This window comes from Nostoc sp., assembly GCF_036917355.1.
Classification (GTDB): Bacteria; Cyanobacteriota; Cyanobacteriia; order Cyanobacteriales; family Nostocaceae; genus Nostoc.
The window spans coordinates 1-115,343 of record NZ_JBALDP010000016.1 but is presented as its reverse complement, the minus strand read 5'-3'; the positions used below and the strand labels follow the sequence as shown (position 1 = coordinate 115,343).

The 115,343-nt window shown below is 41.4% G+C and carries 94 protein-coding genes, 1 other RNA gene and 1 pseudogene (1 of these 96 running past the window's edge); 56 read left to right on the top strand and 40 right to left on the bottom strand.

Annotation, left to right across the window (positions count from 1 at the left end; translation table 11 throughout):
- The 5 genes from V7K53_RS05015 to V7K53_RS04995 all read left to right on the top strand — a co-directional run.
- Positions 1 to 280, top strand: partial view of a DUF3727 domain-containing protein gene (locus V7K53_RS05015; RefSeq protein WP_335196526.1) — the 3' portion only. 293 nt of this gene lie to the left of the window's left edge; the window shows 280 of its 573 coding nt (coding positions 294–573); its start codon lies off the left edge, out of view; the stop codon is at positions 278 to 280.
- Between the two features lie 227 nt (positions 281 to 507).
- Positions 508 to 1,134 (top strand): hypothetical protein, encoded by a 627-nt coding sequence (locus V7K53_RS05010; RefSeq protein ID WP_335196525.1) that lies wholly within the window; start codon positions 508 to 510, stop codon positions 1,132 to 1,134.
- Positions 1,135 to 1,187: 53 nt separating this feature from the next.
- Positions 1,188 to 1,727 (top strand): YqeG family HAD IIIA-type phosphatase, encoded by a 540-nt coding sequence (locus tag V7K53_RS05005; protein ID WP_335196524.1) that lies wholly within the window; start codon positions 1,188 to 1,190, stop codon positions 1,725 to 1,727.
- Positions 1,728 to 1,984: 257 nt separating this feature from the next.
- Positions 1,985 to 3,088, top strand: coding sequence for a glutamate 5-kinase (gene proB / locus V7K53_RS05000; RefSeq protein ID WP_335196523.1), 1,104 nt, complete (start codon positions 1,985 to 1,987; stop codon positions 3,086 to 3,088).
- 51 nt (positions 3,089 to 3,139) lie between these two features.
- Positions 3,140 to 3,727 carry a Uma2 family endonuclease gene (locus tag V7K53_RS04995; protein ID WP_335196522.1) on the top strand — a complete coding sequence of 196 codons (588 nt, stop codon included), beginning with the start codon at positions 3,140 to 3,142 and terminating at the stop codon, positions 3,725 to 3,727.
- Between the two features lie 77 nt (positions 3,728 to 3,804).
- On the opposite strand, the gene V7K53_RS04990 is transcribed toward V7K53_RS04995, so the two are convergent.
- The 3 genes from V7K53_RS04990 to V7K53_RS04980 form a co-directional block, all read right to left on the bottom strand.
- Entirely contained in the window at positions 3,805 to 4,446 is a 642-nt protein-coding gene (locus V7K53_RS04990) for an HAD family hydrolase (RefSeq protein WP_335196521.1), read from the bottom strand.
- A gap of 60 nt (positions 4,447 to 4,506) precedes the next feature.
- On the bottom strand, positions 4,507 to 6,090 hold the full coding sequence (locus tag V7K53_RS04985; protein WP_335196520.1) for a hypothetical protein: 1,584 nt from the start codon (positions 6,088 to 6,090) through the stop codon (positions 4,507 to 4,509).
- A 379-nt stretch (positions 6,091 to 6,469) separates the two neighbouring features.
- On the bottom strand, positions 6,470 to 7,435 hold the full coding sequence (locus tag V7K53_RS04980) for an ROK family protein (protein ID WP_335196519.1): 966 nt from the start codon (positions 7,433 to 7,435) through the stop codon (positions 6,470 to 6,472).
- Positions 7,436 to 7,546: 111 nt separating this feature from the next.
- Here V7K53_RS04980 and V7K53_RS04975 point away from each other — a divergent pair, with 111 nt between their 5' ends.
- Positions 7,547 to 7,768 (top strand): hypothetical protein, encoded by a 222-nt coding sequence (locus tag V7K53_RS04975; RefSeq protein ID WP_335196518.1) that lies wholly within the window; start codon positions 7,547 to 7,549, stop codon positions 7,766 to 7,768.
- Between the two features lie 4 nt (positions 7,769 to 7,772).
- On the opposite strand, the gene V7K53_RS04970 is transcribed toward V7K53_RS04975, so the two are convergent.
- A complete protein-coding gene (locus V7K53_RS04970; RefSeq protein ID WP_335196538.1) occupies positions 7,773 to 8,525 on the bottom strand; it encodes a Mut7-C RNAse domain-containing protein in 753 nt (250 codons plus the stop codon).
- A gap of 1,102 nt (positions 8,526 to 9,627) precedes the next feature.
- On the opposite strand from V7K53_RS04970, the gene V7K53_RS04965 reads away from it, so the two are divergent.
- Entirely contained in the window at positions 9,628 to 10,605 is a 978-nt protein-coding gene (locus V7K53_RS04965; protein WP_335196517.1) for a sucrase ferredoxin, read from the top strand.
- A 191-nt stretch (positions 10,606 to 10,796) separates the two neighbouring features.
- Here the strand turns inward: V7K53_RS04965 and V7K53_RS04960 are convergent, their stop codons facing one another.
- The gene (locus V7K53_RS04960; RefSeq protein ID WP_335007563.1) at positions 10,797 to 12,392 is read right to left on the bottom strand and encodes a helix-turn-helix domain-containing protein; all 1,596 of its coding nucleotides are present in this window, start codon (positions 12,390 to 12,392) and stop codon (positions 10,797 to 10,799) included.
- 1,073 nt (positions 12,393 to 13,465) lie between these two features.
- On the opposite strand from V7K53_RS04960, the gene fdxB reads away from it, so the two are divergent.
- From fdxB to V7K53_RS04925, 7 genes are all read left to right on the top strand, one after another.
- A complete protein-coding gene (gene fdxB, locus V7K53_RS04955) occupies positions 13,466 to 13,759 on the top strand; it encodes a ferredoxin III, nif-specific (RefSeq protein WP_335196515.1) in 294 nt (97 codons plus the stop codon).
- 524 nt (positions 13,760 to 14,283) lie between these two features.
- Positions 14,284 to 15,273: a cytochrome c oxidase subunit II gene (locus V7K53_RS04950; RefSeq protein ID WP_335196514.1), complete on the top strand. Its 990-nt coding sequence runs from the start codon at positions 14,284 to 14,286 to the stop codon at positions 15,271 to 15,273.
- Between the two features lie 175 nt (positions 15,274 to 15,448).
- Positions 15,449 to 17,137: a cytochrome c oxidase subunit I gene (gene ctaD / locus V7K53_RS04945; protein WP_335196537.1), complete on the top strand. Its 1,689-nt coding sequence runs from the start codon at positions 15,449 to 15,451 to the stop codon at positions 17,135 to 17,137.
- A 469-nt stretch (positions 17,138 to 17,606) separates the two neighbouring features.
- On the top strand, positions 17,607 to 18,206 hold the full coding sequence (locus V7K53_RS04940) for a cytochrome c oxidase subunit 3 (protein ID WP_335196513.1): 600 nt from the start codon (positions 17,607 to 17,609) through the stop codon (positions 18,204 to 18,206).
- An 87-nt stretch (positions 18,207 to 18,293) separates the two neighbouring features.
- Positions 18,294 to 18,779: a hypothetical protein gene (locus V7K53_RS04935; RefSeq protein WP_335196512.1), complete on the top strand. Its 486-nt coding sequence runs from the start codon at positions 18,294 to 18,296 to the stop codon at positions 18,777 to 18,779.
- A 291-nt stretch (positions 18,780 to 19,070) separates the two neighbouring features.
- Entirely contained in the window at positions 19,071 to 19,682 is a 612-nt protein-coding gene (locus V7K53_RS04930; protein WP_335196511.1) for a cupin, read from the top strand.
- Positions 19,683 to 19,968: 286 nt separating this feature from the next.
- Positions 19,969 to 20,418 (top strand): ArsC/Spx/MgsR family protein, encoded by a 450-nt coding sequence (locus V7K53_RS04925; RefSeq protein ID WP_335196510.1) that lies wholly within the window; start codon positions 19,969 to 19,971, stop codon positions 20,416 to 20,418.
- 117 nt (positions 20,419 to 20,535) lie between these two features.
- Here V7K53_RS04925 and V7K53_RS04920 read toward each other — a convergent pair whose 3' ends face one another.
- The 3 genes from V7K53_RS04920 to V7K53_RS04910 all read right to left on the bottom strand — a co-directional run bounded on the left by V7K53_RS04920 (position 20,536) and on the right by V7K53_RS04910 (position 23,908).
- Positions 20,536 to 21,615 (bottom strand): fatty acid desaturase, encoded by a 1,080-nt coding sequence (locus V7K53_RS04920; protein WP_335196509.1) that lies wholly within the window; start codon positions 21,613 to 21,615, stop codon positions 20,536 to 20,538.
- Positions 21,616 to 21,835: 220 nt separating this feature from the next.
- Positions 21,836 to 22,888 carry a fatty acid desaturase gene (locus tag V7K53_RS04915; RefSeq protein WP_335196508.1) on the bottom strand — a complete coding sequence of 351 codons (1,053 nt, stop codon included), beginning with the start codon at positions 22,886 to 22,888 and terminating at the stop codon, positions 21,836 to 21,838.
- Between the two features lie 198 nt (positions 22,889 to 23,086).
- Entirely contained in the window at positions 23,087 to 23,908 is an 822-nt protein-coding gene (locus V7K53_RS04910; RefSeq protein WP_335196507.1) for an acyl-CoA desaturase, read from the bottom strand.
- Positions 23,909 to 23,992: 84 nt separating this feature from the next.
- On the opposite strand from V7K53_RS04910, the gene V7K53_RS04905 reads away from it, so the two are divergent.
- Positions 23,993 to 25,228, top strand: coding sequence for a methionine gamma-lyase family protein (locus V7K53_RS04905; protein WP_335196506.1), 1,236 nt, complete (start codon positions 23,993 to 23,995; stop codon positions 25,226 to 25,228).
- A gap of 221 nt (positions 25,229 to 25,449) precedes the next feature.
- Here the strand turns inward: V7K53_RS04905 and V7K53_RS04900 are convergent, their stop codons facing one another.
- A complete protein-coding gene (locus V7K53_RS04900) occupies positions 25,450 to 25,950 on the bottom strand; it encodes a pentapeptide repeat-containing protein (RefSeq protein ID WP_335196505.1) in 501 nt (166 codons plus the stop codon).
- Positions 25,951 to 26,229: 279 nt separating this feature from the next.
- On the opposite strand from V7K53_RS04900, the gene V7K53_RS04895 reads away from it, so the two are divergent.
- Positions 26,230 to 27,078: an alpha/beta fold hydrolase gene (locus V7K53_RS04895; protein ID WP_335196504.1), complete on the top strand. Its 849-nt coding sequence runs from the start codon at positions 26,230 to 26,232 to the stop codon at positions 27,076 to 27,078.
- Positions 27,079 to 27,244: 166 nt separating this feature from the next.
- On the opposite strand, the gene V7K53_RS04890 is transcribed toward V7K53_RS04895, so the two are convergent.
- The 5 genes from V7K53_RS04890 to carA all read right to left on the bottom strand — a co-directional run bounded on the left by V7K53_RS04890 (position 27,245) and on the right by carA (position 31,693).
- Positions 27,245 to 27,547, bottom strand: coding sequence for a DUF1816 domain-containing protein (locus tag V7K53_RS04890; protein WP_335196503.1), 303 nt, complete (start codon positions 27,545 to 27,547; stop codon positions 27,245 to 27,247).
- An 80-nt stretch (positions 27,548 to 27,627) separates the two neighbouring features.
- Positions 27,628 to 28,824, bottom strand: coding sequence for a 23S rRNA (guanosine(2251)-2'-O)-methyltransferase RlmB (gene rlmB, locus V7K53_RS04885; protein ID WP_335196502.1), 1,197 nt, complete (start codon positions 28,822 to 28,824; stop codon positions 27,628 to 27,630).
- Between the two features lie 92 nt (positions 28,825 to 28,916).
- Positions 28,917 to 29,396 (bottom strand): Mini-ribonuclease 3, encoded by a 480-nt coding sequence (locus V7K53_RS04880; protein ID WP_289798430.1) that lies wholly within the window; start codon positions 29,394 to 29,396, stop codon positions 28,917 to 28,919.
- A gap of 579 nt (positions 29,397 to 29,975) precedes the next feature.
- Positions 29,976 to 30,341, bottom strand: coding sequence for an STAS domain-containing protein (locus V7K53_RS04875; protein WP_084227153.1), 366 nt, complete (start codon positions 30,339 to 30,341; stop codon positions 29,976 to 29,978).
- Between the two features lie 188 nt (positions 30,342 to 30,529).
- Positions 30,530 to 31,693 carry a glutamine-hydrolyzing carbamoyl-phosphate synthase small subunit gene (gene carA, locus V7K53_RS04870; protein WP_335196501.1) on the bottom strand — a complete coding sequence of 388 codons (1,164 nt, stop codon included), beginning with the start codon at positions 31,691 to 31,693 and terminating at the stop codon, positions 30,530 to 30,532.
- A 267-nt stretch (positions 31,694 to 31,960) separates the two neighbouring features.
- Between carA and V7K53_RS04865 the strand changes: the two genes are divergently transcribed.
- Positions 31,961 to 33,001, top strand: a complete 1,041-nt coding sequence (locus V7K53_RS04865; RefSeq protein WP_335196500.1) for a retropepsin-like aspartic protease family protein — start codon at positions 31,961 to 31,963, stop codon at positions 32,999 to 33,001.
- Here the strand turns inward: V7K53_RS04865 and trpD are convergent.
- Entirely contained in the window at positions 32,931 to 33,998 is a 1,068-nt protein-coding gene (trpD, locus tag V7K53_RS04860; protein WP_335196499.1) for an anthranilate phosphoribosyltransferase, read from the bottom strand. The genes V7K53_RS04865 and trpD overlap by 71 nt on opposite strands.
- A gap of 80 nt (positions 33,999 to 34,078) precedes the next feature.
- A complete protein-coding gene (locus V7K53_RS04855; protein ID WP_335196498.1) occupies positions 34,079 to 34,960 on the bottom strand; it encodes a DNA adenine methylase in 882 nt (293 codons plus the stop codon).
- A 482-nt stretch (positions 34,961 to 35,442) separates the two neighbouring features.
- Between V7K53_RS04855 and V7K53_RS04850 the strand changes: the two genes are divergently transcribed.
- Both V7K53_RS04850 and V7K53_RS04845 read left to right on the top strand, forming a co-directional pair.
- Positions 35,443 to 35,916, top strand: a complete 474-nt coding sequence (locus V7K53_RS04850; protein ID WP_335196497.1) for a hypothetical protein — start codon at positions 35,443 to 35,445, stop codon at positions 35,914 to 35,916.
- 468 nt (positions 35,917 to 36,384) lie between these two features.
- On the top strand, positions 36,385 to 36,564 hold the full coding sequence (locus V7K53_RS04845) for a high light inducible protein (protein WP_109008463.1): 180 nt from the start codon (positions 36,385 to 36,387) through the stop codon (positions 36,562 to 36,564).
- A 102-nt stretch (positions 36,565 to 36,666) separates the two neighbouring features.
- Here V7K53_RS04845 and V7K53_RS04840 read toward each other — a convergent pair whose 3' ends face one another.
- The 4 genes from V7K53_RS04840 to V7K53_RS04825 all read right to left on the bottom strand — a co-directional run bounded on the left by V7K53_RS04840 (position 36,667) and on the right by V7K53_RS04825 (position 44,478).
- Positions 36,667 to 37,758 carry a hypothetical protein gene (locus V7K53_RS04840; RefSeq protein WP_335196496.1) on the bottom strand — a complete coding sequence of 364 codons (1,092 nt, stop codon included), beginning with the start codon at positions 37,756 to 37,758 and terminating at the stop codon, positions 36,667 to 36,669.
- A gap of 120 nt (positions 37,759 to 37,878) precedes the next feature.
- The gene (locus tag V7K53_RS04835) at positions 37,879 to 40,854 is read right to left on the bottom strand and encodes a molecular chaperone (RefSeq protein ID WP_335196495.1); all 2,976 of its coding nucleotides are present in this window, start codon (positions 40,852 to 40,854) and stop codon (positions 37,879 to 37,881) included.
- 236 nt (positions 40,855 to 41,090) lie between these two features.
- Positions 41,091 to 41,900, bottom strand: a complete 810-nt coding sequence (locus tag V7K53_RS04830; RefSeq protein ID WP_335196494.1) for an Rpn family recombination-promoting nuclease/putative transposase — start codon at positions 41,898 to 41,900, stop codon at positions 41,091 to 41,093.
- Between the two features lie 31 nt (positions 41,901 to 41,931).
- A complete protein-coding gene (locus tag V7K53_RS04825) occupies positions 41,932 to 44,478 on the bottom strand; it encodes a proteasome protein (RefSeq protein ID WP_335196493.1) in 2,547 nt (848 codons plus the stop codon).
- A gap of 935 nt (positions 44,479 to 45,413) precedes the next feature.
- Here V7K53_RS04825 and V7K53_RS04820 point away from each other — a divergent pair.
- From V7K53_RS04820 to V7K53_RS04810, 3 genes are all read left to right on the top strand, one after another.
- Complete coding sequence (locus tag V7K53_RS04820) at positions 45,414 to 48,299, top strand: PAS domain S-box protein (protein WP_335196492.1); 2,886 nt, start codon at positions 45,414 to 45,416, stop codon at positions 48,297 to 48,299.
- A gap of 374 nt (positions 48,300 to 48,673) precedes the next feature.
- Complete coding sequence (locus V7K53_RS04815; protein WP_335196491.1) at positions 48,674 to 49,396, top strand: cyclase family protein; 723 nt, start codon at positions 48,674 to 48,676, stop codon at positions 49,394 to 49,396.
- 109 nt (positions 49,397 to 49,505) lie between these two features.
- Entirely contained in the window at positions 49,506 to 51,002 is a 1,497-nt protein-coding gene (locus tag V7K53_RS04810) for an aldehyde dehydrogenase family protein (protein ID WP_335196490.1), read from the top strand.
- A 47-nt stretch (positions 51,003 to 51,049) separates the two neighbouring features.
- Here V7K53_RS04810 and V7K53_RS04805 read toward each other — a convergent pair whose 3' ends face one another.
- Positions 51,050 to 51,754: a Uma2 family endonuclease gene (locus tag V7K53_RS04805; protein ID WP_335190216.1), complete on the bottom strand. Its 705-nt coding sequence runs from the start codon at positions 51,752 to 51,754 to the stop codon at positions 51,050 to 51,052.
- 8 nt (positions 51,755 to 51,762) lie between these two features.
- Here V7K53_RS04805 and V7K53_RS04800 point away from each other — a divergent pair, with 8 nt between their 5' ends.
- A complete protein-coding gene (locus V7K53_RS04800) occupies positions 51,763 to 52,032 on the top strand; it encodes a hypothetical protein (RefSeq protein ID WP_335196489.1) in 270 nt (89 codons plus the stop codon).
- 237 nt (positions 52,033 to 52,269) lie between these two features.
- On the opposite strand, the gene V7K53_RS04795 is transcribed toward V7K53_RS04800, so the two are convergent.
- Positions 52,270 to 55,704, bottom strand: a complete 3,435-nt coding sequence (locus V7K53_RS04795) for an nSTAND1 domain-containing NTPase (protein WP_335196488.1) — start codon at positions 55,702 to 55,704, stop codon at positions 52,270 to 52,272.
- 135 nt (positions 55,705 to 55,839) lie between these two features.
- On the opposite strand from V7K53_RS04795, the gene V7K53_RS04790 reads away from it, so the two are divergent.
- Positions 55,840 to 56,241, top strand: a complete 402-nt coding sequence (locus V7K53_RS04790; RefSeq protein ID WP_292732579.1) for a CU044_2847 family protein — start codon at positions 55,840 to 55,842, stop codon at positions 56,239 to 56,241.
- Positions 56,238 to 56,948 carry a TIGR04283 family arsenosugar biosynthesis glycosyltransferase gene (locus V7K53_RS04785; protein WP_335196487.1) on the top strand — a complete coding sequence of 237 codons (711 nt, stop codon included), beginning with the start codon at positions 56,238 to 56,240 and terminating at the stop codon, positions 56,946 to 56,948. The genes V7K53_RS04790 and V7K53_RS04785 overlap by 4 nt, the downstream gene beginning before the upstream one ends.
- On the opposite strand, the gene V7K53_RS04780 is transcribed toward V7K53_RS04785, so the two are convergent.
- Positions 56,895 to 57,209 (bottom strand): hypothetical protein, encoded by a 315-nt coding sequence (locus V7K53_RS04780; RefSeq protein ID WP_335196486.1) that lies wholly within the window; start codon positions 57,207 to 57,209, stop codon positions 56,895 to 56,897. The two genes, V7K53_RS04785 and V7K53_RS04780, sit on opposite strands and share 54 nt — an antisense overlap.
- A gap of 60 nt (positions 57,210 to 57,269) precedes the next feature.
- On the opposite strand from V7K53_RS04780, the gene V7K53_RS04775 reads away from it, so the two are divergent.
- From V7K53_RS04775 to V7K53_RS04760, 4 genes are all read left to right on the top strand, one after another.
- Entirely contained in the window at positions 57,270 to 58,028 is a 759-nt protein-coding gene (locus V7K53_RS04775) for a TVP38/TMEM64 family protein (protein ID WP_335196485.1), read from the top strand.
- Positions 57,997 to 58,842, top strand: a complete 846-nt coding sequence (locus V7K53_RS04770) for a TVP38/TMEM64 family protein (RefSeq protein ID WP_335196484.1) — start codon at positions 57,997 to 57,999, stop codon at positions 58,840 to 58,842. The genes V7K53_RS04775 and V7K53_RS04770 overlap by 32 nt, the downstream gene beginning before the upstream one ends.
- Positions 58,843 to 58,941: 99 nt before the next feature.
- Entirely contained in the window at positions 58,942 to 60,237 is a 1,296-nt protein-coding gene (locus V7K53_RS04765) for a phthiocerol/phthiodiolone dimycocerosyl transferase family protein (protein WP_335196483.1), read from the top strand.
- A gap of 382 nt (positions 60,238 to 60,619) precedes the next feature.
- A complete protein-coding gene (locus V7K53_RS04760) occupies positions 60,620 to 62,170 on the top strand; it encodes a mercuric reductase (RefSeq protein WP_335196482.1) in 1,551 nt (516 codons plus the stop codon).
- A gap of 171 nt (positions 62,171 to 62,341) precedes the next feature.
- Here the strand turns inward: V7K53_RS04760 and V7K53_RS04755 are convergent, their stop codons facing one another.
- Positions 62,342 to 65,836 carry a PA14 domain-containing protein gene (locus tag V7K53_RS04755; protein ID WP_335196481.1) on the bottom strand — a complete coding sequence of 1,165 codons (3,495 nt, stop codon included), beginning with the start codon at positions 65,834 to 65,836 and terminating at the stop codon, positions 62,342 to 62,344.
- A 1,150-nt stretch (positions 65,837 to 66,986) separates the two neighbouring features.
- Between V7K53_RS04755 and mgtE the strand changes: the two genes are divergently transcribed.
- A complete protein-coding gene (mgtE, locus tag V7K53_RS04750) occupies positions 66,987 to 68,387 on the top strand; it encodes a magnesium transporter (protein ID WP_335196480.1) in 1,401 nt (466 codons plus the stop codon).
- A 74-nt stretch (positions 68,388 to 68,461) separates the two neighbouring features.
- Here the strand turns inward: mgtE and V7K53_RS04745 are convergent, their stop codons facing one another.
- Positions 68,462 to 68,719: a hypothetical protein gene (locus V7K53_RS04745; RefSeq protein WP_292731336.1), complete on the bottom strand. Its 258-nt coding sequence runs from the start codon at positions 68,717 to 68,719 to the stop codon at positions 68,462 to 68,464.
- Positions 68,720 to 68,957: 238 nt separating this feature from the next.
- Positions 68,958 to 69,839: an SDR family oxidoreductase gene (locus tag V7K53_RS04740; RefSeq protein WP_335196479.1), complete on the bottom strand. Its 882-nt coding sequence runs from the start codon at positions 69,837 to 69,839 to the stop codon at positions 68,958 to 68,960.
- 547 nt (positions 69,840 to 70,386) lie between these two features.
- Here V7K53_RS04740 and V7K53_RS04735 point away from each other — a divergent pair.
- Positions 70,387 to 71,985 carry a peptide ligase PGM1-related protein gene (locus V7K53_RS04735; RefSeq protein WP_335196478.1) on the top strand — a complete coding sequence of 533 codons (1,599 nt, stop codon included), beginning with the start codon at positions 70,387 to 70,389 and terminating at the stop codon, positions 71,983 to 71,985.
- A gap of 280 nt (positions 71,986 to 72,265) precedes the next feature.
- Here the strand turns inward: V7K53_RS04735 and V7K53_RS04730 are convergent, their stop codons facing one another.
- Positions 72,266 to 74,101, bottom strand: a complete 1,836-nt coding sequence (locus tag V7K53_RS04730; RefSeq protein ID WP_335196477.1) for a protein kinase domain-containing protein — start codon at positions 74,099 to 74,101, stop codon at positions 72,266 to 72,268.
- A gap of 404 nt (positions 74,102 to 74,505) precedes the next feature.
- On the opposite strand from V7K53_RS04730, the gene V7K53_RS04725 reads away from it, so the two are divergent.
- The 3 genes from V7K53_RS04725 (at position 74,506) to V7K53_RS04715 (ending at position 78,483) form a co-directional block, all read left to right on the top strand.
- On the top strand, positions 74,506 to 74,937 hold the full coding sequence (locus V7K53_RS04725) for an EamA family transporter (protein ID WP_334876874.1): 432 nt from the start codon (positions 74,506 to 74,508) through the stop codon (positions 74,935 to 74,937).
- A 286-nt stretch (positions 74,938 to 75,223) separates the two neighbouring features.
- Positions 75,224 to 76,495, top strand: a complete 1,272-nt coding sequence (locus V7K53_RS04720) for a DUF4255 domain-containing protein (RefSeq protein ID WP_335196476.1) — start codon at positions 75,224 to 75,226, stop codon at positions 76,493 to 76,495.
- Positions 76,492 to 78,483 (top strand): ATP-binding protein, encoded by a 1,992-nt coding sequence (locus V7K53_RS04715; RefSeq protein WP_335196475.1) that lies wholly within the window; start codon positions 76,492 to 76,494, stop codon positions 78,481 to 78,483. The genes V7K53_RS04720 and V7K53_RS04715 overlap by 4 nt, the downstream gene beginning before the upstream one ends.
- A 110-nt stretch (positions 78,484 to 78,593) precedes the next feature.
- Here the strand turns inward: V7K53_RS04715 and V7K53_RS04710 are convergent, their stop codons facing one another.
- Positions 78,594 to 79,304, bottom strand: a complete 711-nt coding sequence (locus tag V7K53_RS04710; RefSeq protein ID WP_335190080.1) for a Uma2 family endonuclease — start codon at positions 79,302 to 79,304, stop codon at positions 78,594 to 78,596.
- 338 nt (positions 79,305 to 79,642) lie between these two features.
- Between V7K53_RS04710 and V7K53_RS04705 the strand changes: the two genes are divergently transcribed.
- On the top strand, positions 79,643 to 81,190 hold the full coding sequence (locus V7K53_RS04705) for a hypothetical protein (protein WP_335196474.1): 1,548 nt from the start codon (positions 79,643 to 79,645) through the stop codon (positions 81,188 to 81,190).
- A gap of 59 nt (positions 81,191 to 81,249) precedes the next feature.
- Here the strand turns inward: V7K53_RS04705 and V7K53_RS04700 are convergent, their stop codons facing one another.
- Together V7K53_RS04700 and V7K53_RS04695 are read right to left on the bottom strand one after the other, a co-directional pair.
- Positions 81,250 to 83,658: a tetratricopeptide repeat protein gene (locus V7K53_RS04700; RefSeq protein WP_335196473.1), complete on the bottom strand. Its 2,409-nt coding sequence runs from the start codon at positions 83,656 to 83,658 to the stop codon at positions 81,250 to 81,252.
- Positions 83,659 to 83,898: 240 nt separating this feature from the next.
- Positions 83,899 to 84,297, bottom strand: coding sequence for a hypothetical protein (locus tag V7K53_RS04695; protein WP_335196472.1), 399 nt, complete (start codon positions 84,295 to 84,297; stop codon positions 83,899 to 83,901).
- A 258-nt stretch (positions 84,298 to 84,555) separates the two neighbouring features.
- Here V7K53_RS04695 and V7K53_RS04690 point away from each other — a divergent pair, with 258 nt between their 5' ends.
- Positions 84,556 to 85,236, top strand: a complete 681-nt coding sequence (locus V7K53_RS04690) for a Uma2 family endonuclease (protein ID WP_335196471.1) — start codon at positions 84,556 to 84,558, stop codon at positions 85,234 to 85,236.
- 14 nt (positions 85,237 to 85,250) lie between these two features.
- Here the strand turns inward: V7K53_RS04690 and V7K53_RS04685 are convergent, their stop codons facing one another.
- From V7K53_RS04685 to V7K53_RS04675, 3 genes are all read right to left on the bottom strand, one after another.
- Complete coding sequence (locus V7K53_RS04685; RefSeq protein ID WP_335196470.1) at positions 85,251 to 86,165, bottom strand: STM4504/CBY_0614 family protein; 915 nt, start codon at positions 86,163 to 86,165, stop codon at positions 85,251 to 85,253.
- 173 nt (positions 86,166 to 86,338) lie between these two features.
- Positions 86,339 to 86,752, bottom strand: a complete 414-nt coding sequence (locus V7K53_RS04680) for a putative toxin-antitoxin system toxin component, PIN family (RefSeq protein ID WP_335196469.1) — start codon at positions 86,750 to 86,752, stop codon at positions 86,339 to 86,341.
- On the bottom strand, positions 86,749 to 86,988 hold the full coding sequence (locus V7K53_RS04675; RefSeq protein ID WP_335196468.1) for a hypothetical protein: 240 nt from the start codon (positions 86,986 to 86,988) through the stop codon (positions 86,749 to 86,751). Before V7K53_RS04675 ends, V7K53_RS04680 begins: the two co-directional genes overlap by 4 nt.
- 251 nt (positions 86,989 to 87,239) lie before the next feature.
- On the opposite strand from V7K53_RS04675, the gene V7K53_RS04670 reads away from it, so the two are divergent.
- The 3 genes from V7K53_RS04670 (at position 87,240) to V7K53_RS04660 (ending at position 91,727) form a co-directional block, all read left to right on the top strand.
- Positions 87,240 to 88,175 (top strand): ferritin-like domain-containing protein, encoded by a 936-nt coding sequence (locus V7K53_RS04670; protein WP_335196467.1) that lies wholly within the window; start codon positions 87,240 to 87,242, stop codon positions 88,173 to 88,175.
- A gap of 16 nt (positions 88,176 to 88,191) precedes the next feature.
- Positions 88,192 to 88,974, top strand: coding sequence for an isoprenyl transferase (locus tag V7K53_RS04665; protein WP_335196466.1), 783 nt, complete (start codon positions 88,192 to 88,194; stop codon positions 88,972 to 88,974).
- 833 nt (positions 88,975 to 89,807) lie between these two features.
- On the top strand, positions 89,808 to 91,727 hold the full coding sequence (locus tag V7K53_RS04660) for an iron uptake porin (protein WP_335196536.1): 1,920 nt from the start codon (positions 89,808 to 89,810) through the stop codon (positions 91,725 to 91,727).
- A 1,027-nt stretch (positions 91,728 to 92,754) separates the two neighbouring features.
- Here the strand turns inward: V7K53_RS04660 and trxA are convergent.
- A complete protein-coding gene (gene trxA / locus V7K53_RS04655) occupies positions 92,755 to 93,072 on the bottom strand; it encodes a thioredoxin (RefSeq protein WP_094352713.1) in 318 nt (105 codons plus the stop codon).
- A 652-nt stretch (positions 93,073 to 93,724) separates the two neighbouring features.
- On the opposite strand from trxA, the gene fabG reads away from it, so the two are divergent.
- The 3 genes and pseudogenes from fabG to V7K53_RS04640 form a co-directional block, all read left to right on the top strand.
- Positions 93,725 to 94,471 (top strand): 3-oxoacyl-[acyl-carrier-protein] reductase, encoded by a 747-nt coding sequence (gene fabG, locus V7K53_RS04650; RefSeq protein ID WP_335196465.1) that lies wholly within the window; start codon positions 93,725 to 93,727, stop codon positions 94,469 to 94,471.
- Positions 94,472 to 94,570: 99 nt separating this feature from the next.
- Complete coding sequence (locus V7K53_RS04645; RefSeq protein ID WP_335196464.1) at positions 94,571 to 95,095, top strand: Rpn family recombination-promoting nuclease/putative transposase; 525 nt, start codon at positions 94,571 to 94,573, stop codon at positions 95,093 to 95,095.
- A 135-nt stretch (positions 95,096 to 95,230) separates the two neighbouring features.
- Positions 95,231 to 95,419, top strand: a pseudogene (locus tag V7K53_RS04640) (DUF4351 domain-containing protein); the annotation flags it as partial.
- 61 nt (positions 95,420 to 95,480) lie between these two features.
- On the opposite strand, the gene V7K53_RS04635 reads toward V7K53_RS04640, so the two are convergent.
- Entirely contained in the window at positions 95,481 to 96,563 is a 1,083-nt protein-coding gene (locus V7K53_RS04635) for an MraY family glycosyltransferase (protein WP_335196463.1), read from the bottom strand.
- A 157-nt stretch (positions 96,564 to 96,720) separates the two neighbouring features.
- Here V7K53_RS04635 and groL point away from each other — a divergent pair, with 157 nt between their 5' ends.
- The 4 genes from groL to rnpB all read left to right on the top strand — a co-directional run bounded on the left by groL (position 96,721) and on the right by rnpB (position 101,070).
- Positions 96,721 to 98,403: a chaperonin GroEL gene (gene groL, locus V7K53_RS04630; RefSeq protein WP_335196462.1), complete on the top strand. Its 1,683-nt coding sequence runs from the start codon at positions 96,721 to 96,723 to the stop codon at positions 98,401 to 98,403.
- A 296-nt stretch (positions 98,404 to 98,699) separates the two neighbouring features.
- Positions 98,700 to 99,842, top strand: coding sequence for a magnesium/cobalt transporter CorA (gene corA / locus V7K53_RS04625; protein ID WP_335196461.1), 1,143 nt, complete (start codon positions 98,700 to 98,702; stop codon positions 99,840 to 99,842).
- A gap of 65 nt (positions 99,843 to 99,907) precedes the next feature.
- Positions 99,908 to 100,603 (top strand): hypothetical protein, encoded by a 696-nt coding sequence (locus tag V7K53_RS04620; protein WP_335196460.1) that lies wholly within the window; start codon positions 99,908 to 99,910, stop codon positions 100,601 to 100,603.
- A gap of 50 nt (positions 100,604 to 100,653) precedes the next feature.
- Positions 100,654 to 101,070: RNase P RNA component class A (gene rnpB / locus V7K53_RS04615), an RNA gene on the top strand.
- 132 nt (positions 101,071 to 101,202) lie between these two features.
- Here rnpB and V7K53_RS04610 read toward each other — a convergent pair.
- Entirely contained in the window at positions 101,203 to 101,586 is a 384-nt protein-coding gene (locus V7K53_RS04610) for a hypothetical protein (RefSeq protein ID WP_335196459.1), read from the bottom strand.
- Positions 101,587 to 101,714: 128 nt separating this feature from the next.
- Between V7K53_RS04610 and V7K53_RS04605 the strand changes: the two genes are divergently transcribed.
- From V7K53_RS04605 to V7K53_RS04595, 3 genes are all read left to right on the top strand, one after another.
- The gene (locus V7K53_RS04605) at positions 101,715 to 101,888 is read left to right on the top strand and encodes a hypothetical protein (RefSeq protein WP_289798473.1); all 174 of its coding nucleotides are present in this window, start codon (positions 101,715 to 101,717) and stop codon (positions 101,886 to 101,888) included.
- 117 nt (positions 101,889 to 102,005) lie between these two features.
- Positions 102,006 to 102,725, top strand: a complete 720-nt coding sequence (gene rnc, locus V7K53_RS04600; RefSeq protein ID WP_335196458.1) for a ribonuclease III — start codon at positions 102,006 to 102,008, stop codon at positions 102,723 to 102,725.
- A 109-nt stretch (positions 102,726 to 102,834) separates the two neighbouring features.
- Positions 102,835 to 103,965 (top strand): Gfo/Idh/MocA family protein, encoded by a 1,131-nt coding sequence (locus V7K53_RS04595; protein ID WP_335196457.1) that lies wholly within the window; start codon positions 102,835 to 102,837, stop codon positions 103,963 to 103,965.
- A gap of 22 nt (positions 103,966 to 103,987) precedes the next feature.
- On the opposite strand, the gene V7K53_RS04590 is transcribed toward V7K53_RS04595, so the two are convergent.
- On the bottom strand, positions 103,988 to 106,117 hold the full coding sequence (locus tag V7K53_RS04590) for an ATP-binding protein (RefSeq protein WP_335196456.1): 2,130 nt from the start codon (positions 106,115 to 106,117) through the stop codon (positions 103,988 to 103,990).
- A gap of 293 nt (positions 106,118 to 106,410) precedes the next feature.
- Here V7K53_RS04590 and V7K53_RS04585 point away from each other — a divergent pair, with 293 nt between their 5' ends.
- From V7K53_RS04585 to V7K53_RS04575, 3 genes are all read left to right on the top strand, one after another.
- Positions 106,411 to 107,151 (top strand): RibD family protein, encoded by a 741-nt coding sequence (locus V7K53_RS04585; RefSeq protein ID WP_335196455.1) that lies wholly within the window; start codon positions 106,411 to 106,413, stop codon positions 107,149 to 107,151.
- A 124-nt stretch (positions 107,152 to 107,275) separates the two neighbouring features.
- Positions 107,276 to 108,457: a GNAT family N-acetyltransferase gene (locus V7K53_RS04580; RefSeq protein WP_335196454.1), complete on the top strand. Its 1,182-nt coding sequence runs from the start codon at positions 107,276 to 107,278 to the stop codon at positions 108,455 to 108,457.
- A gap of 90 nt (positions 108,458 to 108,547) precedes the next feature.
- Positions 108,548 to 108,931: a DUF4346 domain-containing protein gene (locus tag V7K53_RS04575; protein ID WP_335196453.1), complete on the top strand. Its 384-nt coding sequence runs from the start codon at positions 108,548 to 108,550 to the stop codon at positions 108,929 to 108,931.
- Positions 108,932 to 109,004: 73 nt separating this feature from the next.
- On the opposite strand, the gene psb32 is transcribed toward V7K53_RS04575, so the two are convergent.
- Positions 109,005 to 109,742 carry a photosystem II repair protein Psb32 gene (gene psb32, locus V7K53_RS04570; protein WP_335196452.1) on the bottom strand — a complete coding sequence of 246 codons (738 nt, stop codon included), beginning with the start codon at positions 109,740 to 109,742 and terminating at the stop codon, positions 109,005 to 109,007.
- A gap of 495 nt (positions 109,743 to 110,237) precedes the next feature.
- Between psb32 and surE the strand changes: the two genes are divergently transcribed.
- The 4 genes from surE (at position 110,238) to V7K53_RS04550 (ending at position 113,269) form a co-directional block, all read left to right on the top strand.
- Complete coding sequence (surE, locus tag V7K53_RS04565; protein ID WP_335196451.1) at positions 110,238 to 110,918, top strand: 5'/3'-nucleotidase SurE; 681 nt, start codon at positions 110,238 to 110,240, stop codon at positions 110,916 to 110,918.
- A gap of 186 nt (positions 110,919 to 111,104) precedes the next feature.
- Entirely contained in the window at positions 111,105 to 111,728 is a 624-nt protein-coding gene (locus V7K53_RS04560) for a hypothetical protein (protein WP_335196450.1), read from the top strand.
- A gap of 86 nt (positions 111,729 to 111,814) precedes the next feature.
- Positions 111,815 to 112,462 (top strand): PAP/fibrillin family protein, encoded by a 648-nt coding sequence (locus tag V7K53_RS04555; protein ID WP_335196449.1) that lies wholly within the window; start codon positions 111,815 to 111,817, stop codon positions 112,460 to 112,462.
- Positions 112,463 to 112,492: 30 nt separating this feature from the next.
- Positions 112,493 to 113,269, top strand: a complete 777-nt coding sequence (locus tag V7K53_RS04550) for an MGMT family protein (RefSeq protein ID WP_335196448.1) — start codon at positions 112,493 to 112,495, stop codon at positions 113,267 to 113,269.
- Positions 113,270 to 113,323: 54 nt separating this feature from the next.
- On the opposite strand, the gene V7K53_RS04545 is transcribed toward V7K53_RS04550, so the two are convergent.
- Both V7K53_RS04545 and V7K53_RS04540 read right to left on the bottom strand, forming a co-directional pair.
- On the bottom strand, positions 113,324 to 114,046 hold the full coding sequence (locus V7K53_RS04545; protein WP_335196447.1) for a hypothetical protein: 723 nt from the start codon (positions 114,044 to 114,046) through the stop codon (positions 113,324 to 113,326).
- Between the two features lie 394 nt (positions 114,047 to 114,440).
- Positions 114,441 to 114,827 carry a hypothetical protein gene (locus V7K53_RS04540; protein ID WP_335196446.1) on the bottom strand — a complete coding sequence of 129 codons (387 nt, stop codon included), beginning with the start codon at positions 114,825 to 114,827 and terminating at the stop codon, positions 114,441 to 114,443.
- Positions 114,828 to 115,343: the final 516 nt, after the last annotated feature.

The window sequence follows — 115,343 nt, the reverse complement described above, 5'->3', positions numbered from 1 at the left end:
TTATGCTCTGACAGTTGCAGGTGATTTACCACCAGTTGAAGAATCAGAACTCTTCACCTTAGAAATCGAAGACGAAGGGGAAGATTTAGAGCCAGAACAATTACAGCTACTCGCTAGCTTCTATGATGAAGATCAGGAGTATGCAATTTATACACCTCTAGATCCCCTGTTATTTTTTGCACGGATAACGAAAACAGGTGAGCCTGAACTACTTTCTCCAGAGGAGTTTCGGAAAGTGCAACCTCTGTTAGAAGAACATCTTTTTAATGAAGTGGAATAAGATTAAAAATTCAAAATGAAAATGTGACATTTTGAATTTTTAATTGGGAATTTTCATTGTAATCAAAATCTACCTAAACCTTTTATCATGTCCCATTAAAAGTGGAAGCTATAAAACCTTGACACTAAATTGGGACAATTAGTACTGTTTAAGATTCTGGAACAAACATTTTGGTTGTGATTTTCAATTCCATTATCTAAATCTAAAATTGGTATGAGGTGCTGAAAATGGCTTATAACGATTTTACATTAAGTAAATTTAAAAAGTCATTCAGCATCCGCATTGATGAAGAAACTGATTTATGTGCTGACATAGAACCTTTACAGACAAGTGAGAAACTCAAAAATCCTTTAGAAGAAACTACAGAACTGGCTTTAGCAATTAATACCGAAAAAGCTCGTTCAGAAATGATTATCACTCCGATATTGTTGGAGGTAAGACGTAGAGCTAATTATCCAATTAGCTTATTTTCGGCAACAGACTTTAATGTAGATGCAGAAAAAGGTCTGAATGGATACTGTGACTTTATCATCAGTCGTTCTAAAGAGCAGCTAACGATTAATGTGCCAGTGGTGGTGATTATTGAAGCCAAAAATGAAAATATTAAAGGTGGATTAGGTCTATGTGCAGCTGCAATGTTGGCAGCACAATTGTTTAATCAACAAGAAGGCAATGAAATCAGAAAAATTTATGGCGCGGTAACAACAGGCGACATTTGGAAGTTTTTGAAGTTAGAAGAAAAGGATATATTTATCGATTTGAGTAATTATTACATCAAAAAGATAGATAAGATTTTAGGAATTTTATCTCAAAATGTTCAGGGAGACATTCCAGGATGGAGTTCGACTAACTAAACTATATTGGGTTATGCTCATTTGTCTTAGCTATCTATATTTGACTGTTGACTATGGTCTGGAACAATCTTTTACAGCCTGACTTGATTTTAGAAGGTTCAGTGTTGAACCTAACACCAGATATTATCCAAAAATACGGGCTTAAGGGGCTGGTATTGGATGTAGATGAAACTTTAGTACCCTTTACAGTCGGAATAGCTTCCCCAGAACTACAAAAGTGGGTAGAGCAAATCCGCGCCTGTACTGCACTGTGCTTGGTGAGTAACAACCTGAGTGAAGCACGAATTGGTGGAATCGCGCGATCGCTCAACTTACCTTACTACTTAGGTGCAGCCAAGCCTTCCCGACGCAAAATTAGAGCAGCACTGAGGGGAATGGATCTACCAGTGCATCAAGTGGGTATGGTAGGCGATCGCTTGTTTACCGATGTTTTAGCAGGTAATCGTCTGGGAATGTTTACCATTTTAGTCGAACCAATTGTTCATGCCGACGAGGCTCTGCGCTCTCATCCTGTCCGCAACTTTGAAGTTTGGATATCTGAAATTCTGGGAGCCTCTATTACCCCCAAGAAAACCAAGATTCACAAAAGTTGATAAATCGTCAGGAAAGTAAATCTAAAGAAATGGTTAAGGAATCTTACTGGAACCAAAAAATCGGGGATCATAAGTATTAATAACATGGGGTCAGCCAAAAAAGACCCTAACTCATACTAAGTAAATATACTTCCGTAAAGCGTCAACCTTCACTATAGAGGGATTGGCGCTTTACAAATTGAGTTAGGAGTTAGAAGTTATGAGTTATGAATTAAATTCAACTCCTAACTCCTAACTCCTAACTCCTCACTTTTTAGATGCCACTAACAATTGTTGTCAAAATCGGTACTTCCAGCCTAACTCAACCAGAAACGGGACAATTAGCACTTTCTACTATCGCTACTTTGGCGGAAACACTCTGTAATTTAAGACGCCAAGGACATCGGGTGATTTTGGTTTCTTCTGGCGCTGTGGGCGTGGGTTGTGCGCGGTTGGGTTTAACTGAACGTCCTAAAGCGATCGCACTCAAACAGGCTGTAGCAGCAGTTGGACAAGGCAGGTTAATTCGGATATACGATGATTTATTTACTACCTTGCAACAGGCGATCGCCCAAGTATTACTGACTCGTAGTGACCTAGTACAGCGCAGCCGCTATCTTAACGCCTACAACACTTTTCAGGAACTACTGGCATTGGGAGTCATCCCCATAGTCAATGAAAATGATACTGTAGCAATAGACGAACTAAAATTTGGTGATAATGATACCCTTTCGGCATTAGTTGCCAGCTTAGTAGAAGCAGATTGGCTATTTTTGCTCACCGATGTTGATAGGCTATACTCAGCCGATCCCCGTTCCGTGCCAGATGCGCGGCCGATCGCTTTAGTTAGTAGCATTAAAGAATTAGCTCAATTACAAATAGGTTCCCAAGGTTCTCAGTGGGGTACTGGTGGGATGGTGACAAAAATTTCGGCTGCGAGGATTGCGATCGCTGCGGGAGTCCGTACCGTAATTACCCAAGGGCGATTTCCCCGGAATATCGAAAAAATTATCCAAGGTGAATTGATTGGGACGCATTTTGAACCGCAACCCGAACCAACTTCGGCGCGTAAACGTTGGATAGCTTATGGACTTGTACCTGCGGGGAAATTGTATTTAGATGAAGGTGCGATCGCGGCAATTTCTCTAGCGGGAAAATCATTATTAGCAGCTGGAATTAAGTTAGTAGAAGGAGAGTTTGACACACAGGATGCGGTGCAATTATGTGACACCAACGGTAACGAAATTGCCAGAGGACTTGTAAATTACAACAGCAATGAATTGCAAAAGATTTCTGGGCGTCATTCGCGGGAAATTTCCACAATTTTAGGATATGCCGGTGCAGAAACCGTGATTCATCGGGATAATTTGGTTTTGACTTAAAATTGAAATGAGATAAATTTTGTGACTACTAATTGAGGAGTAAAAAATATTATGACTCAAACGTTAGAAAATGCTGTTAACTTACCAGAAGAACAACGCTTCTTTCGACATGGGTTAAGTTGGGAACAGTTTAAAGCAATTCAAGCTAGCTTTGAAAACGTACTAGGGGTGCGGTTGTTTTATTGTGATGGAGTCTTAGAGATAGTGACTATTGGTAAGCCTCATGAAGTGATTAAGTGTTTAATCGCTGCACTGCTGATTACTTATTTTGAAATCAAGGGGATTGATTTTTTCCCCAGTGGGAGTTTTAGCCAGGTTGTTCCCAAGATAGTAGAATATCAAGCTGACTTATCTTATTGCTTTGGAACCGACAAACCTATACCAGACCTTTGTATTGAAGTAGTCATTACTAGCGGTAGTCCCATAAAGTTACAGAAGTACAAATTAATGGGAGTCCCGGAAGTTTGGTTTTGGGAAGATGGCACAATTGAGGTTTACTGCTTACGAGAACAAGAATATGAGAAAGTTGTTAAAAGTGAGCTATTAGCAGAATTAGATTTATCCCTGCTCAATCGTTGTGTTTTGTTATCGTCTCCCTTGGAAGCTATTAGAGAGTTTCGTCAAAATATTCAACAGTAATAGTAGGTTTAAATGAAAAAAAATACTTTAATATCGCTCAGAGTATTAATTTTTACATCAGACTCATAATTATAAGTTTAATGGTGCGACAACAAAGAAGGCAGTTGGTACATAGAGTAAAAGACATGCGCTCCAAATCCCTCAAGTAGATTAGCCTCACTTGGCTCGGTGTAACCTAAAACTCTCATACCAGCAGCAACACCTGCACGTACACCCAAAACGCTATCTTCTACAACAGTGCAAGATGGAGCTTGAAACCCCATACTTTTAGCCGTATGTAAGAATAAGTCGGGTGCTGGCTTCCAGCTTCCAATTTTATATGAGCTAAAGATACGTCCTTCAAATCGAGGCAGTAAGTTAGTTACACGCAAAGCTAACTTAATTTTTTCCGGTGGCCCACTAGAAGCAACGCAAATAGGTAGATTAATCTTGTCTAAAGCTGCTTCTATTCCTTCTACAGGACGTAGTTCACGCTCGAATGCCTCAGCAGTACGGGTACGAAGCTGAGTTACAAAATCTTGCGGCATCTTTTTCCCAAGTCTTTGCTCAATGACAGCAACACAATCAGCCATTTTGCAACCCTTAAATAACAAAATAGCTTCTTCAAGTTTCATTGCAAGTCCAAACTCAGCGACAAATTCCACAAGAACGCGATTGCCTAATCCTTCGCTGTCTACCAACACTCCATCACAATCAAAAATAACCAATTCTGTTTGCACTTATACACTCCACGCCTCACTCATTTACAAATTCGGGATTGTTATAGAAGCGAACGTTCCTTACCACTCCCATCGAGCGATGTCAGGTGCCGAACCGGAGTAAGGAAGTCCGACATCAGTTCCTCTATCCACTACAAGACTGCGTGACGAAGCCGGTTTGTAGTAAGAATTCCAACGATCGCCCGCGCCTGTAAATTCTGGATCTCCCTGGATATTTGTCGCATTAACCGCGAATTGGATCTGCCAAGTTGACTTTGCTGGGTTCGTATTTCTGCGGAGATTATTAGTGAAAGTAATGTTCTTACCTCCTTGCACATCGTCTCCTTGAGAGTTCAAGAACACATTATTTTTGATCGATATTCTGTCTGCGGAGTTGATCTGTAGGCTATTCCCTAAAGTATCGAACACGTTGTTGTGAATCTTGATGTTGGAAGCTGGATCGGGAATGAAGATGGCAGCACTGTTCCCGAAACCAAATTGAACTTTACGAGCAACATTTGCGAAAATATTATTGTGGATGTTGATGTCGTGATTTTCTATACTTCCGCCCCATGCTTTTCCTCCCCAAATCGCAATACCGAAGCCCTTATCCTGAAAGTAGGAGTCGGATATCTCAACTCCGCTCAAGGCAACTTCGATTGACTCCTTAACACTGTGTCCGTCAATATCTTTTATTCGTAAGTTTCGTATCTTGAGATTGCTTGGGTGTGTAGTTGTCGGCTGGTATTCATTCATTATTGAATGATTGACCATCGATAACCACGTATTACAGTTAACATTGTAGATTTCGTTTCCATAACTCAAATTCCAAAGTTCAATGGAAGCATCCTCGCTCCACTGGGAATCAACTTCTGGAACCTGGATGTCGCAATCGTGAATCTTCACGTTACGTATATGACCTACATGCATGAACTTTATGCCGTATCCTTTATTTTCTCGGATAGTAATGTTGTAGATGTCAGCGCCATCCAGTCCTCCAAGTCTCAAGTTCCCGGTAGATGCTCCCGATACTCCATCCGCTGCGGAGTTGATAAATGTGCAATCATGTATCGTTGTGTTCTTCATCCACTTTCCCTCTGGAAGCGGGACGTACCACCACATGTTGCCACGGGTAAAAACTGCACCACTGTGCTGGAAGTTTTTGAACGTGACATTATGCGTAGTCACGTTGTTACGATTTTCTACCCAGATGCCGGCTTTGATGGTTTTGCCGTTCCCGTCTATGGTGAAGCCGCCTAACGTCTGATTGCCGTCTGTCGCTTCAATCATCTCGGAAGGAGACCCGTACCGAGGGTTCGAGCCGGAGTAGCTAGGCGAGACAAGCTGAATAATGCTTCCATAATGCCAAAGACTCCAGTCACTGCTGCCAGTATTTACTCCTGGAGCAGGAATAGCACCGTTGCTAGTGATAGTCACGCTTGATTCACCAGCTCCCTGAATATTTACTCCCGGTGGAAGTACCGTCGCTTCCGTTTCCTTGTAGACGCCTGGGTTCAAATAAATCGTGTAGTTTTGATTCGGTTGAACTTGTTTTGCTGCATACGCCAACGTTCTCAATGGCTTGCCTAGCGATCCATCGCCTTTGTTATCGCTTCCCGTGGGAGATACGTAGACGTACAAGATCCTGGTAGATTCGGCAGCCACAATTTTCTGCGTAATTACTAACTTGCTTGTAACCACAGCTACTAAAACAATAGTAGCTAAAGCTGCGTAGGAAAAAAGGGAGCGTAGAGTCTTTATCATTACTCAAAGGAGGGGAGGGAAAGGCGATGGATGGACGGAAGGGAGCGGAGAAATGAGAATAGAATGTTTTTTAGCCCAAGAAATACTACGGCGGGGAAATCTTCCTCGTTTCTGGAAGCAGGAAAAAAAGCTACTTGGGAATTTTTGTCTAGTACCTATCGATAGATAAGCTTTAAAAAACTTACCATTCCATCTTTCACCTGAGTATTAAGATTTATTACCTAAATTTACATCCTCTACCCAGTTCTGTTTGCACTTATGCATTCCACATGTCACTCATCTACAAATGCGGGATTGTCATAGAAGCGATCGCCACTCCGCCCCATAAAGGCGCATCATCCCCCAGCACCGCCGGCACAATTTCAAAATCAACTTCTGGCAAAGCCGTCTCCCGCGCCACTTGACGCACCACTCGCCAAAAATCCTCACCCGCCTTCGTCACACCGCCTCCCAACACAAAGCGCTGCGGATTCATCAAGTTCGCCACATTGCCAATACCCACACCCAGCGCCCAACCAGCTTTGTACAAAACTTCCTTCGCCAAATCATCCCCAGCCGCCGCCGCCTCACTTACCAACTGTCCCGTCAGCAACGTTAAATTATCCCCCACTAAACCCCTCAACACCTTTCCTCCTTGGCGACTTGGCGGTTCCTTTTCCAAAATTTCCCTAGCATTTTGCGCCATATAAGGCCCCGAAGCCAACCGTTCCACACATCCGCGCTTCCCACACAAACAAAGTGGCCCAGCCGGATCTACAACGATATGTCCAATTTCGCCAGCCATCCCACCAGCACCCCGCCAAGGCTGGCCGTTGAGTATCCAACCACCACCCACGCCAGTGCTGACAGTGATGTAAAACAGGCTATCGTATCCCTGTCCCGCACCAAAGCGGTGTTCGCCTAAAGCAGCAACATTAGCATCATTATCTACATCAACAGGAACGCCAAACTCCTCCTCCAACAAGGCTTTGAGAGGAATATTTTCCCATCCAGCCACATGATGAGAAAGTCGCACCGTTCCCGTGGAAGCATCAACCGGGCCGCCAAAGCTAATACCGATCGCATCAGGTTTTGTGTCTTCTAGTAGAGAGTAAATGAGCGATCGCATAATTTCCAAGTCAGTGCTAGCATCTGCACCTACTGGCGAGAGACAACGTTCATAACGCAACCACTTTCTCGAACCGATATTTACCGTTGCTGCTGCCAGCTTTGTTCCGCCAAAATCGAGAGCTAAAATTAATGTCATTCACTCACCTGTTATTACACCATCACACAACGTAGTTTCTTTCTGAAGAAAGATGTTTGCACTCAAGATACATTTAACACTAGAAAAAACTACACTATTATTTAGCAACTTATGACTACTGAGCAACCCGATCCACTTATCGATTTCTCTCACGCCAAAGAACCTCCTCGCTCTCTTGATATTGATAAAGCTCAAGAGGCAGATCCCATTGAACCAGAAGAAGTTAGTGGACAGAGTAAGCAAAATCCCGCTCCTGATGATTTGAATCGCGAAGATGAAGATCCCAGAATCGGGGGTAGTCAAATAATCAGTGGGAATATTTCAGCTGGGTAAATAGTTACTCATCTCTTTGTGAGTTCATTACGCCATCAATAAACTGTTGCAATCGTTCATAATGTGAACCTTTCCAATAAATGCGATCGCAGTCTTGGCAACGCTGAAATTCATCAATCTGCGATCGCACCTTTTCTGGCACTTGTTCAATAATGGATTGCTTATCTACAGGTTCTAATAATCCATTGCAACGCAAACACCGTTTAAATGGTGAGATTAATTCAAACAAGTCGAAGCGTTGCAGTACTTCTAGAATTTGTTGTTCAGGGTTAGTGTTTCTAACATAATACCCATGCGTTACCAAACTACGCATCAATAGACCTTTATCACGAGTCAAGAGAATCCGCGCTTGAGTATAGGATATTTGGGCTAATTTCTCGTCCTCGTAGTCATTGCGGTATAAAGTATCAAAACCTAAAAGTCGTAAAGATGTCGCAAGCTTCCCCAAATGAATATCTAAAACAAAGCGGATAATACTGAGAGATTTTGGCTGAACAGAAACGCTTGGTATAATAACATTCCTAGCTGAAATTGGATAAACATTGATAGTGTCTCCATCAGAAACTATGTAAGAAAAATTTACATATTCACCATTAACATTTATCGAATCCACCTCTGGATGAGGGACACCCAACGACTCAATCATGTCCTTAATAGAGGCTTTTTCCTCAAACACATGAGAGATTCTCACCTGTTTGTGATGCCGTGGTAAAAAATGATTCAATTCTGCGTGAAAGTAGAAATATGCGATCGCCATAGCTACAGATATTTGGACTAGTAAGTGCGCCTTTACTAGCAACAATTTGTCACAATTGCAAAACTTTATCTATTATATTGAAACTATCAATGCTTGTTGTAGTAGGTTATCTTACTATGAAATGCCTGTTCATCTTGATTTAAGCAATGTCCTAGAGGCAACAAACTGTAAAGAAGTCATAAAGAATCTTAAAAACTTGCATTTCTTATTGACTTCAGTTACAGTCAAAGCAGATGCCTATCATCAAACCCTGACACAAGCTTCGGGAAGTTAGATTAGGTAAAATGCTAAATAGCAAATTTGTTAATGTTAATGTCAGTGACACTGCTAATAATTAGTCACTACTTTTAATTATTAACTTATCGCAGATCGAGTACGGGGAAGTAAAGCATTTACCCCTAATTTGACTTTTTTTATTTTCTCAACCTATTGAGAATAATTTGCAATATGGATAATTCGATAGATAAATTGAAAGCAGATAGTGTGGAAGAAGTCTTAAAACAGTATTGGCTTACCAAAGCCATCGCTGTTTATTAAATATTTCTGCATCTATCTTTAGAAATATATTTTTCAGATGACGGCACAGAATTATATCTTTATATGTAAAAAGAGGATATGTAATTAGCTATGTAGATAATTTCAGCAAAACTTTAAACAACTAGGTTGCTGCTAGGAACATTTTTGATTGTAGTATCAGCTACATCAATATTGTCAGCAAGTTAATCGTCGGTAACTCTCCAAGTTGCTTTGCGTCTATGTACTAGGTTTAATATATTTGATTTTGCCAAAGAGACCAAGTTCAGAAAAACTGAGTTTCCGCTAATGAAAATTTATTAAATACCAAATAATAATAAAACTAGATACAAAATTAACGCCACTCATACGGAAAAATATCTCTTGACACTATTTATCTTTATTGTGGAGAATTTATTAACCGGAAAGACCTCGCTCAATAATGATGTTATAAAGTGGCTACCTAGTTTTAGCTAGGAAATGAATATTGTTCTTTTTTATCTCCTTGAGCCAAGGATATTGTAGCTAAGAACACAATTGTATTTTGTAATACCTTTTGTCCATAAAATATGCTAATGAGTACAGCGAGATGAATACTTTTTTTTGTTCTGATGATTCGCGGCAAGTAGGAGAAGATGTTATTGGTAGTGCCACCAATTATCAAACTTATATTTTAGTTGAGTGTCCTTTACCTTGGACATCAGAAGCCTTTAACTCCAAGTGGGTGCCTCAGAATTTGAGGATTTTGGTAGAAGAAGTTAAGCGTGCTAAACTACCGATTAGATTTCTCTTAATTGCTAATGATGTATCACACAAGGTAAATCACACTACGCTTTTGATTTATCAAAAAGAAGAGGGACTAAGTAATGGATACCACAAGCAGGAGTTTCAGCTAGCAAATATTGAGCAAGTAGCAGGAGTTGTCCAAAAATGGATACGGGGTATCGATTCTAATTTGGAAGTAGAAACTAGTACAACTAGAGATATTTTAGTTTGTACCCACGGTAGCCATGATAAGTGTTGTGCGAGATATGGCGCTCCTTTTTACTTCCAAATAACAGCGAGTAAAGCTGATTTGTGCTTAGATAATGTGCGAATTTGGAAATCATCGCACTTTGGTGGACATCGGTTTGCACCAACAGTTATAGACTTGCCAGAAGGAAGATACTATGGTCGTCTCAATCGAGATTCATTTAGATCGATTTTGACTCGTAGTGGTGATATTCAATGCTTACATCAAGTCTATCGAGGCTGGGGAATTCTGCCTGCTGCACTTCAGGTTTTGGAAAGAGAACTAATTCTCTATAAAGGATGGGATTGGTTTAATTACAAAGTTGCAGGCAAAATTTTAGAGCAAAGTTTAGACAATAGTACTATCTTAGCTGAAATTAGTTTTGAACAACCTTGTGGTTCTCTCTATACTTACCAGGCTAAACTTGTGAAAGATGAAACGAAGACTCAACAACTGAAAAGTTCATGCAATGCGACACGAGAGTTAGTAGTTACTAAATATGCTGTCGGTAGTTTTTGGATTACTTCTAGTAAGGTAATGAGTTATAGTACATAGAAGTGGAGAGTTTTTAAACGCAGAGGGACGCATTCGCAAAACGTCTCGCAGAGAAGGGAAGCGCAGAGTATCGCAGAGTGTTATTAAATTTAGTTTGCTACGAATTAATTAAATACTGTATTTAGGATAACGGTGTAGAAATTCGTAATAAAATCTCTGCGTCTCTCTGTGTTTAAATTCTAAATATTGAATCAAGATGAAGCCATATTTAAGACTTTTCGTAATAGTACTTGGTCTTCTAATTTGGCTTTTAAACGACCATTTTCAATATCTCGAATCCAGCTTTGGCTTTTACCTGTGAGTTTTGCCAATTCTCTTTGGGAAAGATTTAAATTTTTTCGCGCCTGCAAAATCTGTTCGCCTAGCAAATCGTTTGTAGCTTTGGGCTTCTTTTTGGCTTTAGCTGTTCTTGTTTTCTTTTTTTCCGATTCTGAGATTTGCTGTTCCCATTCTGGCGGGAGTTCAAAAGCCAAAATCCGCGCATTCATTAGCAGATTCCATTTACCACGGGGGCCTGTGTCTGTGAGGCGAGTTTCAGCACCACCGTCATTAGTCCAAAATTCTAATGCTTCGTCTGGATCTTCGGGAAGATCGATTAATTTCGCCCACAAAGGTTGAATTTCTGGTGGATAAGTAACCGGATCGAAAAGCGGTTTCATTCCATAGTGATTGAGAATTTCTAAATCGCTTTCAAAGGTTCGCAGCAGACGTTTGCGTTCTTCCCGTTGTCTGGATGCAAGGGCGACTTTTTCTTCACCGTAAGCAATACGCAGCAGGGTAGGAATGGTGATGCGTTGTTCTTTGCCCATTTTGGTTTTAAACAGCAACCACAGCATTAGTCGGACTGCGCCTTCATGTTGCTGCCAAATACTCATAACTGTGGTTAGCAGCGTTTTGGGGAGACTGCCGTATTGATAGAATGCGGTTCGCTCTTTACATGCTTGTTTGTTTAAGAAATATTGCGCCCATAAACCTGCTTTGACTTTAAAAGTTAGCCCAATCAGATATTTGCATCCGAGATTATCTTCCTGGAAGTGGTGCTGAATATCTACTAAGTGCCATAAGCGGCTACCGACAAGAGAGAATCCGTTAATTCGGCCTTGTTGGGGCCAGTCAATGGAGATAATCAGAGAGCAAGCTTGCTGAACGATATTTTTCATTAAAGCTAGCTTGGCAGCTTTGCTTAAGTCTTTGCGTTTCTCCATCCCCAAATATTTCTCGATTTGTCGCTCATCGATCGCAAATTCTTGCTCCCAAGGTTGCTCTAAGGCTGTGGCATAAGCTGCAAAAATTAAATGTATGCAAGCGGCTCTGATGTCAAGCCCCTCAATTGCTGCTATATCTGTAGCCTTGTCGTTCACTTTGAAGGGATCTTGGATATGAAAAGCGATCGCACCTCGTCCTTGATTGACTTGTCGGCTGTAACTGATGTAGCCTTCTTCATCGGTTTCCCAATGTAGGGATGTGCGCTGCGCTAATACATTACAAGCTTCCCAAATTGCGATCGCTGAAGCAAATGGATTATTCTTACCATTAGAAAACAAGTCTAAGCTGCTAGCATCTCTTGGTTCAACTTTGCATCTTCCCTTTTTCGCCTGCCAAGGAATAGGAGAATTAGTTGGACAAGCTATTACACATTGCGGTTCTGAATAATAGCCCTCACAATTATTACAAAGACCAGGATCGACCCAGTATTCATTGTCTTCTATTCTGATTGCACCCGTAGGACATTGGGGGCGGCAGTTGTCACATCCAACGCAACTGTTGTTAGGAATTGTATAAGGCATTTGGCTCTTTTCCCACTCTAATCGTTGAGATGTCTGGCTCAGGTCTCCCCTGGATGAGTCCTGTTTATTCATGAATCCCTACCACACGATCTTTCTAGTGAGAATAATCTTTTCTCACTACGTTCGATTCCCACATCCACTTGTTAAGTTCGTATCTAATTACAAGCTATTTAAGCATTTAAAAATAGCCTAATAAAACTTCTTATTAACTATACATTTCATGAAAAAAACGATTAATTTGTTCGGATTGAGCTTCGGAAAAAATCTTAACATTTATTTAATTAGGTAATTAATGAACATTTTAGCTTTGACCATAAAACCTTATACAAAGTATTTTTAGGAAATGTTTAAGCCTTCTGCAATTGAGCTTCCTCTGATTTGTTAATAATTTTAATATTTAAGGCACCATAATATTCTGCCATAAACTTTACAGTTCCTTTATAAATTAATTCTGTGTATTCAGACGAAATAATAATATTCCTTTTGTCATGATTTATTTAAATATTTAAATCAAAATAGATTGAAAGTTGTTGCTTTCTAAAATACATATTGCATATATTAAAATGTAACTAGCGAACATTCTTTCTGGTATATGTGTATACTTTTTATATAAATTTATTTGCCTAAGTCCACAAATATTTGAAAAAGAATATCATTACTCTTATAGATATAGTTGCATTTGCTGGAAATAATAGTTGAATTTGCAGTTATAAATCACATAGATATGAAGCTTTACTCAACTGTATAGGTTTCAAATCTTCAACTTTTTACTTATCCTCTGCATGCAAATCGCTGCTCATGGGCTGCTGTCTATAGTTAGAGATTAAGTCAGAGGCTCATTTAATGCATTTATATGTAGAGCATGGGAACGAAGAATACTAAATATTCATAAGAATCATTTGCAATAAGTTTTATCTATAAAATGAAAGAAAAAACAATTGAGTATTGTGTTCAAAGTCATCGAAAACTGATGTGATAAAAGTAAGTTTTGAATACAAAATAATAAAAGATTAGGATAATATGATGATTAATGCACCAACAGATTGACAGGCAAAATTGCTGAGGATTTATTCATGGCACAACTAACAGGTTTGACATTTGGCGGTAAGGCTTGGACACCAAAATTCGCTCAGGAAATCGACAAGGAAAAATGTATCGGCTGTGGCAGATGCGTTAAAGTATGCGGCTACAATGTGCTTGGCTTGAAGGCGCTCAATGAAGAAGGTGAATTTGTAGAAGATGAAGATGATGAAGAAATTGAACGGAAAGTAATGGCAGTTACTTCTCCAGAAAACTGTATTGGTTGTGAAGCTTGTTCTCGGATTTGTCCCAAGAACTGCTACACTCACGTTGCTTTAAATAATTAAGGTTTTTGGAGTTAGTCAAAATTGTTGTTCGTCGAAGGAGGCACTGTTTGAATAAAGCGCAAATGCGCTAGGCAAGGTAACTTGAGGGGAATACTCAATACTTACTGTAACTAATAAAAAGTTCACGGTAAACAAATCCGTAAATCGCAAAACGTTAGCTATTAACAAATTTAAACTTGCTGCTAATATAGCCTAATCAATATTAGGTCTAACAGTGCCCTCTTAGAACAACTAGCTTTTCTGAAAGCAGGGGGCTAACTTTGTGGTATGAGTTGAAATATAATTTGCCATTTTTTGGGGGAAAGATATGGAAAAAATCTGGAAGTTTCCCCCATTTTTTATGGCTGCACGTTAGAAAGTTAATAAGTGAAAAGGAAATAGGAAATGGGGAAAGAACAAGGGAACAGGGTACAGGTTACAGGGAATAGATGAATTCCTATTACCTGTAACCTATAACCTCTCCCCTAAAACCTAAACTCAGAAAATAACAGCTCTAAAGACGGTTTACAAAGCAGGTAGCATGTATGCAACAAATTCCTGTTTCACTATGGACTCTGGTTGCTGGGATAGTAGTTACAGCAATCAGCATTTGGATCGGTCAAAACCACACTCTCATGCCGGTGCAGGCATCGTTACAAGCGCCTTTGGTAGACGGTTTTTTCAACGTCATGTTTACCATTGCGATCGCACTCTTCTTGGTGGTAGAAGGAACAATTATAGTTTTTTTGGTCAAGTTTCGTCGCCGTCGCGGTGATGATACCGATGGTTTGCCAATAGAAGGCAACGTTCCCCTAGAAATCTTTTGGACAGCAATTCCCACAGTGATTGTCCTCGGTTTGGGCATCTACAGCGTAGATGTTTTTAACCGAATGGGCGGCTTTGAGCCTGCTGGTCATCCTCATTCAGTTGCTCATGTTGCTCATAAGTCGGGAACTGCAATCGCTGCTACACTCAGCGATGCTTCTGAAGCAACAACTGCCCCAGCAATAGCCCCAACAATTGGCATTGGCGCGTCTCCCAAAAATCTAGATAAACCAGCCGATTTAGTTGTTGATGTCAAAGGCATACAGTACGCTTGGTTATTTAATTACCCTGATAGTGGCATTAACTCTGGGGAATTGCACATACCCGTTGGTGCTGATGTCCAACTCAACCTTTCAGCACAAGATGTAATTCATTCATTCTGGGTGCCAAACTTTAGGCTGAAGCAAGATGCACTACCCGGTATCCCTACCGAACTGCGATTTGTCGCCACTAAACCAGGTACATATCCCGTAGTTTGTGCTGAGTTGTGCGGTGGTTATCACGGTTCAATGCGGACACAGGTAATTGTCCACACACCGGAAGAATATGATAGCTGGCGGACAGAAAATCAGATTGCTCAACAGCAAAACCTAAATCAAGTCGTTGCAGTTAATCCAGCCGACTTATCAACATCAGAGTTTCTCGCGCCCCACACCCATGATATGGGAATTAGTGCAGCAACTTTAGAGTCAGTAGTCATGAGTCATTAGTCATTGGTCATTGGTCATTAGTCATTGGTCATTAGTCATTGGTCATTAGTCATTGGTCATTAGTTATTCGTAACGGACAAATGACAACGGACAAATGACAACGGACAAAAGACAAAGGACAAAAGACAAAGGACAAAGGACAAATGACAACGGACAAATGACAAAGGACAAAAATATGACGCAGGTAGAATTTCCACGGAATACTCCACCAGAAGAAAAAAAACCGGAAATGGTGGCTGGCCACACCTCTCATCCGAAGGCGTGGAAATGGCAAGACTATTTTACATTTAATGTTGACCACAAGGTTATTGGTATCCAATACCTAGTGACAGCGTTTGTGTTCTATCTCATCGGCGGATTGATGGCTGTTGCTCTCCGTGTCGAATTAGCAACACCAGATGCAGACGTACTCGACCCCAATCTGTATAACGCTTTCATGACCAATCACGGGACGATCATGATCTTCCTGTGGATTGTCCCTAGCGCTATTGGGGGATTTGGTAACTATTTAGTGCCGTTGATGGTTGGTGCCAGGGATATGGCGTTTCCGAAGCTAAACGCGATCGCCTTTTGGTTAAATCCCCCAGCAGGTGCGCTCATATTAGGTAGTTTCATCTTTGGCGGTTCCCAATCTGGTTGGACAGCTTACCCACCTTTGAGCTTGGTGACAGCACCAATCGCTCAAACTATGTGGATACTTGCGATCGTTTTGGTGGGAACTTCTTCAATTTTGGGTTCGCTGAACTTTGTGATCACCATTTTGATGATGAAGGTTCCCAGCATGAAATGGGATCAAGTGCCCTTGTTTTGCTGGGCAATCTTGGCTACCTCACTGCTGGCACTTCTCTCCACACCTGTATTAGCAGCCGGTTTAGTTCTGTTGTTGTTTGACCTCAACTTTGGCACCTCCTTCTTTAAACCAGATGCAGGCGGTAACGTTGTAATTTATCAACACTTATTCTGGTTTTATTCCCACCCGGCAGTATATTTAATGATTCTGCCCATCTTCGGCATCATGTCCGAGGTGATTCCAGTTCACTCCCGCAAGCCAATCTTTGGTTATAAAGCGATCGCTTACTCTAGTGTAGCTATCTGCGTTGTCGGTTTGTTCGTCTGGGTACACCACATGTTTACCAGCGGCACACCCGGTTGGATGCGGATGTTCTTCACTATCTCTACTCTTATCGTTGCAGTTCCCACTGGCGTGAAGATTTTTGCCTGGGTTGCTACCCTTTGGGGTGGTAAAATCCGCTTCACCACGGCGATGCTTTTCGCCATTGGCTTGTTGTCCATGTTTGTCATGGGCGGCTTAAGCGGCGTAACGATGGGAACAGCCCCCTTTGATGTTCACGTCCACGACACATATTATGTAGTCGGACATTTCCACTACGTTCTGTTTGGCGGTTCCGTGTTTGGCATCTACGCCGGCATTTATCACTGGTTCCCCAAAATGACCGGACGAATGCTCAATGAAAATTGGGGACGGCTTCATTTCGCCCTCACCTTCATCGGCACTAATCTTACTTTCTTACCCATGCACGAGTTGGGTTTGAAAGGAATGCCCCGACGAGTGGCAATGTATGACCCCCAATTTATCGACCTCAATCAGATTTGTACCTTTGGTTCATTTGTTTTGGCGATATCGGTAATTCCCTTTGCCATCAACATGATCTACAGTTGGCTGAAAGGGCCTTTGGCTGGTGATAATCCTTGGCAAGCTTTGACTTTAGAATGGACAACTAGCTCACCACCCGCAATTGAAAACTGGGAAGTGTTGCCGGTTGTGACTCATGGCCCTTATGACTACGGTCAGGAGCATAGAACTGAATTACAGTCATCAGCGACGCCGGAAGCTAGTGCTTAGTTTGTAGAGTGAGTGATGCGATCGCTGTTAAGGTGACTGCAATTTCTAGTCATTTCCTTTGAGAACTCGGAACTTTGAACTTGGAACTCGGAACTTGAGCTTCAGAACTCGAACCTTAAGCTTCAGAACTCGGAACTTTGAACCTGGAACTCGGAACTTAAGCTTCAGAACTCGGAACTTTGAGCTTGGAACTCAAACCTTGAGCTTAAGAACTCGGAACTTGAGCTTCAGAACTCGGAACTTTGAGCTTGGAACTCGAACTTTGAGCTTAAGAACTCGAACTTTGAGCTTCAGAACTGGAAACTTGAGCTTCAGAACTCGGAACTTGGGATTTTCAGAATTCTTGAACAAGTGAAGAGTCCGGTTAAACAAGGATTTTGGATGAAGAATGAAAATTTTGCCGCCTCAGACTTCATTCTTCATTCAAGCTTCTACAACAGACACAGTGGATAATATTGTCAAAAAATCTATGACTATAGCTACAACCACAAGCGAAGATCACAGTGCAGGACACGAAGAACATCCAGATTTAAGAGTTTGGGGACTTTTGACATTCCTCGCCTCTGAATCCCTGATGTTTGGAGGATTTTTTGCCACCTATTTGTTTTTTCGGGGTACTACAGCAGTTTGGCCTCCCGAAGGAAGTGAAGTAGAACTACTTGTGCCGACAATTAACACTATTATTCTGGTGTCTAGTAGTTTCGTGATTCACTTCGGTGATACGGCGATTAAAAAGAATAACGTCAAGGGAATGCAACTGTGGTATGCAATTACTGCAATCATGGGGGCAATTTTCTTAGGTGGTCAAGTTTATGAGTATTCAACATTAGGATACGGACTGACTACCAACGTCTTCGCCAACTGCTTCTATATCATGACCGGGTTCCACGGTTTGCACGTTTTTGTAGGACTGTTATTGATATTACGTGCATTGTGGCGATCGCGTCTTCCCGGTGAATATTCTGCAACCAATCATACTTTCATCGAAATGACAGAAATTTACTGGCACTTCGTAGACATTATTTGGATTGTATTATTCACTTTGGTGTATATTCTCACTTTGTTTTAACTTTGGCATTAGGCATTGGTAATTATTACTACTTTTTTACTATTGCCTATTGCCTATTACCTATTGCCTACGCACAAAAGAATTATTATGCAACTTGATGCAAACAAATTCTCATGGTTCCAGGTTCCAGAGGACATTAAAAACTTATTAGTTTTAGCTGCGCAAAACTGGGAGAATACATCAGAATCAGAAAATTATATTCAACAAGCTTTAACACAAACTGGTGAAAATACAGATGTCTTGGTAGCAGCATATAGATTTTTCTATTATAAAAATAATTATTCTCTTGCACTACAAACAACAATCAAATTATTAGATAAAATTAAAGAACTAGAAAAATTTCCTGATGACTGGGAGCAACTTAAGCCGATACTAGTCAGTCGCAAAGAAGAACCACAAATTCGATTGTACTTAAATGCTTATGCTGCTTCTGGATTAGTGCTAGCAAAGTTAGGAGAAATTGAAGAAGCAAAAGAAATCAGTACCAAAGTCAAAGAGATAGACGAAAAGCATGATTTTGGTGCCGGAATTCTCCTGGATATTTTGACACGTCCAGCAGAAGAAGATGATTAATTAGTCAATGCACTTCTCGACAAGAAAGAGTCGAGTTGGGTAGAGACGCGATTAATCGCGTCTGTGAAATAACCAATGCCCAATGCCCAATGAATAGCCCTTTTTGTGAAAAATCATGAACAATTGGTTATCTACCAGATCGTATTCCTCTTACTCTCTATTAGGAGCAGCTACTAATAGTAACTCTATCTTTCCTCCGATCACGATACCGACTCAATATCCTGTAGGTAATATCCCTAATGTCTCTCCAATCCTGATCGTTCAATCTTCTCCGTTATCAATTTAAAAGTTATGAAAGGTAGAGATTGGCTACTAACGGGGGATGGTCAGCATCAAGCTTGTAAATCTGTCAGAGCATGGGATTTATTGAGAGAAAATTACCGCCTTTATCGTTTTTTAACTGAGGTGGAAGATGTTCTCAATGGCAGTGATAATGAAACCAATTGTCTGCCAGAAATTCGGATGCTCGTAAGGCGCTTGATCGTAAATTCCTACTGGGTACGAAGTCAACAGTTAGAGCCTTCGCCCAAAACGGGAACCTCTGTTTTACTCCTATACGATGAATTGGGTTTTCCCTTAACTGTGCAAACAGTAACATTTGCACCGGGAACCCGATCAAACATTCACAATCATGGGACATGGGGAATAGTTGCGGTGTTAAAAGGTCAGGAAAAAAATACTTTTTGGCGACGCACTAATAGCCCCGAATTTCAGGACAAAATTGAAGCAACGGGAGAGCTAACTCTATCCCCAGGAGACATGATTAGCTTTACTCCCGATGCAATTCACTGTGTAGAAGCAGTGGGTGATGAACCAACTGTGACTTTTAATATCTACGGCGAAACCGATCCGAATGAGAGATTTGAGTTTGACCCGATTAAGTATAGTGCTAAAAACTTTTAGCATCACGCAGTAGGGGCGCATAGCCGTGCATTGGTGTCAACTTAACGTGAAACCGCTTGTTGGCCGGGAATTGAAATTCCCGTCTCATAGCTAAAGTCATCTGAAGATGACTAAATATCGCCAAAAATCTCCAGTCTACTTCAGTAGACTTAAGCCTAAAAGCCAAAGAAATTTATTTCCGGGCGGGCATGGAAGCCAACAGTTAAGCTATTTCCAGCTTAAGTTGACACCAATGCATAGCCGTGCGTCCCTACAACCGAATCGTATTCTACTAAGAGGTAGTTAAATGGCAAGAGTAATTTTCTATAGCAAACCAGGCTGTAAAGGTGGTACTAAGCAAAAAGTTTTGCTCACAGCTGCCGGTCATGAAGTGATACCATGCAATCTGCTAACAGAATCTTGGACAGTTGAGCGGTTGCGTTCATTTTTTGGCGATCGCCCCGTAGCCGAATGGTTTAATCTTTCCGCTCCCAAGATAAAATCTGGTGAGGTGGTTCCTGAAAAAATCGATGCCGAAACCGCCTTGACCTTGATGCTAAAAGAGCCACTGTTAATTCGCCGTCCTTTATTAGAAGTAGGCGATCGCCGTGAGGTAGGATTTGATGTCCAAAAGATTGATACTTGGATTGGCTTACAAGCTGTGGATGAATCCTTGCAAGAAATCAGCGACAAGCTTTTGAAGCAAGATTTGCAAAACTGCTCCCACGGTCATGGTCATCATCACCATAATCATTAGGATGGTTGTAGCCATCATAGTGAATAACATCAAAAGCAAGCCAGCTTAAGTTATTAGACTTCTTCTATGAATCAAAAGCCCTCTCCAAAGCTTGGGAGAGGGCTTTTGAAATTGGCTCTAGTCTTTAGCTAACTTGTTGTTGGATGTGTAGTAAACCCTACTACCACTATCAGGTACAAAATGGCAGCTGACACATGAACGCCATAATGACTTCCAAATCGGTTCTTTCGATTTGTGAAAATACTCACCCATTACTGGTTTTATTGCCTCAGTTGCCTTCAGCAAATTGTAGTGAGGGATGTTAAGGAATATATGGTGAGCAACATGAGTACCAATATCGTGATGGATATGATTAACCAAACCATAATCACGGTCAATACTAGAAATTGCCCCTTTCAAGAAAGTCCATTCTTCTCCACGATACCAGGGAAGTTCTGGCTCAGTGTGGTGCAAAAATGTCACCAAATCTAGCCAAACTATGAATACAAGGTAGGGCACAGCATAATATTTCAGCAACCACATCCAACCCCATTGGTAGGTGAGGAAACCGAGCAAACCTACCATGCCAATCAAAAGTACAGTACTAGTGAGGACATCCCATTTTTCCGATGGTTTGAAAAGCGAACTGCCAGGCAAAAAGTGGGATCCTTCTTTATTAGGAGAACGCTTAAACAGATACACAGGATAAGCCAAGAGAAAAACATAATATCTGCCTATCTTTTGGGCTAAAGGCATCTCCTTATATTGTGATTCGCTTACAGGATACCAGCTTTCATCGTTATCGATATTGCCAGTATTTTTATGATGGGTTCTATGGCTGATCCGCCAACCATGATAAGGAACAAGTATTGGTGTGTGAGAAAGATGTCCAATCAAATCATTGAGCCATTTCTGCTTAGAAAAAGATTGGTGTCCGCAGTCATGCCCGACTACAAACAAAGCCCAAAACATCGTTCCTTGCATTAGCCAGAAAATCGGAAAGAAAAGCCAAGAATCCAGGTAATTAGCTACTGCATAAAGCAGACCGATAATCAGGATGTCACGAAAAAAGTAAAAAAGTGATTTTGTTACATTGGGCTGAAAACATTCAGCCGGGATTGCAGATTTTAAATCTTGAAGAGTGAAAGGTAATTTACTGGAATCCTCAGACGTTTCGTAGCCAGTAGGATTATTGAACGTGACGAGATTTGATTGCACTGGATTCTTTTGTTGGATATAAATCGGAACTTTATTTGAGACAAGATAATCTCACCTCTAGGATGCCCACGAAACTAGCGATCGCTAACACCAAAGGAGATAAATTTTGGCAATTTACCTAACAATTCTTAGTTAGTAAAAAGTCGCTAAATTCTATTTAAACACAGCATGATAAACGCTCTCGTTGAGTTCAAGAGCGTGAGTGTAATCAGAGCGCTATTTATCGCTCTGTATAATGTTCGTCGAAAGTCTTATAGCCAACATCAGTTGTGTATAGTTGACATTGGTCTGTAATCTGTTTCATTAAAGGCCAAGAAAACTGACACTCATCATGTAGATAAGGCTCCCAATTTTCTTTGATGCTGCTGTAAGCTAACCGCAAATTATAAGAAGGAATCGCAGTGGAAATATGATGAGGGACATGAACATTGATATCGTGGCACAGGATTTCTACCCAACGCGGATAATCGCAATGAATAGTGCCAGATAGCTGTGCTAGAGCTTCATTCCACTTGTTCGCTGTCGCAAAAGGAACATCTGCGGCAGTGTGGTGAACAATAGTAAAAGTACTCATCCAAAAATGGTAAATCATCCAGGGCACTAGCCAAAACTTGACAAATCCCCAGATGCCAGTTGTAGCGACCAGAAGCGGGAAAGCGATCGCTGCAAATACAACTACTACAGCCACAGACAGCTTGATACTCGATTGGTCTTTAGTTTTGAAGTTCCGCCAATCAAAATGCACTACAGCCCAATGTCCAATGGAACCTACCCACCAGAAGCGTTTGCGCATGAACAACTCAAAAGCAGACTGTCGGGTTTTATCCCAATTTTCAAACACTTCTGGTCTAATAGGATGCCAAGCGTTGTCCTCATCCAGTTTGTTGGTATGAGTATGGTGGTAATTATGCTTAATCCGCCAACTGTGAAAGGGGTAAATTAACGGCATCATGAAGAAATGCCCTACCAAATCATTTACCCAACGACGTTTGGCAAAAGACCTGTGACCGCAATCATGGCCAATTACAAAGAAACCTGTTAAAGCAGTGCCCGTAAAAATCCAAGCAAGGGGCAAGAGAAACCAAGGAGTAATAATCAGGCTGTAATAGCCCAAGGCGACTGCCAAGACACTGAGTACGACTTGTGTCCAAGCTTTGCGACGGTTCTGCTGAAAACATTCGCGTGGCAGGGTTTTGACAATATCTTTGAGCCGAAAGTCGGAATTACTAGGCTCGTCACTTAGTTTCTGGCTATTAATTATTGATGTAGTCATGGACACCTAAAAAACAACAAACTCCTCCACCAAGTCACTAAAAAGTAACTTGCCGTAAAAACTCTTCACATTAGCGCTTCGGATTATAGCAACCTAACCGACACAAGCGCACCCGTAAGTAAATAGCTTTTTGAAAAGTTAGGAGTTAGAAGTGATGAATTATGAGTTAAAAATGCTACACATCCTAACTCCTAACTCTTAACTAACTTTTGTTGGGGCCAACTTCACATTAGTAGCCAGACCAACTGCTTGTAGCAATTGAACTGTCATCCAGGTTAAATCGATTTCCCACCATTCCAGCCCATGACGAGCTGAGTATTGAAAAGCATGATGGTTATTATGCCAGCCTTCACCGAAAACTAGTACGGCTACCCACCAGCAATTAGTCGATTGATCGCCAGAATCATAGCTCCGATAGCCAAATTTATGAGTCGCGCTGTTCACCAACCAAGTGCAGTGGTAAACCCAGACAATGCGAACAAAAATTCCCCAGACAACGAATGACCAGCCACCCAGAAGCAAAAGCAATACACCTAGAGCAACCTGGATCAAAATGAAATATTTTTCTAAAAACTGATAAACTGGGTCTTCGGCAATGTCTTTGGTGAAACGAGGAACATCAGCGTGAGCGGGACAGTAGTGAATCAGCCAATCCATGTGGCTCCACCAGAAGCCTTTATTCGAATCATGGGGATCGGCATCAGTATCAGAGTTTAAATGATGAATGCGATGTGTCCCAATCCACTCAATTGGGCCTCCTTGACACGAGAGTGTCCCAAAGAAAACCAGGAGATACTCTAGCCACTTGGGAGTTTGAAAACTGCGATGAGTAACAAGGCGGTGAAATCCTAAAGTAACTCCTAAACCACCTGTTATCCAGTACAGCAAGAAACCCACACCAACTGCTGTCCAGCTAGAGTTACCAGGAACAAAGGCAAATAAAGCGCCGATGTGGAGTCCAATGAAAAACAGGGTATTAACCCAGTTAACTTGAGGTTTGGTTGAAGTAGCAATTGTCATGCAGTAACCTGAATTTGAATTTTCCAGCCTAGTCTGCGCGATCTAAAAATCCGCATATCTATAATTTTTTTGAAAGAGGAACTGATGAACAGCTTAGAACAGCTGCGGCAAGCAGAACATGCACTATTAGAAATTTTTTCTGGAATTGACACTCAGGTCAAGCATAATCTAAAACGAGTGCTGGATGCTTTTCGTAATCACCGTGTAGGGGCACACCACTTCGCTGGTGTAAGTGGCTATGGTCATGATGATTTAGGCCGAGAAACTTTAGATAAAGTTTTTGCCGAAGTTATGGGTGCTGAAGCTGCGGCAGTACGAGTGCAGTTTGTTTCGGGAACTCATGCGATCGCCTGTGCTTTGTTTGGTGTTCTCCGTCCGGGAGATGAAATGTTAGCAGTGGTCGGTTCTCCCTACGATACACTTGAAGAAGTCATTGGTTTACGGGGTCAAGGCCAAGGCTCCCTTATCGAGTTTGGCATAAATTATCGACAATTGGAGCTAACCCCAGAAGGAACTATAGATTGGCAAGCTTTAACTACTAGTGTGGCTGAAAACACTCGTTTAGTCTTAATTCAGCGCTCTTGTGGCTATTCTTGGCGTCCTAGTTTATCAATTGCCGATATTGAAAAAATCGTTCATTTAGTCAAACAGCAAAACCCGAATACCGTTTGCTTTGTAGATAACTGTTACGGCGAATTTATTGAAACAAAGGAACCTACAGCCGTAGGTGCTGATTTAATAGCAGGGTCATTGATTAAAAACCCTGGTGGCACCATTGTCAGCGCTGGTGGTTATGTCGCTGGTCGCGCCGACTTAGTAGAAGCATCTGCCTGTCGCCTCACTGCTCCCGGTATTGGTAGTTATGGCGGTGCTACTTTTGACCAAAATCGCCTGCTTTTCCAAGGCTTATTTCTAGCGCCGCAGATGGTAGGAGAGGCGATGAAAGGCACATACTTAACTGGTTATGTATTTGATAAACTCGGTTATCCAGTAAATCCGGCTCCTTTAGCTCCCCGTGGAGATGTGATTCAGGCAATTAAACTCGGTTCTGCCGAAAAGCTAATTGCTTTCTGTAAAGCCATACAACAGCATTCTCCTATCGGTTCCTACTTAGATCCTATTCCAGATGATATGCCGGGGTATGAGAGCCAAGTGGTCATGGCTGGGGGGACATTTATTGAAGGGAGTACTTTGGAATTATCAGCAGACGGACCTTTGCGTGAGCCGTATGTAGTTTATTGCCAGGGTGGGACTCATTGGACTCATGTAGCGATCGCCCTAGAGGCTGCGATCGATGCAGTCGGAAATAGTGGTTTTTGACATATGAATATAGCAGATAAACTTTCAGTATTTTGTGGCAAATGTGAAAGCAACTTTGTCAGCTAAACAGCTATATTTAACCAAATTTTCTAGCGCACAGCTTTGCATGAATTCAGACTAATTACATAATTTTATGTAAATTATCTACAAACTTATGCAAAACCGTACTTAGTTTAAACTATCTACAAGTAATGTTTTTCAAGCTGATTTTGCATATGTAATTACTTGATAGCTTCTTCTATATTGGCGCCCTTCAACTTAGCACCCTCTAGATTAGAACCCTTCAGTTTAGCTGCTTTCAGGTTAGCTCCATACAGAGTAGCGTCTCCTAGATTGGCTCCATAAAGAGTAGCTCCCTCCAAGTTGGCTTTTTGTAGAAAGGCTCCTGATAGGTCAGCTTTCTGTAAGTAGGCTCCCGACAGATTAGCTCCTGACAAACTAGCTCCCGACAAGTTTGCTCCTGACAGGCTAGCTCCCGATAAGTCGGCTTTATATAGTTTTGCTCCTGACAGGTTAGCTCCATACAATTTAGATCCTGATAGTTTAGCTTCATGTAAGTCGGCATCGGATAGATCGGCGTTTGGAGCATTTCCTGTGTTTGTCAGTGTGTCCAAGTCAGCTTGTACGAATGCATAAGCTGGAACACTGGTCAAGGAGAACACCAAAGCTAAAACAAGAACAGTCACCGCTACGATCTTTTTGATCGCAATTAAATTTTTCATGATTGCTTATTTCCTTACCTTGCAAAATTGGTTAGTTACCAGAAATAAGATTATCACTATCTGGATTGCGTAAGTATAAGCTCTAGTATTTGTAAATCTTATAGTAGTTAAAGTGTCGGGTAGTAACCTCAGTGCATTACCTGTAACCACTTGAAGTCTAACTAAACACTGAAACGCTTTGCTGTTAGCCTTATGACACAATTAGAAAAATTAAGATGGAACTACTATGACAGAAAGGCTCAACCGGACTGAAGCAATCCTAAAGGAGAATAGCAAGTAATGAGCGATCGCCACACCATAACTGCTGCACGTCTCAATGTTTACACCCAAGGTCAAGGATTCCCAATTTTAGGCTTACATGGTCATCCTGGTACTGGTCGTAGTCTTTCTGTTTTTACTAATCATTTATCAAAACGCTACAAAACTTTTGCCCCTGATTTGCGCGGATACGGCAAAAGTCGCTACAACGGCAATTTTGATATGAATGACCATTTGACTGATTTAGAAGCGCTTCTAGACCGTTTGGAGATTGAAAAGTGCTTAGTATTGGGATGGTCACTTGGAGGCATTCTGGCAATGGAGATGGCATTACGTTTGCCAGAGCGCATTACTGGGCTGATTTTAGTGGCGACAGCTGCAAAGCCCCGTGGCAGTCATCCTCCTATTACTTGGCAGGATAATTTATATACTGGCATTGCTGCGCTATTGAACTATATAAAACCGAGTTGGCAATGGAATATTGAAACTTTTGGTAAGCGATCGCTTTTTCGCTACTTAATCCAACAACATACATCTACTAGTTACAATTACATTGCCAAGGAAGCAGTACCAGCTTATTTGCAAACTTCTCCTGCTGCTACTCGCGCCCTCTATAGTGCAATTCAATCAGGATACAATCGGCTTCTAGATTTACAACAAATACAATGTCCTAGTTTAGTACTTGCTGGTGAAAAAGACCGCCACATCACATCTGATTCCAGCCTACAAACTGCTCAACACCTCAATAATTCTCAGTGGCAGTGCTATACTAACACCGCCCATCTTTTTCCGTGGGAAGTTCCCCACCAGGTGCTAAATCATATTGACCATTGGCTGGAAGAATATCCGCAAGTAATTGGTAGTCAATAGTCTAAATATTTAATATTTAAAAAAATTTTGACTATTGACGAAGAAGAAAAGGAGAGGGAAGATGTTGTGACGTGATGAGTGAAAAAGACGCAATAACCCCAGTAAAAGGATTTTCTGTGTCTTTACGTCTTTACATCAGAGCATCCTTTTCATTCTCTGGCCTAACTTAAATTTGACCGCCAAAGGCAGGCTGTACTTTGCGGTCAAATCTTTCCCCCAAGTCGTCAGCAATTGTTAAGTTACTAGGTTTGCAGCGCTTGACATTCACAATAATTCCCTGCGCTCCTTCGATCTCCAAATCTTCTATGTATCCTTTGCTTGCTAATGTTGCATCAGAAGAACTTAGAAATGGCCCGAAGTAATACGTGCAACGGGGGTTATGCGTCACAATTTCTACCCACCAAGCCAAGCCGATGTAGTCGAATGTGTTAATTAACACTTCCTTGAGGTTATGCCAAATGGTTTTCATGGTTTTCGCCGATTTATAAACGTCTACAGGGTGTTAAACGATATTGCTGCTTTATTATCTTTTACATTTCTTTATATTCTTTATACTCTGTTACTGTTATTTTTCAAAGAGAATTTTTGCAATTTATCTAAGTGCAACGTATTTAGCGATCGCTGGCGATAAATCTCATAAAGCGCCATACCCGCTGCTACAGAAGCATTGAGGCTGGGAGTCTTACCCTGTAGAGGAATAGATACTAGAAAATCACAGGAACGTTGAGTTAACATACCCAGACCTTCACCTTCTGAGCCGATTACCAAAACGATTGGGCCAGTGAAATTGACTGTATGCACGGGTTCGCTGCCACTTGCAGCAGTACCGTAAATCCAAAAGCCAGCTTCTTTTAATTCTTCTAAGGAACGGCTGAGGTTGACAACTCTAGCTACAGCAAAATTTTCTAAAGCACCTGCTGCCACTTTCATAACGGTGGAAGTGATCCCAGATGCCCTTCTTTGGGGAATAACTAAACCTTGAGCGCCTATTGCTTCGGCAGTGCGAATAATTGCTCCCAAGTTGTGGGGATCGGTAATTCCGTCAGCCACGACAATTACAGCATCAGTTACAGATTTGCACTGCTCAATTAGATCCGGCAATTCGATGTAAGCGTAGGGAGCAATTTGTGCTGCCACACCTTGGTGATTAGCGCCGTTGGTGAGATAGTCTAAACGCTTGGGTTCAACCTCATCAATAACTGTGCCATTTTCCTTTGCTTGTAAGAGAAAATGGTGAAAGCTGGGATCGTACCGCAGACGGGTAGTAATCCATAGACGGTTAAGATTGCGCTGATTTTGCAATGCACTCAATACTGGATGACGACCATAGATGAGATCGTTATCTTCTTCTGTAGATTGTGTAGATACAGATGGCTGGGAGAAGTTATTATTTCTTTGCCGAGAGTTGCCATAACTGGCGTTGGTATCTATTTTCCTGGGATTGCGATTCGGATTAACAACAGAGATGGTGTTGCCATCTACTTTTCTGGGATTGCGAGTTGGATTGGCAACAGAGATGGGGTTGCTATCTACTTTCCTGGGATTGCGAGTTGGATTGGCAACAGAGATGGGGTTGCTATCTATTTTCCTGGGATTGCGAGTTGGATTGGCAACAGAGATGGGGTTGCTATCTACTTTCCTGGGATTACGAGCCGGATTAGTAACAACACGTTTACCTTTTATTTTTACGGGTTGTCCACGATTTGGTTCGCTAGAAGTCTTGACTTTTCTGGGTTTATCCTGCATTTGAGTTATGAATATAGCGTATGGTTGATCGTTCCGATTACCTCAATTTTTTGAACCTAATCTAGTGTTTTGGCTACTGCGAAATTGAGTTTTCACTCTTTTTCTAGATGAAGTATTTGCAACAGTTCGGTTAGACGTTGGTAATCGGTGATATATAAGTAGCCTATTAAAGTTTCTAGACTAGTTGCCTGTTGATAAATTTCGGGATTAAGTCGCTTAGGGCGTCCTGTTGCGGCGTTTCTACCCCGTCGGACAATTTCTAATTCGTTATCCCTTAGATGAGGAATTAGCGATCGCAAATGTAGCGCTTGTGTTTCTGCTCTTACCTGCTCCACTACCAGACGATGGTAAATTCCTGACCGCTGCAATGGCAGCAGATAGAACATTCTAACATACAACTCATAAATTGCATCCCCTAAATATGCTAAAGCACTAGGAGAAATTTGTTGCACTTGTGAGAGGGAAATCTGTTGGAATGGCCCTGTGGTTGCCAAGAGTGCTTCAGTCCAAGACAAGCTCTGTTTGGGAGTTTCATCTTGTCCATCTAATAGCTCTTCCTCCTGTGACTTCACAAATAAATCATTCCTTGACGGGCTACATTTGGCAGGCATTCTTCGCAAAGACTGATTTTTCTGAAGTATGCCATGATAGTATACTTAGCATAATCAATACTATCAAACTTACTTCCTAATTTCATCTTTTTGATTGAGAGTTGGCATTTTAAATCACCCTGATGTCAACATCCATAAACCAAATTTCGCCTACTTCTTGTGGTCTGCGCCTAAAACAGGGTAAAATTTTGACATCAAATTCACCCTTTCACTTGATAGCATTGTCATGCTTACTGAGTAAACGACAAATTTTAACTATACAGCATCGAGTCAAGTCTATCTATAAACAAATCTGCTGGCTTTGTATTTCTTACAAATATCTCAGACTTGATTATTTATTTAATATTCTAGCCAACGATTACATACCCAAAAGTTGGGTGTTTATATTTTTAGTTATTACTCAACTTTAAACATAATAGCTCAACTGGCTTTATGCCTCTCCCACAAGGAGAGAGGTTTTCTGCCAGAAGTTTTAAAAATTAAGCTATCCGATATTGAATCTGGATAGCTAAATTTAACTCTCAGATCGAGCAATCAAGACTACTTGACGTTTTCTAGAGCATCTTCAACTGATTTTTGCAGGGAGAGAAACTTCTCTAGGCGAACAAGCTTGACCGTTTGAGTTACGCGGGCATTTGTAACAATTTGCAAAGTGCCATCGGCAGTTTGAGCCTGCTTGGCTAGCTGTACCAGAGCACCCAAGCCAGAGCTATCAACAAAATCAATTTGTGAGAGATCCAAAATAATGTGCTTAGGACCCTCGTCTATCTTGCTGCCAAGTGTCTTGCGAAATGTCGGCTCAGAAAAAGCATCTAACAAACCTGTGAGGCGGAATAGCTGACAGTTATCCCGGACTTCACGAGTGCCCCTCAGGCTAACGGTTAGATTCAGTGGCTCAGCAATAATTCCCTCCTCATGAGTTAAAGTGAACGCTCAAGTATAGATGGTTTTTGAGCAAGTTGTCTACAATCTCCTGGAATAAGGGATTGGGCATCCCTTCGGCTTACCTCGGCACAAGTCGCTCAGGGCAAGTGGGCATTGGGCATTGGAAAATTCTTTCCTAGTCCCCATTTTCCATTCCCCATTCCCTATTTTTACCTCACCTCTGCCACGGCTTGACGTGCTGTTCGCATGGCTTGAACAAATTGCTCAAACAAATAATCAGCATCGTGTGGGCCAGGACTAGCTTCTGGGTGATACTGTACGGAGAAGACAGGTAGAGATTTGTGCCGTACCCCGGCAATGGTGCGATCGTTTAAATTTAGGTGGCTAATTTCCACAACTGCTGTAGGTAAAGAATCTGGATCAATAGCAAAACTATGGTTTTGGCTAGTAATTTCTACCCGTTGTTGTAAACCGGCAGGCTGATTCAAACCACGATGACCAAATTTGAGTTTATAGGTTTCTGCCCCTAGTGCATGACCTAAAATTTGGTGTCCCATACAAATACCAAAGATGGGTTTTTCACTTAACAGGAGTGCTTTGGCAGTTGCAATCCCTTCAGTGACGGCAGCTGGGTCGCCAGGCCCATTAGAAAGAAACACACCATCTGGATTGTAGTTGAGGATTTCCTCTGGTGGTGTATCAGCGGGTACAACAATTACCCGACAACCATAACTTACTAATCGACGTAAGATATTGCGTTTAACGCCAAAGTCAAGGGCAACAACGGTAAAGGCTTCCCCAAGATTTTCCCCAGCATCAGAGTTAAATTCCCAAGCTGGAATTGTGGGATCGGACCATTCATAAGCCGTTGGGGTGGTGACTTCACGAACCAGATTCAATCCTGCCATGTTGGGAGATGCTAGTACCTGCTCTAGCAATTCCGCTTCATCGAGAATGGTTGTAGAAATGCCACCGTTCATCGCTCCGAACATCCGAATTTTGCGGGTGAGGGCGCGGGTATCAATGCCGTAAATCCCTGGTATTTGGTTTTGTTTGAGGTAGTCAGGTAAAGATTGTGTCGATCGCCAGTTACTCGGACGCTGACAAATATTCCGGGCGATCGCACCCCGCACTTGGGGCCCATCTGATTCTTCATCTTCAGCATTGACGCCAGTATTCCCCAATTCAGGATAAGTAAAAATAACTATCTGACCGCGGTAACTAGGATCGGTCAAGACTTCTTGATAGCCAGTCATGCCAGTGTTGAACACCACTTCTCCGATCGCGGTTCCCGTCGCACCAAAAGACCAACCGCGATAAGTGGTTCCATCTGCTAGGACAAGTAAAGCTGGTATTGAGTCAGTCAGGGGCATAGGTGATAGGATTGGGGATTGGGCATGGGGCACTTGTACTGAGCGACTTGCCTTGAGCGAAGTCGAAAGGAGTCGAAGTATTGGGCATGGGGCATTGGGAAAACTCTTTTTTGTCCTCTATTCCCCATTCCCTATTCCTTAATACTGCGATTGTTAATTATCCCATGAGTTGAGCAATTGGGAGTTTTTAAGATAGTTAATTAAAATTAAAAGGGAATTAAAGTAGCGGGAGTGGATTTGGCAAAGCTTGGGCAGTTAAAATTAATTATGCTTCAGTCTTTTTTATCCCGTGCAACCCTAATTTTTGTATCAAGCGCTCTAGCGGTTTTGTGTGTTGCCTGTAGTGAAGACAAACAGAACACTGCGATTGTTGGCAACGAGCAACCAACACCAGTTGGGGATCTTGCATCAAGAAAGCCTACCGTTGAACCAGTAAGACCAGCAGCTAGCCCAGAAGCGCAGCCGCTAGATCCGTTTGAAAGTGAACCAAGTCTTTTTGAGATCGGACGAGACAAAGCTGTTGGCGCTTGGAGTATCAGCCAATCGGCTCAATCTCCAGATGATTGGAAATTGGTGGCGAGTCAGTATCAGGAGGCGATCGCGCTGATGCAAAAAATACGGCGAAAAAGCCCAGAATTTGCGATCGCTCAAACCAAAATTACAGAATATCGCCGCCAAGTTAAATATGCCCAACAGCAAGCTAATCCTCGCCCTGTTGCAGTTAGAGAACCTCAGAAAATAGTCGTTGTTGTTCCTCAGAGAGAAACTACGCCAAAGTTCACTTTACCTCCTATACAAGCAAAACCGTTATCACCAGAGCCAGCTTTGCCTTCATCAGCAGTGGTGATTCCCGATGAAGCAGTATTCACAGCGCCGATAAAAAGGCGAATTGGTGGCACGCCAATTGTGGAAGTCACGTTTAATGGCCAGCAACAATTTGAGATGATTGTCGATACGGGAGCAAGTGGTACTGTCATCACCCAAGATATGGCTAATGCTTTGGGAATCGTCACAGTGGGAAAAGCTAAGGCAAATACCGCGAGTTCCAGAGCGGTAGAATTTCCTGTGGGCTATGTGAATTCGATGGCAGTTGGCGGGGTAATAGTGAATAAAATACCAGTAGCGATCGCAGGTGCGGAACTAGAAACTGGACTTCTAGGACATGACTTTTTTGGTAACTACGATGTCACCATTAAGCGTAATGTGGTAGAGTTTCGCCCGCAATTGCGATCGCAAATCAATTCCCCAGAAACTCCACTAACTCCTCCAACTTCGTCCAAGCAGCCCCACTTTGTAGGATATCCTTAGCGATTTTAATACCCTCGGCGTGATCGAGGAAGGCGATCGTACCTGCGACTTGTAGCGCCAACGACGCATTCAACGCTACAGCATCTTGTTGCGCCTGAGTTCCCTTACCTTGGAGTACAGCCTTGAGAATCTCCGCATTCTCTTGGACATCGCCACCCCGAAGCATACCTATGGAAGCAGGTGTTAAATCCAAATCTAGGGGATTAATAGTAGTTAACTGCACTTCCCCGTCTGATAACACCGCCAAATCAGTTTCATCTCCTAACCCAGCCTCATCAAGTTTTTCTCGCCCGTGTAGCACAATCGCCTTTTCCTTGCCCAAATTCTGTAAAGCTTCGGCAACTGTTGCCAAAAGTTTGGGAGTAAATAAGCCCACTACCTGGCCAGTTGGACGCAAGGGATTTACTAACGGCCCGAGCAAATTAAAAATTGTTCGCACTTTCAAAGTCCGCCGTAATGACGCAACCGCCTTGAGTGCTGGATGCCAACCAGGGGCAAACAAGAAAGTGATCCCGACTTCTTGTAATGCGGCTTGTACTTTTTCACTAGAGGCATTTAAGTTTACACCCAAGGCTTCCAATACATCTGCACTTCCTGTGAGACTTGATGCTGAACGATTGCCATGTTTGGCGACAGGTACGCCAGATGCTGCGGCGACAAACGCAACGGCTGTAGAAATATTAAAGGTTGACGATCCATCTCCACCAGTGCCACAGGTGTCAATAACAGTGCTAAGTGTTGATTTTTGAGGGCTGAGTGGGGAACATTGAGATTGTAATACCTCCGCCATACCGGTCAACTCGTCGGCAGAAATGCCTCTAAAGTTCAGCGCTGTTAATATAGCCCCTGATAACTCTGGGGGAACCGCTTCACTGAGCCAACCTTGCATCAATTCAGCAGATTGAGTGCGAGACAAAGATTGGCCATCTATTAATTGTTGCAGCAGGATATACCAGCTAGCAGAGGATTCTTGAGCAGGGATTGGGGAAGTTATCATAGCTAAGGTTTGTATGTTGTAGCTATATTGAGAGCTATGGGGTTATCCTACCGGAAAATTGGAAGCTATCAAAGTTAGGTTTAAATCTCAAGACTTAATTGCAAAGCTGGATTAGCAAGATCCTGAACTTGTGATTTTTTCTCTAAAAAAAGTTTAACTTCGTAGTTAGTAATGAATAATTCTTTTCCTTTAGCAGCACCACTTTGCTTATAGTTATTCATCCCATACTGTAATTCCCACTCTGAGATATTAGCCCATTGAAAATTTTCTCGAATGTGCAGTGAGTCGTCGTAGGTAATTAACCAGCGATGATGACATTGTTGCAAAAGGTTAGCAAATCTCTGGTGTTCAAAAGAAGTGTGCAAGTCACCGTCTTTACCGTATAGTTTTGATTTAGTAGCACTAAAATATGGGGGATCTAAAAATAAAAATACATGTTCTCCTTCTGATTTTAATAAGTGGCTGTAATCCAAATTAGTAATTTGGATATTTTTTGATAAGATATTTTCTAACTTTTCGAGTCGTTCTATTGAAGAATCAGTAAATCTTTTATGGAAAGCTTCTTGGGAAAAACCACCTGATTCTACAGTTCCAGAAAAAGTAATTCTATTGAGGACGAAAAAACGAACGGCTCTTTCTAAATCAGATAATTTATTGACATCTACACTGGTCAATTCTAAAAATAATAATTTGCCATCTGTATATTTGAGTTTAATATGTCGAATTTCTTTAACTAACTGAGCTATATCAGATTGAGAAATTTTCCAGAATAAGAAGAGTTCACGATTTAAATCGTTAATCCAAATCTTGATATCGGGAAACTTTTGTCTTAAATAAATGAATACAGAACCACCACCTACAAAAGGTTCTCGGAATTCCGAAAAGCTTTCTGGTAAATATTCAGATATTTGATTTATTGCTTTCGACTTACCGCCAGGATATCGGAGAGGACTTTTGAACATAAAAGTAATTTTATGGCTTAATAATATATTTAATTATTTAAATATTTAGAAAAAAGACAACTGATTACTTGATGTATAATAACCAGTTATATCAATTGGAAGAAATACGGAATTTTGCAGTTTAATCCACCTAGTGGTGGTAGTATTTCCACTAATCACAGTGTAATTGCCTATTTGGGGATGTTAGAGTGCGGTTTTTCTGTCTAATCATCCGAATTAGCGGTATTAGACCGATAAAACCAGTCTAATAAATAGTTTGGCTGCGACAAAATCTGAATGGTGGGAAATCCTATATTTATTCCAGCCAGAGCAAAATTTTGTTGCAACTGGCTGACATCTGACAGCAGCCAAGAGAGTTAACCGTTTCATGTAGCGGTTGCGCTTGAGCCACTCTTTAAGCTTTTGTGTCACGCCTCAAATGGAGAATCTTAATGTTTAGTTATTAGAGCGAGGCAAGAAAAATGCAAAATAAATCTGCTCAAATGAAGAATATTTTCAAGGTAATGGCCGTAATTTTGGTCATACTGGGTATCTACACTGCTCAGTCTGCTATGGCCAGCGATCAGACTTTCACAAAGGCCAGTCTTCAGGGAAATTATGCCTATGTCAACAACAGTGCTAATGTTGCCAGCTTAGGACCGATAACCTTCGATGGAAAAGGTGGACTAACTGTGGATCTCATAGCGAACTTACCGTGTGGCAATCCCATTCCTAATTGTTCTAGAAACATTAACGATCTTCCCCTAGTGGCGAATGGAACTTATTCGGTAGCAACAAATGGTACAGGTGTTGCTACGATCCCTTTCTCTACCGGCACGGTTAAATATAATTTTATAATCTCCGAAACTGAGAAAAAAGGAAGAATACTCCTAGCAACTCAGGTTTTTGCGATTGGTCAAAAAGGAGGATTGGCTGGGCAGTTAATCGCTCCTACATGGAGTCGGGTATCAGACTAAGGATGGAGCAAGCATAGCTGAGTAGAGTGGACAAGACTGAAGCCTTGTCCACTCTAACGGTTTTTGTGACACTGATATATCCTCTTGTTGCTGTGCTGTTAGCTGTTGATTTTTTCTGTTGCCTTTCCTACTATTTTCACGTAATTTACGTAATTTCTCAGTTTCACTGCTGGCTTTTATTGTTGGCTGAGTTTCAAAACGTGTTTCTGATGACAGATTGTTGTCGATCCTCAGATGTCTTTTGACCACGACGACTGCTTTTCTTCAACTCTGCTATTAAATTGTACAGTGACTTTTTATTTGTCGCTGTACATAAGCGATCGCAAACTATCCAAAATAAAAAATACGTACCCGTAATATTTGCCTATAAATTTTATCTAGAGTTTATGTTGCAATTTCGTAAAAGTCTGTTACATTACTTTACAGGCAGTTATAACTGTTACAACATAAAAGCTCGGAGTATTATTTATGGCAGACGTTAAGAAGACTACGGCTTCGGTTCCAGAAGATCCTAATGCTTTACGCTGGGGCTTCACTCCTCAGAGCGAAAATTGGAACGGTCGTTTTGCAATGATTGGTTTTTTATCTGCCGTTGCGCTTGAAGTGTTTTCTGGCCAAGGGATTTTACACTTCTGGGGCATTCTCTAAATTTAAACGTTTTTAGCTTCATTAGATTATGAGGCAAGGCGGGGATTAGTAAAATTGTCTGCCTTGCCTCATAATCTCAAGAATTAGAAAATTTGCCAGGAACTACCGTGATGAGCGAAATATTACACGGCCCGGAGATTCTTCTTGATTAATTCGCGCATATACTCGAAGACAAGTTAAGACTTCGCCAGGAATACCACCACAGTCTAGTTGTAAGTCATCCTTGGATGAAGCACAGATATCTGCATAAAGTCCTGATAATTGGCGAATTCGCACTTCATTTCCTGCATTAATAGCTTCGTCAGCAACTTTCTTCAGGATGCGCCGTGATTCATGTTGTAGCTTTCCCCACCAAGAATAGCGTTCAGCCGGTGGAACGAATACTAAGGAATGTATCGCTTCGTCCATGTCAATCCAAGCACGGAGAATTGACAGGGGATCGGTGTTTTTTTCTGCTTTTTGGGTGCGTTGGAAGCGATCGCTTAAAGCATCAATATATTGATCGCGCTGTTCTGGTTTGGAGTATAAGGAAACGACATCGAAGCTAAAAACGCTCTTTAAAGCGTGATGTAAATCTGGATCTATTTCGATAAAATTCATATATAAAAATAGGAATGCTGCTGGTAAATCAGATGCATTGCCTTGAGTAGCTAGAGGATTTGAAAGTGCTTGTTGATATAAGCACAATCCCTGAGTTTGAACAGTTCCACTAAGTCCAGGGTAGATAATTTCGTCGCGGATAAAGGGAAGCTGAAAAAGGTTAGAATTATCTGCGATCGCACCAACTTCTTGAGCTAAATCTAAAGTGCGCGATCGCCAAGTTGCCGCCAAATCCTCTGGGACTCGTAGCAGTTTGCGTTGAATCTCATTCCACAAGTCTGAGTCTGTTTGGCTTTGCAGTTGGGAATTACCCAGATAATAACTGAGTTCTGAGTCAGAATTAAAAGCTTCTCGAAGGTGATTTAGTTTTAACTCATCTTGTGTATCTTCCCAACCAGTATTTTGCTGTGGGGGTGCAGGTTGTAAGAGGTTATGAAGTTCTTGCAGCACATCATCACATATTTTAGATCCTGGATCTAGTGGTAATTCTGTGCGAGCTTGATTCAAAGTAGCTTCTAGTCCATACAAACTAAACCGCAGTAATCGGGCTAACTCTGAGTTTTCTATCTCTAATAATTGACGCAAGTGCTGCATGAATATCACCTCCAAATATTACCTGTATGTGATTCGTAGCGAATTAAGCTTGACAAACTTCTGCGCCCTTTTTCGTTTAAAAATATTAATTTTTTTTAACGCAGAGGTTAAATGCAAGAGTTAATGTATGCCGCAAAATGGATCGCGTTCTTTGTCAACTTCATTAGGTTGCAATTCTAATTCAGCACGATAAACACATCCTTCTTCTTTCAGGCATTCTTGATTTTGTGATGTCCAGTAAGGGACTTCACCAGCGTGCATCCTTAGAATACCTCGATCGTCGAGAGTTACACGATATTGACAAGGATAATCTGTTGTCACATCTGGTTTACTGAGTGCGCCAATTCTTATCCATTTTTTGCTGTTGGTTTCGGCATCTGTTTGATAAACATAGAAGGTGTGCTGGCCAGTTTGTGGGAATGGAGGTAAGGGATTACTAATTAACCCAATTCCTGGTTGCGTCACCCCATCGCGCAAATAATGAAATTTGTGAAACATTTTACTACCATCATTTCCAACTTCAAATACAAGATGATAGGCATCTGGTTGATCGACAGTTGCTGACTCAATCACATTGACGGCAATATCACCATCATTTAAGTCTTTATTGAAGCGTTCTACAGCAATATTCCAGTTTAATTTACCATCAGCAAATAGCGCTGATGTTTCTGAAACTACCGATTCTAAATCAATGCCAGAAATATCAATCAAATAATGGGGATTTCCTTGACAAAGCAATACGTTAAATTCGAGGGTTTGGTCAATCTCAAACTGAACTTTAATTTTTTTCAGAAACTCTGCTTCTTGCATCTCCAGTTGATTCATGAGGTTTTTGCCGTCAAAGCTTCCCCATAGTCGTAAATCTCCTTCTTCGTAATCTTGACGGTAAATAATATTAGTTAATTGTATGCCTTGCCAATGAGTACGAACTTTAGCAACAGTTTCCCAAGGTGCGAGTTGATAGAGTTCTTGTCCGGCTTTGAATATAGTTAGTAAATCGTTGCTTTGGGTTTTGCGTTTGAAGTTGCAGGGCAAATAATAAAACAGGTTTTTGACATCAATTTCTAGCTGGTTGGCTCCCTTACGCAACAAGCTTTTAGACTCTTCTGGATCGAATCTCAATCTTCGTAACTTTTCGGCATAGCAAGCCCCGGCGGATGTGGCTAGCTTGGTAAATTCCAATACAAAGGTAATGCGTTCTGGATTCCAAACAAAATATGGAGATTTACTAAATTCTTGGTAGATTTGGCGCTGCACTACGTCTAAATTACAAGTTTTACCAGATAAAATTAACCAATCAACTTTTTGGGAATTCCAAGAATCTTTGGTGAGATCGTCGGGGCGCAAACGACTTTCCATTAATCCTTTGGCAATTCCGATCGCTTCTTTAATTCCCGAAGCGGCGGCTCGTTCAAATTGCTGGTTATCTAAGGTGATGCAGATGTTATTTGGATCTTTGACTTGTAATTTAACAGCGCTTTGGGTAAGCAATTCGGAAATTTGCTGCTCAGAAAGTGTGAAGGTTAATAGAGAATTCTCTGTTGGTGGCTTTTGCCCAAGTTTCAGTTTAGCTGCTTCTGCATAATCCCAGAGAATATAAAAAGATTGCAGACGTTGTGGTGCTTGTTGCCAACGGGTGGGTAATACTTTCTCGGCAGTGTCAAGAGCATCTTTATAAGAAATATCACCTTCAGGATTCTCTCTATCCAGACATTTTAAAAGACTGCCAGTTTTAAATTTGCCTTGTTCTAAAAAGCGCTCGTTTAACTCCGAGTTAATTAAATCTTCTAGCTTTTCATTTTCTAGATCGCCTATTGTGACTGCTGTCAATAAAAAGTCTGCGATCGCAACTTTTAATAATCTAAAAATTCGAAGTGTAATTAACTCACCACCTAGCTGTAAATGACCAGATGAACCTAATAGTTTGGGAGTAAGTTTATAGTAACGTCCTCCTAAACCTCGGTCTTCATAATCTGCAAAATTAGGAGTTTTATCTTCTAAAGTCAGTTCAATTAAAGCTAAGTCTGTGGTTCCGCCGCCGATATCCAAGACGAGGACATTTTGTGACCATTTGTTTCCTACTTGGCGACAACGGGTTTTAAATGACTCGATGCCAATGTTGAGATTACCACCAAATTCTCTCCATAAAAAGAATATTGCTACAGAAACGGCTTCATCATAAGCAGTTTGTACATCATCGATTCCCAACTGCTCAACTAATTCCCTAACTTCTTTACGAACAACAGGTGGGGCGACTGTTGGGTAGGTAACAACTGCTGTTAAAAAGTCTCCCTCAGAAAATCTGCGTCGTGCGTGTTGGCGGTAGTCTTCAGTTAACTCGATTAAATGCGCCCAAGCAGATTGAATCAGTTGGTTGGCAGTAATTGTTTCTTCTTCGCCATCCAAAATAACTGAAAACGATCGCTCCTGACCAAAATAGCGTTTGGGTGAATGGTGAAATCTGCTGATAATTTCCTTTAAAGAACCGCTTGTACCTTGAGCGATCGCTTTTTTTCGGTTATCTCTAGCTTCTCTTCCCATCCGCAGTTTTAAATCCCCTAAGTGCGAAATTTCCGACTCGCTGGGAATTTCCGTATCGCGGCGATCGATATCTAGCACAACTGGGATCAGATTTTGCGACTCTAGAGTAGGGACGCGGAACACCTCATGATAAATTTGGTAAAGTTTTTTGCTGACAGCACGGCGGAATCTCTCACTGTTTCCTAAAGAAAGTTCAATTTGGCGAATTGCTTCCAAAAATCGCTCTTTATTATCACTTTCAAAAACTTCACTCAATCGGCTGGGTTCTATCTCCAAATTTTTGCTAATTTCTGTGATAAATTTTGCCCAATCATCAGCACTGACATCTGGTAAAGCTACAGAGGCGGGAGAACTTAGCCATTGCGATAAGCGATCGCGCAACCGCATTTCTTGTTCTTTGGGTAAAATTTCTGCGATCGGTACTTCAATTGGATCAAAAAGTGTGACTGTCGAATTCGACGTACCAAAATCTAAAGCAAACCATCCGGGAAATCTTTTTTGTTGTTTCTCGCTTGGTTCGCGATCGCTATAGTTATTCAATTGGAAAGGGTTCATTATAGTATTCACTATCTGTTGTTTATTTTATAGCTGGCTAAAAACTTTAGTGTCACATCATAAAATGACAAATTTATAAAGTCTTGATGTTAAAAACTTTTAATTTTTGGTCTTGTACCACTGATTTTATTTAGCACAGGCTTTTTTATTTGGCACGATATCTACGCCTACGCTTTTATATGAAAGGACGTAGGCGTAGCTCAAACTAGGCATTGCTATGAAAATTACGGTAGTTACTAAGTTGATGTTGAAGACTCTTGCTCAGTTGCAAGTCTTACTTGTTCGATAGTTAAATCAAGTAACTGGGCAACCTCTTCCATCGACATACCACGAGCTAAGAACCGAGATACAAGTTCAAGTTTTAGTTCTTCTCGTCCTTCTTCTCGTCCCTCTTGTTTAGCTTCTTGATAAACCCTAGTTTCTTCTAACTTAACTCCTAACATTGCTTCTACCTCTTCACGACTTAAGTTTGCGAATTTATAAACTGCAATTGTTGTGATTACATCTATTATCTCCTTCTTAGCCAAGACAGTTATCTGCTCTTGTTGCACTCGCTCAATTAAACGTTTCGCATCCTGAAGCATTTGAGTCTCTGAGGCAATAGTCAACTGCATCAAACTGATACCTACTTTGTACTCATCAGGACTACCTAACTCATCTAAATAAATTCGTTGTACTTGAGAACTGTTCAGTAACGATCTATGAATAGTGGTGTTTTCCGGTTCCAAGCTGCGAGACTGTAAAATAATTACCCCGTACCAGTCATCGTAAAGCGACGGGTTGCGATACATATACAGCATGGATTCTGAGAAAAAGCGATGGTACAGTAAGTCATCCTTTTGGAATTGTACCTCAGCAAAAAAGATCGTCTGAGATGTTGCATCCGGTGGAGGTAAAAATACCCCATCAATCCGAAATGTAGGTTCTTTAACTTCTACTGATTCAAAGCGATAGCTAGCAGCTTCAGGTGGTGGCTGTTCTACTAACTCGAAAAATAATCCTGGGACACGCTTGAAAATTGTATAAAAAATCGCATCACGTCTCACAAATACATCCTCATATCTCTATGCGATCGGGTCATCTCAAATCTAAATCGTCTGAGAGAGAAACAGCCGCCATTTCAGAAATAATCTGCAACCAAGTAGGAATTTGGATCTCAGATGGCAATTCCCCAGCTGCCAAATATCTTAGCAAAGTTTCTTTTTTTGAAAGGTTTTGCAGACTAGGAATAATTTGATCCAAAATGCCTTCTAGTTCGGAATTAATTTGCTGATTAACTTCGCTGACATACTGCACGAGATGGAGGCTGGCGCTAGCAGTAATTTCATCTCGCAGTCGCAGTACTAAAAGTTGGTGATTGCTCGATCTAGGTAAGCCTTGGCTTTTCTCTGGAGCCCAATCAAAGATTTGACCAACGTTATGTTTATCGTCTTGACGTGCTAAAGGAAAGATAATTTCGGGTGCAACAGTTTTGTCTTTACTAGTAATTTCTGAGATAATTGCTTCTTTCCATTCGTTAGGGTCGCATCCTAGCAATAATTTGTAAAAGAGATCGGCATCTTCAAAACCAAATTTTTCTTCGATTTCTTGTTCCATTTCTGGATGGAAAAATGCCTGCAATTGTTCGCGTTCTGGGGCTATATAATTTGATAATTGGCTCAACAAATCTACCACGGCTTGATGGATGCGATCGCGGGCAAAATCTTCTACTTCTTTAACGGTTTTTTCAAATACTGGATAAAAATCATCACTCTTAGTTGGTAGGGAAGTATTTACGCGGTTTCCCCGATCGAATAATTTACCAGCTGCACCTTTAGATTCTGCCAGAGCGATCGCTCCATTATTGGCTTTGTTGAAGAGTAAAGTCCACTGGTTCCAATTAAGAATTCTAAAAGTAAGTTCGTCTTTTACTACATCGCTGACAACAACACCGCGCCGATCTTTAAGTGGTTCTTTGCCGATATCTTTTTGAAAATTTCGGTAGATTTTATCCAAGCTTTCGACCACAAAGCGCAATTCTATAAAAGCGGGACTATCGCCTGTGGGGATACCTTGCTCGTGAATTTCATCTATGATGTCTTTTAAGTGATCTTGTTGCTGACTCACCACATCAGCAGCTCTTTTAGTATCTTCATGCAGTTGCTTCAGACCATGAGTAGCTACGTGAGTTTGAATCAATTCGCGCAGCTTACTAAGTCCGCCATCTTGACTAAAGTAACCTAGCTGTCTGCCCAAATAGCTACGGGTGTTAAATTCTATCAACCGTTCACTTAATAGCTCCCATTTCTGTTGTAGCCGTTTAGACCGATCTAAATAATCAGGATAATCTAAGTTAGCTAAAAACTCTGGTGAGCCAGCTTTGACTGTAGTAGAACGTTTTGCCAATTCAGCTAATCCCAACAGTGGCGACAGTAAAACAATGCGGTCTTTTTGGGTTGTAAATGCTGCTGCACCGTCAATGGTAGTTTGCAAAACTTTGAGTTTTTGGAGAACCGTTTCCTCTTCTAAATGGCTATCTTCAATCAGATGGTCAAGTTCTCTTTCGCCACCCTCGCTGTCTAGAGGTAGTTGATCGAAGCGACCCACACCGACGAGAATTAAATCTTTCAGGTCTTGTCCCGGTCGCTGCTGCTGCATCATGGTGAAGATTTTATTGGCGCGATCGCTCCCAGGAGATTTACCATTTAGCAAAACCAGAATTGTCTGTACTTCTGCCAATTCCCGCAATGACAAGAAGGTATCCCTAGCCCCGGAATTAGCAGCCCCTAATCCTGGAAAGTCGATGAGAATAAATTTAGCTGCATCTGCAAAATCCCAAATTTCCCGTGAGATTTTCACATCGATATCGACGCGGCGAATTAGTGGGAAACTGTTTTGCAATAACTTTGTTGGTAGCCTCTGGGGTGGACTCGGTAATCGAATATGCGCTGGGGGTAGATCCTCAAATTTCAGAGTTTGGATTGCCATTGGCTGTTCGACTAGCTGTAGCCCCTCACGGGCAGTCACCGCATCAATTTGGTAGTGCCCACCACACATAACTTCCCCATAAGCCTGATAAGCCCGCAGGAATAATACCAACTCCCGAAGTAAATAACGTAGCTCTAAATTGTTACTGCTATTCCACGCTTCTTCACACCAGCTAATAATATCTGTCCCAGAGTTGAGTTTCGATACTGGTATCGGAGGAAGCCCTGCTGCTGTTGTTCGTTTATTGGCTTCCCCTAGCATGAAGCGTAGACACTCATGTACGCCCTCATGGGAAAGATACTCTACTGTAAAATTACTTAATTGCGTCGTTGCAAAATCGTCCTGCGGGATAATATGTATGGCGGTAACATTACCTGTAGTGGGGTTTTCACTGACTGGCAAAGCATCTGCATATCCAATTAGACTGCCTAAAAGTAAGGTTTTTCCACTACTAAATTCTCCCATCACCCCAATTTTGACAGGCGAAGTTGCCAGGTCTACGGTTTTCTGGGCAGCCGATCGCAAACGGAGAAGACAGTCATCAAGACTAGCTGGAACCCAATCTTCTTCTTTAGAAGGGTACTGGGGCACAGAATCTATCTTTCGGAGGATGAATTCGCCGTACTCCTTAAAACGGCCCAGTTTATCTGGTTCCATAAAGTAGTTTCCGCCTAACATTAATTTCTGTGAGCTTTATAACATATAAAATGCGATTACCAGGCATTGTTACGACCAGTTGATATCACATTTAGCATTTCTCTCATTTAATTTGTGATTTTGCTATAGCAATCCTAAATCATTCGTGAGATTTGTTCTCTTTTTATTGGCATACTTTTCTAAAAGATGCTACGCGTACCCTACGAGGAAGCAAGCTACATGTAGTGTCTTGTAGAAAGACAGTTCGTCATCACCTAGATCGATCGTCACTCAGATAAGATTGCTATATAAGGCATTTTGACGAGTCAACACAATTTTGAAAAATTAGTTTTTGTTGATAACAATAAAAAACAATACATTCATCATTATCCCCAATTACAAATAAATAGGGTTGGTTTTTATACCTCTAATTCAACCAAATCTGCTGAATACAGATGTAGTTATTAAACTTTTTTATACTGCATTATTTTAAGCAAGATAGATCCATCAGCCAGATTTTAATTCATGCTGAATTCTTCTTGATAAAAAATCAATATTTATTTTGGATGAAATTCTTGATTATTGTGAATTTCTTATAAAGATGTAAATGCCTTGCAGAGAATCATATAGTTTCCGTAAAGCTAAATTAGGTTTTTGAGCAATGCAATTACATAGCTAAGATAAATTGATCGGTGACTTCAAAAATAAACAAAGTCAAACAAGCTCTCTGAATATATATAGTTTAAATTTCACACAAAGTGCTGAAGTTAATCTTAATGATAACTTCAGCATTTTTTTAATTTATTTACAGTAAAAGAGGAATTGCTGCATATATAAAAATAAATAAAGTATTAAGATCGATAGCAGGTTGGCATAAACAAGATTATATCCATGTATTAAGAAATTGTATTTTCAGCATATTACCTTAATAATTTAGGCAGAGCAGGCAGGCAAAAGTGTTTTCTAAAAAGGTGCAGAGCTACGTTAAACAAATCATAGTAGAAGAGGAAGAAATACAACAGGATGAAAAAGTATTCTGCCAGCAGGCGGATATTGCTCCTCTGATGATTTGGATGTCTGGATGTAATGCACTTTACTGTTACTTCAATTCTAATTGGCTGAAATTTACTGGAACACATCTAACAAAAGCCGCGTCTGCATCTGCGCGAGAAGAGGAAATAGGCAATATTTGGACTGGCAGCGTCCATCCAGAAGATAGACAGCGATGTGAAGATATATACCTGAGAGCATTTGCGATGTATGATTCCTTCCAGAGGCAATATCGCCTGCGTCGAGCTGATGGTGAATATCGCTGGATTTTAGATACAGCCGCGCCACGATTTGCGGCAGATGGTAGCTTTGTCGGTTACATCGGTTATTGTATCGATCTAACAGAAGTGCGGATAGGGATCGGTCAACCTTCCGTAACAGAAAGCTGCTTGCTATCGACAAATTCCTCTCGCCGCTTACGTAAAATTACAGATAGAGAGCGGGCGGCAGAATTAGCAAAAGCATTAGAGCAACTGCAAACTGAAATTCGCAAACGCCAAGCAGTTGAAGCACAATTACGCCAAAAAACATCAGAATTTGCCGCGATTTTGCAAGTACTTCCTGATTCATACTTTCGTCTTGATGCTGACGGAAGTATTCTGGATTACAAGCAAGGATTGATGGAGAGTTTGGATATTCTACCAGGAGATTGTCAGGGCAAGAGTTTACGAGAATGCTTACCGACTGCTGTAAGCGATCGCTTCCACCAAGCAATAAATCAAGTACTTGAAACTCAATATGAAGTCAGTTTTGAATATACCTTACCGCAACCAGGAGAAAACAATAATTTTGAAGCTAGGTTATTACCATTACCAGACCAGCAAATTATAGTTCTTGTCCGCGACACCAGCGACAACATCCAAGCAGCTTTAATAGAAAGTGATGCCAAGTTCCGCAGCATTGTAGAAAACGCCAACAACATTATTTTTGCGCTGACACTTGAAGGGATATTTTCCTACGTTTCTCCTAACTGGACTGAGATTTTTGGGCATGAGGTTGCAGAGGTTGAAGGCAAATCTTTTATTCCCTTCATACATCCTGACGATGTGCATATCTGTGCCGATTATTTCCAAAGAATTTTGACAACAGGCAAGAAACAAGAGGCAATTGAATATCGAGTTAAACACAAAAATGGTAATTGGCGATGGCATACAAGCAACTCATCTGCTATTAAAGATGCTAATGGCAATGTTTTGTACTTCGTTGGTATTTGCTATGACACTACTGACCGTAAAGAAGCAGAAATAGCACTTAGAGAAAGCGCTCAGCGAGAAGCACTCCTCAATCGTCTTTCTAATCAGATTCGAGCTTCTTTGGATCTCAATCACATTGTAGAAACCGCAGTGCAGGAGATTCATAACTTATTTCAGATCGATCGCTGCGCCTTCCTTTGGTATCGGCAAGACGCTGATGTACCATACTGGGAAAGAGTCTATGAGGCGAAAAGTTCCTTTTTACCATGTCTGCTTAATCAACAAGAAGCAACTCATGCCGAAATCAAACTAATCGCAGCCAAAACCTTGAACGGAGAAATCATCCGCATTGATGATACTGAAACTGTGGGCGATTCCATAGCACAGAAATTTTTGCAGGATTTTGGTTTTACTGCCTTTATGGCGCTACCTGTACACACTCAATCTGGTGAAATTGGTGCATTTAGCTGTGGTTATTGTAGTGGCTTTCGCCCTTGGCTGAACAACGAAGTAGAATTACTGAAAGCAGTTACAGTTCAACTAGCGATCGCTATTGACCAAGCTAAACTTTACACCCAAAGCCGCATTACCGCCCAAACTGCCCAAGACAAAGCCCAGCAACTAGAAGCAGCACTGTTAGAACTTCAACAAACTCAAACGCAACTGATTCAAACTGAAAAAATGTCCAGTTTAGGACAATTGGTTGCAGGTATTGCCCACGAAATCAATAATCCCGTCAATTTCATCTACGGCAATATTAGCCACGCCAGTGAATATACTAAGGATTTGCTGTACTTAGTAGAACTATATCAACAGAGCTACTACCCACCAACACCAGAGATCGATCGACAAATCAATACCATTGATTTAGACTTTCTCAAGCAAGATTTACCCAAAATTCTGGAGTCGATGAAGATGGGAGCCGAACGCATTCGGCAGATTGTCCTATCTTTACGCAATTTTTCTCGCCTTGATGAAGACGGTACAAAAGCAGTGGATATTCATGAAGGGATGGATAGCACTTTGTTGCTATTGCAAAATCGCCTCAAAGCCAAACCAGGACATCCCGAAATCCAAGTAATTCGAGACTACGGCAATCTACCACCAGTAGTCTGTCACGCCGGACAGATGAATCAGGTGTTTATGAATGTATTGACAAATGCGATCGATGCTTTAGAAGAGTCATACTCTGCGGGAAGGCAAAGCGCCTATGTCAATAGTCATACCCTGCAAAAAGGCGTTTGCGTAGCGTCTCCAAGAGTTGCACCTATGTCATTAGTAAACAACATTGAACAAAAAACAAATGACCAAGGACAAATGACTTTCCCACAAATTCACATTCGCAGCCTCATTCAAAAAGACTATGTAATCATTAGAGTTGCTGACAATGGTCCAGGGATGAGTGAAGAAGTACGCAAACGCCTATTTGACCCTTTCTTCACGACAAAACCTGTGGGTAAAGGTACAGGTATGGGATTATCAATTAGCTACCAAATTGTAGTCCAAAAACACGGTGGAAAGATCCATTGTATTTCAGCACCAGGAGAAGGAGCCGAGTTTATTGTAATGATTCCACTAAAGCAAGAACCCTCAACATAGATATCACGCAATAGAGATAAAAGTGAAAAAATGTAGAGACGTAGCACTGTTACGTCTCTTGAAGGATTCTAGATAACGCATATTTAATTTCTAGAGATGTCTAATTTTAATCTAAACTTAATTAAAACTTAACCTAATAGTTGTTAACTAAGATCAACTCACTTTTTGCTGCAACATTTTAACCCCCTCAATAACCTAAAATTTACAGGAATTGAGGGGATTATTTATTCTAATATAGGGAATTAGGTTTGAAAAACGTTGTAATGGTAGTGCTATCTTTGCGTAGGCATAGTCAACCCAGACAATGTACACAATGAACTGCACCTACGCACCTTATAAAAAATCCCTGAGTGAAAATAATATAGAAGGCTGGGATGATACAACCCCAAAGTCAAAATAGTATCACCTACACACGCGTTATCCACCTAAGTCATGTAATTGACATAGATATTCCCCAATGGTCTGGAGATCCGACAGTAGAATTTGAGACTGTGGCTGAACTAAATAATGATGGTTATTACCTGCGGCGTTTCTCCTTGGGGGAACATAGCGCTACCCATATCAATGCCCCTAACAGTTTTCATAGTTCTGCTGTGGGAATTGACCAATATCCAGCCCAGTCTTTGGTTGTACCTGCGGTAGTTATAAACGTTTGCCAAGCTACAGCAGTTAATCCTGATTATGCCCTGACTGTTGCTGATGTTTTGGCTTGGGAGGCAGAATACGGTGAAATTTCTGCTGGCTGCGTAGTTATATTGAATACTGGTTGGCAAAAAAAGTGGTTAGATAAAAGTGCATTCCTCAATCATGATGCTCAAGGGATTCCCCACTTTCCCGGATTTGGCAGCGATGCAACTCAATTTTTACTTAATGAACGGCAAATAGTTGGGGTAGGAATTGATACTCATGGTGTAGACCCCGGACAGGATAACAGTTTTACGATTAACCGCCTAGTTTTAGAACAACCGCGCATTGTGTTAGAGAATCTAACAAATTTGGATCAACTGCCACCTAAAGGTACTACTCTAGCGATCGCACCTCTAAGATTACGTGGTGGTTCTGGTTCTCCTGTTGGGGTGTTAGCGTTAGTGCCTTAATTTTTATATAGATATTTGCTTATCGCGCCAATTTCCTAAACTTGAGGATAACCTAGAAAGCAAGCAAACTTAATACACAAGTTTCAGTGGATCATCGGAGATTTTCAAAATGACAACTCCGCTATCTTGCCGTAATTATATAGACGGTCAATGGTTGAGTGCTGTAGGAGAAGCAACCCTCGAAAGTCGCAACCCTGCCGATAAAACCGAAGTCGTAGCCACATTTCCGCGTTCTCAAGTTAAGGATGTAGATACAGCGGTAGCCGCCGCCCGTAAAGCCTACCGCAGTTGGCGCAAAGTCCCGGCCCCAGCAAGGGCAGAATACATCTTTCGTGTTGGGGAAATATTACTCCAGCATAAAGAAGAACTTGCCCAATTAATCAGCTGGGAAATGGGTAAACCTCTGACGGAAGCCAGGGGAGATGTGCAGGAAGGTATTGACTGTGCCTTTTACAGTGCTGGCGAAGGACGGCGACTATTTGGGCAAACCACACCTTCGGAAATGTCCAATAAATTTGCCATGACTGTGCGGATGCCCATCGGAGTCTGTGCTTTAATTACTCCCTGGAATTTTCCTGTGGCAATTCCTTGCTGGAAAGCTATGCCAGCCTTGGTATGTGGCAATACAGTTATTCTCAAACCTGCTGAAGATACTTCCGCCTGTGCAACTAAATTGATTGAGATTTTTCAACAAGCAGGTTTACCACCAGGAGTAATTAACTTGGTGCATGGTGTGGGAGAAGAGGTGGGGAAAGCTTTAGTTGAGCATCCCAATGTTGATTTAGTATCCTTTACCGGTTCCTCAGAAACGGGTGCTTTTGTCGGCGCGACTTGCGGACGCACTCACAAGCGTGTCTGTTTGGAAATGGGTGGTAAAAATGCTCAAGTGGTGATGGAAGATGCCGATTTGGAACTTGCTCTCGATGGTGCTGTGTGGGGAGCATTTGGGACAACTGGGCAACGCTGTACGGCTACCAGTCGGCTGATTTTGCATCGTGATATCAAAGAAAAATTTACTGCGATGCTCTATGAGCGTACCAGTAAGTTACGCTTGGGTGCTGGAACCGATCCAAATACAGATATTGGCCCGATTGTCAATGAAAAGCAACTCCAACAGGTGAGCAAGTATTTGGATATTGCTCGTGAGGAAGGGGCAAAGGTTTTAATTGGTGGGGAAATTGCTAGTGAAGGCTCATTAAAAAACGGTTACTTTTTTCAACCAACTATTTTGGATGATGTAACTCCTGATATGCGCGTCGCCCGTGAAGAGATATTTGGGCCAGTAGTGGCATTAATTGAAGTTAGCTCCTTTGAGGATGCGATCGCAATTCTCAACGATAGCAATTATGGTCTTTCTTCTTCAGTTTACACCCGCGATATCAATCGGGCTTTTACTGCTATGCGTGACATCGAAGCAGGTATCACCTATATTAACGGCCCAACTATTGGCGCAGAGGTACACTTGCCATTTGGTGGTGTGAAACAAACCGGTAACGGACACCGCGAAGCTGGAACTACAGCTTTGGATGTTTTCACAGAGTGGAAAAGTGTCTATGTTGACTTCTCTGGAAGTTTGCAACGCGCTCAGATAGATAACCGCAGTTAAGATAATGAACTATCTCTGGTTGTGCGAAAGTTTGAGCTAGGGGTAGTTCATAGTAAATTTGGGTCAATTCCTTGTTGTTGTAATCTGGCTAAAAGTTCTTGAAGCTGCTGCTGAGTTTGTTCTAACTGTTGTTGCTGTTGTGCGTTTATCTCTTCTGGAGTTTGGTATCTGTTACCATTTTGGTCATACCAAAACAGCCATTCTCGTGTTCTTCCTTGATAAGTACCCTGTTCTCGTCCAATCCCTAAACCAATTTCTGGCATCCAAATTTGGTCGCCGAGTTGTAAAGTGTACTTACCTTCAACTAAGCGATAAACTTCTAATCGTTGACGCTTACGACGTAGCCGCGTTGGTGCATAAATGACGTAATATAAAATGCCTAATTGGGCATAATCTATTTTCTTTTGTTCATATTCGCCATTGTAGGTTTGAGAAACCACTTCTAAAGCTAAAATGGGCGTAATCCCTTCTTCTTCCCAGAAAACGTAACTAGAACGTCCGTTTTCTCCAACAAAACGTTCAACACCTAAACTCAAAAACCCATCGGGGACTATAGCTGGTTGTAATGGTGTATAGTAAATTCCCATGTTGATACCGAAAAACCAGTCATCACGGGTTTGCCAAATCGAGGCTAAGATGGCTAACAATAAATTAGGAATTAATATTTGTAGTTCGTTATCCACAGGGGTATCATCAGAATCTGGTAATTCCGCCGATGAAGGTAGGCAGTCTAAGGGATTGTAGTTATACATAATACTTGGTGGTTGACAGTTATCAGTTAACACCATTTTTTCAGACTAGATGCAGAATTCCCGGAAGTGACTTCAGGGTTCTGCGATCGCTTAATTATAAAAACTTACTGCGAGCAAAGCAATCTTTGAATGTTGCGATCGCTCTTGAACACCATTTTTTCAGACTAGATGTAGGGTTTGTCTTTGTTTGCTGCGATCGCTTAATTATAAAAACTCATTGCCAGCAATGCAATCTCCGAAAAGAGCGATCGCTCTTGAACACCATTTTTTCAGACTAGATGTAGGGTTTGTCTTTGTTTGCTGCGATCGCTTAATTATAAAAACTCATTGCCAGTAAAGCAATCTTTGAGTGTTGCGGTCGCTTTACTCGCTCTGACAAATAAATATTTTTGTTTTGCCATACACGTAAACGAAGATCGCAAAACAACTAATTTTAGTCGAATAATGATGTATAAAAAGTTTGCCGAAAGTTGCATTGCGGGATTGGGTAGAAGTAAAAACGCAACCTAAAGTATTTACTTAACTGGTTCTGGTGGTAAACCAAGCTTGGCACGAAAATCCTCGTCGTATATTGCCTTCTTCCAACTATTGGCATTAGCAGATTTAACTTGCTCAGTAGTAAGGTTTTTGGTGTACTTGAGGTTGGCACTACTGAGGTTGATACCACTGAGGTTGGCACCGCTGAGGTCGACACCGCTAAGGTTAGCACTGCTAAGGTTAACACCGCTAAGATTAGCACTGCTAAGGTTAACACCGCTAAGATTAGCACTGCTAAGGTTAACACCGCTAAGGTTAGCAAGGCTGAGGTTAACACCGCTAAGGTTAGCAAGGCTGAGGTCGACACCGCGGAGGTCGACATTGCTGAGGTTAACACCGCTGAGTTTAACACGGCTGAGGTTAATACCGCGGAGGTCGACACCGCTGAAGTTAGCACTACTGAGGTTAACACCTCTGAGGTCGACACCGTTCAGCTTGGCACTGTTGAGGCTAGCACGTCTGAGGTCAGCATCCTTGAGGTTGGCACTGCTGAGGTCGGCATAACTGAGATCAGCATTTCTGAGGTTAGTGCTGCTGAGGTTGGCACCTCTGAGGTCAACACCACTGAGGTCGGCATTGCTAAGGTCAACACCACTGAGCTTGACATTAGAACCAATCATATACATTTGCTTGTCAGCAGGATTTATCTTCTGGGGAAACTTAGTTTCCTTGGTGTAAAGTGCATAACTAAGGTCGGCGTCTCTAAGGTTGGCACTGCTGAGGTCGGTACGTTTGAGGTTCGCACGTTGGAGGTTGGCATTGTTGAGGTTGGCATTGCTGAGGTTGGCATTGCTGAGGTTGGCATTGCTGAGGTTAGCACCGATGAGGTTGGTATCGCTGAGGTTAGCACCGATGAGGTTGGCATTGCTAATTTTAATACTGCTGAGATTAGCACTGCTGAGGTTAGCACCGATGAGGTAAGCACTGTTGAGGTTGGCATTGCTAAGGTCAGCACCCCTGAGATAAGCACTGTTGAGGTTGGCACGAGTGAGGTTAGTACTGATGAGAAAGGCACCGCTTAGATAAGTATTGCTAAGGTAAGCACTGCTGAGGTTCCCATTGCTTAAGTCAGCACCGTTGAGTTCAGCACTGCTAAAATCTTTGTTAGCTAGACTCTCACCAGCTTCTACCAACTTTTCAAGAGCTTTAATTTTTGCTCTGACATACTTTTTTCCCTTAGCATTATCGATGGTTCGCCAAAGATTTATTATCCTTAACTGTTTTTCAACTGCAAAGCTTAGATATACGGATAAAACCAGTGCTATGAAGAAAAAAACTATTGATTTAAAGCGATTAGTCTGTTTGTATCTGATGCTTGTCTGAATCAATTCAATAGCCAGGTCTGATAATTTTAAGTTGTCAGCTTGTGCCTTCTCGAAAAGCTTTGCATCTATCAAACGTTTTCCCTGAAAGAGATAATCTTTCACCTTTGCTCTATCTCGCCATTCAATAGCTGCCGCTTCTATTTTTCGCTTTTGTCGCAGTATGTCCCGACTTTCTTCAATCCATTTGCGTAATAGCGGCCAATGTCGAATCAATGCTTCATGAGCCACATCAAGCACAGCAACTTGACCGGAACCTAACCCTTTCTCAATTAAAGTACTGGTGACAACTAACTTCTCATCTGCTAACCCTTGTATTACCTTCTTAATCACAGCTTCTGGATGCTTTGAGCTAACTAAATCTTGTTGAAAAATTTGTCTGCGCGTATCTTCTGTTCCTTCTCCCAACTGCGTCAATTCTAAAAAAATCCGCTTTGTTGCTTGCTGTTCCTCAAGTGATAATGATTCATAAACTTCTGTAGCGCGTGTTTGCAAAGTTCCTCTAACTCCACCTAGTTTGCTATAGGTAGTCAGGGTTAACAGTTCTTCAGTTTTTTGCTGCCATAGTTCTGTCAGCGTGTACTGCAACAACGGTAAACTTCCTGGCGAATTTTCTACATCTGCAATCATTTGAGAAACTAATTCCGGTTCTACTGCTAAGTTCACTTGTTGGGCAGGTTTGATAATTGCTGTTTTTAATTCCTCCCGATTCATCGGTGTTACTGTTACTAAATGCTCTTGAATCTTCTTAGCTAGTCCGCCATACTCTTGTTCCAGACATTTGCCAAAGAAATCAGCCCGCATTGTGATTATTAGGCAGAGTTTATTGTCATCCCGTTGTAAAGCACCTAGCACACATTCAAAAAACTGTTGTCGTTTTGTAATGTCTTGACATTGAGTAAAAGCTTCCTCAAACTGGTCTACCACTAACACGACGCGCTGAGTTTGTGCAGCAGTAATCAACTGTCCTAAACCGACTGCACCTTTAGCAATTAATTCTTCTGCTTTTGCTAATTGTGAGGCTCGTTCAATATCTGATAAATCCGATTCTACAAATGCCAGTGCTAAATTTTGTAAGGGATTAATCCCTGGTCGAAATATTTTCAACTGCCAAGTTTCGCTACCTGATAACCTACGCCCTAACTTTAATTGATAAAGTAAACCCGCTCTGACAACACTAGACTTACCACTTCCTGATGCTCCCAACACAGCGAGGAAATTACCCGATCGCACTTTTTCTAATAATTCGTCGGTTAACGCTGTTCTGCCATAAAATAAGTTAGCATCTGCTTCTGTGCAATCAAAATAAGACAACCCTTTGTAAGGACAAATAGCTGATATTTGTACTGTGGAGTTAACAGGAGAGGAATTCCATTTGCGGGTGAGATTAATTGCTTCACCAGAGTTAGCAAATATGGGACGCTGGGGGAATGGGTGATGTTCTTGATTGAGCAAGTCTACTAAGGTGTAGTTACTCACCCAACGGTCTTGTTTTGGTTCCAAACCTTTGAGCAGTGCAGCAGTGAGAACGCTGTGTTGGCTGTTAATCTCTTCAAAAGCAACTTCAAAATCACGAGAAGCCGCAATAAAACATCTGTCTCTACCTTTACCGCGATCGCCTGGATCTGCCTCTGCAAAATTTAGCACCTCTCCGCTATAACAGCAATCCAAAATCACAATTTGTTGTCTGACTTCACTTTCTTGCAGCAGTCGCCGCAGCCATTGTAGAGATAGTCCCCAATTCCCCGCATCGGGGTTGACTTCACTTGTCGCTAAAAAGCCTTCCTGAATCCCTAGATTTTTCCGCAATCCATGACCAGAAAAATAGAGTAGCGCTGTGTCTGGCGGCTTCCCATCTGGCTTAAACAATTGGACGATCGCTCTTTCTAACTGAGTTAAACTAACTTTAGTTTGCTTACCAATGCGAATCGTCTCATTTTCCTTGTCTTTGACTGCTGGTAGCCGCGTTACCCGAAATTCACCATATTGTTGTAAGATTTGAGCGATCGCTTCACCATCGGCAGCTGGTGCGTTGAGACATTTTAAGCGGTCATACGTATTAATTCCCACCACCAAAGCGTCTCGACTCATCCTGCAAAGCCCTATGATAGTTGTGCCGAATTATTTCCAGCTTCTACAAGAAATTTACCGCATTTTCCGTAAAATTTTGTAGATAAGCACCGCTGGGCTACCCTAGACACAATTCTTTTAGGCGAGATTTATCCCATGACTCAACTCACACCTATTCAGTTAGAAGATGGCACGATTATTTACATTGAGGCTACAAATAATGTAGATGCTCCACCAGTGATTACCGAAGTTTCTCCAGAGGGAGAAGAAGAAGCGCTAATTGATAAGGGATGGGATGCTGATGCTGCACAAAAACAGATAGTGCAAAATTTCCAAGCAATTGAAGGTACAATTCGGGCTTACACTGTTTATTCACTGAATGCTTTTAAGAAAATCCCTGTTGCTAATATTGATAAAGTCACTCTTGAATTTGGCATCAAAGTTGGCGGTGAAGCAGGTATACCTTACGTGACTAAAGGCACGGCTGAAAGCAATCTGAAGGTAACGGTAGAGTGTTCATTTCCTGACCAACCGGAAAAGAAAACTCAGCAATCATGAGTGAGAGTATTGACGCAGCCAAAATTTCGATTATTATTCCGGCTATTAATGAAGCGGGGAATATTAAAAAAGCCATTGCTACTACTCAAGGCAGTATAAATATAGAAGTCATTGTAGTCGATGGTGGCTCTAGTGATGATACTGTAGCGATCGCTCAGTCTTTAAATGTCAAAGTTATTTCATCATCTCCCGGTCGTGCTGTGCAAATGAACGCGGGTGCTGTAGCGGCTAGCGGCGAGATTCTGTTATTTCTCCATGCAGATACTCGTTTGCCAACTGGGTTTGATGAGATGATTTCCACAGCACTACAACAGCCTGGGATTGTGGCTGGTGCTTTTAAGTTGCGGATTGATGCGTCACTTTTAAGTTTACGATGGGTGGAGTGGGGAGTAAATGTGCGATCGCATTTTTACCAAATGCCTTATGGCGACCAAGCAATTTTTTTAACAAAGGAAGTCTTTCAGCAAATAGGCGGCTTTCCCGAATTGCCTATCATGGAAGACTTTGAACTCATGCGTCGTTTAAAAGGCATCGGACATATTGTAATTATTTCTACACCAGTTGTCACCTCAGCCCGTAGATGGTTGCAAAAGGGAGTATTGAAAACTACTTTACTTAATCAAATAGTAATTATTGCTTATTTGCTCGGCGTTTCACCTGAGCGAATTTGTAGCTGGTATCGTCGAGAAAAATTTAAGAGGCTTTAAGCTGTTTCTCATGTGGGTAGTATATCTTAGGGACATTGGATTTGAGGTGTAAATTTTAAATTTGAGCCTCAGAAGGTCAAAGTTGAGCCTCAGAAGGTCAACGTCGAGCCTCAAAAGGTCAACGTCGAGCCTCAAAAGGTCAACATTGAGCCTCAGAAGGTCAAAGTTGAGCCTCAGAAGGTCAACGTCGAGCCTCAGAAGGTCAACGTCGAGCCTCAGAAGGTCAAAGTTGAGCCTCAAAAGGTCAACGTCGAGCCTCAAAAGGTCAAAGTTGAACCTCAAAAGGTCAACATTGAGCCTCTGAGGGTGAAACTGATAAAAATGAACAAGCGTTTATTAAATTCCAAACTCAAACTACTACTGCTAAGTTGCCTGATTATCACTCTAATAATTGCTGCTAAACAGTTAAACTTTCAGGGACTTTTACAAACCTTAGTCATTTGGGTTCACAGTCTTGGTGCTTTAGGCCCCATCGCTTACATAGTTATTTTCAACTTGGCAACATTACTGTTTATACCCGGTTCCCTCCTAACCCTCAAAGGTGGTTGTCTGTTTGGTGTATTTTGGGGATCGATATATGTGCTAATTGCTGCGACAATTGGAGCAATCTTGGCTTTTATTATTGGACGCTACCTGTCACGAGATTGGGTTTCTCGACAAATGGAAAAACATCCTAAATTTAAAGCGATTGATTTAGCAGTTGCTAAAGAAGGATGGAAAATTGTTTTGCTAACTCGTCTTTCGCCTATCTTTCCCTTCAATTTATTAAATTATGCTTTTGGGATAACACAAGTTTCTCTCAAAGACTATATATTAGGTTCCTTCGGCATTATTCCCGGTACTGTGATGTACGTTTATATTGGTTCTTTAGCTGGTAATCTTGCCATGATTAACACTTCTCATCAACCAATTACTCCAGAAACTCAACTCTGGCAATGGATAATGCGAGTAGTTGGGTTGATTGCTACCGTTGCAGTGACTTTATATATCACAAAAATTGCTCAGAAAGCATTAGCTCAAAGTGTGGCAATAGAAGAAATAACAACTCATGAAAAAACTAACAATCATTCAGATATTTAAAGCCTCTCTGCGAGACGCTACGCGAACGACTCCGCTCGGCTTTAACACTGAGCGAAGCCGAAGTGTTAAAAGTATTGATGCCAGAAACTTCCAGCAGTTTTTTAGCCTTAGTGTATTAATATTACTAATATTGGCAAGTAGTTTTTCATTAAACACAGACCCAGCTTTAGCACAAGAATCGGCAAATTCCAATTCTTTCAATCCCCAAGCAATTTTACGCGAAGCTTTACAGTGGATTGATAGCTTGGGTGCGGTGGGAGCCATAGCTTTTATTGTCCTTTATATTATCGCTACCGTTGCTTTTTTCCCAGGTTCTATTCTCACCTTGGGAGCTGGTGTTATCTTTGGTGCAGTTTGGGGTTCTCTCTACGTGTTTATCGGTGCAACCCTTGGCGCTACCGCAGCTTTTCTCGTTGGACGTTATTTAGCAAGGGGTTGGGTTGCTAGTAAAATCGCAGATAACAAAAAATTTGCCGCCATTGACCAAGCGGTTGGTAAAGAAGGATTAAAAATTGTCCTGTTAACGCGATTGTCCCCGATATTTCCTTTCAATTTGCTCAATTATGCCTTTGGCATCACAGGAGTTTCACTTCAAGATTACTTCATCGGCTCTCTAGGCATGATTCCTGGAACCATCATGTATGTTTATATTGGTTCCCTTGCAGGTAATCTGGCCATGATTGGCACTGAGGCTCAACCTACCAACCCGACTTTACAATGGGCAATTCGGATTTTGGGTTTAATTGCCACAGTCGCCGTGACGATTTATATTACCCGTATTGCCCGGCAAGCTTTAGAAGATGAGGTTTTATAGCTTCTATCCTTTGAACTGTGTCACGAATTGAGGTTTGCAGATAAAACCCCAGGGCAAACGCATCTAAATTAACGTGAGTGTGGAATCCGAGGATTCGCTATGGACAACAGAGAACTTGGCAACATAGAGAAAGCTATGGAAACCTTAAATCGTGATGCGGGAGGTTTCTCAGTTGTAACAGTTGGTCGCATCAAAGGCCCCCTAAATGCAGAAATGGTCAGACAGGCTCTAGACCTTGTACAGTGTCGTCACCCTCTTCTTAATTCTTGTATTGTTGGTTCCTTGGATAATCTCCGCTTTCAAACTGGAGAGATACCTTTGATTCCTTTGCGTATTGTAGACAAGTTACACAATGAACAGTGGACTGATGTCGTTTTGGAAGAGCTGAATGAAAAAATTGACAGCAGCAAAGATTTGCTCAGAGCTGTACTCGTTCTGCCAATGAATGAATCATGTGTAAATTATCTAATCCTAACAGTGCATCACGCCATATCAGATGGCTTGTCATGCCTTCAACTGTACTCAGAAATATTGACATATTGCCAGAATTTTGGTTCTAATCAGCCAATAACTCAAGTTATTAGCTTGCCCACACTTCCACCCGTCGAAGAGCTATTGCCTAAATCGACAAATGGGTTGAGGAAAGAAACTCTGTGTCACCAACTAGAACCTTTAAATGTTGAAACCTTGGGTTTTGAGGAGTGTGTTTCGATGGAGTTACGCCGTTGTGGTTTTATCCACAGACAGCTAGACGCCAAGTTAACTCAGCAGCTTATAAATACTTGCAGGCAGGAGAAGACAACACTGCAAGGTGCTTTTTGTGCAGCGATGCTATTTGCAGTGGTGAGAAAAATCAGTGCAGGTCAGACTAATGATGTGCGCGTGAGCTGCCGAACGGCTGTTAATTTACGTCAACGTCTAAAACCAGTTGTTAGCAATGAGAACATGATAGTGCTTACTTCGTCTCTAATATCATTTCACACCCTACAAATAAACACATCATTCTGGGAATTAGCACGGAATATAAAACAAAAGCTTGACGCTGGTTTAGAGCAGGGCGACGTGTTCAGCAGAGTATTGACGTTCAGTCATAATATCGAGTCACTTCTCAGACGACCTGATGAAGTATTGGCGACGGTATCTGTCAGCAACGTGGGTCGAGTAAACATCCCCAGAGTTTACGGTTCACTCGAAATAGAAGAAATCAGCTTCATACCATCGCTCGCTGCTTATGGAGGTGTTTTCTGTGCAGCTGTCACAACTTTTCAGGGAAAAATATTTTGGAATTTTCCGTTTTCTGAACCGGCAATCAGTCTCCATACGATGGAGAACCTTGTAAACAGCACAGTATCCTGTATTATTGACGCTTGCCAAGGATTTTCTCAGCCAGGGTAAGCAGCATAAACTAATTAAATTTGTTGATTTCTTAATATTTACTTGACAAAACTCTGTGTCCCCACCGTTCAGACTTCTCTATGCGTTGACTCAGCGCCCTTATCCTACGGAAAGGCGTACCACTTGCCTACGGCACGCTGCGCGTAGCTTGCTTCTCTGTAAGAGTACGTGGAAGCAAGCTACGCGTAGCGTCTCCAAGAGTTGCGCCTATGCGTTTAAAAACTTCCTGCTATTTCAGTAGAGCAGATTATTTGTCAATTCTCAAACTGATAAAACAGTGCAAAGATGTAATTCTTATTAAACAATCATTCAAAATAAAGGACACCAGTCTCCGAATTTATGTTGACTTTAGTATTTTCAATTCTTAAAAGAGGTTTCGCCAATGACCAATTCTGAATTCGAGAGAGTCACAGTTCGTCCAATAGACGAGTATAACCAAAAGTTGGTGTCTTACGTCCATCCGCCAAATTGGGTTAATCCTCAACCCGCCGATGTTTACGACTTGGTAGTAATTGGTGCTGGTACGGCGGGATTAGTGGTGGCGGCGGGTGCTGCGGGTCTAGATTTAGGTTTAAAGGTGGCGTTAATTGAAAAGAATCTCATGGGTGGAGATTGCTTAAATGTTGGTTGCGTACCATCTAAAACTATTATTCGCTCTGCCCGCGTCGTTGGCGAAATCTGGGATGCTAAAGGTTTAGGAGTTAATATTCCCCAACATAATATTGATGTTGATTTTCCCAAAGTTATGGCCAGGATGCGGCGGATAAGGGCTGATATCAGCCCTAACGACTCGGCGGAGCGCTTCTCTTCATTGGGTGTTGATGTCTTTTTGGGTAGCGGTCGATTTGCAAGTAAAAATACCGTGGAAGTTGGCGACAAAACCCTCAAGTTTAAAAAAGCTGTAATTGCGACTGGTGCAAGAGCTGCGCAACTGTCGATTCCAGGAATTGAACAGGCGGGTTATCTAACCAATGAGACGGTTTTTTCCTTAATTCAACGACCGGAACGTTTGGCGGTGATTGGTGGCGGGCCCATTGGTTGCGAATTAGCGCAAGCTTTCCGGCGTTTGGGTTGTGAGGTGGTGCTTTTCCATAGCGGTTCTCATCTCCTGAATAAAGAAGACGCTGAAGCCGCTAAAATTCTCCAAAAGGTTTTGATTAACGAAGGAATTCGCGTAGTACTCGATTCCAAATTGGAGGAAGTGGTAACTGTCACCGAAGGGAAACGCCTTTACTTTTCCTCTAACGGTCATCGAGATTCGGTGACAGTCGATGAAATTTTAGTTGGTGCGGGGCGATCGCCAAATGTCGAAAATCTAAATTTAGAAGCTGTGGGTGTAGAATATGACAAGCACCAAGGCGTGAAGGTAAATGATTACCTCCAGACAAGCAATCCCAAAATTTATGCAGCTGGCGATATCTGCATGAACTGGAAGTTTACACATGCTGCTGATGCCGCGGCGCGGATTGTAATTAAAAATACTCTGTTTTCTCCCTTTGGCTTGGGACGCTCGAAACTCAGTAGTTTGGTGATGCCTTGGGTAACTTATACCGATCCAGAAATTGCCCATGTAGGGTTATACGAACACGAGGCGCAAAAATTGGGGATTGAGGTGACGACCATCAACATACCTTTTAATAGTGTAGACCGAGCGATCGCAGATGGTGAAGAGTTAGGATTTCTCAAAATCCACCATAAAAAGGGGTCTGATGAAATTATCGGTGCAACTATTGTCGCCAGTCACGCGGGTGAGATGATTTCAGAAGTGACTACGGCAATGGTGAATAAAATCGGTTTGAGCAAGTTAAGCAGTGTAATTCATCCTTATCCCACTCAAGCTGAAGCGATTAAAAAAGCTGCTGATGCTTATCGCCGAACACTTTTAACATCAAATACCAAAAAATTGTTGGGATTTCTGACAAAGTTATCTTAATCAAAATCAGTGAACAGTCGGATAACTGTTCACTGATAACTGATACAGCAGTTTTCAACTAGATGAAGTATAAAGTACAGGAGTCAAAATCAGATTTACTTCTGCCTCCTGCCTCCTGCCTCTTGCTTGGTTGTTGAGCGTAGTCGAAACACTGCCTCCTTCAAGTCATCTCTAAACAGGTCGGAAGCGATCGATCTCGCCTCCGATCAAGTTTGCGTAATACAGATTACCATCAGGGCCAGTGGTGATTTGTGTAGGCAGTCCTAGATTAGGCCTGTCTGCTGTGGAAGCAAACCGCTTAACTGAGGTAACTTTACCTTGACTATCTAATATCAAAGCATCGATAGTTCCTTGACTGAAATCACCAATGAATAAGGCACCTTGATAGATTGAAGGGAAAGTATTACCTGTGTAAAAGTCACCCACAAGGATCGAATTAGAACCAGAATGCTTGTAAGTGTACAGTGGTGCTGTAACAGATGAGCCACTATTATAGAAGGCTTTTGCTGCATCTAAATTAGCGTAGACTGATTGTTTCAGACTGACGACATTACCATTTGCATCAAGTCCACCTTCATAGAATGGCCAGCCAAAGTTAGCTCCTGGTTTTCCGATATTGACCTCTTCGTAAGTACCGAAGCCAACATCACCAATTACGGGAGTATTCGTCTTTTTATCAATTGTGAAACGGAAGGGGTTACGCAGACCTAAGTCATAAACTTTGGAAATATTGCTATTGCCGTCACCGTTGTAGAAAGGATTGCTTGATAAGCCTTGACCTGTAATCGGGTCAATCCGCAGAATCTTGCCGGATAGATTATTCTTATCCTGGACGCGAATTGCTCGGGGGTCTACTCCATTGTAGGAAGTACCATCTCCTAAGCTCACAAACAGAGAACCATCAGTACCAAAACGCACAGAACCAACTGAATGAGATTCACTATCATTGGCTATAAAATTCTGGACATTTTGGACTTTATCGAGATTATTGAGATAATCTTGCAAGCTGGTAAACGGCTTACCAGTATCTTTGTTGAGAATTCCTGATGGTGCATAGCCAAGTGAGACATTTGTACTATTTCCATCGGGCTTGACAATATTCGCCCAAGTACCATTTGTGCCAAGTAGTACAACTTCGCTGCCAGCAATAGCAGTAGTGTAATTAGTGTTGGGGTCAGCTGTAAAACGACTTAGGCGTGCAGTCCGATTCCCATTCTGATCGGGATCGTCTAATGTGCTATTGGGATTGTTCTTAGAATTGCTTGTATTAGTTTCTGGTGGATCGTAAGTATACAAAAGGTAAACATAGTTGTTGCCGTTTGGACTTTTGCCAAAATCTGGATGTACGGCAATGCCTAAAAGACCGCGATCGCGCGTATCATTTACCTGTCCGCGAATATCAGTAAATGGTGTGGATAATAAGGTACCGTTTTTCATGACTCGCACTACCCCATTTTTCTGGGCAATGAACATACTGTTACCATCAGGTGCCCATTCAAAAGCTGTAGGTTGATTCAAACCAGAAGCTACCGTATCTAAAGCAAAGTTACCAGAGTCATTATCAATAATACTGATACTTGTCTGTTGATTAGTTAACTGCACTCCAACTGGGTTACTGAAATTCAAAGTAAATGTTTCATTTGATTCCCCAACGTTGTCATTAAGAATGGGGATAACAATGGTGTTACTGGTTTGTCCGACTACAAAACTCAAGCTTCCAGATACAGCCTGGTAGTCAGATCCAGCTTTAGCAGTCCCATCTTGGGTTATGTAGTTGACGCTAGCAGCCGCCGAAGCGTTGCCCCGTGTAACTATCACCTTAGCAGTACCGTCACCCTCACTGACTACTGGCTGACTGAAATCGAGGCCGGAGCGATCGTTGTCTTGAATCGTAATTCCAAGAGTTCTTTGGACTCCAAGTGTTGCCCCCTCTGGCTGATCGATGACAAAATTAAAGGTTTCATCTGCTTCTATCGAGGAATCCTCATTGATCGGAATGGATACTTCCGTGCTGCTTTGTCCCGGCGCAAAAGTAAGTATTCCAGCACTTTCAACGCCTTCACTTCCATAGTCAACTCCTTTTGTAGCAGTATTAGCGATAGTTGCATACTTGATTGAAGATGTACTACTTAAATCTCCAGTCCTAAGTATTTTAACGGTAACACTATTACTGTCTTCGTTCACAGTCATCGAAGACGATCCCAAGGTGATAGCGGTCTGAAGAACTGGTGAATAAAGTTGAGACTGAGGAATGATTTCCTTCGCCTGAGAGGCGCTTGACCAACGCAGTTGAGAAACGGCATTGCCTTTATTTTCGTAGTACTCAAGTTTAATGTCGTATTTCTGACCTGCAACCAATGCGATCGAGCCACTGGATTCGGTGGCAGATTGATCGACAAACTGATTGATGATTTGTTGACCATTCACCCACAGTCGCACACCATCATCAGCAGTGGTGTAGAACTTGTAAGTTTCGCTGTACTTGGCTTCTACCTGACCTGTCCACCGCGCTGAGAAGCTATCTACATCAATCGACGCATCGGGGGAACCAGCACCCCAGTTAAAGTTCACCGTCGGATCTGTGCGAGTTTGCTTGAGGTTGGTGAAGTCGATGTTGTCGTAGTACTCTCCTTTAAGTCCGTTGCCATTACTACCACCACTACTAGGTGTGCTGACATTACTATACAGTTGGGACTGAGGAATGATTTCCTTCGCCTGAGAGGTGCTTGACCAACGCAGTTGAGAAACAGCATTGGATTTATTTTCGTAGTACTCAAGCTTAATATCGTACTTCTGACCTGCAACTAGTGCGATCGAGCCACTGGATTCGGTGGCAGATTGATCGATAAACTGATTGATGATTTGTTGACCATTCACCCACAGTCGCACACCATCATCAGCAGTGGTGTAGAACTTGTAAGTTTCGCTGTACTTGGCTTCTACCTGACCTGTCCACCGCGCTGAGAAGCTATCTACATCAATCGACGCATCGGGGGAACCAGCACCCCAGTTAAAGTTCACCGTCGGATCTGTGCGAGTTTGCTTGAGGTTGGTGAAGTCGATGTTGTCGTAGTACTCTCCTTTAAGTCCGTTGCCATTACTACCACCACTACTAGGTGTGCTGACATTACTATACAGTTGGGACTGAGGAATGATTTCCTTCGCCTGAGAGGTGCTTGACCAACGCAGTTGAGAAACAGCATTGGATTTATTTTCGTAGTACTCAAGCTTAATATCGTACTTCTGACCTGCAACTAGTGCGATCGAGCCACTGGATTCGGTGGCAGATTGATCGATAAACTGATTGATGATTTGTTGACCATTCACCCACAGTCGCACACCATCATCAGCAGTGGTGTAGAACTTGTAAGTTTCGCTGTACTTGGCTTCTACCTGACCTGTCCACCGCGCTGAGAAGCTATCTACATCAATCGACGCATCGGGGGAACCAGCACGCCAGTTAAAGTTCACCGTCGGATCTGTACGACTTACCTTCAGGTTGGTGAAGTCGATGTTGTCGTAATACTCTGCCTTGAGTCCATCTCCTTGAGAGAGTAGGCTAGACCGAGCAGAAATGCTGGTTTGCCCTTGGTTAATGCTTTCTAGAGATGATTTAGTCGTAATTACTGGGCTTACAGATGTTGATAAGTTTTGATTTGATGCCATAATTAAGGTTTCAGGATTAGTTTTGCATTGATGAATATTTCAACAAAGAATGCATCATAAAGTTTGATATAAATATATCGATCGGCTAATCATTGATTGGCTTATAAATATATTTTTATAAATTACTAATTATGAATAATTACTTGAAGAACATATTAGTCTTTGTTTGCTTTCAAAAAATTACTGAGTTTTGGAGACCTTCTAAATTTCACTGATGTGCAGATCCATATTCAGTAAGGCAAGCAATGCTCAATAAAGCAAATACATGCGTAATTAGTCAAATGCAATAACTTTACATAGATTACTTAAGTATTCTTTAACTTCTACATATTTGACAATAGATAGCGGTGTTATGTCTATCTTGTTTATGGAATTTTGTTTAAATATTCACATTAATATATTCTTTTTTAAAGGAATACAAAAGTTTTGATGATGTTTAAGTAAAACTTGCCAAATTACCGGATAATTTAATGTATTTTATCTACAGATTCATTAACTATATAAAAATTGGATAAAGAAAAATTTTAATATTTAAAGATTTAAAAAACTAATATTTATCCATACTTCATCTTGACTATTACTTTATCTCTTTATTACCAGAACTAGCAGAAATATAGTAATAACCTAAAATCAGTGGAACAAAAACTTTGCAAAAGCTTCACCAGTCATGCATTTAAGCTAGAGAACACTCTACTAGTCTGTCAAGATAGTAATGAAGAGTTTGTAGTAAGCACTAAAGTGCTTAGGCTATAAGAACTTCAGTCCTTACTACGAACTTGCTTACCCATCAATTTCAACTTGACAGACTACTGCTGGAATTTAAGAAATAATCAATCGCACTTTTTGAGTAACCTTGTTGTGAGTAGATTATCCTGGCAATCGCTATGTGACAGTTTCTCTTCTCTAGAAGAGGCTACGCCCTAAGCGTTCGCGTTGGCGAAGCATCTCGTAGAGAAGCATCTCGTAGAGAAGCTATGGAGGCGCCGCGAGCAAAGAATTGTCAGCATCCAAAACCCTACTCTTTCGTTAATTTACAAAAGTTTTGAATTTACTCCAAGTCAGAAAAATTACAAGTTTGAGGTTGCACATTCCCACTTTCCCCTAGACTAGGGGCAGCAACCTTGTTCAAACTGGCTGAGGAAAGTGGACTTTGACTGAGACAAACAATTTAAACTCTACCATCCAGAATCTCTCACGTAGGGAATTGCGAGATTTAGTGCGGACTCAGCTGCAAATGCTCCTAGAAGCAGGAGACTTGCAGGGAGCAAAATCTATTCTCGTGCCCGTGCAGCCTGCGGATATCGCCGAGGCGATTGAGGGTTTGCCAGAAGCGATGCACGCTTTGGCTTTTCGCTTGCTTTCTAAGGATGAGGCGATCGAAGTTTATGAATATCTCGACTACAGTGTTCAAGAACGGTTAATTGAAGAACTTAAAAGCCAGGAAGTCTGCGATATTGTCGATCAAATGTCGCCGGATGACCGAGCTAGGTTATTTGATGAATTACCGGCAAAAGTCGTCAATCGCTTGCTAGAACAACTAAGTCCAGCGGAACGTCAAGCTACAGCCCAATTATTGGGTTATGAAGCTGATACAGCTGGGCGAATTATGACGCTAGAGTTGATCTCGCTGAAAGAAAACTTGACAATATTTCAAGCTCTAGAGCGAATTCGCAACTTAGCTAATGCCAGTGAGATGATTTATTATCTTTATGTCATGGATGCGGCAAGGCGCTTGACGGGGATTGTATCGTTGCGGGAATTAGTAACGTCTCAGCCTGAGCAAATTATTGGCGAAATTATGACCCGTGATGTGGTGTTTGTCTACACTGATACAGACCAGGAAGAAGTTGCAAGATTAATCCAAAGATATGATTTTTTGGCTGTGCCTGTGGTAGATCGAGAACAGCTTCTAGTAGGTATTGTGACGGTGGATGATGTAATTGATATTCTGCAACAAGAAACCACCGAGGATATCTATGCCTTGGGTGGTGGTGTACAGTCGGGGGGCGACAATTATTTTCAAATGAATTTGCTGGAAATCGCTCGGAAACGGGTTGTCTGGTTATTGGTCTTACTTATAACCAATACCGTCACAGGAACGATTATTAAGTCGCAAGAGGATCTTTTAGCAAAAGTGGTGGCACTAACAGCCTTTATCCCCTTGTTGACTGGTACTGGGGGTAATGTAGGCGCTCAATCTTCCACAGTGGTGATTCGCGGGATGAACACCGATGAAATCCGATCGCTTGGTGCATTGCAGGTAATCGGCCGGGAAGCGATCGCTGGGGCATTGTTGGGAGGAATGTTAGGTACGATCGCTACTGTCTGGGCTTATTTTTTGCAAGGACGATTAGAAGTAGCGATCGCTGTAGGCACTAGTTTGGTAGCTATTTCTATTTTGGCTTCTATCTCCGGTTCAGCACTGCCATTTCTATTTCGCTATCTTCGTTTAGATCCGGCATTAATGTCAGCACCATTCATCACCACAGCAGTTGATGTCGTAGGTGTTTTGATTTACTTCAATTTGGCGCGGGTAATTTTAAAGTTATGAAAAAAGTCATTAGTCATTAGTCATTAGTGAATAACACACTACAAATGACAAAGGACAAATGACTAACTTAACTTTTACAATTCTGATTCCGTGTCTGGAGCAACAATTTCGCCAGTACCTAATTGCAATATCAAGTCCTGCTCAGTAATCAATCCGCTGAGTTCTTTCACTTGCAAATTCATTTCTTCACAAGCTTGTCTGAGTTCTTGGGCAAATTTGTTAAGGTCTTGACCATAGCCACATTGATAAGCAGCGGTTTCAATCCCTTGCTTGGCATTTGCTCTAGCACAATCTACTAATTCTGTGCCATGCAGTGGTGTAAGAGATGCCATAAACGTAGTTATTATTTCTTAAATGTACGCTGTTAGATAGGCTATCAATATTTCGACATTAAATCATCCCTCCAATGGATGACCATGAAGATAGAGTTAAGAGTTATAAGTTTAGAGTTAGGAGTTAAAAGCTAAGGGTTATAAGTTTAGAGTTAGGAGTTAAAACTTGTAAATTTAAAATATATTGTTTATAACTCTTAATTCCTAACTCCTCACTCATAACTCTTAACTATTTTAATTACCCATTGACAACATCTCCACCATTGACATGTAACACTTGTCCAGAGACATAAGAAGCATCATCAGAAGCTAAATATACGTAGCTAGGAGCAACTTCTTCTGGTTGTCCGGCTCGTTCCATTGGTACTTGTTTGCCAAAAGTTTCAACTTTCTCTTCAGGAAAAGTTGAGGGAATTAAAGGTGTCCAAATTGGCCCTGGTGCGACAGCATTAACCCGAATTCCTTTGGATACCAAATTTTTTGATAAGGAGCGAGTGAAAGCAACGATCGCACCTTTCGTAGATGAGTAATCTAGTAGTTGTGGGCTACCTTTATAAGCTGTTACCGATGTGGTATTGATGATAGCACTGCCTACTTGCAAATGCTTGAGTGCAGCTTTAGTCATGAAAAACATCGAGAAGATATTAGTGCGGAAAGTTCGTTCTAGTTGTTCTTCGGTGATTTCTTCAATACTTTCTTTTGGATGTTGTTCAGCAGCATTGTTGACGAGAATATCGAGTTTGCCAAACTCACCAACTGTTTGCTGTATGGCTTGCTGACAAAAAGCTTCATTGCCAATATCACCTGCAATGGTTACTGCACGACGCCCTTGTTTTTCTACCAAATGTTTTGTTTCTTTGGCATCATCGTGTTCGTTAAGGTAAAGGATCGCCACATCTGCACCTTCTTTTGCAAATGCGATCGCAACAGCACGACCAATCCCACTATCTGCACCCGTAATCAATGCTACTTTATCTTGTAACTTACCACTACCGCGATACTGAGCATCATCTGCTTTGGGTTTTGGTGTCATTTCTGATTCAACACCTGGTGCTTCTTGTTCCTGTGGCGGTTGTAATTTTTGCTCTTTTTTCTCTTTTGGTTCTTTTGATTTAGCCATCTGTTTTACCTTGGTAATTGAATGTTGAATGGGTATTGAGAAAGGGGCATTGGGAATTAGTTAACACTCCATCTTTCTCCTATTTCATAACTAAACCTTGGATCGAAAATTCAACCCAAGGTTTATTTTTTGCTTTGACTCTCACTAGCCATTTGCAATTTTAGGGATTTATATCCTGGATGTTTGCCAAACTTACTTATTCCAGCAACTCTACGCAAATTACATTATCTATCCTCACGCCTGACCATGAAAATAAGTACACAACTCTAATGTGATGAAGAATTTATCATTTTCATCTGCTTTCAAGTTAACTATTATATTGCTGTACTTTATCGCCCCCTAGAGGTAAAGTAAGCAGCAATTAAGTCAACCTTAAGAGGGAAAAGAAATTAAATAAGTCAACGATTTGTAGGTTCCTATAGCTCGATCGATCCTTGCGGACTTCCGGAAAATTTTTACAAAACTACCTGAATCTTGACGCGGCGACTATACATCGTCCAAAAGGGTGCGTGGTGCGCTACATTGAGATCATTAGAGGGCAGGGGTTATGGCAACATTAAATATTTCCGAGTTAGAACAGGTTGAAAAGTTTCGCCACTTACAATTAACCCTGCGCGATCGCTGGAAAACGAGCGAACTATTTGATAATAGCGAAGCGGATATTTTAATTATTCCCTCCTTGAGTCTCGACCAGCGCGAACTCCAAAAGATCGAAGGCTGCGAACATTATGAAGAAAGATTACTATTTTCCTTAATTCGGTTGCGGAATCCCCAAACTCGGCTGATTTATGTAACATCAGTACCGCTGCATCCAAGTATCATTGATTATTATTTGCAGCTCTTGCCAGGTATCCCTTTTTCTCATGCTCGCAATCGCTTGCTGTTACTTTCTACTTACGATTCCTCTCTTAAGCCTCTGAGTCAAAAGATTTTAGAACGTCCTCGGTTGCTAGAGCGGATTCAGAAATCTTTGAGGCTAGACAAATCATTTATGATCTGCTACAACTCTTCGCACTGGGAAGGCGAATTGTCTTTAAAATTAGGTGTACCACTGTATGCTGCTGCGCCAGATTTACAGATTTGGGGAACAAAAAGTGGCAGTAGGCAAATCTTCAAAGAAAGCGGAGTACCGCATCCAGATGGCAGCGAAAAAATTTGGAACCCCACAGATTTGGCAGAAGCTACCGTTGATTTGTGGGAACGCCAACCAACATTAAAACGGGTAGTAGTAAAACTCAACGAGGGCATTTCTGGCGAGGGGAATGCATTGTTGGATCTTAGACCGATTGAGAATTTAGCACCAAACATTGGTACTCATGCCGAAAGGATAGCAGCAATTAACGATCGCTTTTCAACGATGCGCTTTCAAGCAAAACAAGAGACGTGGGATAATTTTTCGGGAAGAATCCCGGAATTAGGCGCAATTACCGAAGCATTTGTGGAAGGGGAAATTAAGCGATCGCCCAGCGTTCAAGGACGGATCACACCCCAAGGCGAAGTGGAAATCCTTTCAACTCACGACCAAATTCTCGGAGGACCAGACGGTCAAATTTATCTTGGTTGCAGCTTTCCTGCTGATGAAAGATATCGATTGCAATTACAGCAATTGGGACTTCAAGTTGGCAGAAAGCTAGCAGATAAAGGCACTTTAGAGCGGTTTGGTGTAGATTTTATCGCCGTTGACAAAGGTAATGGAGACTGGGATATTCAGGCGATCGAAATTAACCTGCGTAAAGGCGGTACAACTCATCCATTCATGACCCTGAAATTATTAACGAACGGCCGCTATGACCTTTCCACGGGTTTATTTTATAGTCAACAGGGTCGTCCAAAATATTACATTGCCACTGATAATCTGCAAAAAGAGCGCTATCAGGGATTATTACCAAATGATTTGATGGATATCATTGCTCACCACAGACTGCACTTTGACAGCGGTACAGAAACGGGTACAGTGTTTCATCTTATGGGTTGCCTTTCGCAGTTTGGCAAGGTGGGATTAACCAGCATTGGTGATTCCCCACAACAAGCACAAGACATTTATAACAAAGTTGTCAAAGTTCTAGATGAAGAAACCCGCACCGAAAATCGTAATTTCTCCGCGTTTTCAGATTATTCTTTTCCCGTGGTTTGGGATGAATTATAGTTAAGGAATGTCGTTTGCAACACATGGTAGGGGCACAACAATCCTCGTGCCCCAATGATATTATATTCGGCTAATAAGTTATATATAATTCAATACAGTTCAGATAAGACCAAAACACTTGTAGAGACGGCGATTTATCGCGTCTCGAAAACCCAAAATTTTTGCCAGTAGCCCTTAACCCAAGCGTATTGATTATAATTCGCTAATCTATACAGAAAGCCCAAAAATCCCTGCCCTCTGCGGCCTTGATAAGTCTTTAACCAGATATAGCTGATTAGTTCTAAATGCGCTGATCGTTGTTAGGTAAATTTTGCTGGTTGCTTGGCTGTTTACCAGATTGCAATTGGGTATATATATAGGTTACTACTGCTAAAGTCAGCCCAATAGCCAACACCACCCCTACGATTCGCAAGAAATTGGGAGTAATTCTCGTAGTTAGCTGCTCACTTAGCCTTGGTTGGTAAATAGTGTCATCCGTTCGCGCTTGTGGTCTGCGTTGATTAGACGCAGGTCGTGGCTGATACAAGGTAACATCTGGTTGCACTGGTGGTCTACTTTGATTAGATACTGGTCGCGGCTGAAACAACGTCTTATCTGGTGATACTTGTTGACCACCTTGATTAACTCCTGGTCGCGGCTGAAACAACGTCTTATCTGGTGGCACTTGTTGACCGCCTTGATTAGCTCCTGGTCGCGGTTGAAACAACGTCTTATCTGGTGGTACTTGTTGCCCGCCTTGATTAGCTCCTGGTCGTGGTTGATATAACGTCACATCAGGTTTGCTGGCGTTCGGATTATTCACAGGACTCTGTTGATTTTGCTCAACTGGATTAAATGGTCTGGGCACGGTTTCGTGATTCGAGCCTTGGTTCTGTCCAGCCTGAATGGGAGGAACGGTTTGCTCAGATTGATATTGCTCAATCGGGTTAAATGGTCTGGGAACAGTTTCGTGATTTGAGCCTTGATTGAAAGCAGATGGAGGGCGAATAACAGTATCGTCGTTCGATTGTCTGGGAATAGTTTCGTGATTTGAACCTTGATTGAAAGCAGATGGAGGGCGAATAATAGTATCGTCGTTCGATTGTCTGGGAATAGTTTCGTGATTTGAGCCTTGATTGGAAGAAGGTTGCGATCGCCCAGTCATTTGTTCGGGTACGCTAGATTCTGTGGCAAATTTGGCAGCAGCTTGCAAAGCCTGATTTAGTTCTTCTACCGTTGCAAATCGGTTGGCTGGGTTCTTGTGGAGGCATTTCATCACCACGGCTTCTAATTGTACGGGTAAATGCTCACACCCTGGTTGCGAGCGCAGTGGTTTCGGTGGTTCATAAGCATGAGCTAATACCCAAGAAGCCTCACTAACATGACTACCCTTAATGCTGATTCCAAAGGGATCGGCTGCACTCAGCATTTCATAAAGGATAATCCCTAAGCTGTAAATATCACCTCTAGCATCCAGGTTTTGATCGCTTTGGATTTGTTCGGGAGGTGCGTAACGAAATGTACCGATAAATGTACTAGTTATATTTGTAATATTGGAATTTTCTGAAGATTCACTACGAATTTTGGCAACACCAAAATCCAAAACCTTCACCCACTCTCCCAAATCTGTCGGCATCAAAAATATATTATCTGGTTTCAGGTCGCGGTGAACTACCTGAATGTGTTCAGTGGTTTTGCCGCCATCCCGTTGGAGAGTCACTCCTTGATGGGCAAGCTGTAAACCCTTACAAACTTGCGCCATAATCCTCACCGTCCGCTCAACAGACAGCCGCTTTTCGCGCAGCAGTAATTGCCTGAGCGTTTGTCCCCGCAAATATTCCATGACGTAAAATGGAAAACCTTCCGGGGTTACACCACAATCACTAATCTTCACAATGTGGTCGCTTTGCAAAGCAGCACAAACTGCCACCTCCCGCTCAAAACGCTTTCTCATTTCGAGTGATGCGACTAGCGTATCTTTGAGCAACTTCAACGCTACTTGCTGACCAACACGGGTGTCCGTTGCTAGGAAAACTTCTCCCATGCCACCCCCGCCCAACCGTCTGTCTAAACGGTATCGCTGATTATCACCGACGAAGCGACCATTCCAAGAATTAGAAGAAGGTGGGGATTTCATCTGGGGCAACCCATCCTAGTTACTTTAAGTGTTAACTTTATTCAGAGATAATACTAGTATTACAAATATGATTGCTTCATAACTTAGATGAATATTAGTAATATATGCTACTAGTAGTTATCTAATTATACTCAGCTTAACATATTAGTAACTTAAAGTAATGCGATAAATTTGATAAAATGTTAAAACTTTAGACCTAATAGCAGTTGAAATTTGTTCCTGATATTAAGTTAGCGCAAGTTCGACGAGAATCGTCTGCTTCAGTAGTACTGAGTAACTAAAAGAGTAAAACGGTAGAGCGTAAACTACGAACCTAGCAAGTCAAACTTTACAGACAAGTAATTGAATTTAACACTCTTCTTAAATTACACTGCTAATTTTGACTAGCTAATCAGGAGGCTAAGATGGAAAGCAACGCCACAACATGGTGGATATATGCATTATTGTCAGCTGGCTTTGCAGCATTGACAACTATCTTTGCCAAAATTGGGATAGAAAATGTGAATGCTAATTTAGCAACAGCAATCCGAACTGTTGTGATCTTAGTAGTTGCTTGGGGGATTGTATTTTTTCAGGGGAACGTAGTTAATATCTTAGCTATATCCCAAAAAACCATGATTTTCTTATTATTATCTGGACTATCTACAGGGTTATCATGGATTTTTTACTTCCAAGCCTTACAAGCAGGAAAAGCTTCACTTGTCGCACCAATTGATAAATCAAGCTTGGTATTAGTTTTATTGTTTTCAGTTATTTTTTTGGGAGAAACATTAAGCTGGAAGATAATTTTAGGAACTGGGTTAGTAGTCATAGGCACTTTAGTTTTAATTATTTAAAGCCTTAATTAAAAGGATGTTTAAAAAGTTCTACTGTTAAAGTACGTCAGGTAGCTTTAAGTGGAAATTTTCCTACTTCTAACAAGGTGATTTTGATCGTTATCGAGTCTTTTCAATTGAGATACTAGGTGGATTTACGCCATACTGTACTAATAGTTGACAACGCGCTTTTGTCTGCCGTGCTGATAGTCTTGGCTACAACAGGACTTAAAGTTTTGCAAAATATATTCTATTAATGTACTCTGGCGTACATGATTAATATGTGCTATTGCCATGAGGAACGAGGATGAGTAATGTGCTCTCGATAGCCGCAGTGACAGCAGTACTAAAAGTCTTGCTGGAAAATGGTTTAGTCAGCGATCCGATCGCTGCTAGTGTTGGTGATGTGATTGTAACTGCCCTACCGCCGGATCGAATTTCAGTTGAAGCTGATGAGCGTGCCCAAATCAACCTTTTTCTCTATCAAGTGACGCAGAATCGCAATGTTGATTGGGTATCTCAAGAATTTCGGAGCAGGCATTCACGGATTAATGGAAACCCACGCTCTCAGATTCCACCACTAGCTCTCGATCTCCACTACTTACTCACAGCCTACGGAGCCAAGGATTTTCAGGCAGAGCTTTTACTCGGCTATGCAATGCATTTATTACACAAAACACCAACGATCGCATCTGATATTATTGAAAATACTTTGATAAATGCATCTACAACCAATACCTCAAGTGCTTTTTCGCAAGCTGTAGCAAGTGTGTCTGTATCCGCTTTAGCTGAACAAATTGGGCAGATAAAATTGACTCCAGAGTTTTTTAACATGGAAGAAACTTCTAAGTTATGGTCTGCTTTACAAACACACTATCGACCTTCAGCTACCTATTTGGCATCAATGGTATTGATTGAGAGTAGCAATGACAAATCTGAAAGTTTCGACATGATGCCCTTGTCTCAACCGAATATAGAGCAAGTTATAGCTCCGGCCAAAACTGAACAAATAATTGTTGCAGGTACAACATTAGTAATTCGTGGTAAACGGTTACGCGGTGAGATCACACGAGTTCGTTTTGGTAATACGGAGACATTACTAGTACCTCAAGAAGTAAAAGAAACGCAAATCAGCTTGTTAGTCCCGCCAGATTTATACGCAAGCATACAGGGTGTGCAAGTTGTACATTTGACAATGGGCAATGTAGGTCAAACGAATCATTTAGTTGAATCAAACGTGGCGGCTTTTGTCTTACATCCAACAATTACAGCATTCGTCACTCAAGTAGAAAATAGTGGTGAGAATTTACGCACAGCAGAAATTACCGTTAAATTTCAGCCGAAAGTAGGTAAGGCACAGCGGGTAGTTTTGCTACTCAATGAGGTATCAGGTGATAATCCAGTAGCTTACTCTTTCTTAGTTGCACCACCAACCCAAGACACTGATGCGATCGCGATTCCGGTCAAAAATGTCAAACCAGGAACTTATATTGTCCGGGCGCGGGTAGATGGCGCCGAAAGTCCACTTCACAAAAATCAGTTAGGGGAATATGATTCGCCACAGGTGACAATTTTATGAATGCTACGACAATTAATCACAATTGGGATGAGGCAAACTACCGCTATCTATCAGCAGCTCTAGCTGTAGTGCGTGGTATTTTGGAAAATCACACAGCAAAAGAGCAAAATCAATCTGAAGAGAACCACCAAGAGCATTTACAGCAAGCGTTACAGGAAGCCACTGCTGCTATGCCTGCACCATCGGCATTGGAGAGAATATGCAAAATGTTTCGCCTCTCATCCTTTGAGCGCGATCTGTTGCTGTTGTGTGCAGGTATGGAATTAAATGGAGATTTTGCCAAATTGTGTGCCATAGTTCACGGCGATTCACAACGAGCTTACCCAACTTTGGGTTTAGCTTTGGCAGCTTTACCCGATGTCCACTGGGATGCGATCGCTCCAAATGCTCCCTTACGTTATTGGCGGTTAATTCAAATTGGTGATGGTCATTCCCTAACTCTCAGTCCCTTGAGAATTGACGAACGAATTCTGCATTATCTCACGGGGATTCAATATCTTGACGAACGGCTAGCTGGTATCATTGAGCCATTACCAGAGGTTAGCGATTTAGTACCCTCACACCAAGATTTAGCAGAGCGAGTCGCAGCAGTTTGGTCACAAGCTTACAAGGTTAATAGCTTGCCAATTGTCCAGTTATCTAGTGGTGAAACTGCCAGTAAACGTGACATTGCCGCCACAGTTTGTCAACTTCAGGGTTTAAGCTTGTGGGTAATGCCTGCACAAGTCATTCCTTTAGCACCTGGCGAGTTGGATAATCTCATCCGCCTGTGGACTCGCGAGACAATTTTAAGTAAGAGTGCCTTACTCATAGACTGCAACGAACTGGATACTAATGATACAGCGCGGCTGAATGCGATCGCTCGTTTCATCGAACGCACAAAGGGCTTTTTAATAATCACAAGTCGGGAACGGATTGGCTTATCACAACGCCTAGTAGTTAATTTTGACGTACATCAACCAACTAGCAAAGAACAAGGTGCAGTTTGGCAAGATGCACTAGGGGCGAGTGCATCGCAAATGAATGGGCAAGTCAAAACCTTAGTGGATCAATTTAACCTCAGTGCTGCAACCATTCGCGCTGCTTGTGCAGAAGCCGCAGGACAATTAGCACAAACACCAGAAACCGATATCACTAGCATTTTATGGGATGCCTGCCGCGTGCAAGCACGTCCGCGCTTAGATGAACTCGCCCAACGGATTGAGCCATCTGGTGATTGGGATGACTTAATATTGCCAGAAGCGCAGAAACAAGTTCTCCGGGAAATCGCGGCTCATGTGCGGCAACGTAGTACTGTATATAACAATTGGGGTTTTGGGGGCAAAAGTGCTAGGGGATTGGGAATCAGCGCTCTATTTGCAGGTAGTAGTGGCACTGGTAAAACCTTGGGGGCAGAAGTACTGGCCCAGAAATTACGCCTCGACCTCTATCGGATTGACCTATCATCGGTAGTCAGCAAATATATTGGCGAGACAGAGAAGAATTTGCGCCGGGTATTTGATGCCGCAGAACAAGGTGGAGTGATTTTGTTATTTGATGAAGCCGACGCTTTATTTGGTAAACGGAGTGAAGTTAAAGATGCCCGCGATCGCTATGCCAATATAGAAGTTAGCTATCTATTGCAACGTATGGAAAGTTACCCAGGTCTAGCAATCTTGACTACTAACCTGAAGAGTGCAATTGATACAGCCTTTCTGCGGCGGATTCGCTTTGTAGTGCAGTTTCCCTTCCCCGATACAACACAACGAGCCGAGATTTGGCGACGCGTCTTTCCAGCCGAAACCCCAACCGCAGATTTAGATGCTCTGCAACTAGCACGGCTCAATGTCGCTGGGGGTAATATTCGTAATATAGCCTTAAATGCAGCTTTTTTGGCTGCCGATGCTGGGGAAACAGTGCAGATGAAACATGTATTGCGGGCGGCTCAAACAGAATATAGTAAGTTAGAGAAACCCTTGACTGATGCAGAAGTTGGCGGGTGGATGTGATTTTAAAATTTCCACCTTAGTCGAAAACACTGGCAGCTTGATAGGTTGTAAAATTTGTGAGCGATTTCTAGGACAGGCTGTATTTACGCCAACTACCATAGCAAACAAAATTACTCTGGTAATTCACCAAATCTTTCCCGATAGCGAGCAAGCATGGACTCCATTTGAGCAAGTTGTTGCTCGGCTTGTTGACGTTGTTGCTGTTCTTGGCGTGCTACTTCTTCAGGCGTGGGTGTCAGTTGTCCATCGGGAGTGAAAAACCGCAACTTTGATTCATAAACTCCCAAATATAACTGCAATTGCTGACTCCATAACCAACCTGCTTCATTTGCTTGCAGTTCTTGATAACGACCATCTAATAAATGAAATCCTTTAAATTCTAAGCTTACCGGGTCAAACCAAAAATAATCAGGAGTCCGCCAAATATCTTGATATATTTCCTTTTTCAACCCTCTATCAGTAGCAGATGTTTTGTCAGAAAGAATCTCTACAATCACATTTGGGTATTTGCCATCTTCTTCCCAAACTACCCAGCTTTTGCGTATTTTGCGTTGGGTATTTAAAACTACAAAGAAATCGGGGCCTCTAAATTGCTCAGACTTACGCTGATGCGGACTGTAATAAATCGTCATGTTACCGCAAGCGTAAAAATCTTGACGCTCCTGCCACAACCATTCCAAACACTGAATCAACAGCAGTATTTGCCGCAAGTGAAGTTCTGTTTCCAAAGGTGGTTCATCACTGTATAAATCACCAGGAGGAAATATAACATCTTCTGGTGTGTCTTCTAAAATTATTCCTAAATCTTGAGCAGAAGACATAATAATTTCTCGTTTGACAAGATCAATCTAACTTAACCCAATTCATTTTTAAGTGCTGAGTGCTGAGTGCTGAGTAGTAACAAGTATTTAATACTTTACCCCCAGAACTGAGAACTCTTTCCTCAGCCATCTATATAAAACAATTGTAGGGTAGGCACTGCCCACCCTACTCATTCATAACTTAGAATTCGGTACTCAGCAGTTAGTAGGTTTCTACGATTATAAGTCTCGCTCACACAGAGCCACTGCCGACAAAGAATAATTTATACTTAAGTCGATAGCGATCGCCACCCAACAAATTGTATAATTTGATTCAAAAATATGCTTGAGGATGTGAGATGAGCGATCGCATATTTGGGTCTAAGAAAGCAGATACATCCACTTCAAATCCGTCGCTGCTCTCAGCAACAACTCCAACGCTGGCGAATCCAGTGCGCGGCTTTGACATCGCAAAGAAAGCTCCAATCCAAGCATCCTCTGAAGTATCAACCGACCTGCAAGCTGCACAATCTGCTGGCGAAGAATCTTGGGAATCACAAGCTATCAAAAAAAAGCCTGTTCACGACATTAGTAGCATAGCGTTGCGTCGTCCACAAGCAAAACTGACTGTTGGAGAACCAGGAGACCAGTATGAGCAGGAAGCCGATAGGGTGGCTAATCGAGTCATGTCAATTCCTAATACTGCGATGCAACCGCAGATGACACCAGAAGAACAGATTCAAGAGGAAGAAGTGCAAACGAAGCCTCTTGATGTTTACTTTGGGCAAAGGAAATCGCCAGGGAATAATCAGTTGGCTCATGTAGTACAACAGAAAGGTGGAGTGTTGCAAAGAGATGTGTTGCAGAGAGCGCCAAAAAACCCAATAGTTACAGAACTTTCGACAAAACTGCCACTGACGGAAGCTAATGCAAGATTAATTGATGCTTGTCATAATTTAGGTAGTATTTATGTAGATTTATCTGTAGCAAATACTGATTTAATCAGTACAAAATTAAGAATTTTCTCCATAAATTACGATATGGCTTACAGCAATTACTCAAGAGTAATTGGTCAAGGAAGAGCGGAAGCACAAAATCAAACTCTTTGGAGAGGAATATTTTTAGGAATAGGAACAGGTGTTTTAGCAGGTCTTGCCGCCGCCTATATTGCTCCTTCTACTGCTGCCGGATGGTTTGCTCTCACGCTAGCTGATGCAGGTACAGCAGCCGGTTCTTCATTTTTACAAGGAGCTGCGTCTTCGGCAGTAGCTCTTGCTGTATCAGACGCCATAACAACGCGAGGCAGTGATTTACAACCTAGCGGTCTTTCACCGGATATGCTGCGAAGTAATATTTGGGAACACGTTGCATCAATGTATCGTGGTGCATTGCAAACCAATAAAGTATTAGCAAATTTACATAAAAATACTGTTATTCTTGAGCGATTAATTGCAGAAATCAGGGTACAAATTGCTGGTGGTGCATCGTCATATTCACCAGCAGATATACTAACAGCAACTAATACCATGAACGATCGCATTAATGGAATGGCAAGTGTCTTTAGCGAGTTGAGACAAAAAGCAACTGCGATGAGTGCATTTGGTAATTCTATTTTGGCTTATGACCCTACTAAACCTGGAGTCGCTCAAATAGAAAAAGATATTTGGATTATGTGGATGGGAACTTTAAGTAATGATGACTCTGACATTCTTGATTTAGATAATATTGAGGATCATTTGAAGAGTATCGGAATTTTAGGTAATGGTGGTTTATTAGGTGTAGATTTTGGAGACTATACCTCGGAAGATGATGAGCTAGCGGCTTTAGCAGCAGCTCGTCCTCGCGCTGCAACCATAAAAGGGAAGTACGATCAAACCGCTTCTCAATGGACTGCACCAAGTCCTTGAGTCAACTTTTAATTATTTACTTTGATTTGTTTGCAGAGCCGTCTACTAAATCAAAGATTTTACATCGTTTCCAATCTACGACTGGTGACACAGATTTGAGTAGCACACTTTAAAACTTTTTCAACTTGTTTCGGTGCTTTGATTTCAGTAAATAGCTGAATTGCTCGCTCAAAATTTATTTGACTTTCATCAATTTTTGACATCCTTTGATTAGTTAAACCCAATTGAAAATAAGCTTCAGCTAGATCGCATTTAGCACCTATTTTGTCCAAAAGTTCGATTGCTTCTGTATGATTAGCAATAGCTAATGCAAAATTTGTTTGTTGCCGATGGATTTCTGCTAAACCATTGAGTGTTTTTGCTTTTACCTGCATATAATGACTTTCTTCAGCAAAAGTCAAAGCTTGGTGGAATATCTGATTTGCCTGAGAAGATTCGCCTAAATTGACGTATGTTTGACCTAAAATTTGCATGAAATAGACAAATCTCCCAGTTCGTTCTACCAGTTTTTCCTTCGTAATATTTTGATACGCTACATCTGCTAATTGATATGAATGATCGCGCAAACCTAAATAAGAATACACCAAAGCTAAACAAACTGAAGCTTTCTCTGCCCAGCGATGATGCTCGGTATTTTGAGCTAAATAAATTACCTGTTGAAATAACTTTGCGGCCGCCTCTTGTTCCCACAAATCTATTTGATAAAGACCAATACTTAATAAAGAATCTACCTCTAGCATCCTCAGATAGTAAACTGTATGTTTATTTTCTGGCTGAGGTACAAGTGATTTGAGTGCTTGAGTTGCGAGTGTAATAGTCTTTTCTTGACAAGCAATCGCCTGACTAATTTTACCTGTTATCCAATATAAATCGCCCAGTATATTATAAAGTTCGCTGAGATTTTGGTCATTTCCCAGATTATTAACAACTCGATAAATTGCTGCAAGTATCGGTTGAATTAAACCCATGCGATACAACGTACTACCAAGAGGCAAAAACTGCTGCCATTGATTATTTCTGCTTTTTAAAATGACCTTACCCGCCAACTCAAATTCATGAATTTCTATATAGTGATAATATGCTTCTAAAGCTTGCAAAGCATCTTTAAAGGTTTCAATCTGTTTAATACTAGCTGTCCAAAATTCTGCGGCTTTGTGGTTGGCGGTTTCCCATTCATCGGTGAGGCGTAAACGTGCGATCGCCTCTGCACGAATCACCGGATGCAGCCAATATTCACCTTTTTCACACTCCACCAAAGACCGATTTCTTAAGGAGGCAATAATTTGGCGATGTTCAGCAGGTGGAACATCCCAAAGTAAAGAAAACAACCCTTGTGATGAGATGGTGGGTATATCTTGGTAACGATAACATCCCAAACGGCAAAGCAAGCGATAAGCTTGAGGGTCGAGGGCTTGCAGACGATTGATTTGACTAACTGCTAAATTTTTTAAGTCGGTTGCGGCTAACGGATCGGCATGATTTTCTTGCCAATAAAGAGCCATATCACCGTCAAAATCTTCCTGAATCGAACCGCAGAGAATTCCCATTGCTTTAGCATTACCGCCATAAGTGCGATGCATGATTTGCAAAGTTGGCGAATTGATGGCTAATCCTCGGTTGGTAAAAAACTGTTGCCATGCGCTTTCATCTAAACCAGGAAGCCGATAGTGATTCACATTCAACCCAGGTTCACAAAGGCGATCGCGACTAGTAATCAAGGTGACAGATTGCACTCTAGCATCAGCTAAAATCCGCAATAGTTCTACATAGTTGCGGTGAGAAGCAATCAACCCACCTTGTCGATCTAATGCAGGTTCGAGATTGTCAATTAACACCCCAATACGCCGATTGTGGAGTTGGCGTTTGAGTCGCGCCAAAGTTACCCCAAATTCTACCCCAGGTTCTTCGTCAAAATCTTGTTTAAGCCATTCCTCTACAACTCGTTCAGCGGGAGTGATATTTTGCGTTTCCTTCGCCATCAGCAGTTCCAAAACCAAATCAAACCCCTGATGGAGATATTGCTGCGCTAGAGTGGTTTTGCCTAAGCCTCCCTCACCTTGGATAACAATGACTTTCGAGCCTTGATTTACCAAAGTATTCAGGTGAGCGATCGCTTCTGTTCGTCCAATAAAATTGGTATCCTCTAATTTTGGGGTGGGTTGGGGCGATCGCGAGTAATCAATCAGACTGCATGATATTGCAGTAGTTTTTCTCAGAACTCGCTCCAAAGTAGCGCGACAATTACTTTTGGTAATCTTTTCTCGCAATACCTTAGAAAGCAGCTTCCATAACTGAGAACCAGCATCCTTGGCGTGTCCTTCCGTACAACCGTAAGCATGAGCGATATCCAAGTATTTTCTACCCAACCAAACTTGCACAAGAATCACTTTTTGCAAATCGCTCAACCGTTCCCCAGTCTGAGGGGGAATTATGGCATCTAACCATGCTAATGCTGCTTCAGCGTCCATTGTGTAACGACGAGGGTAGTTCAGATTTTAGGGACAACTATAAATTACTTTACAGTTATGTTGCTGGAGTTTTCGGACAAGATTCTGTAAACCCGACTTTTTTCCCGACTTTTATAGAACAGAATTTAGGAGTCAGGATACCCTTTCAGGAAAGCAAGCTACAGAATGAATTCTGTACGACTAACAGATAGCGCAGCGTCTCCGGCTCCACTCCTAAATTCTGACTTCTGAATTCTTCAATTAGCTCAATCTCGTAATAGTCAAACTTAAAGTACCACGATTGTTAAAATACATTATTGGAACATCATTGGCATAACAAAACAACTCCCCACTTGAAGTAGCTTTATACTTCTCCAACTTCTTCCCAATTAAAAACTTTTGTTCACCAGACTGACCAATATTTCCAATTAGGGAAAACCAGTTTTCGTTTGGTTTTCTGCGGAACATCTCAGCCCAACTTAGCCACGGCTGTGTATACCCATCTGCATCACTTCTAATCCATGCATCACACCAAAACTGTTCTCCTTCTACTTCAAATTTATAAGTTGCCCCTATTTCTAGATAAATACCAGTAGCGTTCCAGTATTTCTTCGCATCTATTATTGTTTCTGAAGGAGAGCCAATTTGTAGATTTATCATTTTTATATTAATTTTCCATAATTAGAATGATAGAAACTAGAATTTCACTCATTACATGCTGTTGATAGTGCAGATCAATCGAGACTTAATTGCATCTGCTGTATCTTGGTCAACTTCCTGTTGAATATAGGCAAGCTTTTGAGCTATTCTTCATCGCTACTAACTTAGAAAGCTTAGAAATTTTACCTAGAGTATATCGTCCGCGTCGAATCGTTTAGAATAAAAGTTATTAAGGTAACATCAGCACCATCATTACTTATGGTGAAATCAGACCCTCGTCAATTTCTGCCTAGTAGTGCTGAACTTCCTTGTTCAGACGATACTCCTGTGGATAACGAAGACCAAAACTTTATTCCTAACCTGCTTCTCTTCTTGCTGGAATATATTTGGGCAAACCGTAATGACTGGTTTTTCAGCGTGGATATGGGCGTTTACCATACCACAGGGGTTAGTCCACTTGTGCCGATTGTGCCAGGCGGATTTTTGAGCTTAGGTGTAGAACGCCGCAAGGAAGGCAAATCTCGTAAAAGCTATGTTGTTTGGGAAGAAAACAACATTGTGCCTATCCTGGCTTTAGAAATTGTCTCCTTAACTCCAGGTGGAGAATATGACAAAAAATTAGACACCTATGCCAAGTTAGGAGTACTGTACTACATTATTTACAATCCAGAGTATTGGCAAAGAGACTGTCACCAACCTTTTGAAGTTTATCGCTTAGTAGATGGTAGCTATCAATTGCAAATTGGTGAACCCTTTTGGATGCCAGAAATTGGTTTGGGAATTGGTAGAGGGCAATACGTATCTGGTAATATCCAGCGTCAGGTTTTGTATTGGTATGACCAACAAGGAAAGCGCTATCAAACCCCAGAAGAACAGCTTGAATTAGCGCAAAAGCAACTTGAGCGTTATCGTCAGCAATTTGGGGAGTTGACAGAATAAGGTAAGCATTAGCTTTAAGGTAGCGCCTTCTCCGCTTCTAGCAAAAATAGAATTGTACTTGCCGTCATGTGAAGCTGGTAAGCAGCAAAGTGTTGTGGGACAGTAAGTGGCTGAGAACCTTGACCATGACCTGCATTTTTATTTCTCATAGTAGGAACTCCACTTTCCAGACTTGATTTGAGTGAGGTAACTTGGGTTTGTAAGTAAGTAGGAATCAGATTATTCTGGAAGCAAAGATTAATCAGATTTTTCGCCGTATCTCCAGGTTGATAAGTCCAGCCTTGAATATCACAAATAGTTTTCATAGTACTCTCGAAAGCTTTGAGGCATTCAACAAGGCATTCCTTGTATCGCTCGTGCCGATAATGTTCGTGTGCTTTCAAAAATTCCTCATTCGCTCCTTGAAATCGTGTATCACTTAGCAAATGCAAAACTGGCTTAACTGCCTCAGCATGGATTATCTGAGAATCAACTCTGATAATTTCACCTGACTCATACTGATAGCCTACCCCGTGTTCTCTAAATCTATAGTTTAATGTTTCAATTGCTTCAGTAGGTGAAATTTCTGGATGATATCTTATATAGTGTATGTCTCGCATATAGGGACTATTAATATAGGTAAATATTAATTCTACTACATCAATAACCTGTTCTATATCATCGGTTTTTAACATAAAATTCAATACATCACTAATAGAACTTTTTCTATGTTCTTGTAGCGAAAAGATGCCATATTCACGGCATAAAATATTGTAAATATTTTGGAAGCTCTTTAAGTTATTTGGATGATCGGGATTGCCTATAGTATCGTTAATAATATGAATAATCTGTACGCGAAGCTCTTTAGAGATATAGTCATATCCATAAACATCAAGGAATTCTCCCATAAGTCTTTTTTGACGCTTTGAGTATATATCGTAGACCTTCATACTTATAAACCTCTATACAATACATATATACTACATTAAAGACTTTTTCCCCGACTTTTGCAACTGCATCACATAAAACTGCCGACTTCAGCCGACTGACAAAAGGAAGTGCGATCGCTTAGTTTTGTACGGTGTGCTATGCCGCTATCTTACACACCCTTGTATATTGAAGCTTATTCCCTCACATCACAAACTAACCTTTTAAATAAAGACAGAGAAATAATAGTTGTGTTTAACAAAATTTGCGCTTCATTAAAATCAGCATCACCCGTAATAAAAAAATCTGCTTCTGCTGCAATAGCACAAGCTAAAAACTTTGCATCTTTCCTATCTCTGGAGAAATCAACCTCTACATCCACATCAATTAGTGTTGTCACTGAATCAATTAAATAAACCCATCTTTCGTATTGTGCCTCAGTTAATTTTAAACGAGGACGCTTTAAAACTTCCTTATCCTCTGCGATAATTTCTGCCGATACAGCCCACTCAAAAGCAGAATTAGCAATCACAAATAAAATTACTGCCTCTGGATTTTTATTAGCTATAGCAGCAGAGACTACGATATTAGTATCAATAATAACTTTCATTCTCCCCGTCTATAGGCTTCAATTTCTGCTACTATTTCCTCATCACTTAAAGGATTATCTGCGTGTATCGCTTGTATTTCTTTGAATAGCTTTTTTAATTCTTCTGCTAAAGTAACCCTTTGATTATCGTCTGTCAAAATAATCACCTCAACTCTCTGCCCTGCTTTAAATGGTAAATCAGATAATACTAACTGCTTTGGATCAGCAATGGTGATATATGTTTTATAAGCGTTCATGATTTATCCTGTTACTCAACTTTTATCTACCCTTGTTCTAACAATTTCGCTACATTTTCTGCAATTCTCTCTTCTAACTTTGTAAAGTCCTCTTAGAAGGGCAAGGTTTGAAACCCAAATTTTCTCTAACCAACTTTTTCCCCGACTTTTGCAACCCTATCACATAAAACTGCCGACTTCAGCCGACTGACAAAACGAAGCGCGATCGCTTAGGCTATTGGGCATAGAGATAAAAATTTAAGTATAAAAATATGCTTAACACCCTCAGCCCAATCACAGAAGACTTAGCAGGTCAAAACTATCCCAGCCTCCATTACTTACAAACACAGCGCCGCATTCGTTCCCTCATAGACAGATATATTGCAGTTGAAAAACTACACGAGCGTCTGCAAGATTTACCGATACAGTTGGCCAATCCCCAACCGCGTCCCTGGAAACACATCGACTGGCAAACAATTAATTGCAATCAAATTATCGGTTTAGACGCAGAGGTATTTTTATCTATCTTGATAGGTGCGATGGATACAGAAGCTCCGATTCGCGGCTATACCCAAACCAGTCGGCAGTATTTGGAAAAATTGCATCCTCAGATGGCTCGATTTGTTGGTGGAACTGTCGGTAAAGATGGCGAACTGCTGGAACTTGGTTTGTGGGAAAAGGAAGAACGTCAGCACACACCTGCATTAATCAAAATCTACACTCAATTAACAGGCGAGAAAATTATCCCAAAACTTCGGACTGTTAGAAGCTATCTTCCCACAGATGACGCCAAGGAAGACTTATATCGCCACGGCTTACACCGCATTGCCACAGAATACGGTGCAACCTGTCTTTATATTTGGTTGATGGCTCATACCACTGGCGCACTCCAGGATGTTCTAGAGGAACTAGCACACGATGAAATCAACCACATGACCAAATTCTGGGGGTTTGGAGTCTGGACTTTCCCTGATACTGGGTTGATGCGAATTGGACGCACGCTGATTAAAACGCGATCGCCAAACTATCAGCGTAGCAACCTGATGCGTACTCTCCGCCGCATGATGGGTACACTCAACTGGAATGCTTGGTCATTAACCAACAAAACAACTCTCCTATTTACCTTCACTTACACAATGCATCGCTTGTGGAGTTGGAACAATAGCCTCACACCAGAGTACTTACAAAATTTATTTGAAACTAATTAGTCAAAACAAAGGACAAATGACAAATACTTCGGCTTCGCTCAGTACAAGTGACAAATCAAAATTACCCACAGATTTAAACCCCCAAAAGATACCCCAACATATCGCCGTCATCATGGATGGTAACGGCCGATGGGCAACCAGTCGAGGATTACCGCGCATCGCTGGACATCGCCAAGGAGCAAAAACACTCAAAGAACTATTGCGTTGCTGCAAAGATTGGGGAATCAAAGCGTTGACAGCCTATGCTTTCTCAACAGAAAATTGGCAGCGTCCCATTGAAGAAGTGAATTTTCTGATGCATTTGTTTGAGCGATTACTACGCCGCGAGTTGGCTCAGATGCATCAAGAAGGAGTACGTATCTCGTTTATTGGAGATTTATCGGCTTTACCCAAGTCTCTACAGATGGAAATGGAACGTTCAATGACAGAGACGTTGAACAATCAAGCAATCCACTTTACTGTTGCAGTCAACTACGGTAGCCGCAACGAAATTACCAGAGTTTGTCGTCAAGTAGCTCAACTCGTGGAACAGGGCGAACTCAGCGCCCAAGAAGTGAATGAAAGTCTTGTAGAACAACACCTCTACACAGCAAATACTCCAGAACCCGATTTGCTGATTCGTACTAGTGGTGAGATGCGATTGAGTAATTTTCTCTTGTGGCAAATGGCGTATACAGAAATGTATTTCACCGATATTCTTTGGCCAGATTTTAATAGACAAGCATTTCATCAGGCTTTGTTGAGCTACCAAAGTCGCGATCGCCGTTTTGGTCAAGTTAAAGCTTCATTATCAGCTTAGTGTACCAAACACCAGACATCGCTTGAAAAAGGCAGGAGGCAGAAGGCAATATTCCTTCTTCTTCCTTTTGATAAAGTAAAAGCACCCACACTACCACGATGGTATATGAGCGCTCATAAATAAAAACATTATCGAGGATAATCTATCTGCTATGACAGACCGAAGTAACTATAAGAATAGCAGGCACTGGGTAAATAAACTGCAAGGGTAGTTACAAATGTTTTGTTAAAAATATTACTTACCATCAGGTATTGTTTATTTTACTTAAATGTGATATGGAAGACTGTTGTGAGGTCTACAGTAGGCTACAACCCCAAAAGAAATTATTTCCATTATTTTCTTGCTGATTTTACCTACACCCAAATTGAGCAGCGATCGGAGCGTCTTAATTTTTTTGAGTAAATTATTCTTTGTTAGGTATTGAGCCGAGGATTTCTGCTCAATATCTATATTCCTTATCACAAAATCTGACTTATGTAAATTATTTTTTTGTCAATATAGCAATCCAATTTTTATTTGAACAGAGAAAATTTGGAAGGTTTATGAATCATGCATTTTACGTAATGCATTGTTCAAAAACCATTTAGGATTACTATCGTAATTATAAAAACTATCAATATGATGTATTGTTAATTCTTTCCAAAAATAGTATTTACTATAATTTAAGACTTGCGATATAAGCTGATGTTTTGATAAGTCAATTCAGAAAAAGCCTGATATCAAAAATTTAAAGTTAACAAGACCTCTTGCTAAATCTACTTTAAATTTACTTATCAATTTATTTTAAAATCGCAATCAATTTTTTCACTATTTTATAGGTGTTGGGAGTTATGATGGCAAAGTATCTACTAGCTTTTGCTAGTGGGATGGGATTTTTATGTTTAATTGCTGGGTTATCACCTGTGCAAGCCCTTCCTAGTTTAGAAAATGCAGATAAAAACGTAGCTGTTAATCAAGATGATGGCAGTTATGAAAATAATTATTCTCATCATAGCAATTTAGCAAATAAAATTTCCAGTGAATTGCTAATAGCTAATGAAACTAAAAACAAATTACCTTCAGTCAATCAACAGCAAATAAATCAAGATTTAAAAGTAGATTCTGCCGTTAACTTTTGGCAGCCAATCACACCACAATCGGCAAATTCATCTCTAACCTCATACAAACTTGCACAAGTAACATCCGTATCCCAATTGTCTGATGTACAGCCGACCGATTGGGCTTTTCAGGCACTACAATCTTTAGTCGAGCGCTATGGTTGTATTGCAGGTTATCCCAATCAAACCTATCGCGGTAATCGGGCGATGACTCGCTATGAATTTGCTGCTGGCTTAAATGCTTGTTTAGAACGAATCAACGAATTGATTGCGACTGCAACTGGTGATTTGGTCAAGAAAGAAGATTTAGCCTCGTTGCAGAAACTACAAGAACAATTTGCGGCGGAATTGGCAACATTGCGGGGTCGAGTAGATGCTGTAGAAGCTCGCACAGCAGAACTAGAAGCAAATCAGTTTTCTACTACGACCAAACTCAATGGAGAGGTAATTATTGCTGGTGTTGGTGCTAGCGGTGGCGCTCCTAATGACAGTGACCCGAACATCATCCTAGTCAATAGAGTGCGGTTAAATCTCACCACTAGCTTTACTGGTAAAGATTCATTAATTACTGGATTGCAAGCTTATAACTTTTTGGGTGGAGCCGATGGACAGGGTAGCCTGCAACAAAGTTTAGGATTAGCTTCACCACTTTTAAGTGCAAGTAGCGCTCGTACCAGTTTTGAGCCGCAATTTCCGGGGTTAAATGTCAATACTTTGTCTAGTGTTGGTGCAAACAGTGTTCAGCTTTATAAATTGCTGTATGTCTTTCCCGTCGCTAATAAATTAACCTTGTTTGCAGGAACTGCGGCAGAGACATCAGATGCTTTCCCAGTAATTACGCCTTTTTATGGTGAAGGACAAGAATCAATATCTCGTTTCGCCGGCTTGAATCCTGTGTTACGGGTTTCTGGTGGGACTTCGGGTACTGGTTTGGCATCGGCGGCGGGATTTATTTTTAACATTTCGCCGAGTTTTGATTTAAGAGCTTTATACGGCAGTGTAAATGCCAATTTACCCGAAAAATCTGCTAGTGAGGCAGTACCAGGAGTTTCTACTACACCTTTGGGAGCAGGTTTATTTAGTGGTAGTAGTATTATTGCCACACAGTTAACCTTCAAGCCAAGTCCCGCTCTGGATATTGGCTTAAACTATGCCCACAGTTATCACGAAATCAATATTTTGGCTACAGGATTAGTTAGTAGTGATATCGGTGCTTTAGCAGGGGTTGCAACTGGAACACCGCTCACACTCAACTCTGTTGGCGGTACGGTAACATGGCGATTATCCCCCAAAATAGCATTATCTGGCTACGGTGCAGCGATATTTGTTGATGCTGCTTCAAATAGCGTGGATGCTTCCACCACCTTTACAAGTTGGATGGCGGGAATTCACTTCAGAGATTTATTCAAGTCAGGGAACACTGCCGGGATTCTTTTTGGTCAGCCGCTTTTCCGTAGTGATACTGGTGGTTCTGCTCAACTTACTCCCACAGGCGACAATCGGGCGACTCCTTACCATTTAGAAGCCTATTACCGCCTTCAAGTTAGCGATAATATCAGCATTACCCCTGGTGCATTTGTTCTCTTTAACCCAGAAGGTAACGGCAACAATGAGACTACGACTGTAGGTGTACTTCGGACTACTTTTACGTTTTAAGAGATTGGGAGTAGAGTCAAAGTCCCCCAATAAATTGGGGGATTTAGAGATTGGGTAACAAAGTTTACAGTCATAAAAATATTGCCCTGTTTCACTAATATCGTGACAAATATATAGTCGCATTGCCCAAAATAGACCTCTTGCAAAAATATGTTTTTGCACTCTTAGGGAAAAGGGTAAAGGTTAAAGGGAAAGTATTTTGAGTTTCTTTACCCTTTCCCCCTTACCCTTTACCCCGACTTTTGCAAGAAGTCTAATCTGTTGTGCAAAACTAGTGTGATGTCTACGGTGATGACTGAGCTTACGAAGGGTCAAAGTGCGGGCTACACTAAAAATAAAGTGTCTAGCTGTAGCTGATCGTAGATATCGCCCTACAGATAACCTAATTATTTCTTTTGGCTGATTTACCAGTTTGATTTGAAAGGTGGTGCTTTTGTATAACCTGCTCAATCTGGCAAGTCACCGCATCTATTCTATGTTTAACCTTATCAAAATCAATGTTTACCCAAATATAGGCTTTATCAGGTCTTTGATGCTTGTGATTCATATATTGTGTTACTTGTCAATATATTTTGTTATATCTATACAATATAATCTTCTCAATTTCTAAACTACTTTCTCTAGACATATAAGTAAATATGCTTAACATTTACTTAAGGTTTTATCGCAATCTGATTTGATTTTTAAACTTATTTGCGTGCTACTCAAAGTACAGCGCAAACGCCATAGACAGGTAATAGGGAATCAGCCTTTTCGAGTTGTAAGAAGTTATTTATGCAATTAAATATGAGTCCTATATAGGACTCATATTTGATTTCTGAAAAATAAAATTGGCTAGAAGCTTGTCATACAAAGCTTTGTTTCTCAGTATACTTAGCAATATTCAAGTATGATTCCTATAGCTTCTAGAAGTTGAATAAAACAGTGATTTGATTAACATGGGCGCACATTATTATCTATCTACTGAAAGAGACGCGATATTTCTTTCGCGCCTCTAAGAACTAAAATCAAAATTCTAAGTATTAGCTTAAACCTTTGTTTGTAGATATTGAACTAACTGCGGTGCTTGCATCACTCCCTCGATCCTATCCACAGGCTTACCCTGCTTAAACAGTACTAAGGTTGGCAGAGAAGCAATTTTATACTCAGTAGCCAAATCTGTGTATTTTTCTGTGTCGATTTTGACAATCCTTAAGCGATCCTTAAGTTGGGCATTGACTTGCTCTAAAATTGGCACCATCATTTGACAGGGCCCACACCAGTCAGCATAAAAATCTACTAATACAGGTACATCAGAAGCAGACAGCATCTCTTCAAAGCTGTTGAATTGCTTTTTAGTTGCCATGTGACACACACCGATTTTCAATTGTTTGTTTCAATAGTAATTCTTAGAAAATAAAATCGGTATAGGTTCATGGGTTTTTGTTGGCAAAAGATTAGATTAGTTAATATAGAATGATTTTGCAGCCGAAAATATTAAATAATTATAATAAAATACGTATTTTTTTGAGGTTGTGCATCTGCATTAGATATGTATTTAAACCTATTCTGACCAACCAAATAATTATCAAGGCGTTCACAAGAGTGAAATCTACGAAGGGTGTAGCTGCAACACTTTCTAGTCTATCCAACCAGGTGAATATATTGCTTCAAGTTATTCATCCATTCACAGAGAAATAACTATAGATATTTAATTATAGTAAAAGGTTAATTCTTGTTATTCGAGTTATACAGTAATCCTATTTGATTTGTGAGAATTGCAACCCGCATCCCCGACAACTTTATCAAGTCGGGATCTTGTTTCTGCGCGTTTGATTCAGGATAGCTATATCTAGCTAAATACCACGGACAAACTCGATCTATTAGCTATCTAATTTGCAGGATGACAGCAAGATTGTCATCCTGCAAGAGTGAGATTTTATTCAGACAATATTCAGATGTTCCCGAAATCACCATAAGATAATTAGCGCGGTATTTCTAAGATTGAGGAACATTAAATGACACTATTACAAGATAAAGTCGCAATTGTCACAGGTGCATCACGAGGAATTGGTCGAGCGATCGCAATTGAATTAGCCTCACAAGGAGCGATCGCAGTTGTCAATTATGCCAATTCTAATGCTGCTGCTGAGGCAGTTGTTACAGAAATTACAAGTGCGGGAGGTCAGGCGATCGCCTTACAAGCAGATGTTTCTAAAATTGAGCAAGTAGACGCACTAGTTAACGCCGTTATGGAAAAGTTTAAGCGTGTGGATATATTAGTCAACAATGCAGGTATTACCCGCGACACACTGCTTTTGCGTTTGAAGCCAGAAGATTGGCAAGCAGTAATAGACCTGAATCTAACTGGTGTTTTCTTATGTACACGCGCTGCCAGTAAAATCATGCTCAAGCAGCGATCGGGGCGGATTATCAATATTACCTCCGTTGCTGGGCAAATGGGCAACCCAGGCCAGTCAAACTACAGCGCCGCCAAAGCAGGTGTAATCGGCTTCACCAAAAGCGTTGCCAAAGAACTCGCTACTCGCGGCATCACGGTTAACGCTGTCGCCCCTGGATTCATCACCACCGACATGACCAGCGATCTCAACAACCCCGAAGATATTCTGAAATACATCCCACTCGGTCGCTTCGGTCAACCTGAAGAAGTTGCTGGAATGGTGCGTTTCCTCGCTGCCGATCCCGCCGCCACCTACATCACCGGACAAGTCTTTAACGTCGATGGCGGCATGGTAATGGCCTAAATAGTTGAGCTAAATAATTGAGGGGTAGCTATTTTTCGTAGTTGGAGCTAGCTTTAGCGCCAACTACGAACTTATTAAATAAAATTTGACAGACTAGTTATGAAAACAGACTCTATTTTTTATCATTTATTTCAAACTTTCCCCAGTGCTTTTTTTGAATTAATTAATCTGCAACCATCAGAAGCAAATGCATATAATTTCGCTTCAGTAGAATTAAAGCAAACAGCATTTCGCATTGATGGAGTTTTTCTTCCTGTTGCTGACACTAGTCATCAGCCGATTTATTTTGTAGAGGTTCAATTTCAAAAAGATAATGAATTTTACGCTCGTTTATTTTCAGAAATATTTCTGTATTTACGACTTTACGCACCTACTTCCGATTGGCGAGCAGTAGTTATATTCCCTCGCCGTAGCCTTGAACCAACCCAAGTACAACCGTATCGAGTCTTACTCGAAAGCCAACTTTTAACGAGGCTATATTTAAACGAGCTTGGAGAAGTAACTGAATATTCCTTGGGAGTTGGTATTATCAAATTAGTAGTTGTAAATAAAAAACAAACTCCCATATTAGTCAAAAGTTTGATTACAAAGACACGTTCGGAATTAAGCGATAAAGCACTTTAAAAAAAAGTGCTAGCTAGATTTAATAGAAACAATTGTAGTTTACAAACTACCGCGTATCAGTTGTCAGGAGTTGATAAAAATGTTTGGACTCGGTGATTTTGATATAAAACGACTAGACTTTATGAGGAACTCAAGCAGGAAACAACTCTAGAGCTAGTCATGCGCCAGTTACGACGACGCATTGGTAATTTGAGTCCGCAATTGCAAGAGCGTATCAGCCAGTTATCTATCGAACAGCTTGAAAATCTAGCCGAGGCACTGTTGGATTTTTCCACAGAAGGAGATTTAGTTGCTTGGTTGCAAGACAATTTAACTCAAGCTTGAATTTTTGGTGGACTGAATAAACATAGTAGGGCTAGCACTGCAATGCCCACCCTACAAGCAACTAAGGCTGTTGGCGTATCCTTTGCCAGACTGTAAAGCCCAAAAGCAGGATAATGCTACTAGCGGTTGTCAGCATCACAGCCAAACTCATACCTTGTATTCTCATCGCCAGCAAGTTGAAAACTAAGGTAATTGACCAAAGCGTAAACGCAGCATTGCGCTGGGAGAGTCCCCAAGCAAGTAAGCGATGGTGCAGGTGGTCTTTGCCAGGAGTACTGAGAGGGTTGTTTCCTGCTAATAGCCGCCGCACAAATACTTGAGTAGTGTCTAGCACCGGTAACAACAGAAATAAAACCGTAGGAATTAGCGCATAAACTGTGTTTTGTTGCAGTTTGCCTAAAATACTAGTTGCTGCCAGGACATAGCCGAAAAAGTATGCTCCGGCATCACCCATAATAATTCGTGATGGATGGAAATTATGGCGCAAAAATCCTAGTGCAGCACCTCCCAAAGCTGCAAGTACTAAGATTGCCGCGGCACGATTGTTAAATTGAGCTGCAACGCCCAACAAACTCATGGCGGTAATAAAGCTAATTCCTCCTGCCAAGCCATCCATACCATCCATCAAATTGATGGCGTTGGTAATCCCTACTACCCATAGTACTGTTAGCAACATGGACAGAAGTGAGTCGATGGGAGTGCCAAACAGGACTTTGACACTGATGCCATTAGCTACCAGCAAAAGTGCCGTGACAATTTGCGCCCACAATCGCACAGAGGGCGGTAAGCCAAACTGATCGTCAATAAAGCCCACAAGGACTAATATCGAACCCCCCAACAGAATAGTGAGCACCTGAGCCAATACGTTTTGGAGTTCGATCGGTCGTAAAAGGCTAGCTAGTACCAGCGCAGCAATCACGCCCGCGTAGATAGCTAGCCCCCCTGCATTGGGTAGAGGTTCTCGGTTGAGTCGCCGTGCATTGGGTTGGTCAGCCCAACCTACCCGCAAGGCGAATTTGCGTACTGTCGGAATTAAACGCCAAGTTACAAGCCAAGCCAAGAGGAACGTAAATACTACTGCCAACCAGCCGGTGCCGCTAGGGTCGGCAATACCAAGGGATTTAAGGGAGTTGTCTAGATTCATCTCCCAATTCAAGCATTACTGCCTGTATCTAATATGAGCATCACCTGTATATTAATCAATTTTTTTATTTCCATTTGTAACTTGAGCCGCTTGAGAGATTAGCACTCTGGCGCTGTGAGTGCTAAATTGTCTAATGGAAGCGCTGGAGAAATGAAACATGGCGAAAATTATTGCATTTGACGAGGAATCTCGGAGAGCTCTAGAAAGGGGTGTTAACGCCCTTGCCGATGCTGTAAAAATCACCTTGGGGCCTAAAGGTCGCAATGTCCTTTTAGAGAAAAAATTTGGCGCACCTCAAATTGTCAACGATGGTATCACTGTTGCCAAAGAAATTGAATTAGAAGATCCTTTGGAAAATACTGGTGCAAGACTCATCCAGGAAGTAGCCTCAAAAACTAAAGATGTCGCTGGAGATGGTACAACCACCGCCACAGTTTTAGCACAAGCCTTAATTCGAGAAGGTTTGAAGAACGTCGCGGCAGGTAGTAACCCTGTTAGCTTGAGACGCGGGATCGACAAAACTATTGAGGCATTGGTACTGGAAATTGCCAAAATAGCCAAGCCAGTAGAAGGAAGTGCGATCGCTCAAGTTGCGACTGTTTCTGCTGGTAACGATGAAGAAGTTGGCCAAATGTTAGCTCAAGCAATGGAAAAAGTCACCAAAGATGGTGTAATTACCGTTGAAGAATCTAAATCCCTGACAACTGAACTAGAAGTAGTTGAGGGGATGCAGATTGACAGGGGTTATATTTCTCCCTACTTCGTCACCAACAACGAACGGCAAATCGTCGAATTTGAAAACGCCCGCATCTTGGTGACAGATAAAAAAATCAGCAGTATCCAAGATTTAGTGCCGATTTTGGAAAAAGTTGCCCGTTCTGGTCAGCCTTTGCTGATTATCGCTGAAGATGTCGAAGGTGATGCTTTGGCAACTCTGGTGGTGAACAAAGCGCGGGGTGTACTAGCCGTGGCTGCCATTAAAGCACCTGGGTTTGGCGATCGCCGCAAAGCTTTGTTAGAAGATATTGCGATTCTCACCGATGGACAGTTGATTTCGGAAGAAATCGGCTTAAGTTTGGATACAGCTGCTGTAGAAGCGCTGGGAACTGCCCGCAAAATCACCATTGACAAAGAAAGCACCACAATTGTCGCTGGCAGTGTCACCAAGCCAGAAGTACAAAAGCGGATTGGTCAAATTCGCAGACAGTTGGAAGAAACCGATTCTGACTACGATCGAGAAAAACTCCAAGAACGCATCGCCAAGCTTGCTGGCGGCGTGGCAGTGATTAAAGTGGGTGCGGCAACCGAAACCGAACTTAAAGACCGGAAACTGCGGATTGAAGACGCGCTCAACGCGACTAAAGCTGCTGTGGAAGAAGGTATTGTTCCTGGTGGTGGGACAACCTTGATTCACTTAGCTAAGGCGGTAGAAGCGATTAAAAAGACCCTAGAAAATGACGAAGAAAGAATTGGGGCTGATATTGTCGAACGAGCGCTAGAAGCCCCCTTGCGCCAAATAGCAGATAACGCTGGTGCTGAAGGTTCTGTAATCGTCTCTAGAGTCCGTGAGAGCGACATCAACACTGGCTATAACGCTGCTACTGGCGAATTTGAAGACTTGATTGCTGCTGGTATTATCGACCCTGCCAAAGTCGTGCGTTCAGCTTTGCAAAACGCTGGTTCCATTGCTGGTTTGGTCTTAACCACCGAAGCGATCGTTGTTGAAAAGCCAGAGAAGAAATCCGCAGCTGCTGCGCCTGATATGGGCGGTATGGGCGGTATGGGTGGCATGGGCGGCATGGGTGGCATGGGTGGCATGGGCGGCATGGGCATGTTCTAATTTCTGCTGACCCAGATCAATATTTTTTAAACAGTTTGTCTTGCCAAGGCAAACTGTTTTTTTGTAGCATTGCTGATTCAGAGGCAATATGTTATACCAATTCGTAATTCGTCAGATTAAATCTGGGTGATGACCAAATTAGCAACCTAAATAATTGCTTAATTTAGAAATTACCGTCTTTATATTAATTTTTGCAAAATAACGTGTAAGTTATGTAAGTTATCCTTATGTCCTTTGTTATTTACTAATGACAAATGACCAACGATCAATGACAAATGACTATTAGGTAATATTGCATGGCACGAAAAATACGTCGCCTTCCTAAAATACTCACCAAGCTGTATGAAGACGAGTTCCATCACCAACCAGGGACTATACCTGGAACTATTTTTATTGATGCAGATGCTCCACCACCAATAATTTTTTTGATTGACTATAACCAAACCAATTTCATTCGCGAACAAATAGAAACTCCAGAGGAGTGTGTCTCTTATCTGGAAGCGGAATCGGTTTCTTGGGTAGATGTACAAGGTTTAGGTAGTCAAGATATATTACAACGATTGGGTAACATTTTTAAGTTACATCCTCTAGTTTTAGAAGATGTAGTCAATGTACCGGAACGTCCGAAAACAGAGGATTATGAAGATCAATTACTTTTCATTGCCCGAATGGTAGTACCAAAGGAAAGAACATGTGGTTTTTATAGCGAGCAAGTGAGTTTGATATTAGGAAAAAATTATCTGCTGACAGTACAAGAGGAACCAGAACATGATTGCTTTGAAGCAGTGCGATCGCGAATTGAAAAAAACAAAGGTACCATCCGTAAACAGGGAGCGGATTATTTAGCTTATGCTCTGTTAGATGCAATTATTGATGGCTTTTTCCCCGTACTGGAGCTTTATGGTGAGCGAATTGAAGAGTTAGAAGAGGAGGTAGTAGTTAGACCTACCCCACAAACACTACAAAATATTTATCAAATTAGGCGAGAATTACTACAACTACGTCGTGCTATCTGGCCCCAGAGGGATGCAATTAATTCCTTGATTCGAGATGGGAGTGAATTGATTAGTGAAGAAGTGCGAATCTACCTGCGAGATTGTTATGACCATACAGTGCAAGTGATGGATATGGTAGAAACTTACCGAGAATTAGCATCTGGATTAATGGATGTGTACCTTTCGGCAGTGAGTAATAAAATGAATGAAATCATGAAGGTGCTAACGATAGTTTCAACAATCTTTATTCCACTGACTTTTGTGGCCGGAATATATGGTATGAATTTCAAGACTGAAAAATCGCCATATAATATGCCTGAATTAGATTGGTATTTTGGCTATCCACTTTGCTGGGCACTAATGATAGCGATCGCAGTTAGTTTGCTATTCTTTTTTTGGCGACGAGGCTGGTTGCAAAATTCTGTAGTAATCAAGCGCAATTAAAAATTGTAAATTAGCGACAAGTCAAATATATATTCATTAGCACCGGGAGTTAAGATTTTTGAGTTATGAGGAGTAGCGACCAGAATTTAGTAGTTTTGACGATTTATATTATCGGTGTTTCTTATGTTTTCAACCGCATGATTGAATCCATCGATGACCAAGTTAAATTTGAGTTTAAAAAAGGAATCGTTGACGAGCAACTCAAAGAACAAAATCTCGATGATAAAATTGGAATTTCTTTTAAACTCAAATCCTCATACCCAATTGACGATTTGAAAGATTTAGGAATTAGCATTGAAAATAAATCCGATCAGGTTGCTATATACGTTGACTGGGACAACAGTTCTTTAGTCGTTGAACATAGCAAGCAATCGCGCCGTGTAATTCGGAAATCACCAGACTTAACCCGCGACTTAGCAGTACCCCAAAGTCCGAGCCTGATTGCTCCCAAGAAAACACTTTCTGAAACAGTGACAGCAGAAGATGTTTTCGAGCGCGATCAAGTAGCTGGAACCTATTCAGCAAAAAAACCACTAATTGATATCAACGGGCTAAAAAAAGGGCAAAAAAAATTATACAACGACTTTCTTAACAGAAGAAAAGAGTTGGACTTTTCTTTGCAATTAGTGCTGAGGATATCTGAAGTGCGTTTAGGTTTAGCCCCAGGTCGTGATTTTCCTCCCATTAGCATTATCAATTGTCCTTTCACTGTTAGGAAACTACCTTGGACTTACGCTTTACCTTGGAATAAAAAAAAGTAATCCCATGTCAACATACTACGCCAACCAAAGATTACACTGGATCTAAGGAGAGAGTAGGCGCAGGCGGTTGCAGATCGGTCATAGTTACTGGTTTGAGGAAAGTCCGGACTCCCGAAAGACCAAACTTGCTGGATAACGTCCAGTGCGAGCGATCGTGAGGATAGTGCCACAGAAAGATACCGCCAGATCAATAAAAAATTAAAAATTAAAAATCTAAAATGAGTAATTTTTAATTTTACATTTTTAATTGATCTGGTAAGGGTGCAAAGGTGCGGTAAGAGCGCACCAGCAGTATCGAGAGGTGCTGGCTCGGTAAACCCCGGTTGGGAGCAAGGCGATAGGAACTACGGTTGGTCTTTTACCAGTTCCGCTCAATGAGAGCCGCTTGAGGCGTTTGGTAACAAACGTCCCAGATAGATAACTGCCCTCGCAAGAGAACAGAACCCGGCTTATGTCCTGCTCTCTCCCCTTTAATGGAGTATGAACCTTTCATGGTTTGTACTCTATTATTTTTTGTACGGGTTTTGTGCGTAAGCGAACGCGAGTGCGTCTCGTAGAGAAGCTCGTCGTAGACATCGCTAATTCATCATCTAAAGCATCTAAAGCATTCCCAATATCTCTAATGCTGTATCCAAATACCATTTAACCCGATAGAGTCCAAACAGTTTCTCTTGACTGTAACGTGCTGGGTACTCTAGCTTCCTTCCCTCCATCGTCACCTTGAGCAATGCTGACTGCTCTGGTGTCAGTGTTCCCATAGCTTCTAGTGTCGCTTCTAGCGCTTCTACTTGAGAAAGCATAGGAGATTTCAATCCTTTATTTTCTGACACTTGCTTGCAGGCTATAACAGGGAAGGTCAGGAGTGCATTAATATAGGATGCCTTATCAGCAGGGTTTCCTATTGCTTGGATGCCGTACTGTATCAGACACAAATCGCGTAATGCTCTCAAGCTTTTAACTTCTAATTCTGTGCGCGTAAACATAAAATAGAGTTACCTCTTGTAAAAGTGGGAATCGGTGGTGAACTAGTTTGCAAGACACGAACACCACCGAATTAAACTCTATTCCGTTGTTAACATCGACTTCAAGCTATATTTACGTTTCTATATAAATGGCTAAAGCTAAGGGTAAACCTGAAAATTTTGGAAACCAACCAAGCAAGGAATTAACTGAACAATTGAATTTTCGTGTCACCAAGGAAATGAAGCAAGAAGTGAAAGCTAAAGACGATCCTCCTGAATTTTGCCGTCAAGCTATCCAAGAGAAGCTAGATAGAGAGAAGTAGCGAAAAGTTGCTAGAGTAATAGTCCAAGAGATTTAGATATATAAGTATAGATAACTAGTTACCTTCCCCTCTGCTCCCCTGCCCCTCTGCCTCCTTGCCCCTTCCCCTTATCATGCAATGCCCCTTGCCTATCCACGCCGCCAACGGCAACTCGAAAGTTTAGTCCAAAAATTTGGTTTGTCGCTAGAAGCACCTATAAAGTGGGAATTGCTAGATTTAGCTCTCACTCATCCCACTGTCTCTGATTCGGCAAATTATGAACAGCTGGAATTTGTTGGCGATGCAGTAGTGCGGCTGGTTTCGGCTGTTGTGTTATGGGAAAATTATCCCGATTGTCCAGTAGGGGATTTTGCGGCAATTCGTTCGGTGTTGGTGAGCGATCGCATTCTCGCCCAATTGGCCAGAGTTTATGGTTTGGAGTTATACTTACTAGTCGCTGGCAGTGCTACCGCCGATAAAGTTGGTCTAGAGTCACGGCTGGCAGATGCCTTTGAAGCAGTTTTGGGTGCGCTTTACTTAAGTACTCAAAATCTGGAATTGATTCGCTCTTGGCTAGATCCTCACTTCCACGAACTAGCAACAGAAATTCGCCTCGATCCTGCCAGACTAAATTACAAAGCTGCTCTCCAAGAATGGACTCAGGCGCAATTTAAAGTTTTACCAGAGTATCGGGTTGTGGAAGTCACTCAACCGCACCGCAATCAAGAACGTTTTCTGGCTGAAGTGTGGCTGCACGGAAACAAACTCGGAGAAGGTAAGGGGCGATCGATCAAAACTGCCGAACAAGCCGCAGCCAAAGTAGCTTTTTTAGCAATTCCTAATCCGCAAATACCCTGAGCTTAAAAGAAGGGCAATTAGTCGATAATCAGTTGATTGTCAGTGGTCATTTGTCCCTCATCCTTTGTATACAAATAACTAATGACAAATGACTAATAACTAATAGCTAATGACAAATAAAATTAAAATTGCTGTCATCGGAGTTGGGCGTTGGGGAGTGCATCTGTTGCGGAATTTTTTAGCGCATCCCCAAGTAAATGTAGTTGCTGTAGTAGATCCCCATCCAGAACGATTAGCGGCGGTAAAGCAGCAGTTTAACTTAGACGAAAATGTATTATTAACAACTCAATGGCAAGATTTAAAGACAATTCCAGGGTTGACAGGAGTGGCGATCGCCACTCCTGCTACCACCCACTATGCTTTAATTAAAGACGCTCTCCAACAGGGATACAATGTTTTAGCAGAAAAGCCCCTAACTCTCAATCCAGCAGAATGTCGGGAACTTTGCTATTTAGCAGAACAGCATCATTTGATACTAACTGTTGACCATACTTATTTATTTCACCCAGCAGTTGAGCGAGGAAAAGCTGTCGTACAAGCGGGTAAATTAGGTGATTTACGCTATGGCTACGCCACCCGCACCCATTTAGGGCCTGTCCGGCAAGATGTTGATGCGCTGTGGGACTTAGCTATTCACGATATTGCAATCTTTAACGCTTGGCTTGGTCAAATTCCTATAAAAGTACAAGCAACGGGTACTGTGTGGCTACAGGGAGCAGGGGAGCAGGGGAGCAGGGGAGCAGGGGAGCAGGGGAGCAGGGGCGCAGAGGTGAGTCCATCGGATTCTTCTGTGCCTCAAGGTTTAGCTGATTTAGTATGGCTGACACTCACATATCCAGATGGCTTTCAAGCTTATATTCACTTGTGCTGGCTGAATTCTGATAAACAGCGACGGCTGGGAATTGTAGGCAGCCTTGGCAGCTTGATTTTTGATGAAATGTCAATATCATCACCCCTAACCCTGCTACATGGTGAGTTTGAACAGCAAGGGAATCAATTTATTCCTGTGAATCAAAGACAGATAGCGCTGGAATTGGAGCCAGGAGAACCATTGGGGCGAGTTTGCTCCTCCTTTGTTGCCTCTATTCTTAACAATACTCCCTCAGAGATTTCGTCTGGCTGGGTAGGCACTGAGTTAGTAGAAATTCTTGCTGCTCTAACATTATCTCTTAGCCAAGGTGGTACACCTGTTTTTTTGAGCGATCGCATCGTTAAGGATCAAAAGTCTCAGGATTACTGATGAATATGGACTTTTGACTAAATTACGTCTTGAAAGTCCCATTTGCACAAACTTCTGATTTTGGAAGACTTACCAAGATAGTTTGTAGGGGCGAAAGACGAATCTCGCAAGTCTCATTTCCAAATAGCAACTGTGACTTCGGCAGCTTTTCTTTCTCTACCTCTACTTTTACAGACTTGTCGATCCCCAAAGAAGAACTTCCTCCAGACTCCTGTAGGTTGGGGTAGCGGCTTGCTTTTACTGGCTCATTTCCAGATGAGAACCCAAGATCCCCGACATTTGCTTCTTTATTGGGAACAGCTAACAGCGAGATATCAATCAAAGGTAAGGTAATTTTCAGTGTCGTACCTTGATGAAGTCCCGCACTCTCAAGAGTAATGCTACCTCCCATGAGTTCGATTAAGTTTCGTGAAATCGCTAGCCCCAGTCCAGTACCTTCAAACTGTCGTGTCGTACCGCCATTCACCATTACAAAGGGGCGAAATAGTTTGTGCTGTTGAGTTGGATCGATGCCTATACCTGTATCTTTGACAGCTACTACCACCTCAGATTTACCATTAGTAGATTGAATTTCTGTTGCAATGGTGATGCTGCCGGTGTCGGTAAACTTGGTGGCGTTGCCGATAACATTAATCAGCACTTGCTTCAGTTTTCCCGCGTCTGCCTTAATTGGGATCGCTTGGGGAGCTAACTCACATTTCAATTGCAAGCCCTTTTGTTGGACATTAACTGATTGTAAATTAATTACCTCTAACAATAGTTGTCGGAGGTCAAGAGGCGTGGAAATAACTGAAAGCTTACCTGCTTCGATTTTAGAAATGTCGAGTAAATCATTAATAATACCTAGCAAGTGAATCGTTGTTTCATCGGCACGTTTGAGAAACTCCATTTCTTCTTCTCGGTCATCACATAAGCCTTCTTCAACCAGGCGAATACAGTTAATAATAATATTTAATGGGTTTCTCAATTCATGGGAAGTCGTAGCCAAAAACTGGCTTTTAATCTGGTTAGCACTTTTTGCTTCTTTCCAAGCTATTTCCAGTTCTTCCGATCCAGCTTTCAGCCGTTCTACCATTTGGTCTAATGCTTGGGCCAGTTGATTGAATTCCCGAATTTGAAAATTGTGCGGAACTGGTTGTGCGGCATGGTGAGAGTGAATATTGAGAGCATAGTCTCGCAATTCTTCTACAGGACGGGCTAAGTAAGGAGCTAAATATAGGGATGCTAACAAACTTGCGCCAATCAAACCAACTGTCAGAACGATCAGAATTAATTTGATTTCTTCTAAACCAAACAGCGCATTATCGACACTACTAACAGCTAAAACTATCCATTTTTGCTGTTGCTGTTGAGTAAGGGGATTTGCAATAACTGTATAGCCAGCGACTAATTCTTCTCCCTGTCTAAAAGACAAACTTATCGAATCGTTTTTTCCCGTAATTGCATTTTTAATTATGCTTTTGATTTGGGAAGCATGAGGGTGCTGAGTGATATTAGTTCCCACCCAATCTGTGAATGGGTGTGCCAAAATTGTGCCATCTTCAGCAATCACTACCATAGCGCCTGTGAGCGATCCCGGCGGATTTCTGGTTTGCTGATACAGTGCAGACTGAATACTTAAGCTGTAAATTGAATTTCTTCGGCTATCAGAAACTGGTGCAGATAAAACTACTTGCAGTTGATTTTGTGCATTTCTTTTTCCAGTCGTTCCTGCCTTTGACGGGAAGATTGCTTTGACATCAACTCCATCACTAGGCAAAGGTAATCTCAATTCGCCAATTTCTCGATCCCCACAGCTACTAGCAATTACCTTGTGGTTGAGGAGATTTGTTAATTGGATGCACTCAATATTGGCTGGAAGTTGTTGCTTTAACTGCGTGAGAAATTCTTGTTCTTGTATAGGTGAATCCGACGGAATCACCGTTGTTTTACTTACACTCAGCAGATTAGCTTTTAAGATTGCGATCGCATCACCAATTCTCTCCCCTTTACTGATAGCGCTTTCTGTTAAATTTTGCCGTGCAGTTCTCAATATACTAGTACGTGCCTTATTCAAGGCAACAATTTCGCCTACAAGTAAAACTGGAACAAACAGCAGCAATATTCTCGTTACTAAAATTCGACGGAAGGAAGATTGGCGGGGATTAGTCATCGAGTGTCTCACTTTGCACCTGCAATCTACAACACCAAAGATATGCAATTAAACCAGCTAAATGAGACATTTTATTAAAGTATCAGAATTTTATTTTCAATGTTTAAAAATAACAAATTGCTATAATTCAAAAAGAAACGTGGTATACCAAAACTCGTATATGCTAGATGTAAAAGAGATTTGTGTTGCATATCAATACAGTGGTGAAATTATAAAACAGTAGCTTGCAGGTATGGTTTTTTTGAAAATCTACACACGACTAAAGTAAATATTAAAACTATCAAATCGATTTAATGTTGCAACATCGTCCTCATACTACAGTTGTTTTAGCAATGAGTGCAGATGGCAAGATAGCAGATTTTAAGCGATCGCCTGCTAGGTTTGGTTCAAGGCTTGATAAAGCGCACTTAGAAAAACAAATTGCTGCCTCTGATGCCGTTTTGTTCGGTGCTAGGACTCTGGATGCTTATGGAACAACACTTACTGTAACCGATCCAACTCTAGTGCAACTCCGGGCGCAAGGAGGGAAGCCTCAGCAACCAGTTCATATAGTGATTACAAACTCTGCAAACCTTAATCCGGAAATTCACTTTTTTAAGCAACCAGTAAGACGCTGGCTACTCACCACAACAGCAGGAGAATTTTCGTGGAAAGAACGCTTACAGACGCTTCACTCAACGCTGGGAGCCGGAGTACAAGAGTACCCTCCAGAATTTGAGAAGATTCTGGTTTTTGAAACACCAACACGAGAAATTGACATTCTCGCAGCCTTGAAGCAACTAGCCACTCTACATATAACACGCTTGGCGGTCTTGGGTGGAGGTGAATTAGTCGCTTCCTTATTGGAACTAGATTTAATTGATGAATTATGGCTAACTGTATGTCCGCTGATTTTAGGTGGTAATACTGCACCCACACCCGTCGAAGGGAAAGGATTTTTACCTGATTTGGCTCCAAAGTTACAACTCATAGAAGTTCATACAGTTGAGCAAGAGGTGTTTTTGCACTATCGCCTGCAACGACCAGCAGATTAGATTACGCTAAGTTAAGTTATTTAATTGGGGATGAGGCATTGGGCATTGGGCATTGATTATTTTCATCTGCTCCCCTGCTCCCCTGCCCCTCTGCTCCCCACTCCCTACTCCCTACTCCTCTAAGATGGTGGAACAACTTAAGCCTCGCTATTCTGTCGTTTGGACGAACAAAATCGCTGAAGTACCCCAAAATGCCTGGAATGCTTTGGCAATGCCACTCAAAACGCCATTTTTAGAATGGGAATGGTTGAACAATCTCGAAACCTCCCAAAGTGTTACGGCTAAAACTGGTTGGTTGCCAAATCACTTGACATTGTGGCGAGATAAAACGCTGATTGCTGCTGCGCCACTTTATCTTAAAGGACATAGTTCTGGTGAATTTGTTTTCGATCACCAATGGGCAGAGTTAGCCGATCGCATCGGAGTCCAATATTACCCAAAATTGCTGGGAATGACACCATTTACTCCTGCTGAAGGTTATCGGTTCTTAATTGCCCCAGGAGAAGATGAGGATGAAATCACAGCGCTGATGGTGCATGAAATTGACACTTTTTGCTCCAAAAACCGTATTTCTGGGTGTCATTTTCTCTACGTCGATCCCCAATGGCGGCCGATGCTGGAACGGCATGGCTTTACAACTTGGCTGCACCACAGCTATATCTGGGAAAATGCTGGCTTTAAAACTTTTGATGATTACTTGAAGGTGTTTAACGCCAATCAACGGCGCAATATCAAGCGGGAACGCAAAGCTGTGGAAAAAGCAGGTTTACGATTGCAACCACTGAGTGGCGATCGAATTCCTCAGTCTTTGTTTCCTTTGATGCACCAATTCTATGCTGACACCTGTGATAAGTTTGGCTGGTGGGGTAGCAAGTATCTCACACGGAGATTTTTTGAGCAGCTACACACCGATTATCGCCATCGAGTCTTGTTTGTTGCCGCATATAGCGAGGAAGATAATTCTCATCCTTTAGGAATGTCTTTTTGTTTATTTAAAGATGACAAACTCTATGGACGCTATTGGGGAAGTTTTCAAGAAATAGATTGCTTACATTTTGATGCTTGCTATTATGCGCCGATTGAGTGGGCGATCGCTAACGGTATCCAAATTTTTGATCCTGGCGCGGGTGGGCGTCACAAAAAACGCCGTGGTTTCCCCGCTATGCCTAATCACAGTCTGCACCGCTTTTACAACAATCGTTTAGGACAAATTATTCGTCCTTATATTAAGGAAGTGAATCAACTCGAACAGCAGCAGATTGAGGCAATTAATTCAGAGTTGCCATTTAGTAACCAAGATTCTTAAAAGTTTGCCAAGGCAGAGGGTGAACGACGAATTACACTTGATATAGAGTGTAAAAACCCTGAAAAAAGAAAATTTCTTTTTATAATGCTTATGGATTTAATAATTGAAGATTTAGTCGCAATTGATGATAAACTTTCCCAACGTCATATTGACCTCGATCCTGGTGGATATTTCATTATTTACTTAGATCGAGACGCGGGGTTAATTTGTGCCAAGCATTTTACCAATGTAATTGACGATCGCGGTTTAGCTGTCGATCCCGAAACGGGAAAGGTAATTCCGGCGCGACAAAAAGTAGAACGAACTCATACAACAGTTTTTAGCGCGAGGACGGCGAAAGAACTTTGCGTGAAAATTTTTGAAGAAACTCAGCCCCCTCCTGTAACTTTATTAGATCATGCAGCTTATTTAGGTCGAGAATTTGTCCGGGCTGAGGTAGCTTTAGTTACAGGGCAAGAGTATGTTCAAGATTAAAGTTAGGAGTGAGGAGTTAAAAATTAAGAGTTACAAATTCCTAACTCCTAACTCCTAACTCCTAACTCTGCCATTACCCATTAGATGAGGGCTGATTTATCTGATAGATATAGTAAGTTGCCATTGGGATAACGGTGGCAGCTATTAACAATCCTACTACCCAAGCAGTAGCGTTACCTTGGTTGGTTTCTTCTGCTTTCTTGAAAGTGCCTCCAACCTGTACATTGTCAGTTATTTGGGGTGGTCCTGGATCGGCTTTGCCTGAGAGAACGGCGACAAGGCGATCGCTGGCATCGAGAAATGCCTGATTGTATTTGTCACCATTACGTAACGGCACACTTACTGTTTCAGTAGCTACACTCTCGGCAATAGAGTCAGTAAGTATTGGCTTGACTTCATCCCCAGTAATAATGGCGGTACCATTGGTAACTGTATCAAGAACCAATAAAGTTTGATTAGCTTGGGCTGCTTTTGTCGGAAACCATTTTTCAAACAGTTCTTTAGTAAAACTTTCTGGTGTTTCACCGTAGTCGAGGCGGCGAACAGTAACAATTCTTACTTCCTTATCTGTTTGCTTTGCCAAATCCTTAAAAGCGCTGCTAATCTTGCCTTCATTTATACGGCTGATGACTTCACCTTGATCCAAAACCCAGGTGTCATTCCCTGCTGTTAGGCTAGGTATTTGATACACACCTGTGGCTGAAGCAGGTGTCGCAAACAGCGAGGCTGCGAAAATAACTGTCACCAAAGGTAGAATTAGCCAGATGAGGTGTTTTTGACTGCTAAAAACTTGTTTGAGGAGCTGTTTCATCGTGTGATCCCTAAGACAGACTTGCACCAAAAATACTACAGAACCACTGCAAAAATCACCTCGTTCCCGATTTTCTTCAGTGTAAAATTTCTGATATTCCCAGTAAATATGTATATTGTACGGGATTTTTGATTACACAAACTTGTTCTGAGGGCGGTTGCAAGCATTAACCTGATGCTAAACACCTTACTACTTATAAGAAATACCGCCCATTTTGGGAATTAACCCAAATGCTGAGGGCGGAATTTGCAAACCATCTAGAAATGATATCGTATGATTCATATTTTGGTTCAACAACGCCATATTTTTTCATATCTGCGAGTAGCTTTTCTTGACGTACTCATTAGATATCTGAGTGAAGAAGAATGTCAAGACGTTATCCTGCGTACCTCTCTACAAGGGTTCTGGACAATGCATATTTAGTTTATATATGTCTATGTGATGGTTGATATCTGCATTTTTCTGATATTTTAGCTAAATCAATATCATATATACATGACTATACTTTTAACTAACGACGATGGCATTGATGCCCCTGGTATCCAAGCACTGCTCAAAGCTGTAAATGGCAAAAATTCTATTATCGCTGCTCCTGCCGATCATCAGTCTGGCTGTGGACATCAAGTTACTACTACTCGTGCTATCAACCTCCAGCGACGTTCTGAGACTGAGTATGCGATCGCAGGTACTCCCGCTGATTGTGTGAGAATTGCAATAACACAAATTCCCGCAGATGTCAAATTTGTACTTTCAGGTATCAACGCCGGGGGAAATTTGGGAGTCGATGCCTATATTTCTGGCACAGTTGCCGCCGTGCGAGAAGCCGCGATGCACGGTATTCCCGGAATTGCCATATCTCAGTATCGCAAAGCCAAGCAGAATTTTGATTGGGATCTGGCTGCCAAATTCACAGCGGAAGTTTTAGCGGATTTACTCAAGCGTCCCCTAGAAACAGGAAGCTTCTGGAATGTGAATCTGCCGCATCTGCAATCAGGAGAACCACATCCTGAAGTGGTATTTTGCCAAGCCTGTACCAAACCTTTGCCCGTGAACTATCGAATTGAAGGCGATAATTTTTATTATGTAGGGGAATATGGCAAACGCGATCGCACTCCTGGCAGCGATGTAGATGTATGTTTTTCCGGTAATATCGCCGTCACCCAGTTAAGAGTTTGACATCAGCCATCATTACTAGTTAACTGCTACCACCTTTTAGTGGATATTGAGGAGAGCTGAGAGCTTGTAAGGCTATTAATTGATCTTATGGGTATGTGGTGCAATCGCGATCGAAATTTTCAAGGATTTGAAATCTGGTAAAGTTTCAGTGGTACTGAACATTAATTTCAAAAAAAGGAGAAATTTATGCAGTTTCTCAAAATTTTTCTTGTTGCGCTCGTATTGATAGTGAACCTGCTAATTGCTCAACCCTCTTGGGCAGGCAAGGATTTCACTAAAGGGGCTGACTATGCTGAGGTAACTCAGGCGCTCAATCAACTTCTAACTGTAAAGAATACACCTGAGCAAGCTGGCTATACACCTGAGCAGTTTCAGCAGCGACTGGCACAATTGCAGTTTCAGAAAAATGTTATAGAAACAGCTAGAAAGCGGGCGCAGTGCCGCAATGAAACTGGAAAGACTTTGGCAGTCTATGCCAATAAACCAAAAAAAATTCCAACGCAACTCTACTTTCTGGGCGCAGGAACAATCACCGATGATGATTGGGATTGCGATGGCATTTACTTACCCGCAGGTTCTCAAGTGGTTCTAGGCCCAAACGCTCAACCACAACAACTGACCCAACCCATCGCCGTTAAGTTTGTCGATGGTACACAGTCTCTTGCGAGAACCAATCCAGCCACTGGTGCAATTGAATTGAATGTTGAACCTGCCAAAGTATTCAAGGCGGGTGAGAGTACCTGGTTGCTCCCTAATTTTTCCCAAGCAGATATCGATACGCAAATTCCCACCCCACAACTCATTGACTAATCTCATCTAAATAATTCAACTTTTATGTACTTCCCGCATAAAAGTTGAACTAAAGAAACAGGATATATCAAGGAAAATTATTATCATTGAATAATCAACTTTTAATTAAGGAAAAATTACAAGCAAAGCTTGAGAATATTCAAAGTAAGAGCGATGGGTCTCCCATTACCGATTTGCAGCTAGACAAAACCTTAGCCGCAGAAATTGAACAATTGACAACGGAACTGGAGAGCGTCAATCCCAATCTCAATCCTCTTCTATACGCTACTTCTTTGCTAGAGGGAGCTTGGCAACTGCAATACTCCACAGCTAGAGAAATACGTTCTTTAGCTTCTCTTCCATTGGGATTAAAGCTGGGTAAAGTTTATCAAGTGATTGATGTTGCAAATAAATTGTTTTTCAATCTAGCTAAAGTTAAACATCCTTTGGGGCTAGTATCAGGATCTGTAAAAGTTACAGCTAGCTTTGAGCCAGCCAAAGAAGATTTAGAGCCTCTACAGAACAAACGTATCAACGTCTATTTTGACAAACGCTACCTATCGATTGAGAAGATTCTTGGCATTAATACTCCCCGACTTAACCCATTTAAGGTTGTTTCAGCTAATAATCCTACTAGTAGAACTGCCACACTGGATATTACTTACTTAGATGAAACCTTAAGAATTGGACGTGGAGGAGATGGAAGTTTATTTATTCTTGGTAAATCCGAGAATTTACCTGACTTCACCGCCTAAATTTGAGATTAATCACGTCGCTGAATGAATATGGCTTTCTCAATCATACATCTTTTCAGCAAAGTAAAACCAGGCTCGGCGATGGTAGAGCTTAATACATTAAATTTAAAGGTAAGTCATGGTATAGAAGGAGATATTAATGCCGAGTCGATAAGTCCCAGGCAAGTTTTAATTGTTAGGTACGAAGATATTTTCGACTTATCAATTCAACCAGGAGAATTGCGAGAAAATATTGTGGTTCAAGGTTTAGAAGTTGATAAATTTATCCCTGGCTCTTTGCTAACCTTTGAAAGTGGTGCGGCAATTCGGCTAACTTTTCACTGCGAACCATGTAAGCGAATAGCTCACTTGGTAGAATCATTAAAAAGCATCCAAGATAAAAGAGGGATTTTAGGCGTAGTTATTAAATCAGGTCAAATCAAGGTTGGTAGTAATTTTCAGGTTCAAGCTAATCGATTTCCGGCATTATCTGAAATTCCATATAAACGATTCCTAAATTTTATTATCAAAATCCCAAGTGGAAAAGTAGTTACATATAAACAGATAATCAAAGCTATAGGAGTAGATAATAGCTATCTAAGAGCTATTCCTATATACCTGAAAAAAACTTCGGCTGCTGATTATCCGTTACATAGAATATTAGACTCTAAAGGTTATTTAATAACTTATGTTAGCCAACAAAAAAATAAGTTGGAAATGGAAGAAGTTCAGGTTTTATCTGAAGCAGATTTATTAAAAAACTTAAATAAAAGTTTTGTAGAAGTTAAAGATTATTTCTGGGAAGATAGTACGCTATATCTAGAATAGACATTACTGTAATTTCCATAATATTTATAATGCGTTACTGTATTTGTAATTTTATCAAGATGATCCCTGATTTTTAATTTGTTTAGATGTAGCTTCCATAAAGTCGATAAAAACTTTTATGAGCTTATGAATTCCCTCACTACCTCCTGCAATTAAACCTCCTGTCAACAATGCATCTAAACAACGGAAAATAATTACTTGTATGGGATTATCTAAATCAATAACTACAAGTGGTTCGATTGAGCGAATACCTATTGCGCTCATTAAAAGACCGAATAAAAGAGATGTCCATAGAGCAATTGTTCGTGTATCAGATTTATAGGCTGTTTTTTGGCGCTCTTTTTCATTGATATCATCCATTTGTGGCTTGAATATTTTTAATGGTTCTTGTTGGTTTTGTGTAAAATTTTGGATGATTTGCTGTTCTAAACTCATTCCTTCTGGCGGGAGTCCGCTGATTTGATTAGATTCTAATAATTGCTTCTGTTGTACTTCCATAAGTCTTATCTTCTCAGATAGTAGAGCCTTTTTTTGCTCAATACTAGTATCTAATTGTTCGGCGAATGGACCACGCCAAGTAGTTATAAAAACTTCTAAAAAACGCTCTAATAACAAAGAAATAAATAATTGTAATGTGAGTATTTGGACAATATCATTAACCCCAAAAGGTTTTAAAACAAATGGTTTAGATGATAACCAAGTTGACAAAGTTACTACTAAAAAACTAATAATGATTAATACAATAAATAGAGGAGATTCGGGAGAAAGCTTTAACAACGTATCTATACTCCTGTTTCGCGTTACAACATCTAACACAGCCTGGAGGTGAAAACTACACCTGCTGAGTAACTTAACAACGTTAATTTGATAGAACAGTAAATAATTTATTACCCAGCTCTTTTTTCTAAAAGTGTGATAAGTTACGCCATTGTGGTAGCAGAAAGCATTCCGGCGTTACTGTGCATGGGACGACGCTAGAGCAAGTAGCAACCGTAGCACCAACTAAAAACCCCTCCAAGGTGTTGGAGGGGTGAAAGTAATTTTTGCGAATGAGATGGTAATTAGGGGGAAACAGCAGCTTTTCCTGCTTGGTTACGCATTTTCTTGTCAAAGCAACCAGATGATAGTACGGCATTTTATAAATCCATTACGAACCTCTGCAAGTCTGTACTTAGTAAGATAAATCGTTAGTGCTGTCGTCTGATGTCAGCTGCGACTCGACAGCGTTTAGATAACCTTTATCATTTAAAGCTTTTTGTGCTGGTAACTTTTTAGCGTTGACAGCAGCCTTAACCACATTTAATGCAGTCAGGTTTACTGTTTGGTATTGAGATACCAAAGCGCTACCGCTAGGACTACCCTGTGCTTTCAGATTAATTTGATAAGCTACAAATGCAGCATCAAAGTGTTTGAGGTAGCTGACGTTAGATGAATTGTTAGAATTGATAGCTATAGGTTCGCCACTATTGCTAGTAGCTATTTGAGTGCCACCCATTCGAGGCAATAAAGCAATAGAAGTAACAATGAGTACAGAATCAATCAAAATAGAGAGTTTCATAGGATTATCCTTAGTCATAGTAAAGTGCAATTAGTGTTCTTGAGTAATAGAGTCTTATTTTTTAGCTGTCTTAACTTCCTGCACCTAGTTCACCTGAACGGTTGATTTGCTCCTCACCCATTCGGGTGATTTAATTGAGCGCATCCTACGATTCATTCAAAGTTGCTAAGATCCATCATCTGATAAGCAAGAACAGCAGTATCAAAGATTTTGAGACAATTGATATCTGTGGAATCGTTGCGTAAAGTATTAGATTTGATATTTGTATTGATTGATGTGTCACTCTTGCTATGAGTAGCTAGTTGAGTTGTAGCGATTCTAGTAGTCTGCCAACCCAAAAATGCGCTCGTGAGGACTGGGAAAAGGGGAAAGGGAACTGGGTTTGGGATTTAAACCCTTTCCCCCTGCCCCTTATCCCCAGAGCAGGGTGGTTTCATACAACGAGAGAAAAATAATAATGATTTATAGAGGGTGGAGAAAAATGGATAACTAACAAGTATGAATCTCGTCGAACAA

Bases quoted from the DNA above. Each gene is read 5' to 3' on its own strand.
- V7K53_RS05010 (WP_335196525.1), top strand. From the start codon at position 508: ATGGCTTATAACGATTTTACATTAAGTAAATTTAAAAAGTCATTCAGC.
- V7K53_RS05005 (WP_335196524.1), top strand. From the start codon at position 1,188: ATGGTCTGGAACAATCTTTTACAGCCTGACTTGATTTTAGAAGGTTCA.
- proB (WP_335196523.1), top strand. From the start codon at position 1,985: ATGCCACTAACAATTGTTGTCAAAATCGGTACTTCCAGCCTAACTCAA.
- V7K53_RS04995 (WP_335196522.1), top strand. From the start codon at position 3,140: ATGACTCAAACGTTAGAAAATGCTGTTAACTTACCAGAAGAACAACGC.
- V7K53_RS04980 (WP_335196519.1), bottom strand. From the start codon at position 7,435: ATGACATTAATTTTAGCTCTCGATTTTGGCGGAACAAAGCTGGCAGCA.
- V7K53_RS04975 (WP_335196518.1), top strand. From the start codon at position 7,547: ATGACTACTGAGCAACCCGATCCACTTATCGATTTCTCTCACGCCAAA.
- V7K53_RS04970 (WP_335196538.1), bottom strand. From the start codon at position 8,525: ATGGCGATCGCATATTTCTACTTTCACGCAGAATTGAATCATTTTTTA.
- V7K53_RS04965 (WP_335196517.1), top strand. From the start codon at position 9,628: ATGAATACTTTTTTTTGTTCTGATGATTCGCGGCAAGTAGGAGAAGAT.
- V7K53_RS04960 (WP_335007563.1), bottom strand. From the start codon at position 12,392: ATGCCTTATACAATTCCTAACAACAGTTGCGTTGGATGTGACAACTGC.
- fdxB (WP_335196515.1), top strand. From the start codon at position 13,466: ATGGCACAACTAACAGGTTTGACATTTGGCGGTAAGGCTTGGACACCA.
- V7K53_RS04950 (WP_335196514.1), top strand. From the start codon at position 14,284: ATGCAACAAATTCCTGTTTCACTATGGACTCTGGTTGCTGGGATAGTA.
- ctaD (WP_335196537.1), top strand. From the start codon at position 15,449: ATGACGCAGGTAGAATTTCCACGGAATACTCCACCAGAAGAAAAAAAA.
- V7K53_RS04940 (WP_335196513.1), top strand. From the start codon at position 17,607: ATGACTATAGCTACAACCACAAGCGAAGATCACAGTGCAGGACACGAA.
- V7K53_RS04935 (WP_335196512.1), top strand. From the start codon at position 18,294: ATGCAACTTGATGCAAACAAATTCTCATGGTTCCAGGTTCCAGAGGAC.
- V7K53_RS04930 (WP_335196511.1), top strand. From the start codon at position 19,071: ATGAAAGGTAGAGATTGGCTACTAACGGGGGATGGTCAGCATCAAGCT.
- V7K53_RS04925 (WP_335196510.1), top strand. From the start codon at position 19,969: ATGGCAAGAGTAATTTTCTATAGCAAACCAGGCTGTAAAGGTGGTACT.
- V7K53_RS04915 (WP_335196508.1), bottom strand. From the start codon at position 22,888: ATGACTACATCAATAATTAATAGCCAGAAACTAAGTGACGAGCCTAGT.
- V7K53_RS04910 (WP_335196507.1), bottom strand. From the start codon at position 23,908: ATGACAATTGCTACTTCAACCAAACCTCAAGTTAACTGGGTTAATACC.
- V7K53_RS04905 (WP_335196506.1), top strand. From the start codon at position 23,993: ATGAACAGCTTAGAACAGCTGCGGCAAGCAGAACATGCACTATTAGAA.
- V7K53_RS04900 (WP_335196505.1), bottom strand. From the start codon at position 25,950: ATGAAAAATTTAATTGCGATCAAAAAGATCGTAGCGGTGACTGTTCTT.
- V7K53_RS04895 (WP_335196504.1), top strand. From the start codon at position 26,230: ATGAGCGATCGCCACACCATAACTGCTGCACGTCTCAATGTTTACACC.
- V7K53_RS04890 (WP_335196503.1), bottom strand. From the start codon at position 27,547: ATGAAAACCATTTGGCATAACCTCAAGGAAGTGTTAATTAACACATTC.
- rlmB (WP_335196502.1), bottom strand. From the start codon at position 28,824: ATGCAGGATAAACCCAGAAAAGTCAAGACTTCTAGCGAACCAAATCGT.
- carA (WP_335196501.1), bottom strand. From the start codon at position 31,693: ATGCCCCTGACTGACTCAATACCAGCTTTACTTGTCCTAGCAGATGGA.
- V7K53_RS04865 (WP_335196500.1), top strand. From the start codon at position 31,961: ATGCTTCAGTCTTTTTTATCCCGTGCAACCCTAATTTTTGTATCAAGC.
- trpD (WP_335196499.1), bottom strand. From the start codon at position 33,998: ATGATAACTTCCCCAATCCCTGCTCAAGAATCCTCTGCTAGCTGGTAT.
- V7K53_RS04855 (WP_335196498.1), bottom strand. From the start codon at position 34,960: ATGTTCAAAAGTCCTCTCCGATATCCTGGCGGTAAGTCGAAAGCAATA.
- V7K53_RS04850 (WP_335196497.1), top strand. From the start codon at position 35,443: ATGAAGAATATTTTCAAGGTAATGGCCGTAATTTTGGTCATACTGGGT.
- V7K53_RS04845 (WP_109008463.1), top strand. From the start codon at position 36,385: ATGGCAGACGTTAAGAAGACTACGGCTTCGGTTCCAGAAGATCCTAAT.
- V7K53_RS04840 (WP_335196496.1), bottom strand. From the start codon at position 37,758: ATGCAGCACTTGCGTCAATTATTAGAGATAGAAAACTCAGAGTTAGCC.
- V7K53_RS04835 (WP_335196495.1), bottom strand. From the start codon at position 40,854: ATGAACCCTTTCCAATTGAATAACTATAGCGATCGCGAACCAAGCGAG.
- V7K53_RS04825 (WP_335196493.1), bottom strand. From the start codon at position 44,478: ATGGAACCAGATAAACTGGGCCGTTTTAAGGAGTACGGCGAATTCATC.
- V7K53_RS04815 (WP_335196491.1), top strand. From the start codon at position 48,674: ATGATACAACCCCAAAGTCAAAATAGTATCACCTACACACGCGTTATC.
- V7K53_RS04810 (WP_335196490.1), top strand. From the start codon at position 49,506: ATGACAACTCCGCTATCTTGCCGTAATTATATAGACGGTCAATGGTTG.
- V7K53_RS04805 (WP_335190216.1), bottom strand. From the start codon at position 51,754: ATGTATAACTACAATCCCTTAGACTGCCTACCTTCATCGGCGGAATTA.
- V7K53_RS04795 (WP_335196488.1), bottom strand. From the start codon at position 55,704: ATGAGTCGAGACGCTTTGGTGGTGGGAATTAATACGTATGACCGCTTA.
- V7K53_RS04790 (WP_292732579.1), top strand. From the start codon at position 55,840: ATGACTCAACTCACACCTATTCAGTTAGAAGATGGCACGATTATTTAC.
- V7K53_RS04785 (WP_335196487.1), top strand. From the start codon at position 56,238: ATGAGTGAGAGTATTGACGCAGCCAAAATTTCGATTATTATTCCGGCT.
- V7K53_RS04775 (WP_335196485.1), top strand. From the start codon at position 57,270: ATGAACAAGCGTTTATTAAATTCCAAACTCAAACTACTACTGCTAAGT.
- V7K53_RS04770 (WP_335196484.1), top strand. From the start codon at position 57,997: ATGAAAAAACTAACAATCATTCAGATATTTAAAGCCTCTCTGCGAGAC.
- V7K53_RS04765 (WP_335196483.1), top strand. From the start codon at position 58,942: ATGGACAACAGAGAACTTGGCAACATAGAGAAAGCTATGGAAACCTTA.
- V7K53_RS04760 (WP_335196482.1), top strand. From the start codon at position 60,620: ATGACCAATTCTGAATTCGAGAGAGTCACAGTTCGTCCAATAGACGAG.
- V7K53_RS04755 (WP_335196481.1), bottom strand. From the start codon at position 65,836: ATGGCATCAAATCAAAACTTATCAACATCTGTAAGCCCAGTAATTACG.
- V7K53_RS04745 (WP_292731336.1), bottom strand. From the start codon at position 68,719: ATGGCATCTCTTACACCACTGCATGGCACAGAATTAGTAGATTGTGCT.
- V7K53_RS04740 (WP_335196479.1), bottom strand. From the start codon at position 69,839: ATGGCTAAATCAAAAGAACCAAAAGAGAAAAAAGAGCAAAAATTACAA.
- V7K53_RS04735 (WP_335196478.1), top strand. From the start codon at position 70,387: ATGGCAACATTAAATATTTCCGAGTTAGAACAGGTTGAAAAGTTTCGC.
- V7K53_RS04730 (WP_335196477.1), bottom strand. From the start codon at position 74,101: ATGAAATCCCCACCTTCTTCTAATTCTTGGAATGGTCGCTTCGTCGGT.
- V7K53_RS04725 (WP_334876874.1), top strand. From the start codon at position 74,506: ATGGAAAGCAACGCCACAACATGGTGGATATATGCATTATTGTCAGCT.
- V7K53_RS04720 (WP_335196476.1), top strand. From the start codon at position 75,224: ATGAGTAATGTGCTCTCGATAGCCGCAGTGACAGCAGTACTAAAAGTC.
- V7K53_RS04715 (WP_335196475.1), top strand. From the start codon at position 76,492: ATGAATGCTACGACAATTAATCACAATTGGGATGAGGCAAACTACCGC.
- V7K53_RS04710 (WP_335190080.1), bottom strand. From the start codon at position 79,304: ATGTCTTCTGCTCAAGATTTAGGAATAATTTTAGAAGACACACCAGAA.
- V7K53_RS04705 (WP_335196474.1), top strand. From the start codon at position 79,643: ATGAGCGATCGCATATTTGGGTCTAAGAAAGCAGATACATCCACTTCA.
- V7K53_RS04700 (WP_335196473.1), bottom strand. From the start codon at position 83,658: ATGGACGCTGAAGCAGCATTAGCATGGTTAGATGCCATAATTCCCCCT.
- V7K53_RS04695 (WP_335196472.1), bottom strand. From the start codon at position 84,297: ATGATAAATCTACAAATTGGCTCTCCTTCAGAAACAATAATAGATGCG.
- V7K53_RS04690 (WP_335196471.1), top strand. From the start codon at position 84,556: ATGGTGAAATCAGACCCTCGTCAATTTCTGCCTAGTAGTGCTGAACTT.
- V7K53_RS04685 (WP_335196470.1), bottom strand. From the start codon at position 86,165: ATGAAGGTCTACGATATATACTCAAAGCGTCAAAAAAGACTTATGGGA.
- V7K53_RS04680 (WP_335196469.1), bottom strand. From the start codon at position 86,752: ATGAAAGTTATTATTGATACTAATATCGTAGTCTCTGCTGCTATAGCT.
- V7K53_RS04675 (WP_335196468.1), bottom strand. From the start codon at position 86,988: ATGAACGCTTATAAAACATATATCACCATTGCTGATCCAAAGCAGTTA.
- V7K53_RS04670 (WP_335196467.1), top strand. From the start codon at position 87,240: ATGCTTAACACCCTCAGCCCAATCACAGAAGACTTAGCAGGTCAAAAC.
- V7K53_RS04665 (WP_335196466.1), top strand. From the start codon at position 88,192: ATGACAAATACTTCGGCTTCGCTCAGTACAAGTGACAAATCAAAATTA.
- V7K53_RS04660 (WP_335196536.1), top strand. From the start codon at position 89,808: ATGGCAAAGTATCTACTAGCTTTTGCTAGTGGGATGGGATTTTTATGT.
- trxA (WP_094352713.1), bottom strand. From the start codon at position 93,072: ATGGCAACTAAAAAGCAATTCAACAGCTTTGAAGAGATGCTGTCTGCT.
- fabG (WP_335196465.1), top strand. From the start codon at position 93,725: ATGACACTATTACAAGATAAAGTCGCAATTGTCACAGGTGCATCACGA.
- V7K53_RS04645 (WP_335196464.1), top strand. From the start codon at position 94,571: ATGAAAACAGACTCTATTTTTTATCATTTATTTCAAACTTTCCCCAGT.
- V7K53_RS04635 (WP_335196463.1), bottom strand. From the start codon at position 96,563: ATGAATCTAGACAACTCCCTTAAATCCCTTGGTATTGCCGACCCTAGC.
- groL (WP_335196462.1), top strand. From the start codon at position 96,721: ATGGCGAAAATTATTGCATTTGACGAGGAATCTCGGAGAGCTCTAGAA.
- corA (WP_335196461.1), top strand. From the start codon at position 98,700: ATGGCACGAAAAATACGTCGCCTTCCTAAAATACTCACCAAGCTGTAT.
- V7K53_RS04620 (WP_335196460.1), top strand. From the start codon at position 99,908: ATGAGGAGTAGCGACCAGAATTTAGTAGTTTTGACGATTTATATTATC.
- V7K53_RS04610 (WP_335196459.1), bottom strand. From the start codon at position 101,586: ATGTTTACGCGCACAGAATTAGAAGTTAAAAGCTTGAGAGCATTACGC.
- V7K53_RS04605 (WP_289798473.1), top strand. From the start codon at position 101,715: ATGGCTAAAGCTAAGGGTAAACCTGAAAATTTTGGAAACCAACCAAGC.
- rnc (WP_335196458.1), top strand. From the start codon at position 102,006: ATGCCCCTTGCCTATCCACGCCGCCAACGGCAACTCGAAAGTTTAGTC.
- V7K53_RS04595 (WP_335196457.1), top strand. From the start codon at position 102,835: ATGACAAATAAAATTAAAATTGCTGTCATCGGAGTTGGGCGTTGGGGA.
- V7K53_RS04590 (WP_335196456.1), bottom strand. From the start codon at position 106,117: ATGACTAATCCCCGCCAATCTTCCTTCCGTCGAATTTTAGTAACGAGA.
- V7K53_RS04585 (WP_335196455.1), top strand. From the start codon at position 106,411: ATGTTGCAACATCGTCCTCATACTACAGTTGTTTTAGCAATGAGTGCA.
- V7K53_RS04580 (WP_335196454.1), top strand. From the start codon at position 107,276: ATGGTGGAACAACTTAAGCCTCGCTATTCTGTCGTTTGGACGAACAAA.
- V7K53_RS04575 (WP_335196453.1), top strand. From the start codon at position 108,548: ATGGATTTAATAATTGAAGATTTAGTCGCAATTGATGATAAACTTTCC.
- psb32 (WP_335196452.1), bottom strand. From the start codon at position 109,742: ATGAAACAGCTCCTCAAACAAGTTTTTAGCAGTCAAAAACACCTCATC.
- surE (WP_335196451.1), top strand. From the start codon at position 110,238: ATGACTATACTTTTAACTAACGACGATGGCATTGATGCCCCTGGTATC.
- V7K53_RS04560 (WP_335196450.1), top strand. From the start codon at position 111,105: ATGCAGTTTCTCAAAATTTTTCTTGTTGCGCTCGTATTGATAGTGAAC.
- V7K53_RS04550 (WP_335196448.1), top strand. From the start codon at position 112,493: ATGGCTTTCTCAATCATACATCTTTTCAGCAAAGTAAAACCAGGCTCG.
- V7K53_RS04540 (WP_335196446.1), bottom strand. From the start codon at position 114,827: ATGAAACTCTCTATTTTGATTGATTCTGTACTCATTGTTACTTCTATT.